64 protein-coding genes and 2 tRNA genes (1 of these 66 only partly in view) are annotated in these 94,523 nt (G+C 50.8%); 39 read left to right on the top strand and 27 right to left on the bottom strand.

The window, feature by feature from the left end; all coding sequences use genetic code 11:
* A protein-coding gene (gene recN, locus B9Z49_RS15230) for a DNA repair protein RecN (RefSeq protein ID WP_108354291.1) crosses the window boundary here: on the bottom strand, positions 1-1,653 show its 5' portion. Its footprint begins 42 nt before the window's first position; only the first 1,653 of its 1,695 coding nucleotides appear in the window; the start codon lies at positions 1,651-1,653; its stop codon lies beyond the left edge, outside the window.
* A 3-nt stretch (positions 1,654-1,656) separates the two neighbouring features.
* Complete coding sequence (locus tag B9Z49_RS15235) at positions 1,657-2,550, bottom strand: NAD kinase (RefSeq protein WP_108354292.1); 894 nt, start codon at positions 2,548-2,550, stop codon at positions 1,657-1,659.
* A 28-nt stretch (positions 2,551-2,578) separates the two neighbouring features.
* On the opposite strand from B9Z49_RS15235, the gene hrcA reads away from it, so the two are divergent.
* The 7 genes from hrcA (at position 2,579) to B9Z49_RS15265 (ending at position 10,051) form a co-directional block, all read left to right on the top strand.
* Complete coding sequence (gene hrcA, locus B9Z49_RS15240) at positions 2,579-3,583, top strand: heat-inducible transcriptional repressor HrcA (protein ID WP_108354293.1); 1,005 nt, start codon at positions 2,579-2,581, stop codon at positions 3,581-3,583.
* Positions 3,584-3,617: 34 nt separating this feature from the next.
* Positions 3,618-3,694, top strand: a tRNA-Ile gene (locus B9Z49_RS15245).
* A 702-nt stretch (positions 3,695-4,396) separates the two neighbouring features.
* Positions 4,397-5,026 (top strand): YcjF family protein, encoded by a 630-nt coding sequence (locus tag B9Z49_RS15255; protein ID WP_158273515.1) that lies wholly within the window; start codon positions 4,397-4,399, stop codon positions 5,024-5,026.
* Between the two features lie 262 nt (positions 5,027-5,288).
* Positions 5,289-6,608 carry an outer membrane beta-barrel protein gene (locus B9Z49_RS21630; protein WP_146188538.1) on the top strand — a complete coding sequence of 440 codons (1,320 nt, stop codon included), beginning with the start codon at positions 5,289-5,291 and terminating at the stop codon, positions 6,606-6,608.
* Positions 6,609-6,705: 97 nt separating this feature from the next.
* Complete coding sequence (locus B9Z49_RS21635; RefSeq protein WP_146188539.1) at positions 6,706-7,203, top strand: hypothetical protein; 498 nt, start codon at positions 6,706-6,708, stop codon at positions 7,201-7,203.
* 220 nt (positions 7,204-7,423) lie between these two features.
* On the top strand, positions 7,424-9,088 hold the full coding sequence (locus B9Z49_RS15260; protein WP_108354296.1) for a cyclic peptide export ABC transporter: 1,665 nt from the start codon (positions 7,424-7,426) through the stop codon (positions 9,086-9,088).
* A 12-nt stretch (positions 9,089-9,100) separates the two neighbouring features.
* Positions 9,101-10,051, top strand: coding sequence for a prohibitin family protein (locus B9Z49_RS15265; RefSeq protein ID WP_108354297.1), 951 nt, complete (start codon positions 9,101-9,103; stop codon positions 10,049-10,051).
* 81 nt (positions 10,052-10,132) lie between these two features.
* Here the strand turns inward: B9Z49_RS15265 and B9Z49_RS15270 are convergent, their stop codons facing one another.
* The 6 genes from B9Z49_RS15270 to B9Z49_RS15295 form a co-directional block, all read right to left on the bottom strand.
* Positions 10,133-14,056 carry a non-ribosomal peptide synthetase gene (locus B9Z49_RS15270; protein WP_108354298.1) on the bottom strand — a complete coding sequence of 1,308 codons (3,924 nt, stop codon included), beginning with the start codon at positions 14,054-14,056 and terminating at the stop codon, positions 10,133-10,135.
* A 170-nt stretch (positions 14,057-14,226) separates the two neighbouring features.
* The gene (locus tag B9Z49_RS15275) at positions 14,227-21,114 is read right to left on the bottom strand and encodes a non-ribosomal peptide synthetase (RefSeq protein ID WP_158273516.1); all 6,888 of its coding nucleotides are present in this window, start codon (positions 21,112-21,114) and stop codon (positions 14,227-14,229) included.
* Positions 21,115-21,302: 188 nt separating this feature from the next.
* Complete coding sequence (locus tag B9Z49_RS15280) at positions 21,303-22,451, bottom strand: pyridoxal phosphate-dependent aminotransferase (protein ID WP_108354300.1); 1,149 nt, start codon at positions 22,449-22,451, stop codon at positions 21,303-21,305.
* A 12-nt stretch (positions 22,452-22,463) separates the two neighbouring features.
* Positions 22,464-23,501, bottom strand: a complete 1,038-nt coding sequence (locus tag B9Z49_RS15285; protein ID WP_108354301.1) for a methyltransferase domain-containing protein — start codon at positions 23,499-23,501, stop codon at positions 22,464-22,466.
* Positions 23,502-23,504: 3 nt separating this feature from the next.
* Entirely contained in the window at positions 23,505-25,556 is a 2,052-nt protein-coding gene (locus tag B9Z49_RS15290; protein WP_108354302.1) for a serine hydrolase, read from the bottom strand.
* Between the two features lie 129 nt (positions 25,557-25,685).
* Positions 25,686-26,279, bottom strand: a complete 594-nt coding sequence (locus tag B9Z49_RS15295; protein WP_146188541.1) for a transposase — start codon at positions 26,277-26,279, stop codon at positions 25,686-25,688.
* A 114-nt stretch (positions 26,280-26,393) separates the two neighbouring features.
* Between B9Z49_RS15295 and B9Z49_RS15300 the strand changes: the two genes are divergently transcribed.
* From B9Z49_RS15300 to B9Z49_RS15345, 6 genes are all read left to right on the top strand, one after another.
* Positions 26,394-26,942 (top strand): hypothetical protein, encoded by a 549-nt coding sequence (locus B9Z49_RS15300; RefSeq protein ID WP_146188542.1) that lies wholly within the window; start codon positions 26,394-26,396, stop codon positions 26,940-26,942.
* 653 nt (positions 26,943-27,595) lie between these two features.
* A complete protein-coding gene (locus B9Z49_RS15305; RefSeq protein WP_108354305.1) occupies positions 27,596-34,264 on the top strand; it encodes a type I polyketide synthase in 6,669 nt (2,222 codons plus the stop codon).
* Between the two features lie 9 nt (positions 34,265-34,273).
* On the top strand, positions 34,274-36,196 hold the full coding sequence (asnB, locus tag B9Z49_RS15310) for an asparagine synthase (glutamine-hydrolyzing) (RefSeq protein ID WP_108354306.1): 1,923 nt from the start codon (positions 34,274-34,276) through the stop codon (positions 36,194-36,196).
* A 66-nt stretch (positions 36,197-36,262) separates the two neighbouring features.
* A complete protein-coding gene (locus B9Z49_RS21640; RefSeq protein ID WP_146188543.1) occupies positions 36,263-43,660 on the top strand; it encodes a non-ribosomal peptide synthetase in 7,398 nt (2,465 codons plus the stop codon).
* 24 nt (positions 43,661-43,684) lie between these two features.
* Positions 43,685-44,446 carry a thioesterase II family protein gene (locus B9Z49_RS15340; RefSeq protein WP_108354308.1) on the top strand — a complete coding sequence of 254 codons (762 nt, stop codon included), beginning with the start codon at positions 43,685-43,687 and terminating at the stop codon, positions 44,444-44,446.
* Positions 44,447-44,451: 5 nt separating this feature from the next.
* Positions 44,452-45,108 carry a 4'-phosphopantetheinyl transferase superfamily protein gene (locus tag B9Z49_RS15345; protein WP_108354309.1) on the top strand — a complete coding sequence of 219 codons (657 nt, stop codon included), beginning with the start codon at positions 44,452-44,454 and terminating at the stop codon, positions 45,106-45,108.
* An 80-nt stretch (positions 45,109-45,188) separates the two neighbouring features.
* Here the strand turns inward: B9Z49_RS15345 and B9Z49_RS15350 are convergent, their stop codons facing one another.
* The 6 genes from B9Z49_RS15350 to B9Z49_RS15375 all read right to left on the bottom strand — a co-directional run bounded on the left by B9Z49_RS15350 (position 45,189) and on the right by B9Z49_RS15375 (position 51,956).
* Positions 45,189-46,322, bottom strand: a complete 1,134-nt coding sequence (locus B9Z49_RS15350) for an NADH:flavin oxidoreductase/NADH oxidase (protein WP_108354310.1) — start codon at positions 46,320-46,322, stop codon at positions 45,189-45,191.
* Positions 46,323-46,394: 72 nt separating this feature from the next.
* The gene (locus tag B9Z49_RS15355; RefSeq protein WP_108354311.1) at positions 46,395-47,459 is read right to left on the bottom strand and encodes an isocitrate/isopropylmalate dehydrogenase family protein; all 1,065 of its coding nucleotides are present in this window, start codon (positions 47,457-47,459) and stop codon (positions 46,395-46,397) included.
* Between the two features lie 53 nt (positions 47,460-47,512).
* Positions 47,513-49,006, bottom strand: a complete 1,494-nt coding sequence (locus B9Z49_RS15360) for a M81 family metallopeptidase (RefSeq protein WP_108354312.1) — start codon at positions 49,004-49,006, stop codon at positions 47,513-47,515.
* 153 nt (positions 49,007-49,159) lie between these two features.
* Positions 49,160-50,041: a polysaccharide deacetylase family protein gene (locus B9Z49_RS15365; RefSeq protein WP_158273517.1), complete on the bottom strand. Its 882-nt coding sequence runs from the start codon at positions 50,039-50,041 to the stop codon at positions 49,160-49,162.
* Positions 50,038-50,868: a polysaccharide deacetylase family protein gene (locus tag B9Z49_RS15370; protein ID WP_108354314.1), complete on the bottom strand. Its 831-nt coding sequence runs from the start codon at positions 50,866-50,868 to the stop codon at positions 50,038-50,040. Before B9Z49_RS15370 ends, B9Z49_RS15365 begins: the two co-directional genes overlap by 4 nt.
* Positions 50,869-50,888: 20 nt before the next feature.
* The gene (locus tag B9Z49_RS15375) at positions 50,889-51,956 is read right to left on the bottom strand and encodes a ketopantoate reductase family protein (protein WP_199225076.1); all 1,068 of its coding nucleotides are present in this window, start codon (positions 51,954-51,956) and stop codon (positions 50,889-50,891) included.
* A gap of 351 nt (positions 51,957-52,307) precedes the next feature.
* On the opposite strand from B9Z49_RS15375, the gene B9Z49_RS15380 reads away from it, so the two are divergent.
* The 4 genes from B9Z49_RS15380 to B9Z49_RS15395 all read left to right on the top strand — a co-directional run bounded on the left by B9Z49_RS15380 (position 52,308) and on the right by B9Z49_RS15395 (position 57,200).
* Entirely contained in the window at positions 52,308-53,141 is an 834-nt protein-coding gene (locus tag B9Z49_RS15380) for a nitroreductase family protein (protein ID WP_108354355.1), read from the top strand.
* A gap of 75 nt (positions 53,142-53,216) precedes the next feature.
* A complete protein-coding gene (locus B9Z49_RS15385) occupies positions 53,217-54,197 on the top strand; it encodes a tripartite tricarboxylate transporter substrate binding protein (protein WP_108354315.1) in 981 nt (326 codons plus the stop codon).
* Between the two features lie 78 nt (positions 54,198-54,275).
* Positions 54,276-56,045: a M28 family peptidase gene (locus tag B9Z49_RS15390; protein WP_158273518.1), complete on the top strand. Its 1,770-nt coding sequence runs from the start codon at positions 54,276-54,278 to the stop codon at positions 56,043-56,045.
* A 6-nt stretch (positions 56,046-56,051) separates the two neighbouring features.
* Positions 56,052-57,200, top strand: a complete 1,149-nt coding sequence (locus tag B9Z49_RS15395) for a C45 family peptidase (protein WP_108354317.1) — start codon at positions 56,052-56,054, stop codon at positions 57,198-57,200.
* A 231-nt stretch (positions 57,201-57,431) separates the two neighbouring features.
* Here B9Z49_RS15395 and B9Z49_RS15400 read toward each other — a convergent pair whose 3' ends face one another.
* Positions 57,432-58,391, bottom strand: coding sequence for a tripartite tricarboxylate transporter substrate binding protein (locus B9Z49_RS15400; protein ID WP_158273519.1), 960 nt, complete (start codon positions 58,389-58,391; stop codon positions 57,432-57,434).
* A 202-nt stretch (positions 58,392-58,593) separates the two neighbouring features.
* Between B9Z49_RS15400 and B9Z49_RS15405 the strand changes: the two genes are divergently transcribed.
* The 7 genes from B9Z49_RS15405 to ilvE are packed head-to-tail and all read left to right on the top strand — an operon-like array spanning position 58,594 to position 68,096.
* A complete protein-coding gene (locus B9Z49_RS15405; RefSeq protein ID WP_108354319.1) occupies positions 58,594-60,273 on the top strand; it encodes a hydantoinase B/oxoprolinase family protein in 1,680 nt (559 codons plus the stop codon).
* Complete coding sequence (locus tag B9Z49_RS15410) at positions 60,270-62,396, top strand: hydantoinase/oxoprolinase family protein (protein WP_199225078.1); 2,127 nt, start codon at positions 60,270-60,272, stop codon at positions 62,394-62,396. The genes B9Z49_RS15405 and B9Z49_RS15410 overlap by 4 nt, the downstream gene beginning before the upstream one ends.
* Before the next feature lie 10 nt (positions 62,397-62,406).
* Positions 62,407-63,885: an aldehyde dehydrogenase gene (locus tag B9Z49_RS15415; protein WP_108354321.1), complete on the top strand. Its 1,479-nt coding sequence runs from the start codon at positions 62,407-62,409 to the stop codon at positions 63,883-63,885.
* An 11-nt stretch (positions 63,886-63,896) separates the two neighbouring features.
* Entirely contained in the window at positions 63,897-65,519 is a 1,623-nt protein-coding gene (locus B9Z49_RS15420; RefSeq protein WP_158273520.1) for a thiamine pyrophosphate-binding protein, read from the top strand.
* 4 nt (positions 65,520-65,523) lie between these two features.
* Positions 65,524-66,198 carry an RraA family protein gene (locus B9Z49_RS15425; RefSeq protein WP_108354323.1) on the top strand — a complete coding sequence of 225 codons (675 nt, stop codon included), beginning with the start codon at positions 65,524-65,526 and terminating at the stop codon, positions 66,196-66,198.
* A 12-nt stretch (positions 66,199-66,210) separates the two neighbouring features.
* Positions 66,211-67,179 (top strand): tripartite tricarboxylate transporter substrate binding protein, encoded by a 969-nt coding sequence (locus B9Z49_RS15430; protein ID WP_108354324.1) that lies wholly within the window; start codon positions 66,211-66,213, stop codon positions 67,177-67,179.
* A gap of 5 nt (positions 67,180-67,184) precedes the next feature.
* Positions 67,185-68,096 (top strand): branched-chain-amino-acid transaminase, encoded by a 912-nt coding sequence (gene ilvE / locus B9Z49_RS15435; protein WP_108354325.1) that lies wholly within the window; start codon positions 67,185-67,187, stop codon positions 68,094-68,096.
* On the opposite strand, the gene B9Z49_RS15440 is transcribed toward ilvE, so the two are convergent.
* Both B9Z49_RS15440 and B9Z49_RS15445 read right to left on the bottom strand, forming a co-directional pair.
* Positions 68,083-69,006, bottom strand: coding sequence for a LysR substrate-binding domain-containing protein (locus tag B9Z49_RS15440; protein WP_108354326.1), 924 nt, complete (start codon positions 69,004-69,006; stop codon positions 68,083-68,085). The two genes, ilvE and B9Z49_RS15440, sit on opposite strands and share 14 nt — an antisense overlap.
* A 19-nt stretch (positions 69,007-69,025) precedes the next feature.
* Positions 69,026-69,913 carry a LysR family transcriptional regulator gene (locus tag B9Z49_RS15445; protein WP_108354327.1) on the bottom strand — a complete coding sequence of 296 codons (888 nt, stop codon included), beginning with the start codon at positions 69,911-69,913 and terminating at the stop codon, positions 69,026-69,028.
* Between the two features lie 112 nt (positions 69,914-70,025).
* Between B9Z49_RS15445 and B9Z49_RS15450 the strand changes: the two genes are divergently transcribed.
* Entirely contained in the window at positions 70,026-71,126 is a 1,101-nt protein-coding gene (locus B9Z49_RS15450; protein WP_108354356.1) for a TauD/TfdA family dioxygenase, read from the top strand.
* Positions 71,127-71,304: 178 nt separating this feature from the next.
* On the opposite strand, the gene B9Z49_RS15455 is transcribed toward B9Z49_RS15450, so the two are convergent.
* From B9Z49_RS15455 to B9Z49_RS15465, 3 genes are read right to left on the bottom strand one after another with little or no spacing between them, the layout of a single operon-like run.
* Entirely contained in the window at positions 71,305-72,204 is a 900-nt protein-coding gene (locus B9Z49_RS15455) for a dioxygenase (RefSeq protein WP_108354328.1), read from the bottom strand.
* The gene (locus tag B9Z49_RS15460; RefSeq protein WP_108354329.1) at positions 72,201-73,847 is read right to left on the bottom strand and encodes a class I adenylate-forming enzyme family protein; all 1,647 of its coding nucleotides are present in this window, start codon (positions 73,845-73,847) and stop codon (positions 72,201-72,203) included. The genes B9Z49_RS15455 and B9Z49_RS15460 overlap by 4 nt, the downstream gene beginning before the upstream one ends.
* Positions 73,848-73,850: 3 nt before the next feature.
* Positions 73,851-74,660 carry a citryl-CoA lyase gene (locus tag B9Z49_RS15465; protein WP_108354357.1) on the bottom strand — a complete coding sequence of 270 codons (810 nt, stop codon included), beginning with the start codon at positions 74,658-74,660 and terminating at the stop codon, positions 73,851-73,853.
* 256 nt (positions 74,661-74,916) lie between these two features.
* Here B9Z49_RS15465 and B9Z49_RS15470 point away from each other — a divergent pair, with 256 nt between their 5' ends.
* The 4 genes from B9Z49_RS15470 to B9Z49_RS15485 are packed head-to-tail and all read left to right on the top strand — an operon-like array spanning position 74,917 to position 79,441.
* Entirely contained in the window at positions 74,917-76,110 is a 1,194-nt protein-coding gene (locus B9Z49_RS15470; RefSeq protein ID WP_108354330.1) for an amino acid ABC transporter substrate-binding protein, read from the top strand.
* 1 nt (position 76,111) lies between these two features.
* A complete protein-coding gene (locus B9Z49_RS15475; protein WP_108354331.1) occupies positions 76,112-76,963 on the top strand; it encodes a branched-chain amino acid ABC transporter permease in 852 nt (283 codons plus the stop codon).
* Positions 76,956-78,734: a branched-chain amino acid ABC transporter ATP-binding protein/permease gene (locus tag B9Z49_RS15480; protein ID WP_108354332.1), complete on the top strand. Its 1,779-nt coding sequence runs from the start codon at positions 76,956-76,958 to the stop codon at positions 78,732-78,734. The genes B9Z49_RS15475 and B9Z49_RS15480 overlap by 8 nt, the downstream gene beginning before the upstream one ends.
* 2 nt (positions 78,735-78,736) lie before the next feature.
* Positions 78,737-79,441 carry an ABC transporter ATP-binding protein gene (locus tag B9Z49_RS15485; RefSeq protein WP_108354333.1) on the top strand — a complete coding sequence of 235 codons (705 nt, stop codon included), beginning with the start codon at positions 78,737-78,739 and terminating at the stop codon, positions 79,439-79,441.
* Between the two features lie 2 nt (positions 79,442-79,443).
* Here B9Z49_RS15485 and B9Z49_RS15490 read toward each other — a convergent pair whose 3' ends face one another.
* Positions 79,444-80,451 (bottom strand): P1 family peptidase, encoded by a 1,008-nt coding sequence (locus B9Z49_RS15490; protein WP_233254652.1) that lies wholly within the window; start codon positions 80,449-80,451, stop codon positions 79,444-79,446.
* A gap of 55 nt (positions 80,452-80,506) precedes the next feature.
* On the opposite strand from B9Z49_RS15490, the gene B9Z49_RS15495 reads away from it, so the two are divergent.
* From B9Z49_RS15495 to greB, 7 genes are all read left to right on the top strand, one after another.
* The gene (locus B9Z49_RS15495) at positions 80,507-81,472 is read left to right on the top strand and encodes an ABC transporter permease (protein ID WP_108354335.1); all 966 of its coding nucleotides are present in this window, start codon (positions 80,507-80,509) and stop codon (positions 81,470-81,472) included.
* Complete coding sequence (locus B9Z49_RS15500) at positions 81,462-82,307, top strand: ABC transporter permease (protein WP_108354336.1); 846 nt, start codon at positions 81,462-81,464, stop codon at positions 82,305-82,307. Before B9Z49_RS15495 ends, B9Z49_RS15500 begins: the two co-directional genes overlap by 11 nt.
* A gap of 2 nt (positions 82,308-82,309) precedes the next feature.
* Positions 82,310-83,314 (top strand): ABC transporter ATP-binding protein, encoded by a 1,005-nt coding sequence (locus B9Z49_RS15505; RefSeq protein ID WP_108354337.1) that lies wholly within the window; start codon positions 82,310-82,312, stop codon positions 83,312-83,314.
* The gene (locus tag B9Z49_RS15510; RefSeq protein ID WP_108354338.1) at positions 83,311-84,135 is read left to right on the top strand and encodes an ATP-binding cassette domain-containing protein; all 825 of its coding nucleotides are present in this window, start codon (positions 83,311-83,313) and stop codon (positions 84,133-84,135) included. Before B9Z49_RS15505 ends, B9Z49_RS15510 begins: the two co-directional genes overlap by 4 nt.
* A 13-nt stretch (positions 84,136-84,148) precedes the next feature.
* Entirely contained in the window at positions 84,149-85,666 is a 1,518-nt protein-coding gene (locus B9Z49_RS15515) for an ABC transporter substrate-binding protein (RefSeq protein ID WP_108354339.1), read from the top strand.
* A gap of 55 nt (positions 85,667-85,721) precedes the next feature.
* Positions 85,722-85,798, top strand: a tRNA-Arg gene (locus B9Z49_RS15520).
* Positions 85,799-85,917: 119 nt separating this feature from the next.
* On the top strand, positions 85,918-86,472 hold the full coding sequence (gene greB, locus B9Z49_RS15525; protein ID WP_108354358.1) for a transcription elongation factor GreB: 555 nt from the start codon (positions 85,918-85,920) through the stop codon (positions 86,470-86,472).
* A 38-nt stretch (positions 86,473-86,510) separates the two neighbouring features.
* Here the strand turns inward: greB and B9Z49_RS15530 are convergent, their stop codons facing one another.
* The 4 genes from B9Z49_RS15530 to B9Z49_RS15545 all read right to left on the bottom strand — a co-directional run bounded on the left by B9Z49_RS15530 (position 86,511) and on the right by B9Z49_RS15545 (position 90,671).
* Complete coding sequence (locus B9Z49_RS15530; RefSeq protein WP_108354340.1) at positions 86,511-88,781, bottom strand: bifunctional (p)ppGpp synthetase/guanosine-3',5'-bis(diphosphate) 3'-pyrophosphohydrolase; 2,271 nt, start codon at positions 88,779-88,781, stop codon at positions 86,511-86,513.
* Between the two features lie 123 nt (positions 88,782-88,904).
* Positions 88,905-89,105: a DNA-directed RNA polymerase subunit omega gene (rpoZ, locus tag B9Z49_RS15535; protein ID WP_108354341.1), complete on the bottom strand. Its 201-nt coding sequence runs from the start codon at positions 89,103-89,105 to the stop codon at positions 88,905-88,907.
* A 31-nt stretch (positions 89,106-89,136) separates the two neighbouring features.
* A complete protein-coding gene (gene gmk / locus B9Z49_RS15540) occupies positions 89,137-89,757 on the bottom strand; it encodes a guanylate kinase (protein ID WP_108354342.1) in 621 nt (206 codons plus the stop codon).
* A gap of 11 nt (positions 89,758-89,768) precedes the next feature.
* A complete protein-coding gene (locus tag B9Z49_RS15545; RefSeq protein WP_108354359.1) occupies positions 89,769-90,671 on the bottom strand; it encodes a YicC/YloC family endoribonuclease in 903 nt (300 codons plus the stop codon).
* 175 nt (positions 90,672-90,846) lie between these two features.
* On the opposite strand from B9Z49_RS15545, the gene rph reads away from it, so the two are divergent.
* The 3 genes from rph to hemW are packed head-to-tail and all read left to right on the top strand — an operon-like array spanning position 90,847 to position 93,465.
* The gene (rph, locus tag B9Z49_RS15550; protein WP_108354360.1) at positions 90,847-91,599 is read left to right on the top strand and encodes a ribonuclease PH; all 753 of its coding nucleotides are present in this window, start codon (positions 90,847-90,849) and stop codon (positions 91,597-91,599) included.
* A gap of 19 nt (positions 91,600-91,618) precedes the next feature.
* Positions 91,619-92,242: a non-canonical purine NTP pyrophosphatase gene (locus B9Z49_RS15555; protein ID WP_108354362.1), complete on the top strand. Its 624-nt coding sequence runs from the start codon at positions 91,619-91,621 to the stop codon at positions 92,240-92,242.
* A gap of 5 nt (positions 92,243-92,247) precedes the next feature.
* Positions 92,248-93,465: a radical SAM family heme chaperone HemW gene (gene hemW, locus B9Z49_RS15560; protein WP_108354361.1), complete on the top strand. Its 1,218-nt coding sequence runs from the start codon at positions 92,248-92,250 to the stop codon at positions 93,463-93,465.
* Here hemW and B9Z49_RS15565 read toward each other — a convergent pair.
* A complete protein-coding gene (locus tag B9Z49_RS15565) occupies positions 93,459-94,031 on the bottom strand; it encodes a hypothetical protein (RefSeq protein ID WP_108354343.1) in 573 nt (190 codons plus the stop codon). The two genes, hemW and B9Z49_RS15565, sit on opposite strands and share 7 nt — an antisense overlap.
* Positions 94,028-94,396: a hypothetical protein gene (locus B9Z49_RS15570; protein ID WP_108354344.1), complete on the bottom strand. Its 369-nt coding sequence runs from the start codon at positions 94,394-94,396 to the stop codon at positions 94,028-94,030. The genes B9Z49_RS15565 and B9Z49_RS15570 overlap by 4 nt, the downstream gene beginning before the upstream one ends.
* Positions 94,397-94,523: the final 127 nt, after the last annotated feature.

The following is a 94,523-nucleotide window of genomic DNA, read 5'->3' on the forward strand; positions in this document are numbered from 1 at the left end:
AGTGCCCAGCATTTCGCGTGCGTGGGCCAGGGTGGTGGCAGACAACTTTTCGCCGCCCAGCATGCGGGCGATTTCGCTCACGCGCTCTTCGCCGTTGACGCCGCGCACTTGGCTGCTGACCTGGCCTTTGGCCGCAGCTTTGCTCACCAGCAGGTGGTGGTCTGCGCAGGCGGCCACCTGGGGCAAGTGGGTCACGGCCAGCACTTGGCGGTGTTGGCCCAGTTGCTTCATCAGGCGGCCCACGGTTTCGGCCACAGCGCCACCCACACCCGAGTCCACTTCGTCAAAGATCAAGGTGCCCGCTTCGCCCAGCTCGCTGGTGGTCACCGCAATGGCCAGCGCAATGCGCGAGAGTTCGCCACCCGAAGCCACTTTGCCCACGGGCCGGGGCGTGCTGCCTTCGTGACCTGCCACCAGAAAGCTGACTTCTTCGAGACCGTATTGTGCGAGTGCATCCAGGGTTTGCAGCTGCACCTCAAAGCGGCCACCTTGCATGCCCAGTTGCTGCATCGCGCTGCTGACGGCCTGGGCCAATGGTTTGGCTGCCTTTTGGCGTTGTTGAGAGACAGCTTTGGCTGCCTGCAGACAGGCTTTGTGGGCAGCTTGTTCGGCTTTTTGCAGGGTGTCCAGGTCGGCGGCGGCATCAAGTTGGGCCAACTCCTGATGCCATGTTTGCAAGCTCAATGGAAGATCGTCGGGTGTTTTTTTGTAGCGCCGTGACAGCGACAGCCACAGGCCCATGCGTTCGTCCAGTTTGTCCAGATGCTGCGGGTCAAGATCGGTTTTGCGCAGATAAGCGTGCAGGCTGTGTGCCACATCTTCGGCCTGCGCCTGCGCAGACAACAGCACATCGGCCAGAGCGTTGAATTCGGCCTCATATTGCCCTAGTGATTGCAGGGTCTGGATGGTGCGGGACAGCTGGCGCAATGCGCCGCCTTCGCTGTCGTTGTCACCGCCTTCGAGCAAGACGGTGCTCTGGTTGGCCCCGTCGATCAAGGCCTGCGCGTTGGCCAAACGACTGTGCTGGGTGCTCAGCTCTTGCCATTCGTCTACCTGCGGGTTCAGCTTTTCCAGCTCGCCGATTTGCCAGGCCAGGCGTTCGCGCTCGTTCGCCAAGGTGCTCTGCGCCTGTTGGGCATCGGCCAGCGTTTGCTGGGCCTGCCGCCAGGCCTGCCAAGCGGCTTTGAGCGGGCGGGTGTCGGTGCCTGCATAGGCGTCCAGCAAGCCGCGCACAGCGTCAGGGCGGGTCAGGCTCTGCCAGGCGTGTTGGCCATGGATGTCCAGCAACTGCTCACCCAGTTCGCGCAGCTGCGTGGCGGTGGCGGGGCTGCCGTTGACCCAGGCGCGGCTTTTGCCCGCGGTGTCCACCGTGCGCCGCAGCAACAAATTGGCATTGGACTCAAACCCGGCTTCTTCAAGCCAGGCCTGAATGCGGGGCGTAGGTTCAAACTCGGCGCAGACCTCGCATCGGCTGGCACCTTCGCGTACCACGCTTGTTTCGGCGCGGGCACCCAGAGCCAGTTGCAAGGCGTCGATCAAAATCGATTTGCCCGCCCCGGTCTCGCCGGTCAACACGCTGAAACCCATGCTCAGATCCAGCGCCAGTTCGTGCACGATCACAAAGTCGCGCAGGGTGATGTGCGTCAATGCCATGGCTCAATCGCCCCCATTCCAGTGCATTTTTTTGCGCAGGGTGTCGAAATAATTCCAGCCTGCCGGGTGCAAAAAGCGCACTTTGTGCTCGGAGCGGTTGACCACAATCCGATCGCCCAAAATCAGGTCGGCCAGTGCTTGCATGTCGAAGTTGGCGCTGACATAACGCCCCGCCACGATCTCAATGCTGATCTCGCAGGACTCGGGCAGCACAATGGGGCGGTTCGACAATGTGTGCGGTGCAATGGGGGCCATGACCCAGCCGCCCATGGCCGGGTGCATCAAGGGTCCGCCCACCGACAGCGAATACGCGGTGGAGCCCGTGGGCGTGGCGATGATCAGGCCGTCGGCGCGTTGGTTGGACACAAACCGCCCGTCGACCTCGATCCGCAACTCGACCATGCCCGAGGTACCGCCACGGTTGACCACCACATCGTTCATGGCCAGCGCGCTGAACACGCTGCGCTGGTCGCGCATGACGTGGGCTTGCAGCAAGCTTCGGTCCTCGGTTTGGTAGTGGCCCTGCAGCATGGGCAGCAACACAGTCTGGTAGCTTTGCAGGGGAATGTCAGTGATGAAGCCCAGCCGCCCTTGGTTGATGCCCATCAGCGGCAGGCCATGGCGGGCCATTTGGCGGCCAATGCCCAGCATGGTGCCATCGCCTCCTATCACCAGGCCCAGATCGCACTGCGCGCCGATCTCGGCCATCTCGAGCACAGGGTGTTGGTTCAAGCCGGTGTGCGAAGCGGTTTCTTGGTCCAGCACCACATCGCAGCCTTGCCGGGTCAAGAACTGTGCCACGTCGTCCAAAGCACGGCGTGAACTCTCCAGCGCCCCGCCATGGGCAGTGGTGTGGTACTTGCCAAAGAGTGCAATGTGACGAAACTTGGATCTCATTCGCAAATTACATCATTAAAATGACCGCATGCTAGATGATCGTGCCAAGTTATTGCTCAAAGCCCTGGTGGAACGCTACATTGCGGACGGCCAGCCTGTGGGTTCGCGCACGCTCTCCAAAGCCTCGGGCTTGGATTTGTCACCCGCAACCATTCGCAATGTGATGTCCGACCTGGAAGAGCTGGGCCTGATCGCCAGCCCCCACACCTCGGCCGGACGCATTCCAACCAGCAGGGGATACCGTTTGTTTGTCGACACCATGCTGACGGTGCAGCGCGATGGCTTCGAAACCCCTGCGCTCCTGCCAGACCAACCCCAAAAAGTGATTGCCAGTGCGGCCCACTTGCTGTCCAGCCTGTCGCATTTTGTGGGTGTGGTCATGACACCGCGCAAGCCGTCGGTGTTCCGGCACATCGAATTTTTGCGATTGTCCGAACGGCGTTTGTTGGTCATCATCGTCTCGCCCGAGGGCGATGTGCAAAACCGCATCCTGTTCACCGAATCTGACTACTCGCAAAGCCAACTGATCGAGACGTCCAACTTCCTCAACTCCCATTACGCAGGCATGGCCATCGAGCAGGTACGCAGCCGATTGCAGCAAGAGCTCGTCAGCCTGCAAAGCGAAATCGCCACGCTCATGCAAGCGGCCGTTCAGGTCAGTACCGAAGCACTGGCCGATGACCAAAACGAGGTGGTGATCGCCGGCGAGCGCAATTTGTTGTCGGTGAGCGACTTTTCCAGCGACATGGGCCATTTGCGGCGGGCTTTTGATCTGTTTGAACAAAAAACCCAGCTCATGCGTTTGCTGGACGTCTCCAGCCAAGCGGAAGGCGTGCGCATCTATATTGGCGGCGAAAGCCAGATCGTTCCCATGCAAGAACTGTCGGTCGTCAGCTCGCCCTACGAGGTGGATGGACAGATCGTCGGGACCTTGGGCGTGATTGGCCCGACTCGCATGCCCTACGACCGCATGATCCAGATCGTCAACATCACCTCTCGCTTGGTCAGCAACGCGCTAAGCCAGTCCAAATAAGCCCCTGCGGCCCACTACAATGACGACTTCGGTGGGGGCGTTAGCTCAGTTGGTTAGAGCAGAGGACTCATAATCCTTTGGTCGACAGTTCAAGTCTGTCACGCCCTACCATTTCAATCCTGCGAGTCAGTCAGCACGGCGTTGGAAAGTGAATTTTTTATCGGGGCCTTCCAAGCCCAGATACGCTGCAGAAACACACGCCTGTCTCAGCTGCAGTGCCTGCGCAATCACTCAACGCCAACCATTCACACAGTTTGAACAAACATCTCATAACGTCCTCATGCTGAAATAAACGATGCACTGCCGGGATCATTTTGGCATTCCCCCAAATCAGTAGACAAATAATGAAGCCCATCAGTCTGGGTGAAGTGAGCGTTCGAACGGGCACAGCAACAGAAATTTTGCCTGATCAGCACGTATTTTCTGCGACCTTGAGGAAGATGGGGGTGGCGTGTAGCGAGAACCGTGTTGCCCCCTTGGTGCGTGCAGCGATGGTCAAATCGGTGCGGTATTCTAGGAGACCCAAGTACAAGGCGGGCGAGCTGCGCAAGTGATCCCCAATCAACTGAGTCGTCAATTCAAGAAAATGAACCAAATGATGCTTGAGCTCTCATGAGTTCGAGCGGCAAAATCAAACTGCGTTAAAAAAGAGTATAAAAGCATGCGATATTGCCATTCAAAAGCGCAGCTTAATGTGAGTAGGCCATAGCTAGGGATTTAACTTGGTGAGCAGGGATTCAAAAAATTCATTGTCACGTAACAAATTGTTGTTTAAGATGCAAATTTCCAAAACACCATTTCATGAGGCCTTTTATGAAAAAAATTGATCCTAAACAAACCGAAGATGGAACGTCGATTGACTCAACTGATCACTCGGCTAACGCTGCTGCTGATCACACAGAAGCCAATGATTCAGTCACATCTTCAAACTCGCCCATCGACTCGGAAACCACATTGAAAGCTACCGAAATTTCAGATGCTGAAAGAGTGGTGGCGGCTGATGCGTTAATTCGCAATCATGCCATGGTCGCTGCTGGAGTTGGTTTCATACCAATGCCTGTTTTAGATGCTATCGCATTAACTGGTATACAAGTGAAGTTGCTCAAGTCATTGGGTGACTTGTATGGCCAGAATTTTTCCGAAGAATATGTTAAAAAGACAATAGCTTCTTTGATTAATGGTTATCTTCCACTGCAAATGGCCCCTGTATTTGCCAGTGCCATCAAGGTTGTTCCATTTATTGGACAGGCAGCTGGTGCATTGTCCATGGCCACATTGGGGGCTGGAATAACTTACGGGATTGGTAAAGTATTTGTTCAACATTTTGAATCAGGTGGAACCTTCTTGAATTTTGATGCCCAAAAAACCAAAGATTACTTTAAGAGTCAATTTAAGGTTGGTACCAAATTAGCAGTAACACCCAAATCAGAAGCAATAGTTTGAATTCAAACTCTAATCTCCTAGCAAAGATAAGCCATTACTCAAGATGTTTTTTGGTCCTAACAAGATTTTTGCGTACATGAACAAACAACCATGATATGTATAACTTTAAATAGGTACTGGCTTGAAAAAACAAAGACTATAAAGTTTGAATATTTCAATGAGAAAATGACAATAAAATCTAGAAATATAATAAGTAAATGTAGTTTTTATAGTGTGGACTTTTAGGCTTTGTTTGTTTTGGCATGTCTTGGATTAGATTAAAATGAAAAAAAACTACGTCACATTAATTTGCTTATACGGTTTTTTAAATGGAACTGTATCATTGGCATCGGAAATATCAGAGTCTGTAAAAAAAGATTCAGTTTTGGCTGAAAATAAAAATCTAACACTTGGTCCTTCAAGGGATTTATTTGATGATCAAAAAAATAATGGCTATGTTTATCAAGGAATTCGTTACGTTCCTGCAGTAGCAATAGCTTTTTTTAATCAATCTGATCCTTTGCAAGACAATACAAAAATATCAATTAAAGCAAAAACAAATTATGTCAGCTTAAATGCAAGAAGTACAGATCCTAAAGGTGCGCAATTACTGGCTGCATTAGAAAAAACTCAATATGAAAGTTTAAATAATGAAGGAGATAATACCAGATATATTATAAGATACTCTTCAGTTAGTCAAATGGATAAATGGTTGATGCCAATTGTCTTAAGTAGCGCATCCGATTCGCTGTCCAGGTCAAGCTTTTATGTTCAAAGAGAATTAAATTCAAGTAACACTCAAACCAACGCACTTTTAGATCAAACACTCAAACGGACCATTGCCAAATTGGGTGCAAACCGTACATATGATAACTCATCGGTTGATTTAGATTTTAAAATTACTGATATGAAAATTAGCGCTATTGCAACTTCTAATGGAGTATCAATGCCTAGTAGATTCAACAATATTAATTATCTAGCAACTGGTAATTTTACTTATAATTTAAATGAATTAACTTCTGTTTTTGCTGGAGGTCAGTATCAATATTATACATACGACACCGTTGGTCTAATAGATACTATTAATCCAATTTCAAGAATAACAAGTATAAGTACAGGAATTAATAGGATATTATCAGAGACCATTGTAATTTCGTCTGATATAGGAATTTCGCAAAAGACATCTAGTCGAATTGACTTGGTTCCAAATGCTACACACACTACAGGTAGTTTGAGTTCAAATTGGAAGCCAACGAAAAGTACCCGTGCTCAAATCGCTTTATCAAAATCTACGCAAGATGTCAATATAAATGGAATATCTAACTTGGCACTTCAAACACTAGAGGTTGATTTAAAAACAAGATTAAACGAAAATACAGCAATAACCATGAATGCATCGCATACCTACATTAGTGCTAACGAAGTTACTGGTTATGCTAAAGACACTCAATTGTATGTTGGTTTACTATGGAAGCCAGCTAGGAAAGCAGTCATAAGTTTAGGATATTATAAAACTCAACGTAGAACCACTCATGGAGTTAGTTCTCTTGTTCCAGAATTCACCGATAATAAAAGTCTAATTGACTTCAAATACTTTTTATGATGATAAATTTTAATATAAAATTATAAATTTTAAATAAATCAATAGGCAAAATATAATATAATATAAAATAAATGCAATCAAGAAAAAAGGGGAAAAAGTGAAGAAGATAATTGTTATAATATTATATATTTTTGTAATTTTTGCTGCAAATAGTGCGGAAAAACAGAATGATAATAAACTTAAGTCATATGAAAAATCCTTAAAGTCATTTGAATCATCTTTTGACAAAATGGACAGTCAATCAATTCTTATATTAATATCACGAGCTTATGTGTTTGGACAAGGTAATGACCGATTTTGTTCACCAGAAATATCTGTAACTAATTTGGGTAATGTCGGAGTCAGAATTATTGCTGTTGCTATTTATTTTAGAAAAAATAATCAAGATATTGGTAGTAGTATTACCCGCATTAGTATTGATCCTCGCGATACATCAACTCGAGGATTTTACCAACTTAAATCAATAAATTGTGATGATATAATTGGAGTCGGACGTGTAGATGTGTGCATTTTGAGAAATGGAAAAGATTGTCATGCAAATGCTGTTTTTGCTGACACTGGGAAAATTCCACTGCACAAATTTGAAAAGAACTAAACGAATGACTGATCATGTTTATTAATGAATTTATAATTCCAATATATTTATATTCAGCTATTGTAGTTGCATTTTTAGGGAGAAAAACAAAGTTAAGATTTTTAAAAAGTTTGGTGTTGTCACTTATTCTAACGCCGATCATATCTTTGATTATATTGATATTGTTTTTTCCAGCGAAAAATAAAATCGATAAGTAATAATATATAGACAGGAAAAAGCAATGTTGCTACTCAAGACGATATATGAGAACAATAAAAAAGAAGTAATTCTCTACTTGAAATTTTCTATTGTATCTGCATTAAGTGCTACATATTGTTATTATGTTATAAACAGTATTAGCCCTGAGACTAAAGAGACAGAAAAATCACTGTATTTAACTATTCAATTTACTATAGCTCTAACCATATTTTGCCTTGCTCAGTTAAAGTCTCTTGAAATATGCGGCCCTATAATAGAGAACAGAGTTCATCTAATTAGAGAGAAACTATTTAATAAATTACAGAAAATAGAACTACAAGATGTCGAATCAATTGGAACTTCTCGCATTATATCACATATATCAAATGACACTCTGAATATATCTCAAATAGCAACACCACTTGCTTTTGCTGGGCAATCATTTATATTATCATGCATAGCAGGTGTATATTTATTTTATATATCAACAAGTGCATTTTTACTAACTGCTTTGGTATGTTTTTTGGCTATATGGGCATTTCTATCTCATTCCAATCAAGTTAATTCTGCTTTAGAATCAGCTCAACGGCAAGCAAGTGAAATGCAGGAGCATGTGATTTCATTAGTTGATGGATTCAAAGAACTTAAACTTTCAAAACCGAAAGCAATAGATGCTGTAAATGAAGCAGTCCAATCTTCAGCAGCATCAATTGAATACAAGCTAACAGCACACAAGGCGTTATCAAAAGATTTTATATTGTCCCAGTTCGCATTGTATGCTTTACTGGGAACAATGGCCTTTGTAGTACCTCTTATCAATACGACTGGATACAAAGATGTCAGTGATAATGTTGCTGCTGTGATGTTTTTAGTTAGTCCACTCTTTGGTATGGTTGCAACTGTACCTCAAATTATTTCCGCTAATCTGTCCGCAAGTAATTTACAAGAATTTGAAAATTTATTAGATTCACTGGCTAAAGAAAGCAATAACTCAAATACCAAATCAACATCTCATGATAATTTAAAGACCGAATCAAATTACACCGACAATGAGCCTCTAACTTTTGATAATTTAACACTCAAAGAAGTTAAATTCGAATATGATAAAACAAGTACGGCATTTAATATTGGTCCTGTAGATTTGAAAATTAAAAAAGGTGAGGTTATATTTATAACGGGTAACAATGGTGCTGGTAAAACTACATTGATAAAAATTTTAACTGGATTATATGAGCCAACATCAGGAGAAATATTTTTCAATGACAAGAATGTTTGGCCAGATAATATTTTACATTTTAGAAGCCTTTATGCGGTTGTATTTTCAAATTTCTATTTATTTAAAAAATTATATGGTATAAATGAAATGGATCCTGATTGGACAAATTTATGGTTGGATAGACTACAACTTTCAAATAAAGTAAAGTTGACGAATGGGAAATTTTCAACTACAAAACTGTCCACTGGTCAACGCAAGCGGTTAGCACTATTTTCAGCATTAGCTGAAAAAAAACCTATTTTAATTTTAGATGAATGGGCAGCGGATCAAGATCCAGGGTTCAGACTTTTCTTTTATAGTGAAATTCTACCTTACATTAAAAAAGAAAATATTACCATTATAGCTATAACTCATGATGAAACTTACTTTAAATTTGCAGACCGTCGTTTGCATCTTGAATCAGGTGTCATAACCCAGATCAACAAAATATAAGGCGAATGAAACATGAGACTGATCAAAAATTACCTAGTTAACTTTATCAAACACCTACAGCGACAATATCTTGCTTGGAGGTCTGACTTATGGTTTGTTGGCTTGTCATTCGTACTTGCATTTGCATTTATTTTACCTAATTTGGTAAAAACTATTCCCTCTGGAAATGTAGGTGTTGAATGGCGTCGTTTCCAAAATGGAACACAAATTGGAAATCCTCTTAGTGAAGGCATAGCTTTCATAATGCCTTGGAATCAGATTTTTTTATACGACACTCGGGCTCAAATTGGTGAGGCCAGTATACATACATTGAGTGCTGATGGACTCAGTGTTGATGTTGAAATGACATGGACTTATAATCTAGTCCCAGAAGCTGCAGGTATAGTGCATAAAACAATTGGTCCAGATTATGGTGAGAAAATAATTGGCCGTGTTGTGACTGCTATGGTTCGTAATCAAATTGCAGCTTACCGTTCTGAAGATTTACACTCCTCTGAAAGAATCAATTTTGAAAAAAGTGTTGATTTGAAATCAGCTGAAGCATTATCTGAACTTGCAGCGTTACAACATATTCCTGAATTCTTAAATCTACCTAATAAAAATTGGGTGATACTTGAAAAAGTTTTGATTAAAGAAGTTCGCTTTCCACAGGCTGTACAAGATGCTTATGTGCGTAAAAATACTGCTAGAGCATTAGTGGAAGAGTATAATTATAGAAATGTATCTGAACAAAAAGAAGTTGAACGGAAACGTACCGAGGCACTTGGGATACGTGGATTCCAAGAAATTGTTAATAACGGACTATCAGATTCATACCTTAAGTGGCGCGGTATTGAAGCTACTTTAGCATTGAGCCAATCAAATAATGCCAAAGTCGTAGTCATTGGCGCTGGTAATTCAGGTCTTCCATTGATATTAAATACTGGGAATGAGGAAATAAAAAATGGAAAGCCACAAAAATAAATTGCATAAATATTGCTCAAAACTTCTTGTTGTTTAAAATAAAATTATTATTCACAGTATTTATATTGATAAAGTGGCTGGCTAATGTAATTCACTTGACAAAATATCTCCTAGAATTAATAGGTTTTCTCCTTCAAAGATCGAGAAGTGATTTCCAGGTGTTGAGTAATATCTAAAATCTCCGCTGGTAAAATTCTCAAAAGTTTTCATGTCTGCTTGTCCATCACCTTGCATGGCTTCAATAACGATTAGATCTGACTTGATGGTACCTGTTGTTGTGTGATGAGCGAATAAGCGATAGTGGTGTTCTGTCAATGCAACTATCCTATCTGAATCTTGCTTGGACAATGTGTTTATCAAAGTCAAGTCCTGCATGTCAATGAAAACTTCCGAAGAATTATTGTGATTTTCTTCTTGAAGAAACATAGATCTTTTAATTCCGTCTACTGCTGCATCAATCAGAATAACCCTTGTTTCTATACCCGATGACTCAAGGTGTTTAGCTGTCTCATAAGCCAAATGTGCTCCAAATGACCAACCTACCAGATTGACTGGTTTTCCGTTTGAACAATGAATGATTGATTTACAGAAGTGCAAGGACAATGCCTTTAAGCTTGCCACCTTTGTCGTACCTTCAATGAAGCCAGGACTCTGCAAACCAAAACACCAATGGTGGCCTTTCAGCACTCTTGTGAGAGGCGAAAAAGACATTGAAGTACCCACCACAGTTGGCATGATAAAAGTTACACGTTCTGAGGCACTTTCATCATGACGGAATTGCAACACATCAGATGGCAGGTGACGTTCAGTTGGCTCTTGATTCAAAGCTTGAGTCAACGATCTTGGGGTAGGAAATTCAAAGATCAATTGCAAAGCCACTTCTCTTCCGAGTAATTTTCGTAGTTTACTGACCAACAAAATGGCTTTGATGCTGTGCCCTCCAAGTTCGAAGAAATTGTCATCCATTCCAATTTCATCTAAATGCAAAGTTTCCTTCCATATATCTAGTATGTTGGATTCTGATTCATTCTCTGGTTTCGAGAATTCATGTTCCTTTTGAACAGAATCGAATTGAGCAAGTGCAATCCGATCTACTTTGCCATTAGCCGTAAGTGGTAATTCAACCACATGAATAAAACGATTCGGTATTAAGGTTATAGGCAATTCTTTTTTAAGCGCATGACGCAAAAAGGATTGGGTAATCTGAATTCCCTTTGGATCAAGGGTGAAATAAGCGACCAACTCACTGTTTTTTTGTGTATTCTTTTCAAAGCAAACACATACATCTTGGACAATATCAAGTTGGCGAATGTTCAACTCTATCCAGTCCAAAGATACCCGATAACCCATAATTTTGACTTGATTGTCTTTTCGTCCAAGAAAATGAATATCTCCATTTTTATTCCATTGTGCAACATCTCCAGAGCGGTATAAACGTTCACCAGGCAACCAGTCCAACTCGATAAAACTGCGACTGGTCTCTGCAAGAGCCTTGCGGTAGCCTTTGGCAAGGGTTAAACCACCAATCATCAGTTCACCAGGGACTCCTGGAGGCAATGGCTTAAAATGATCGTCACAAATGAAAATTTTGGCACCGGCAATAGGACGTCCAATGCGTTGATAAGGATTATCGGAAAATATAATATCCTCAAGACTTCCAGCGACACATCCAATGGTGGCTTCCGTTGGACCATAGTGATTAAAAACAACTAAATTAGGAAGCTGATTTTTAAGTTTTTGTAATTCATGAAAATTTTGCGGCTCACCACCCAATATCATTAGTTTTAAGGATTTGATGTTGGAAAATTGTGAAGTACCATCAGATTCAAGTAGCATGGACAAGTAAGAGGGTGTCAACTTGAGAAAGCTGACCGACTCATTTGCCAGTCTTTTCAATACATATTCTGGATTTCTGCGAGACTGTTCATCAAATAAACTAACACAGCCACCCAAAATTAATGCACCAAAAAGTGAAGTATAGCCAAGATCATAAGCTGCCGATGTAAGTAATGCAGTCGATGAAGTCTCGTCTATCTTTAAGTCCCGATGCAGCCAGCCCAGATAGTTCAGGAGTGATGAAACATTAACCTCCACGCCTTTGGGTACACCTGTAGTGCCTGAGGTGTAAATAAGATAAGCTGAAGCACTGACATCTGGTTCTGGTACTAGAGCCCAATCTGATGCATCACTTAAATGGGTACGGTGTACGATGGAATCGACCAGAATAGTTCTCAAACATAAAATACCATTTGGAGAGTGATTTGAACTGGCCAACATGACTTTGGCTTCACTGTCCATCAGCACTTGTTCAACCCTTTTAACTGGGGTTGAAGGCTCAATCGGTAAAAATGTTATACCCACCATGAGGCAAGCAAGAACGCTGAACACCATATGCTCGTCTGGATTAGCCCATATGGCAACCACATCACCAGATTTTAAGTTCAATTCGAAATGCAAATAAAGTGCAATTCGAACAGCATTTTGTTGAAGCTCAGCATGGGTAAAACTGCGTCCATCTCCCAACCTTACAGCAAGCGCATTTGGAAAGTGAACGAGTAAAGACTCGCGAATTGAACGTACTGAAGAACCAAGAACATGACGGGTCGGACCCTGACTCAATTGACTGATCACAAAGCTTGTTTCTTCTTGGGTCGCCAGTGAGAGTTGATCGATTGGAAAATCTGGTTGATTAACCAATCTTTCAATCATGTTTAGAAATCTTAAATAAAGCGCTTCGATTGATGACTCGTCAAATTTCCTGCCATCAAACTCAAATTCAAATAAAAGTTCAGTGCCAGGTGTGGCTCTTACAAAAAAATCATAGTTACTTACCATGAAAATATTGACATTGCTGACTGTTATTTCAGGTGCAAATCCTTGACTTTCTGTTTTAAATTTATCTTCGAGAGGGTAGTTTTCAAATACAAAAAAATGACTTATAAAATTACGACTTAATTTGGCAGCATTGTTTATATCAGAAATTGCGCAATTAATATTTTCATTCCAATCTATTCTGCTCTTTGAAATGGTTTTTAACATACTGCGAAGGGATTCACCTGCAGTGTATCTGACACGCAAAGGCAGCATGTTGATACATGGCCCAACCATGGTTTCTATGCCAATTAATTCAGGATTTCGTGTTGAAGTGATACTTCCAAAAACTACGTCTTGACATAAATTTTGCTTACCAAGAAATATTCCCCATATGGTCTGTGTCAGGTCACTCAAAGTGCAATGCATTTCTGAGGCCAGTACATGCAATCGATGGGTCAATTGAGAATCAAGTCTTAGCGATTGACAACAGGGTTGACGGGCACCCATCTGCATATTCTGGCGCTGGCCTGGTAAACTGATAGAAGACGTGTAACCATCTAGATATTTAAGCCAAAATTTTATTTGAGAATTATTATTTTTATTTGAAGAATATTTGATAAAATCACCAAATTGAACGGGTGGTTTAATGTGAAATATTCTTTTCTCTCTCAATTTATTGTATATAGATGACAGTTCATTTTGAACCAAGCCAATGCACGAGCCGTCCATCAAAATGTGATGGAAATCCCAAATAATATAAAATTCTGTATTGGTGTTGTCTAATTGAATACAATTTATTCTCATCAAAGGAGGGCGCTCAAGATCTAATGGTTTTTCTCTCAATTTAGAGCATAGTGTATTTATTTCTGCTCTTTGAATATTCTTATCTTCTATTATTAATTGGCTATGTTCGACACTTATGATAAGTTTTTTAAAAACAATTTGTAGTGGTCGATCTTTTGTACTTCTGGGAAAACTGGTTCTGAAAATATCATGTCTATCAATAAGTAATTGCCATGATTTATCAAATAATTCTTTATCAAGTGGTCCATTAATTTTGAAAGTCATCTGCTGAAAATAAGCGTGTGGCTCATCTTTCAGCGTGTTTTTTTCTAACAACTCATGAAATAAAAGGCCTTCTTGAAAAGAAGTTAGGGGATATATGTTTTCAATATTTTCTTTATTATACATTTTTTATAACTCAGTTATTTATTGAATTGTAGATTTAAGTGTAAAATAAAAAACTTTTTAACTTGGGTGGGGGGTGGAATGCAAATTTCAATAATCAATGCGGAATTTAAAATTAATTTGAATTATCCGTAATGATTTAATAAAATTTAAAAAGGTTATATCTTCTAATGTTACCAATCTGTTTGCTTTAAAACTGAAATTTCTTTCACTATATTCTTATCTGTTATTTTCTTGCGCCATGGAATCAACAAATCGTTGATCGTCTTGGCAGGTTCCATGGCAAAGGCAGTCGCAATGGATAGAAATTCATCGGCCAATGTCTGAGCCGTTAACGGTTCAAAGAGGTCGCTTGCGTACTCAAGATACAAATCCAAAGATTCTAAGTCATCAATCATGTACATGAGGTCATACTTGGAACTGACGCTTCTGTCTTTCAATAATCTGGTTCTAGTGCCTTCTAACTCCAGTTGCATTGGCTTAAAGTTCTGCATATTAAGAACCACATCAAAAAATGGTTGTCGTCCAGCAGATGGCTTGTGTGCCACTTCATATACCAAGGCATCAAAAGGATAATCCTGATGCAGCAGCGCTTGGCGCGCCAACTGGCCAAATTGACGTACTTGTTGATGAAAGGGTTGAGCTGGGTTGATATGGCATCGCAATGGCAGCATGTTGACATAAAAGCCAATCTGCCCTTCTAACTCAGGATAATCCCTGCCTGCAACTGCAGTTCCAACTATGAAGTCAGTTTGTCCCGATTGAACGTACAGATGAACGACTGTCAAAGTCAAAAGCACTCCGAACAGCGTGACTCCTTCTTGGATTGCCAAATCCCTTAATTTTTGGGCGCTCGACTGACTGAGTGTGCCAGTCACAATGGCACCCTGACCACTTGGGCTGTCTGGGCGTGGGTGGTCGACTGACAATCTTAATTCTGGCAGTGTCTCAGTTTCAAATTGTGCAAGCCAGAATTCCCTGTGTGAAGAAGGAATAAGGGTCTGCTGCCAGGATGAATAGTCAGCATATTGAATAGACAGGGGTTTGAGAGTGCCGTCTGCAGTATGACCACTCTTGGCCATGTTTTGGCCAGCTTCTCCCTTGCAGGCGGTTCGATAAAGGGCTGCCAGATCGTCTAGCATCACGGTGGCAGACCAACCATCGAATGCGGCGTGATGGATATTGATGACCAGTCCAAAACCAATAGTAGATTGAATTAATCGAAGTCGAATCGGGGCCTCGGATGTGAGACTGAAAGGCCGGTTAAGTTCCTCACTGAACACATGGTTCAGGTGCACACCAATTTCTCGATGCACGCGATCTAAATGATCGGGCTGATCGCTTTCACCATCAGTATTTATTTGAATACCGGCATTCATGCAAGCGTGATCCCATTCTTCAATCAAAATGGGTTGCGATTCAATTGAATCTTTGATGACTTGCGTTAATTGACCGGCTTTCATCACCAAGCGGGTGCGAAGCACCTCGTGTCGGGCCAACACGCCGTGGTAAGCGGTTTGTAAAGCCATCAAATTCAATTGGTCATCTATGACGAAGCCGGCGACCATGTTGAATGCCACAGAGCTGGGGTTTTGAGACTGAAGCAACCATAGCCTGGTTTGGCCCGCTGAAGCGGGTAAAGGTAAATCACGGGAGACCGGTTTAATTGGCTGAGCTACCAGGTGCTTTAGGGCTCTCGTTATTTCGAACAACTCGGCCACTGTGACTGCGTTGAACACATCTTTGATACGTATTTCCACGCCAAAGTTTTCACGCACCCGAGCAACCAACTCTATGGCTTTTAAACTGTGCCCACCGACTGTAAAGAAGTTGTCGGTTGCATTCACCGATGGCACGTCCACAACCGCAGCCATAATTTGGCAAAATTTCTCTAATGAATCGGCAGATTCTTCAGTATTTGAATCTGCTTTGTCGTCCCAGAGGTCGTAACTCTTCATTTGAAGAAGTGCTTGACGATCAAGCTTTTCGGTCCGGGACAGTGGTAAATGGTTGATGCACTTAAATCTCTTGGGAATCATGTGTGAAGGAAGAGATTCACTGAGATGTCTCAAGATGCCAGAACGTGTTGGCGCGAAACCAGGCAATATGACCAACCAGGCCAGTAGTTCGCCGCCTTCATCGTTTGTTTCAAAGGTTACAGCCGTATCTTGGACGCCCTCACACCGCCGCAAAGTTTCTTCAATCTCGCCTGGTTCAATCCGAAATCCACGTACTTTAAACTGCCTGTCAATTCGTCCAATATATTCAAGTTCTCCGTCAGGTCTTTGTTTTACCAGGTCACCCGTTCGGTACCACCTTGTTGAATGCTCATCTGTCACAAAGCGTTCAGCGGTGAGCGCAGGTTGGTTGAGATAACCTTGGGCCACACTCTCGTTCCCAATTAACAGCTCACCCTCCTCTCCGATAGCGACTTCTTGTCCTTCACCATTCAATACCCTAATGCGCCGCCCCCCAATTGGAAACCCAATAGGAATTCTGTTGCGACTGCTATGGTGCGGCGCAATCCTGGCAATGATCGGTGAACAGGTGGTTTCGGTTGGGCCAAAAAGGTTGAGTATTTGTCCGCAGTAAAACGGCAAGTCGTACCAGCCTTTGACCCTTTGTGGCGTCATTTCTTCACCACCCGTCATCAGTGTCTTGATTGAAAGACACTCAATACCCATGGGATTTTTAATACACCAGTTAATCAAGTCGCCCCAGAAGACTGGCGGGACGTCAATAATCGTAGCATTCCAATGCTGCCAAGTTTCTACGAAAGCTTTTGGTGAGTATCTTTCTGAGTCTAATATGCAAAATGATGCACCATTGACCAGTGGAAGCATCAGTTGCTCAATCACGGCATCCACGGCCACAGTCGCAAACAACAGACTTCTGTCGTTTGAGGTCCAAAGGGACAGCGGAGTGATGCCCGCAAGGTGATTTGACAGAGCCCCATGGTCGACAAGTACACCTTTGGGTTCGCCGGTGGAGCCGGATGTGTAGATCAAATATGCGAGGTCGTCCCGCCTCATGGACAGATCACTGGGAACTTCAAAAAGCTCGGTTCCGGCCTGATGAACCGTCAGCATTTTTAAGGGTTCTGGCGTGACGGCGAGACCTTGAGTCGTTTCGGAAAAACTCGCGACAAGACTTTTTGCCAGATCTGAAAGGCCGTCTGAATGAACGACACTTCGGCAACCTGCATCACGGACTATGAAGGCCAGTCGCTCGATCGGGTGGGCAGGGTCAAGCAGCACGAAACCAGCGCGTGCCTTCATAATTCCCAATACTGAGACTGGAAGATCCCAACTGCGCTCGACTAAAACTGCGACGACTTCTTGGGGAACAGCACCTGAAGCCATCAGTCTGCAACTCAATGCGTCAGCCGCCGCCCCAACGTCCTGATACGAACGTACGGTCTCTCCGAGCACGCAAGGTGCTTGGGGTTGTTTGTGGCGCCATTGTTCAAAATGCTGTACCGCGCTCAGGGTAGCTCGGGGGATCAGCAATTTTTCAGGAAGCACCAGGAAATCCAGTGCCCGATGAGGCTGGTTGCAGACACGTTCTAAAAGAGACTCAATCTCTTGAAGCCATAGCCCAATTTGATTCTCGTCCCAAAGTGCTGTTCGGTATTGCAACCGCAGCGCCATACCGGCGGCGTCCTCTGATCCCGTCAAGATAAGTTCAAAAGGACTCACCGGCAATTCGACTTCTTCAGCGGTCCATCCTGCACGATTCAAGGTGGTTTCGAAATCGTACAAGTCATCATGTGCAATAAGAACTTCAAATAACGGATTACCGCCCCCCTCGCGAGGTACTTGAAGATGCTCAACTATTCTGTTGAAAGGCATCTCCGCATGATCGAATGCGGCTACTGCTTGCTGCCGCACGGTATCGATGAGCTCTAAAAAAGATGACCGCGGGTCTAATTGAATCCTTAAAGGGATGGTGTTGACGAATAAGCCAATCTGGTCAGCCAAGGCAGGATGATCTCTGCCCGCATGCACAGTCCCCATCACAACATCACGGGCTCCAGTGCAACCCCATAACCAAAGACGCCACGCTGCGGTGAGTACTTCAAAGCCGGTAACACCTCGTTCTCTGCAAAGGCTTCTGAAGGCCGCATGTCCAGCAGGAGAAATAATGCGCTTTGAAGTATGCCCGGACATGTCAGCGAACGATTCTCGTGTTCGTGGCCTGCAACTGGGCAAAAGTAATTTTTCAGGCAAATTAGCGAGTTCGTTACGCCAGAAGTCCAGAAGAATTTGTGAATTTTCCGTTCTTTGGTGGTGCCATGCTGCGTAGTCCGCATACTGTATTGGCAGAAGAGGCAAGAACAATGGTTCGTTTGAATCAAGTTCGGCCGCATCCAAGAGAGCCAAGAAATCACGCATCCAGACCGTGATCGACCAATTGTCTCCAATTGAATGGTGCATTGAAACGATCAACGATCCGCCTTCGTCCGTCAGCACCAAGGCAACTTGCCATAAAGGTGCACGCGAAAGTTCAACTCTCACGTTAACGAATCGAAGCGCCATCTCTTGAAGCGATAGATGAGAGACAACTCTTCCTCGCAGGTCATGCAATTCCAACAGGGGACTTAAATTGTCCGAAGTGACGATCGTGAGTGTGCCCTGGGTCTCCTGGATCGCACTCCGAAGAGACTCATGCCTGTTGGTCAGTTCCTGCAGAGCCTGGCGAACTTTATCTTCATGCAGTGGCTTTGCTCGCTTCAGGATGAAGCCCATGTTGTAGGCACTGAGGTCTTCCTCAAACTGATCCAGAAGCCACATTCTTGCTTGCGCATGAGAGGGTTGGCCGCGCTCTTGTTTGGGCAAAACGGCGATGGGCTCTACTTCTGTTGCAGACCGTAAAAGTTCGGCAAGACCCGAAATGGTCGGAACTCGGAAAAAATCGGCAAGTCGAATGGACCTGCCTTCTGAGTTCGCTATCCGATTGGTCAGTACGACCGCTTTTAAGCTGTGACCTCCCGAAGAGAAAAAGTCATCTGTCACACCAGGCGACTCGGACAGCCCTAATACTTGCTGCCAGATCGCTGCAATTCGGATTTCCAAATTGTCGCGAGGTGGAATTTTTACTTTTGCGTTGAATCGGGGCCAATCGGTATTTTTTAACCGATCTTCAAACACAGCACCAGTTTCATCGCGGATCGGCTCAGACGCCAATACATAAGAATGCGGGAGCGATAGGGCTGTTAGACGGCCAGAAAGTTGTCGATGAATACCCGAAAAGTCTGGATGGGTGTCGGCCGCTGGATAAACGAAGACAGTCAGCTTGCCATCATCAATGACGGTTACAGAATGTTCTACTTCTTCGAACACTTCAAGAGCCGTATCAATTGCAGCAAGGTCAATCCAACCATCACGGATTCGCAAGTAGCAGTCTTGCTGACCAAGAATATGGACACAGCAAGTCTCATCCGCATTGGCAATCTGTCCTGTTTCTGTCCATAAGCCCTGATCGTCAACCCTCATCAATTGAGCTGGAACACCTTCAGCGGCTACTCCGCCAAAAATATCAACAAGTTTCAACTCTGGATCGTTTGGGCGCGATTGCAACGGGCCCATCGACAGGTTTCCAATATATTCGTCAGGGACAGAGCAGGAATGTCCAATGAGGTGGAGCAAGCCTTGAAGCCATCTGTTCGCTGTGGGCTCATCCGCTATAGATTTGTGGCAATCGAAGTCGAGCAAAACATTTCCGCTGAACTCAAGCAGATTGAAGAACAAGCCGGTCTTAACGTAATTCAAAGGCAATGGCTGAGGCACGGTGCTCAAGCCGCTGAAACTCAACTGTAATCCGGGGTCTATATTAAAAAGCGCGGTGACGGGAAATCCAATTGCACTTTCGGACATGAACAGTTGATGTGCATTCTGTCGAGACCGAGCAAGTTCATCTTGTATGACCTGCACGGCTTGGCGAAATGTCATCTTGTTTTCAAACTCTATGTCCAATGGCATGGTCACTGAGGCCATTCCAACCATCAATGGCAGTCCTGCAAGTCCGTGACCCGCAATGGGAACTCCAATGCCTAGACGAGTTTGGTTACTCAGACGTGCCAGGAATACGGCATAGGCCGACAGTAAAACTGTAATGTGAGAAACACCGAGTAAGCGTCCACAACGACGCGCTGCGACCATGATATTCTCTTTGGATATATCTGGTATTTTTCTTTCACTGGCATTTACTTGGGATTCAAAATCATTTGTTAACAAAGGATTTTTTAAATGAATTCGTGACCCACGGAAACCACTCAGTGGTGAGGAGTGAGGAAAAATGAGAGGTGGGGGCGGCGTTAGATGACTATCAATTGGGAGTTCGCTGTCATGAGGTTGAGCTAAATTGGAAAACCAATTTGCGAATTCATGCCACTGCGACGCTTCAGGAAGATCGGGTTGTAGACCCAAACGCAATTTATTGTAGATATCTGCCCATTCAGACAACACTAAACCCATTGACCATCCATCAGCCAGTAGGTGATGGGCCGTCAAGATCAACAACCAGCGATCAGGTGCTATCCGGAGCAATTGTGTACGCACCAGTGGCGAGTCATAGGGCCCAAGCGGTCTTTCCAATGAGGATGCAATGCACTCTCTGATATCGGTGTCGACAGGATTGGCATCTGTGATTTCCAAGTCTCCCGGTGGGAACTCAATTGTGAAGTCACCATTGGGTTTGACTCGCAATTTCAAGCCGTCATGCCTGCTTTGAAGTAATTGCCAAGCATGTGCAAATGCTGTTTCGTTCAATTCACCATGGAGCTCAAGAGCAACCGTTTCACAATAGGCGTTGGATGCCTCAGGGTTAGATTCAATCAAGGCCAGCAACTCTCGTTGGCCACGGGAACATTCGAAAGCGGTAGCAGTCGGCAAAGCAGTCTTGAGAGAACCACCGGAATCTACCAAAGAGTTTGATGTTGGTACGGCGCTGTAAGTTGCTGTATCTGCTGTAGCAGGGTAAGGGTTCTCTTGAATCGGTGGATTCAAGTGATTGTTCCGGTTGCTCAAAAATTTAAGTTGTAGCTCAAAAACACTGGACATGGCCTCCAATTGAGCCTTCATTAACTTTGCAACTGGAGTTGTGATAGTTTTGCGAGGAAAAGAGGAGTTTGTCACAAGGTTTCCATTCTTCAATCTTGTACTCTTTCGTTGGATCAGGAGATGAATACAGTCTCAGATCACTCTAATGAAAGATCAAGTGCAAATTCCAATTTTGCAGGTTGTCAGAATTAAGCCATGGTTTGTAGTGCACTTTTTAGACGTACAAGGCCAGGCTCAATTTGCTCTCGGGGGACAGAGAAATTCAGTCGGAGAAAGGCGGGGCCTTCTTCCTGAAAATCTGTGGATGGCACCACGCCGATGCCATGTTGCTCTGCCAGCGCAAGCGCAACAGACAATGAATCTAAACCCATATCAGCCGGAAGCTTCAACGTTGCAAAAAGTCCAGCCTCTGGTTTTCTCATTAAGACAAGACCCAACCCGCTACAAACATCTATGAACAAGTCGTGATGACTTTGAAGGTATTCTCGGTGCAAGTTTTCCAACTCTTTCCAATGCATCAAGAGGTGCTCTAAAACATGCTGTCCTGCATTGCTTGAGGAAACACTGACCAGGGCTTTTATGTTGACGATTTCATTCGCAAAATGCGGAGGGCTAACAAGGAAGCCAAGCCTAAGACCGGGCACTGCCAGAGACTTAGCAAAACTGCCGACGACGAAATGGCGGTCAGTGAAGCGCAAAGCACTGGCTACCGGAACTCTGCCCAGCCCTAAGGGCTGATAAACTTCATCAAAAATAATTGGTATTTGCAATTCGGATAATGCAAACAATTCTTCGGATGTCATGACTGTACCGAATGGATTGCAGGGAGAGTTAACCAACAATACCCGGCCCTTATCAGTGTTCAACTGTTTGATGGCGTTCAGATCGACGACGAAATCCTTTCGCAAAGGTATGCTGAATCTGGAAGCGCCAAAAAAATGATGAAGATGCCGGTAGCCAGGGTAACAAGTTTGGCTTGTCAACAGCGCATCGCCCGTGCGCATCAGGAGTTGCAAAGCCAGCATGATGGCCTCAGTGCCTCCATTGGTGATGCAAACCTGCGAGGGATCGATGGTCACACCTGATCGGTTGCTTAACTCTTGACTGATCAACTCACGCAGCTTGAGAGAACCGCTCAGATCCCCGTAACGCAAGACTCTCTCTATCGGTATCGGCGGCGGCTCTTCACCTAATGCTTTCCAAACATTAAATGAAGATTGCCCCGGTGCAAAATTGACCAATGGTTTTTCTTGGTCTGACCACTTACCCAGCTCGAATATGACTTGGTCAAGCGCGAGAGTTGGAAATCTCTGTTTTCGATCTGACGGGGCAAGCATTGTCAATCCCGGTCAGTCAGCGCAGCGCAAAAGATAACCTATTTCCAAACCCGTTGAATCAACGTTTGTATCCGTAGTCAAGCAAGCAAGAATCTTCAGGCCAGCATCATGAAATACTGCTTCCCAAAATGAAGGACTTTCTAGTTTCTGCAAAGTAAATGGGTGCAGTGTCGAATAGGGGTTGTAATAGGCCAATCCAAGGCCATCACCCATGTGTTTGATGTCTGCCAGTTTCCCATCAACCTCAATGACCACCAAGGATAACTCAGGGAAACGACCGACGAGCCCTTTGAGAAAATCTACAACACCCTGACGCCCAGCTTGCCCCAGAATCTCATGGAGTACAAACCCAATGACTGCAAAGTTGGGTGACAGTTCGTTATCTACTTTCAGTGCGCTTGCAGCTGTGCCGTGAATAATTGAAACGCGATCATCAAGCCCATGCTGTGTGACCAGCTTACGGGCATCTTCACAACTTTCAGCACTGGGCTCGATACCCCAAGCATGCTCCAAACCTTCCAAAGCCAAGCAGAAATAAACCAAATACATGCCGTTCCCACAACCGAGATCCAGCAGGCGAGTACAAGCAGTGGGTGACAACGCCATCAGACGACGCGTGAGTGGAATGGCATCGTAGTTCGAAATCCCACAACTGCCAACGCCGACTTGCCTCAAATCCCTGGGTGCAGGACCAGATTTGGCCATAAGGGCTTTGCCCATACCCATCCAGGTGGGTGTGTAGCCTCCAATCATCATGGTGTACCAAGGACGAAATGGCTCTAAGTCAATGGCAGTCTGGCTGAGGCTGACGCGGCTGTTCTCATCTAACTCCACATAACCCTCATTGCGAAGATACAAGACAAAGGCTTCAAGTCGCCAACTGTCCATCTCCAGATCTGCCGACACGGTGGCTAAACTGGTGCAGGGCTTTTCCTTTAAATAAGTGAATAAACCTGTTTCGAAAAACTGGTAAAGCGCTATCGCCAGTGCGTGAAAACGCACCGGCTGCAAGGCATTGACCAGCCCTGTCTCAAAAGTTGCTGCTGTCATGTGTCAGTAAAACCAGAGTTGTGGTGAAGTTTTCCTTGACGGCTTAACAGCATTCGCTTTGACTTGAACATCTGGACAAGTTAATGCTGTGGTCATGGATCCTGCTGCAAGAGTGGCCCCAGTTGCATACTGAATGCATCCCGTGATCTTGCCTGAACCCAGGAGTTTGACCTTGGTGCCATTGATCACCACTTTGCCATCCACCTGACCGTCGATTTGAACTGTGACATCGCCAGACAGAACGATGTCGCCCTGAATATTGGCAGTATTGGAGACGTTGACCTTGCTGGACACCGCACTGTTCATGACCTGAACAGCCACTGTGTTGGCACCCATAGAAAGTACTTTACCGCCAAGGGTGAGTTCGCTGCCATTTCCTGTCAAAGTGAATCCGGCAGAACCCACACCAGTTGATTCGACGACTGAAGGGTTTGACAGGGTCACCTTGCCAGAGTCCCCAATGGTGACCCCAGTCAGGCTGTTGCCAAAGAAGGATAAAGATGGGCGGTCAACAGGGCTGTTCTGGATTGCTGCGTCAAATCCCGTCCAAGAATTGGCGTTCGTGGCGGTGACGATATTGGCTTGGGTGAAAGTTTTGCCCGATGGGTTGATCACAAGAGCGCTACCAGCAACATTCAATGCGGAGGTTCGAACACTGTCGCCAGAACAATTTCCGCCAGCGCCGTTGCCAACAGTCGGACCAAGGGTAGAACAATTACCTGAATTTTCAACGGCAAGACGAATGTTGCGCTCCAGGCTCCAAAGCATGGTCTGTGGATTGAACTTTGACTTGAGAACCCCGTTGTAGGCTGAACCAGCCCCATACGTTGGGAACCATGATGCAGTGCTCCCACTGTTGGTCATATTGATTGAGAAACCCATTTTCAAAGATGGACTGTAAAAAACAGATGTAGTCCACGTTGCAATGGATCCGCTATGTCCAAAAAGGTCCGTTGTACCCGTACCAGATGAAACAAGGTTGTAAGTCCCCATGCCGTAACTTGTCGGGATATTTCCCATCAAGCCGCCAGGTTTAACGGTCTTACGCAACTGATGCGAAGAATCGCTGAGTAATTTACTGCTGTTCAAAGCAAGTTCTCGACCCCATAAGAGCTCCTCTTCAGGTACGGAAATGATTGCGCCTGCGGCCCACGGTACCTTGGGACCAATGAAGGTTACATCAACGCCAGAGGCAGAAGCTTGAGCAAAATTTGATGTACTGAACTTACTGTCGGTTACGAACGTTGTTCGAGTCATGCCAAGCTTTTTAATGATTCCATCGTTGATAAGGGACTCTATCTTTTGACATCCCTTCGATGAGGAGCACGATGCTTTTTCGGCCATCATCGCAGCTAAAACATAGTTGACGTTTGCGTAATCAAAATCGCCGCGGGGTGGCTGGGGAGTTTGAAGGCCGCACATGTATTTTTGCTGAACCGATGCTTGGACCAGTTTTGCAGGGGTATAGCTGGCATCTTCACCGTAACTTATGGATTCGAACCACTCGTCAAATACAGATGCGCCAAGCCCCGGGTAGTTAAGCGACTCTTGGCACAAATAGTCGGTCAAGCCGCTCCGCATCTCAAGCAAATTTCTCAAAGTGATTGCCGACGCGTTGGGAACAACCTTGGCCATGTCAGGAAGAATTTCCGACACAGTCTTGTCCAAAGTGATGAACCCCTGATCCACAAGTTGAAGTATCGCTGTCGAAGTAAACGACTTGGTAAGGCTTCCAATACGATACTGTGATTGAGGATCTGTGGGTATTTTTTTCGCATTGTCTTTGAAACCTACACCACGAAGCCATGTCTGACCATCGTCGGTCTGGAGGCCAACGCTCATACCTTGCATGGCTGCTGGTTGAGAGCCGGCCATGTCAACTGTGGCGTCAAAAATCTGCTTGATTGAACCAGTAGGTAGAACGGATGGCGGTGAAGAGGAAGTATCAGATGAACCCCCTCCGCAGGCGGCAACTAAAGTGATCACTGAAGCAGCTAAAAAATGTTTAGCGAAGCGATGGTGAGTAACGCCACTCAAAAAGTATTCTTTATTCATTAAAAGTCTCCAATAAGAATGGTTTTTATCTTTTTACCAAATGTAATTATTTATTGCATTTGGTTATTGAATTGCGTGACTGCTTCAATAATCTGAGATTGTAATTCATCAATAAAATAAAAATTTTATTCAGTCGTCATTAAAAAAACTCATTTTCACACCAGCTCTAAAAGCATTGCGATGGACCTGGACGATTTGTCGATAAAAAACCCCTCGCAATTGATGGTCAACGTACCCCAAACCGCTGGCCTGTAGCAGGCGCCCCAAAAGGCCAATGCCCTTTTTCAAGAACCTGCGCAGCAACCAGCGAATGTTGAAGCCTGCAGCGCACAGCACCGCACGCAAACTGTCACCTTTTGATCCCTTGAGGTGGCAAAGGTTCATCCTGTGGTCCGCTTTCAAGTGGCCGATGATTGGCTCAATCGCTTGTCTTCGTTGGAGTGACTTCTTTTCTTCGTCGGTCAGGCTCTTGAACTTACCGCGGTGCTTGATGTTTACTCCTGCGTTGTCCTTGTCCAAGCCTCGATAGCCCAGGTCAACGTATGCGGATTCGGGCTTTATGTCTGCGGCTTGTATCAGGATACCCTCTTGCTCCACTTGTTCGTTTAGCGCGTGCCCGTCATACAGATTTCCGGGTAATGCCTTGGGGCCTACGACCAAGGAGCCTATGAGAGTGTTTACAGTTCCCACCTTCAAACCAAGCTTGTAGGGGTTGCGGCTCATTCCCTTGCTGATGCACGCCACCTAAGGTGCGTGCCAGCTGTAAAGCTTGGCTTGTTTGTTTTGCGCCTTTTTACTGCGCGATTGGGTGATTAGCTCTTTGGCTTTGCCAATGCTATGGCCCAAAGCTTCTTACCCGGCTTGGCTCAGAGGGCTCATCTTGCGCGTGATTTCGCGGTGCAAGCGGCCCAGTATGGTGATTTGGCGTTTGATCTTATGGCGCATGTGCCAGGACTTGCGTGCATGGGCGAAATGCCTCGCCTTGTAGCCCAGCAGTTGGCCTTATTTGGCGTGAGTTTGCTTGAGCTCGATGACCTCGGCCTTGGCCGCTTCGACCAGTGTCAAGCGAACGGTCTTCACCAGCTTGCTGTCGGTAGGGTGAGCGATGGCTTTATCTTGCACGGTGGAGTCAACAACGAATTGGCAGAGCTCTTTATTGGCGATCAGCTTCGAGGTAACGGCCACTTCAATGGTGCGAGCCAAGAGTTCTTAAACACCTTCTTCGCCCAGCTTTTTGCGGAGCTTGAGCAGTTGTATGGATTCGCAAGGCCAGCGGTGCTCAAAGTACTCATTGCCAAAAAAGTATTGCCAAGTGTGTCTCTCTCCCAAGCGTGGATGAGGTCTTCGCCGCTTTCGTTGAAGGCATATTTGAGGTATAGGAACTAGACCATTAGGCGGGTGGGCAAGCGGGGACGGCCGTCCTTGGAGACGCCAGCATCGGCAATAACCTCGGTTGTGTCAAACACGTCCCAGTCTCCGATCTTGTTGACTACGCTAACCTAACGGGCAAAGAGGTGGGCCAATGAGGCCTCGATTTGTTGCCAAGGCCTCCGGTTGTACATAAAAGCCAGGGGATGACGCAGATCGATCGTTTGATCGAGGCGGTTGCGAAAGAAATCGCTGGAGATAGACATAAGGGCTTCAAGAACACCCAGGTAACGGGCTCCATTGAATATCAATGCGAGAGTTTTCAACGTTGGGAATGATCCTGAAAGCTAGCATTCATGCGGGTTTAAGGGGGCTTTTAGGGATGACAGCTTAAACTGCCATCCGACTGTCCTTCGTCTGGAATTCTCGTCAGCATAAGAGTCTTGCAGATCAAGGAACTCAAAATTCTGTCACACGTGTTAAATGAAAAAGGTGATAATGATTTGAAAATAAACTTAAAATTTCGGCAACAAAAATTAGAGTTGTGCAACGCAGAAATCTAGTAAGCGAAATTTTCATTCCCGGAATAATTAAATAACCATTCTGCACTGAGGGTTTTGTGACATCTATGAAACTTTGATCAATAGATCACATATCTAAGAAATTGCACCATGAAAATTAATTCTTTTCCATACAAGACACTTGCGGATGCATTTCTTGAACAGTCTTCACCTGACAAAGGCATCACCATAGTTAACTCAAGTAACAGTGACTTATTTATAAATTATGATGAATTAAAAGAATTAGCGCTCAATTGGCTAGCTTATTTGCAAACAAAGGGTATTAAATCTGATGATAAGTTAATTTTAGTTACTGACGATCTAACCATTGCCACTTCAGTTTTTTGGGCGTGCATTATTGGAAAAATAATTGTAGTACCTGTTGCCATACCCACAAATTCAGAGGGTGAAAAAAAGATAAAGAACATCCATGAATTATTAGGCGACCCATGGTGTTTGTCGGATGTAAATTTGCATGATATTATTTTTCCAACTAAATCATTGGTTATGGAAAAAAAAGATTCAACTATCGAAATCGAATCTTTTAAAAGAATTTTGAATGTAGCAGATTATTTGGAATCTAAACATGATAATTGCCCATTGTTACCCAACAACTGGAGTCATGATGACATTGTTATGCTGCAATTTTCTTCTGGATCTACTGGTACTCCCAAGGGAGTCATGCTCACCAACAGCAATCTGTTGACCAATACATTTGCATTCGTATCGGGCATGAAAATTGATTCTCACCAAGATACCATACTGAGCTGGATGCCGCTAACACATGATTTTGGAATTATATTCTGTCACATCTTACCTGTTATTTATCGAATTTCGCACGTACTGATTCCAACAAAATTGTTTGTGCGCAATCCATTAATTTGGATGCAAAAAATATCTGATACCAAAGCTACCATCACTGCTGGACCTGATTATTCTTATCGATACTTTTTGAAACGTTATAAGACCAATGCAAATTATAATTGGGATCTCTCCAAGCTGCGAATCATTGCAAATGGTGCCGAGCCTATATCTTGTGAATTGGTAAGGCAATTTCTAAAAAAGTTGGAACCTTTTGGCCTTGTTCCAAATTCTATGCTTCCTGGTTATGGACTGGCAGAAGGCACACTGACAGCAACGATGGTTCCTACGGACGAGGGTCTTCAAAGTATCAGGGTTGAAAGGCTTTCGCTGACTCCTGGCATGCGCATCAAGCTGACTGAAAGCACTGTTGATGGCGTCGAATTATGCGACTTAGGCTTTCCAGCTTTGTCGGTGGAATTGCGTATAACCGATAACGATGGTGCAGTGTTGTCAGAAGAATGGGTAGGTAACATTGAAATTGCAGGTCCTAGCATCACCCAAGGCTATTTCAATGCTGTGGACGCAACCCGTGCTGCAATCTCCCCTGAGGGTTGGCTTGATACTGGGGATTTAGGATTTATCAAAGACGGTCGTTTGTTTGTGACTGGGCGGAAAAAGGATATTATAATAATAAATGGAATAAATTACTATCCTCAAGATATCGAACGTATAGTATCTGGAATTGATGGGATTGAGCAAAATATGGTTGCTGCTTGTGCAGTAACCATCCCCGGTGAAAATCGAGAGGGCTTGGCATTATTTGTTCGCTCACGGCGAGGAGTTCACTCTTTTTTGGAATTGGTTGAGACTCTTGAAGACCACATTGTGTCTAATATGGGCATGCCACTGGATTATTGCTTGGAGGTCTCACAGATCCCGAAAACAACCAGTGGAAAAGTACAACGCTTTTTACTTGCTCAACAGTTTTCCATGGGCGAATTTGACGAACAGATTCTGGAACAACAAACAGTGCGTCAAACAAATAGCAAAATTCCAGTGACACCGTTGTTAACGGATACCAATTTAATTCAACCTACATTGGTGCGTGAGATTGCACGATTTTTTCCTAATGAAAACTGGTCAGACATCAGCCGTTTTGAGATTTCTTGGCTAGATCTTGGCTTTACATCACTGATGCTTGTTGAGTTGGTTCGAAGAATTAATCGAGCACTGAATGTTAATTTGCAGATTTCAGTGCTATTTGATTTCCCCAATATCAATCAACTTGCAACTCATCTCACTCAACAAATTCTTCCTAAGATTTCCGAAAAACAGAACACTCCAAGAATAGGGTCAGATGTTGCAATTATAGGCATGGCAGTTAGATTACCTGGAAAAATTGGTACTCTCGAAGATTTTTGGAAATTATTAGTCAATGAACATGATGCCACAACATTTCTCCCCGAGTACAGGCGTTCTGAAATTTTCACAAACTCAACAGCTAATCTCAGGGGTGGTTATCTAAGCGGTGATGAGCAGTTTGATTGCAGATTTTTTAATCTGACACCTGTCGAAGCAGAGGCCATGGATCCCCGGCAAAGATTATTGTTGACAATGAGTTGGGAAGCATTTGAGCATGCTGGCATTGATCCCGCTAGTCTACGGGGCACTTCTGTGGGTGTTTATACAGGAATCAGTGGTACGGATTCTTTGATAAAGAAATCTAATGCTGGTCAATCGGGTGCTCTAGGACCCTATTCACTGACTGGTTCTGCGATCAGTATTGCATCCGGACGGTTGTCATATATTTTTGGACTCGAGGGTCCTAACCTCACTGTCGACACCGCTTGCTCTTCGTCTTTGGCTGCTGTGCACATGGCAGTCAAATCATTGCGAAGTGGAGATTGTGAGCTGGCCTTGGCTACTTCGGTCAACCTTATTTTAAATAACGAAGTTCAATCGGGTTTAATACAGATGGGGGCATTATCACCAGATGGCCATTGCAAGGCCTTTGATGCTTCTGCTGATGGTTATGCTCGAGGAGAAGGGGGCGGAGCAGTAGTTTTGAAGTCATTGGACAAAGCATTGGCTGACGGTGACAGAGTGCTGGCCGTGATCAAAGGAACTGGTTTAAACCATGACGGCGCTTCCAACGGACTGACAGCTCCCAGTGGAGTGTCCCAGCAGAAAGTTGTTCGCCAAGCTCTGGCTGATGCTCAAATTTTACCAAGAGCAGTTGACTATGTTGAGGCCCATGGAACTGGTACCTCGCTGGGTGATCCCATAGAGGTGATGGCTCTTGCTGCTGTTCACTCTGACCGAAAGCTGACTGACGTGCCATTGTGGCTTGGTTCGGTTAAAAGTAATGTGGCACATCTAGAAGCCGCTGCTGGCATGGCTTCGTTGGCCAAGTTGATTTTGGCAATGGAACATGGTGTTATTCCAGCATCTTTGCACGTGAAAAGTCTCAATCCCATGGTGCCGTGGGATTCAATTCCAGTGAAAGTAAGTGATGGATGTATACCCTGGCCGCAAAAACAATCTGATGAAAAGAGAGTTGCGGGTCTGAGTTCATTCGGGATGAGTGGCACAAACGTGCATCTGATTTTAGAGCAATCTTCTCCATCATATGCCAATTACAATTTAGAAGCTGGCGAGCAGGATAAAGCCGATTCACGTTTACTTTTGCTGTCTGCACGAAGTGACAAAGCTCTGAAAGAACTGATTTATGAATATCGTCATGTACTGGCAACAAAACCAGAAAATTTAAACGATTTGTGCATGACTGCAGCACGCGGCAGGTCAGTTTTTACAAACCGAGCAGGCTTTTCTGCATGCAACCCATCAGCAATGCTGCAAGCATTGACCCGACCGATTGAGCATGCGGGCCAGAAACCTGCATCACCACGCAAGCTTGCATTTGTCTTTCCCGGACAAGGCTCACAAATTCCGGGTATGGGCAAAGTTCTCTTTGACAGAGAACCTATTTTTAAAGAATGTATTTTACGAGCCGAAAAGTGCTTGGTAAACCACTTGCCATTGCCACTGACACAATTGATGTTTTCTGCATCAGTTGAAGAGCAGGCACAAACCCGATACACGCAGGTTCTGGTAGTGGCATTTGGTTTGGCGATGGCTGAGTTGTTGAAATCATGGGGAATCAAACCAGATGCTGTGATGGGTCATTCTATTGGTGAGATTACCGCAGCAACAGTTGCTGGAGTTTTTACCTTCGAGTCGGCTTTGGAGTTTGCTGCCCAACGTGGCGCTCTCATGCAAATTCTTGCAGACGGTTCAATGTTATCCATAGCAGCCAGCATACATGAAGCACAAAAATTAATCGATCTAATGGAAGGTAAGCTGACTATTGCAGCAATTAATGGTCCTGCATCACTGACCCTTGCGGGTGAACCAGATGTTATTGGGCTTGCTTTAGTTCAGTGTAAAGAAATGGGTATTCGGGCAACTCAACTTGATGTGACCCGTGCATTCCATTCTCATATGATGGATCCGATTCTTAACTCACTTGAAAACAGTTTAAATAGCTTAAACAATTTAGAACAGAATGAAATCCCTCTTTACTCAACAGTGACTGGGGCACTGGTAAGTACTCATGAGATGGATCAAAGCACCTATTGGTCAAGACATGCTCGAGAACCCGTGTTATTTGGTAAAGCGCTACAAAATTTATGCTCAGATTTAGATCCGATCATTTTTGAGTTAGGCGCTAAAACTGTCCTGGCACCTATCGGACTATCGAACCAACCAGACAATATCTGGCTACCGTGTTCAGGTTCTGCAGACCCTCTTTCAACCTTGGACGCAGCATTGGGTAAAGCTTTCGAGATGGGTGTTAATCTTAATTTGCATTCTATTTTTTCAGTCCGTCAAGGAAAGCGCGGTACCGCTCCCTTTTATCCGTTTCAAGGTTCCATGCCGATGATATCTGATTCAAATTTATCCGAGGTTAATTCCTTAATATCAACTGATAATTCCAAATTGCAAAATTCAGATTCAAATCTGGTCACATCCAATTTTCAAAATATGAATAATACTCAAAATATAAAAAATGATTTAATTGCTTTGATTTCTCAGATATCTGGGTTGCAAGCCAGTGAACTAGAGCCAGATACCAATTGGTTTGCGTTAGGCATGGATTCACTTCTCATCCTGCAACTGCAAATGGCAGTTTGCCGTGAGTTCAAAGTCGACCTCAAACTGAACGAAGTTTTTCAAGATGGTAAAACATTGAATGAGCTGCTGATTTTGATTCATTCTTTGTTACCCAAGTTGCCCCTAACATCTTCTGCAGCATCAACTTCCAATTCCATCCAGTCCATTGGCGTAGCGCCAAATACGTTGAAAATATCTAATGCCAACAATCATTCTCTCGTAGCACCCGTCGGTTCAGGTCTCGAAGAACTACTCACACAACAAGTTCAAGCCATGAGCCAGTTGTTCCGCCAACAATTGGAAATGATGAGCGGCGATATCAGTCATAGCTTCACTGAGAAACTGCAGTTAGATTCAGCAAATTCCGTTATCAAAGCACAGGTCGAAGTCATGGCTCCACCTTCAAATGAAATAAAAGGATTATATAAAAAAATCAAGACCCAAAAGGAAGATTGGTCTAATGAAAAAAAGAGTCATGCTTCAAGACTTGCAACTGAATTTAATAAAAAGACCACAAGTTCAAAAGAGCATACTCAAAATTTCCGAAGTGTTTATGCCAATCCAAGGTCTGTCATTGGATTCCGTCCAGAATGGAAAGAATTGACATATCCATTGCATGTTGAGCGTGCGTCGGGAGCCTATATTTGGGATATCGATGGGCATCGCTATGTTGATATCACCATGGGATTTGGAGTATCACTGTTTGGACATAATGTTTCATTTGTCAACGACGCCATTACATCAGAAATGGCTCTTGGAGCACCCTTAGGGCCGCAGACTCCAAAGGCGGCCAGAGTTGCCCAGATGATCGGTGAAATGACGGGGGTCGAACGGGTTGCTTTCTTCTCCACAGGTTCTGAAGCGACTATGGTTGCAACAAGATTGGCGCGATCAGTGACAGGTCGAAGCAAAATTGTCATATTCACCAACTCTTACCATGGAACCTTTGACGGTTTTCTGGCCACTGGCTGGATGCTGAATGGAAAAGCTACCAGTCTTCCCGTTGCTGAGGGAACTCCGCAGCAAATGATTGATGACACCATTGTGTTGCGTTACGGAGATGCCACGGCTCTGGACTACATACGAACCCACGCCAGTGAATTGGCTGCGGTCTTTGTTGAGCCCGTTCAAAGCAGGGATCCTAAGGTTCAACCTCGTGAATTTCTCAAGGCATTGCGAAAAATAACTGAAGAAAATGCATGTGCTTTGGTTTTTGATGAAATCATCATGGGATTCAGATTACACCCCCGAGGTGCACAACATCATTTTGGTGTGATAGCCGACATAGTGACTTATGGAAAAGTTCTTGCCGGTGGACTCCCTATAGGTGTAGTTGCGGGCAAGCGTAAATTTTTGGATGCAGTGGATGGAGGTGAATGGCAATTTGGAAACGACAGCACTCCAGCTTCAAGGACGGCTTTTGTTGCCGGTACATTCAACAATCACCCTCTTACCATGGCAGCCGCTGAAGCAGTTCTGCTGCATCTAAAAGAGCAGGGACCCAGTTTGCAAGAAACTTTGAATGCACGTACTCTGGGTATGGTGAATAGACTGAATGCTTTATTCCAGTCTGAGAACGTTCCAATCAGTGTGAGTCACTTTGGTTCATTATTCAGATTTGATTTCTCCCAGGAAACAGAAATTCTTAATTATCACTTACTCAATAAAGGGGTATTTGTATGGGAAGGACGTAATTGCTTTTTATCGACTGCACATTCAGAGGCTGATATTGACTTTATTGTGGAGGCCGTTCGTTCTAGCATTTTAGAAATGAAGTCTGACCGTTGGATTTTGCAAAGTTAGGAATTGATAATGTGTGGCATCGTTGGAATATTCGGATTTGGTGGGGATCTGACTGGACAGCAAAATACATTGGAACTTATGGCTAATTCGCTTCATCATCGTGGGCCAGATGAAAAAGGATCATATTTTTCAGATAATATTGCATTAGGATTCAGACGCTTATCAATCATTGATATCGCAAACGGACAACAACCTGTTCTCAGCAATGACAGAACGGTCGTTAGCATCTGTAATGGTGAATTATATAACCATGATGAACTCAGGCGTGAATTGCAGCAACTGGGACATCAATTTAGCAATCGTTCGGACACTGAACTTATACCGGCGCTTTACCAGTCTTTTGGTGATAATTTCGCACGTAAAATCAATGGGCAATTTGCCTTTGCAGTTTATGACTTGAGAAAAAATCGACTTTTATTAGGTCGGGATCATGTGGGTATTGCACCACTTTTTTACGCGAATATAAAGAAGGGAATTGTATTTGCTTCAGAAATCAAGGGACTCCTAGAACACCCAGAAGTTCCAAGAAAAGTTAATTTGCGGGGACTTGATCAAGTTTTTACCTTTCCCGGCACAGTAAGTCCTTGTACACTTTTTCAAGGGGTTGAGAGTCTTAGCGCAGGATCCATTTTGGTGATTGAAAGTGATGGTCAAACAAAAAGCCAAACGTATTGGGATCTTGACTATCCTTTGGCTGAAGAACTGGATGAAAGCCGTTCAATTATGGATTGTGTTGACGAACTTGATGCAGCTTTACGTCAATCAATCAAATATCGCCTTCAAGCAGATGTACCTACAGGAAGTTATATAAGCGGAGGACTTGACAGTTCATTGATCTCCGCGATAGTTGCTGATTTAACGGGTAACGTTCCAAGGCACAGCTTTTCTATTGCTTTCGATGATCCAAGGATTGATGAAAGAAATCATCAATCGGTTATGGTCAAACTCCTTAACAGTATTCATCACGAAGTAGTTGTGGGACCTGTTCAGGTTGAAAAACATCTATTGGACATGGTCAAGTTTTCCGAGACACCATTGCGCGAGTCATACAACGCATGTTCTTTGATGCTATCAGAGATGGCCAAACAAAATGGAATTAAAGTCATTCTTACCGGTGAAGGCGCGGATGAACTTTTTGGTGGATATGTTGGTTACCGCCTTGATGTTCACAGGACTGAAGGACTTAAAGCGGATAAAAAACTTGATTCCATCATGGAAGACCAGATGAGAAAGCATCTTTGGGGAGATTGTGATTTTTTCTATGAAAAAGAATACCATGCGTTTTCTGAAAGCAAACGTGCTATTTATTCCATGCATTTGAACAAGGATTTCAAAGATTTTGACTGTCTTTCTAATTCTCCTGTCAATTTAAATCAGTTACAGGGACGACATCATTTTCATAAGCGCTCTTACCTAGATTTCAAATTGCGTATGGCCGACCATTTGTTGGCAGATCATGGTGACCGCATGGCATATGCCAATGGTGTTGAAGCTCGATATCCATTTCTAGATACGTCTGTGATTGATGTTGCTCGTAAAATTCATCCTCGAGTTATGGTAAAGGACGGCCAGGAAAAGTTCATACTAAAAACGTTAGCAAAAAAATATTTGCCCAATTCCATCATTAGCAGACAAAAGTTTAGTTTTGTTGCGCCAAGCAGCAGTGCATTACTGTTTAAAAATAAACAAAAAATATTGAAATTGCTATCTCCCGAAAGAATTCAAAATGACGGTTTTTTTAATTCCGATACAGTAGATCATTTGATCAAAAGGTATGAGAGTAATGATCAAGAAATTAATCAGACTTTTGAAGATGACTGGCTCATGATTATTCTGACATTTAATATTTTTCTTGATACATTTAACATGAATAAATATGAGAAACCAACTTTGTCTCAAATAAAATTTGAAGTCAAAGAAGAAGGCTGGTAATTGAGCATTTATTATGTATATTTTAATAAGCTTAAAAATTCACCCATAATATTAAAGAGGTAAAATATGAAATACAACGTATATTTCGAGCAATTTGAATACCAAGTGACCTTACAGGAGTCTAGCAATGCCATTGTCTGTTCTGATGGTTGTTATACATATGATAAACTGAATAAATTAGCCAATCAAATAGCACATACATTAATCGAAGCAGGAATAGAATCAAAAAAACAATCAATTGTTGGTTTGTTTTTTTCATCAGGTCATAATTACGTTGCTTCACTTTTAGGTGTAGCAAAAGCAGGAGCTGCATTTTTACCACTTTCTCCTGATTTACCAGATGATCGTCTTGCAGGCTACATAAAGAAGGCTGATTGTTCATATTTAATTACTGATCGAAATCATGTTCCAGCTTTGCAGAAAGTAATAGATTCAATCTCAAGTTCTGCTCAAATAATTACACTAGATCAATGTCTTGAACAGACCAAGCAGGGAAATCCAGGTATTGCTGTTGGTCCTGCAGACGGCTGTTATGTCATGTTTACTTCGGGCTCAACTGGTCAACCCAAAGCCATTTTAGGCCAGCAGCGTGGATTAAGTCATTTCCTTCGTTGGGAATTGGAAACGCTTCAGTTGGACTCTACGGTGCGCAGTTCTTGGTTAGCGCCAGTAAGTTTTGATGTCAGTTTACGAGATATTCTTGTGCCATTGATGGCTGGTGGAACTCTTTTTTGGCCAGATGAAAATACAAGAATGCAACCGCATCGTCTGGTAACTTGGCTCCAAGAAAATAAAATCAATCTAATGCATTGTGTCCCTACCGTGCTCAGATTATTGACGAACGCATTACAAGAGTCGACTACGACTTTACCAGCGTTTCCAGATATGCGTTTCATATTGATTGCAGGTGAACCGTTATTTGGGTTTGACATAGAAAAGTGGAGAAATAACGCTGGATCCAATCATGAATTAATTAATTTGTATGGTCCTTCCGAAACCACTTTAGCGAAGTTGTATTACAGAATCAAACAAGTTCCTATTAATTTACAACAAGTTATTCCTATAGGCATACCCCTACCACACGCATCGGTTGTTATCTTACGAGATGGTACCGAATGTACAGTTGGTGAAATCGGTGAAATCTATTTGCGTACGCCTCATCGTTCTTTGGGATATCTCAATGACCCAGAACTGACCGCATCAGCATTCATTCAAAATCCCTTAAATTTAAATTCAGAAGATATTCTTTACAAAACAGGTGATATGGGCCGCCTGTTAGAGGATGGAAATGTGGAATGTCTTGGTCGAGAAGATAATCAGATTAAAATTAATGGTATACGAATTGAATATGCTGAGATTGAAAATGCATTAAGAAGCGTACCTGGAATTCATCATTGTGCTTGTTCACTGCATTATTTTTCTGACCAACGTACTTTGCTAGTTGCTTATTATACTCGTTCTGATAATTCAACAGAGCCCTTAGAATTAAGTGAAATTAGAAATCAGCTAGATACTCTTTTACCAGTTGTTATGCATCCGCAACGGTTCATTTTGTTGAAAAATATACCTGAAACAATAAGCGGTAAAGTCAATAGAAAAGCACTTCCTAAACCTGATGAACTCTACTATGAAAATAATGATTTTAATCAACCAGAAACACAAACTGAAAAATCTTTGGCATCAATATGGTCAGAACTGCTTGGAATTAAATTAGTAGGTATTGATACAAGTTTCTCCACACTTGGGGGGGATTCATTACGTGCAATTAAATTTCTGATGAAAATTTATCAAACTTTTCATGTTGAGATTTCTCTGGGAGATTTTTTTCAGAACAATACAATTCGTAACATTGGTAAAATATTAGACAAAGTCAAATTAGAACAAACTAACGAAATTATTGAAAAGCTGCCAGAAGCTGACAGTTATGATGTGTCACCCTCACAGAAAAGATTGTGGCGTCTTCATCAAATGGGAATAGCTCCCGATGCGTACAATCTTCCTATGGCTTATTACATATCGGGACAGCTTGAAGTGGGAATTTTTAAAGAAGCTTTCGATATTCTTGTTGATCGACACGAAGCATTGAGAACAATATTTAAAGATGATAACGGAGTAATTAAACAAGTCGTATTGCCCAAATTGAATTGGCAACTAGAAATTGACGATATTCAATTCAATGAAAATAACAACGTTAGAATAAATAATTTGGTTAAATTGAATGCTGAATATAATTTTAATTTATCAGCAGGACCTTTATTTCGATTGTCATTGATTAAATTACCCAAAGAAAATGATACTGGATTAGAGCGATATTTGCTTATTTTCAATGTACATCATATTATCAGTGATGTTTGGTCTTTGACCATAATGGTACGCGAGTTAAGTCATTTATACGAGTCATTGAAATTAAAAACCTCACCAACTTTAAGTGCCTTAAGAATTCAACAGCGAGATATTACTTCTTGGCAAGAAAAGTATTTGAACAGTGAAAAAGGTAAGAATGATGCCACATATTGGCAGAACCATTTTCACAATGTTCCAGTTCCTCTTGATTTACCAACGGACAGATCACGCCCTGCAGTTCAGACCTTCAATGGGAAGACGATCAGAAAAGTGTTGCCTTTAGAAACCAGTGATCTTTTGAGAGAATTTGCAAATACAGAAAAGGTTACACTTTTTGTTGTCTTGAATACATTAACTAAAATATTGTTAATGCGCTATAGTGGTCAAAATGACATTGTTACTGGCAGTCCTGTTGCTGGAAGAAATCATTATGAAATGGAAAACCAAATCGGTTATTTTGTAAACATTATCGCCTTAAACGATACTTTTAATTTAGAAGATAATTTTAAAATCAGCCTAAAAAAATCTAATTCGACGATCTCGGAGGCTTTGATACATCAGCAATATCCATTTGATTCATTGGTAGAATCATTAAATCTTATGCGGGACATGAGTAGATCGCCTTTATTTGATGTGATGGTGGTGGTTGATACATTTGACTCTTTTGATTTGAATCTTCATGGATTAGAAATTAAAAAATTTACAGAAGAAAATAATTGGAATTTTAGTCGTTACGATTTGGTTTTTCACTTCCAGACAGAAGCAGGACAAATAATTTTAGATATCAATTACAACAGTGATTTATTTGATTATGATAGGGCCATTAAATTATCAAACCATTTTGAAAATCTAACTAAATCTGCTCTGTTGTCACCAAATTCCCCCATCGGAAAATTAAATTTATTGTCCAAAAGTGAGCTGGAAATTATTAAATTATTTTCAGTTGGTCCATCATCAGTTAAAAATAATTTTACCATTTCAGATTTATTAAAATTAGTTTGTGATAAAAATGAGCAAAATCTTGCTGTTCAGCAGGGTCATTCATCAATAACATACAAAAATCTTCTCCAATACAGTGACTTTCTTGCATATAAATTGATGAAGGATTATGGTGTTGAATTGGGTGACAGGATCACTGTTATTGCACATCGCAATATTGAATCGGTCGTGTGCATGTTGGCAATCATGCGGGCAGGTGCTATTTATGTACCCATTGATCCTGCCAATCCCAAGGGAAGGATTGCCGGCCTAATTAAAAAGGCTCGCTCTAATTTGATCTTATTAGTTTCTTCATCGGATTTTGATTTGATTGAAAATTGCAATATTCCGCATTTTTTAATTAACGAAAATTCATACATTGGTGAGTATGTTAATGATATTAAATTTCCAAATATAACGATTAATGATGCTGCTTATTTAATATTTACCTCCGGATCTACTGGAGAACCAAAAGGAGTTATTGTTCCACACGGTGGATTTATAAATATGTCTTTATATCAAATTGATGTATTTAAAATTGATACGTCTGATAGAGTTTTGCAATTTGCTTCACCCTCTTTCGATGCATCTTTGGCCAATATGTTCATGGCCCTATTCGCAGGTGCTTCTATAATATTGCCATCTAAAAATTCCATTGAATCAAAAGATAATTTTCTTGAATTTATACAACTTTCTCAATCTACTGTTGTCACATTACCAACAAGTTTTCTTCGCGCTTTGAATAAAGATTCACTGCACAGTGTCAGAGTATTGGTCACGGCTGGAGAAGCTGCTCCTGTCGAAGAACTTGCATATTACGCTGAATCGATGAATGTTTTCAATGCATATGGTCCCACTGAATTTTCTGTTTGTGCAAGTGTATATTCTGTAAAGTCTCAGGATGGAAGTTTACAAAGAATTCCAATTGGAAAGCCCATATCCAATTCCAAGATATTTATATTAGATTCAACTGGTAATTTTTGTCCTTTGGGTGTGCCAGGTGAAATCTTTCTGGCTGGAACTGGTCTGTCATTGGGTTATTTTGATGATATCGAATTAACCCAATCTAAATTTATTTTCTTAGACCAATTAAATGAATATGTCTATAAAACGGGTGATATAGGTTGTTGGCTTGAAGATGGGTCTGTTGATATTTTGGGACGCAATGATGATCAAATTAAAATTTCAGGTCATCGTATTGAGATTGGCGAAATTGAACACGCACTACGTGATTTGCCAGGTATAGCGGACGCTACCGTTACATCCATACTGCGCTCAGACAAAACACTGTCGTTGGCAGCATATTATTGCTTAGTTCCGTCTGTTGAAATTTGGCCTTCAGTGGCTGAATTCTTTGTTTATGATGACGTTGTTTACTCTAGCATGGCGAATGATCAACGACGCAATAGAAGGTACCGAGAATCTTTTGAACGTCATTTAAAGGGAAAGGTCGTTGTAGATATTGGTACAGGACCTTTTGCAATACTTTCACGTATAGCCATTGATGCAGGCGCTAAACGTGTTTATGCAATTGATTTATTGGAGTCTACAGCCAATAAAGCGCGACAAACTGTTTCTGAATTAGGATTATCTGACAAAATTATTGTATTACAAGGTGATGCCCGCAGTATTCAACTTCCTGAATTGGTCGATTTTTGTATTTCTGAAATTGTGGGTGGAATTGGTGGCTCTGAAGGAGCTGCTGACATCATTAACCAATCACGAAAGCTGCTTAAATTCCCGCATCAAATTTTGCCACAACGCAGTGTCACACACATTGCTGCGGTCAGCTTAGAGTCTGGCAGTTGGGAGAAGGGGTTCAGCAATGTGGCCGCACACTATGTTGAGAAAATTTTCAGTGAAGTAGGAGCACCTTTTGATTTGAGGTTGTGTATCAAAAATTTTCCTAATTCTGCATTGATTTCTTCTCAAGGAATTTTAGAAGATTTGGATTTTACAAATAATGTTGCTTTAGAATCTGAACATACTGAATGTTTGATCATCAATAAAGCCTCTTCCCTAACCGGATTTTTGGTTTGGTTGCAACTGCACATTGACTCAATTAGTAGTGTTGATATTTTAGAAAACCCGGATAGTTGGCTTCCAGTTTATATTCCAATTGATCCTAATAATATTAAACTTAATATTGACGATCAATTGCATTTGAATATAAAGCGAAAATTATCGAAAAATTTATTAAACCCAGACTTTATTATTTCTGGTTTTATTGAACGTGATGGTGAAAAAATCCAAAATATAAATTGCAATAGCCTTCATTTTGGAGAAGGATATCGACAAACACCTTTTTATCAAATTTTATTTGCAAATAATGACATTCCGAAAATCGATAATTTAGACAGTCAGGCTGTCAGGCGCTCACTTGCCGAGAGATTGCCATCGTATGCGATTCCAGCATTCTTGATCAGTCTTGATGCTCTGCCTCTGAACGTTAATGGTAAAGTCGATAAAAAGGCATTACCCAATCCACTCTCAAATAATAATATTGAATCATTAGATAATTCTGTAAATCCGTTAGAGAAAATAGTTTTACAAGTTTGGCGAGATGTGTTGGGTCGACAAGACATTGGTGTCCACGATGACTTTTTCATGCTTGGTGGCGACTCCATGAGAGCCATTCAAATGATTTCTAAATTTAATTTACTGGGGTTGAGTTCTGAAATACGACATATTTTCCAAAATCCAACTGTTTCCAAATTGACAAATGTGATTCAAAATACAGTTCACATAACAGATCAAAGTCCTGTTATCGGTGAAGTTCCATTGACGCCGATACAGTCTTGGTTTTTTGAACAAATGAAGGACAGTTTGAACCACTTTCACCAAGCAGTGTGTTTACGATCAAAGCATCCGATAGAACTTGAACCATTAAAGAAAGCTTTTACCTCGGTTTGGATTCACCATGATGCGCTGCGAGCTAAATTTTCAATGAATTCAGGTTCTCAAGTATTTGCTGATCTAGGTGATGTACCTTCGATCACAGTCATTCAGTCTGCAGACAATGAAAATTTCAAGGATTATGAGAACAATGTTTATCATCACACCAATATTGAAGAAGGTCATCTTTTCAGTGCATTACTGATTTCTTCTAATAATCGTCAAGAACTCTTTTTAATTGCACATCATCTTGTAGTAGACAAAGTTTCTTGGGGTATCATTATTGAGGATTTTTCATCTTCCTATGAGTCAGCCCTAAAAGGTCAGACACCCGTATTACCTTTGAAGTCTGATTCATACAGAGATCATGCAGTTCGAATAAAGAACTTAAGCAATCTGTCTGATTGGTCTGACATGTCAATATATTGTAGAAATATCGCTGCACCATTGCCAGCATTTTTTGACAGAACAGATGGTTCCATTCGTCGTGGTGGCGACATGTTGGTCACATCCAAGCTTGTTGAAATAAAAGCAACATCAGAACTTTTAGATTGTATCAAGGGTAGTAATGGAATCAATTTACAAGAAATTTTGCTTTTATCTCTAGGAATGGCAATACACCGTGTCATTGGACAGTCTAATACATTGATAACACTTGAGTCACATGGTAGAGCTTGGCCTGAAAATCTTAATTGTCAACTCAATAGTTTAAATTTATCTCGCACAGTAGGTTGGTTCACTGTTCATTATCCCTATATGTTAGATCTTCATCCTAACTTGTCAATTAATGATCAGCTTTCACATGTCAAGCACTCTTTGGATTCAATTCCTGATCAAGGTTGGAGTTTCGGTATTGTTGAGCCCATTATTCGCGCGCAAAATTCATCCAATCCTGTTACAGGTCAAGTAGGATTTAACTATCTTGGAAATATGTCTTCCAAATCAGAGAACAGTCGTTTTGAAGTAATTTGGGAAACTGAGGGTGATACGGTAGGTTCAAACAGTCAAAGCCCTCATCCCCTTGATTTACTTTCTTACATTGAAGATAACCAAATTATCCTGCATCTGGCATACGATAAAATATCCGTTAAGAAAGAATTGGCCGATGGTTTATTAGCTTCAATTTTATCCAATTTATCTGAAATCAGAGATGGAATCTTGTTGGGTAATAAAAATATTGCTTTTACCACGAATAATTTTATTTACAAAGGACTAGATGATTCTGATATTGATGATTTGCTCTCTTAATAAATATAAGTTATTTCAAATTCCATGGATCATTTAATCTCCAAATATCCCCGTGGTGCTCGGTGGATGGACAGTCGCATCGGCAATAAACCGCTTATGGTTTGCCTTCCTTTTGCTGGTGGTGGGGCATCCATATTTGCAGGTTGGAAGCATGCACTTTCAGAATATGTCGAAGTGAGCCCTATTTATTTACCTGGGAGAGAAGTTAGATCTAATGAACTTCCAATTTCGAATATGCTTACATTAATTAGTGAGTTGGTATCATACTGGAAATATTGTGATTTTATTCCTGATGTGGTATTTGGGCACAGTATGGGTGCTGCTTTAGGATATGAGTTGTGTGCTGCTCTTCAATCAAATGGTTTACCAGTACCTAAATTGTTGATCTTGTCTGGACACGCGTGTCCAGAGTCTAGAATCTTTAATTCGTTTAATCATTTAGAAGATAGTACATTTATTAAATCTATCTTTTCTCTTGGGGGTTTAGATCCTGAGATTACAAAAAGTCCAGAACTAATTGCATATTTATTACCAATTTTAAGGGCTGACTTTACTTTAATTGAAACATGGAAGCCTTCAGAAGTTATTCTTTCAGATACTGATATTTTGACAATTTCCGGTGAACAAGATGAGTCAGCTTCTTTAAAAAAAATGATTGGTTGGAATAAATACACTAGCTGTCAAGTAAACTCAATCACAATACAAGGAAATCATTTTTTTATACAGCAACAACGCTCTGAGTTATTAATCTTGCTTAAAAATAAACTCATGAATTTTTTTAAATAATTAAAATGTTTAATATTGAATTTTCATCAATAGATTCTTATGATGATATTTCTGAATCATTTTTAATTCTTTCTGAAACTGAAAAATTGCGTGCAAGAAAGTTTCTTAAAATACAGGATAGTTTGCGATTTAAATTAGGTCGTATTTTGGTGCGTAATCGTCTTTCTAAAGAGCTGGGTTTAAGTCCAGAAAAAGTACCAATTCTAATAAATAGTTTAGGGAAACCAATTTGTCCAATCAGTAATTCTTCAGAGTTTTCAATTTCACATGCAGGTTCTTTAGTGGTTGTTGGTTGGTCTGATTTACCCATTGGTGTTGATATTGAGCCTTTGACTGCATTATTGGATCCAAATTTGGATAATTTAATATTTAATACAAATGAAATAAATTCCTTTATCGATTTGGAAGAGGATAATAATTATCATCGACTGATGTTATTTGTTGCCAAAGAAGCTGTTTTAAAGTGTTTGGGTTTGGGTTTTAGTGTTGATCCAAAATTGGTAGAACTTAAAGAGTTTATAAAACCTTGTAAAATTTTTTCAGCCTCCTATTCGGATAATTTGATTTTTGTCAAGATTTTAAATCTTCCCAGTGGTTATCTGCTCGGTGTGGCGTCACATTCATTTGACAGACTTTTTTTAAAAAAGGCATGTGCAGAATAAACCCGCTCCCGCACGCTCCGACGAGCCTGAGTGATCCGATCGAATTCAATGGACTCGTCGCGGGAAGTAGGCGCTGCGACTCACGCTGCCGGTCCCCAGCCAGCCTTTTCACGCTGGTCGAGCCACCACTGATAGACCGGCGCCATTTGCCGGTATTCGGGGGCAACCTTGAGCTGCAGGGCGGCATGCTGCACCCAGTAGGGGTTGGCCAGCATTTCGCGGCCTAGCGCGACAAGATCGGCCTGTCCCTTGGCAATGATGGCCTGTGCATGCTCTGGCTCGATGATCAGGCCGACCGCTATCGTGGGGATCTGGGCATCACGACGAACGCGCTCGGCATACGGCACCTGAAACCCCATGCGCCGCTTCTCTGCTGTCGCCTGTGTCGCTCTCGTACCGATGCCACCCGCTGAACAGTCCATAGCGTCAACGCCACGTGCTTTCAGCTCTCGTGCCAGCAGCACTGATTCGTCGATAGTCCAGCCGCCATCGTCTACCGAAGAGCAACGAAAAAACAGCGGTTTGTGAGAGGGCCAGCGGGCGCGTACCGCGCTTGTCACTTCCAGAACGAAACGCATGCGGTTGGCCAAGCTGCCGCCCCACCGGTCGGCGCGAAGATTGGACAGTGGCGAGAGGAATTGATGCAGCAGGTAGCCATGCGCGCCGTGCAGCTCGATCACGTCAAACCCCGCCTCATCAGCCCGTTGAGCTGCCTGCGCAAAGGCATTGATCACAGCCATGATGTCGTCCTCGCCCATCTCGCGGGGCACTGGCCAACCCGGCCCGTGAGCGATGGCGCTGGGGCCGATCACCTCCCAGTGCGCCTGCCCTTCGATCGGCTGGCTGCGATCGAGTGGGCCATTGCCTTCCCAAGGACGCTGGGTCCCGGCCCGGCGACCCGCGTGGTTCAGCTGAATACCGACAGCAGCGCCTTGCTGGTGGAGAAAGTCGACGATGCGGCGCAGCGCTGGCACCTGTGCGTCCTGCCACAGACCCAGGTCGCCGACTGTTCCCAGTCCACGGCGTTCCACCTTACTGGCCTCCATGAACACCAGGCCGGCACCGCCCAGAGCAAACTTGGCGAAATGCGCAAAGTGCCAGTCGGTGGCGACACCGTCGATGGCGGCGTACTGGGCCATCGGGGACACCATGACCCGATTTTTCAGGGTCAGGCTGCGCAGCGTGAACGGGGAAAACAGTGGAGATTCATGCATGGGAGTGATGTGAGTTCGACAGGGCCACAAGACGGCGAGCCCCAAAACCGGATACGGATGAGGCTCTGGCCATCAGGAAGCATCGAGCACACGATGCGCCAGCGCCTGTCCGGTGGCCTCCGTCCCGAGCTTTCCCCCTACGTCGGACGTGGCCTGCCCCTGTGAAATCGCATCCACCACCGCAGAATCGATCGCTGCAGCCGCCTTCAGAAAGGACTCGAGGCCTTGTCGCTTTCCATGACTTGCGAGCAGCTGGCTGGCAGACAGAATCAGGGCACACGGATTGGCCATGTTCATGCCAGCGATGTCCGGCGCTGAGCCATGGGCAGCCTGGGCCATCGCGTGCAGATCACCGGCGTTGAGGGATCCGCCCAGTCCCAGGCTACCGGAGAGTTCTGCGGTGAGGTCGCTCAGGATGTCGCCAAACATGTTGGTGGTGACGATGACATCGAACCGGGCCGGGTTGCGAACGACGTGCGCCATCATCGCGTCAACGATGCAATCGTCCACCACCAGATCCGGGTAGTGGCTGGCCACTTCACGGCAAATTTGGATGAACATCCCGTCGCCCAGCTTCAGTACGTTGGCCTTGTGCACGATGGTCAAGCGGCGACGCCGCGTCATGGCCAGCTCGCAGGCTGCCCGGGCCACGCGCTCGCAACAGTGACGGGTGATGCGACGCAGCGAGATCACCACGTCCGGCGTGATCAGCATCTCACTGCTGCCCGACTCGATGTTCCGGTCCGCATAAAACCCCTCTGTGTTTTCGCGCACAACCACCAGGTCGAACGCGCCCACCTTGCTGGGCACACCGGGGTAAGTCCGGGCCGGTCGCACGTTGGCGTAGAGATCGAGCGCTTTGCGAAAGAACTTGGACGGATTGATCTCGCCCTTGGATTCATCCTTGAAATCGTACGTCGCCATCGGCCCCAGGATCAGCCCATCGGCTTGGCGCACCTTTTCGAGCAGCGCGGGCGTGACAGTCGCGCCATGCCGGCGCAGGCTCTCATGGCCAGCGATATCGGGCATGAAATCAAGCCCGAGAGCAAAGCGACGCGAAGCCGCTTCGAGCACCGCCATCGTGGCAGAAGCAATCTCTGGGCCGATGCCATCTCCCGGCAGAAGAACTATTTTCATGGTGCTTGATTTCCGGGCGATGCCCTGTTGAAGACAAAGGCAAGCATGTGAGATCAGCTTGTGTGGACGCGGCCCAGCGGTTTGAGACGAACGCCAGAACGAAGCTTGCGGAAGGGGTAATCGCTGGGATCGGCCCCGTAGTAGCCGGGCGCCAGCACAACCAGAACAGCCTCGGCCAGGGGCTCGAACTCCGCCCGGTAGTGACAGGTGCTCTTAAGCGCAAGGATCTTCTGCGCTGCGGGCTCGACGCCCAGATGGCGAAATGGCGCTTGGTCGTAGGCTTGCGCACGCTTGCTGGTGACCGCCACACGCACGCCACCCACTCGCAGCAGCGCCATCAGGCCCAGATCCACCTGGCGACCGCCGGTGACCGCACCGGTCGTCATGAACTGCCCACTGCCCAGCGCCTCAATCGTGAATGAGGCTGAAAACGGCGTCACGCCCTGCGGACCGGACCGGCCGCCCAGGTCCAGCGTCAGCAGTTGGCCCACACCGGCCGCATGCGCTGCCGCTGCCGCTTGGGCGTCGCAAAGCAATCCCATCACGGCCCCCTGCGCATCAGCCGCCACGAGCGCCTTGAGCAAGCCCGTGGCATCTGCGGTGCCACCGCAGCCCGGGTTGTCTTGCGTGTCGGCGAGCACAACCGGACGATTGGCGGTCTGCGCGATGGCGATGGCGCGCGCCACCCCTTCCTGCGGTGAGAACATTTCCTCGGCAAACTGCCCCTCCCGCTCGACGATCGCATCGAACATCACATCAGCTGCACGGTCCGCCGCGTCCTGAGTCCAGGCATGCGCAATGACGGAGGGACCACACCAGTGCAGGTCAGAGGGAGGAAACCCGGCCAGGTAGGACAGGTTCACTACCTCCTTTTCGAGCACCTGGGAGAGACTGACCACGTGCTGGGAGGGATCGACCATCGTGCATTGGCCGTTGAGCGGAATTAGAAACGGCAATTTGCGCAATGCACGACCAGTGGGCCGACCACGCGCGAGCAGCGTCTCACAGACCTGGGCCGCATAGCCGCCGGTTTCGATGCGGTCCACGTGCGGATAGGTGCGGTAGGCGATCAGCCCGTCGGTCAGTTGCACCATCTCTGGCGTGACATTGGCATGGTAGTCCAGGCTAATCACGATAGGCACCTGCTCGCCCACCGCCGCACGGACCCTTCGCAGCAGCTCACCCTCTCCGTCCTCGAAGTCATCGGTCACCATCGCACCATGCAGGTCGAGATAGACCGCATCCAGGGGCATGGCCTGCGACAACAGGCCCACGATGCTGCCCGCAATGCGCTCGAAGGCGTCACGCGTGACCATTCCGCCCGCACCGCCACTGGTCCACAGCAGCGGTACCAGGTCGTGCGAACTGCGCATGGCCCGAATGAACCCGGTGATCGCAAAGCTGGTGTCGCTCAGCCAGGTCAGTACCTCGTCGCCGTACACCAGGGGCGGACGGTCGCGATGCGAAGCGAAATAGGAAAAATCGGTGCGCGAGTCGACGAAGCAGTTGGTCTCGTGCTGGAAACCGGCGATTGCGATGCGTGCCATGCGTGGGTCCGTATTCAGTAAAAGTCCGAACCGCGGTCAATTCCGAGGGCGGTTCCGGTGATGAAGGAAGATTCGTCGCTGGTGAAAAAAACGGGCTGCGCCACCGCCTTAGTCGTCACGAACCAGTGCATCCGGAGCATCTACCCAGCAGCACTAAAGGGGTTTGACCGCCAATTCACCCCGGTAAGGCGTCACGCGCAGTGTCTCCCGGTGAGCATCGATCGGATCGGATTCGGGCGTGAGGCCGCTGGCCAGGGTCAATGCCGCGATCTGGGAACCGGTCATAAACCGCACACCGGGGCGTGACCCCATATGGGTCAGCAGCTCTTCCAGCGCTGCGATGCGCGCTGCGCGCGTGAGCCCCACGTCACCGCGCAGGTGGATGGTAAGCGGCACAAGACAACCTTCCCGCTCAAGCGCGTCAAACTCTTCACGCCAAATCTTCATCAACCGCGCATGTGTGTGGCGCGCCGAGAGGGCCAGCGAATCGTCGAGCGCCCAGACGCCCGGGATTTCGGCCAACACAGCGCCAGGTCGGGGTGCAATCAGGTAAGGCAGGTCATCGTCCTGGAACGACGCGTCGTACTGGAAGCCCAGCTGAGTCAACAGATGTAACGTGTTCGAGCTGAGCTCGCCGCCCGAAGCACGAAAGCCCTTGGGCACCACTCCACAGATCTCGGACAGTACGTCACGACCGCGACGAAGGGCGTCTTCTTCCGTGTCCCCTAGGCTGGACAGCGGCGTGTGGTCCCAGCCGCGTCCCCCAATTTCGTGTCCCGCATCGTGGATTTCGCGCACGGCTGAGCGGTGTCGAACTGCATCATCGCCATTGACGAAAACCGTGGCGGCGATCGAGCGTCGCTGCAGCATCGCGAGCAGGCGGGGTAACCCGGCACGGACACCGTAGCGACCATACGAGAAGCGGCCGTAAAGCCGGTCTTCCGTGGTGTGTTTCAGATCAAAGGATTCGGCATCGAAGTGGATCGACACCAGCACGGCGCAGCGCACGCCATCGGGCCAGCGGAATGTTTTCATGCGACGTGCACCTCTTCCAGGGCCTGCGGATGCGCCAGGCACCATTGCGCAAATTCAGACGACGAGAAGAAATGCACGCCGTCGTGCTGCTTCATGTATTGGATGATCTGCTCCATCAGCCAAGTGCGCACCGGTGTGCCCGACCCCCAGCCAGAGCGCGGATGAACGCACAGCACGAAAAAGCGATCTTGGTCGTAGATGGCATCGAATTCAGACTTCCACTGCTCCAGCACTTCGGACGGCGGCGTATGGCTGAACTTGAAAAAGGGAAAGTCGTCCAGGCTGTACGTGTTGTTCGGCAACTCCAGGATCCAGTCGTCCTGCACGGTGCCAAAGCGCAACCGGTACGGAAGATCGTAGTCCTTGTCGCTGGAGTCGTAGAGGTAGCCCATCTCGCGCAGGACGCGCATGGTGTTGGCCGTCTTGCGCCCCGAGGGTGAGCGCCAGCCCTGCACGGGTTGCCCAGTGATTTCGCGCAACAGCGCATCGGTCCGGTGCAGCAGCGGGGTCTCTTCGTCCGCCGGCATGTCCCAGGCTTCATGCAGCCAGCCGTGCGCAGCCACCTCAAAACCGGCTTCGGCGATCTGTTTGACTGTCTCCGGATAACATTGCGCGTCATACCCGGGAACAAAGAACGTGCAGGGCACTTCCTGGCGCTTGAGCATCTCAATGTGCCGAGGAATGCCGCAGCGCGCAGAATAGCGCCCCCAAGAATGCACGCCTTGCGGTGCGATGCCACGACCGACCTCATGGCTGGGCCCATCGAAGTCAACCCCCAGTGTGACGGCGCACCGAAAGTGCCCCGCCAGCGATGTCTTGTTCGTCATTCTTTGTGTCTCCTATGGGCCTACGAAGGCCGCTGACTCTGGCATACATCGAGAAGCTCCTGGAAAGTTTCCCAGGAAAGCGCGCGACGCCCCTCTTCCACGTCTTGGACAAGACGGATCAACACATCGAGCGCAGGCGTCTGCACGCCACCCCGTCGACCGGCCTCTGAGACCTTGCCCAATAGCGGTTCGACCTCGGTCTTGCGCTTGCGCACGGCAAGATCGCGCCAAAAACCGGAATGCTTTTTCACACTGTTGCGACGCCGCTGCGACAGCAGAGCAATCGAGGCGCGCGCTGCCGATTCTGGCGCACCGTCCATGAACGCGGCTGGATCGAATCCAGTCAAGGGTACGGTAAGAATGCCTTGTGCACGCGCCACCGCCATCACTTCGCGTCCGAGCGCGTCGAAGACGGCAAAGCGCTTTTCATCAGCGAAATTGGCGTCCATGCCATCGTTGTTGAGGGACGTGGCGAACAGCATTGCGGCAAAACCGAGCTTGCTCCAGAGGTAGCCCCAGATGTTGTCGGTCAGCACGGCATCGGGCTCGAACAATTGGAGCAGCCGGTGCAGCTCGGCGCTGCGCTCGCGCGGCACACCGTCGATCTCGCCCACCACCACTTCACCACGCCCGCCGTACACGATGCGGCCGGGCTCTATCCAGTCGGCGCCGAAATTAACGAAGCAGCCTATCGTCCGCTGTGCGCCCACCATGGCAGCAATCGTGAGCTCGTTCAGGCCGTTTTGGGCCGACACGACATAACCGTTTTGCGCAAGGTGCGGCGCCAGGGACTGCACGGCCTCCTCGGTGGCGAGCGCCTTGACTGCGAGGACGATGCGCGTGTAAGTGCCCCGCAATTGCGCCGGCGTGCAGGCTGGCATCTGGGCGGTGAAGTTGTCGATGGATCCCTCGATCTTCAGCCCCGTGGTCTGGCACGCCTGCACATGCTCGGGCTGGATGTCCACCAGCAACACGGGGACGCCAGCCCGTGCCCAATAGGCCGCCAGGGTCCCGCCAATGGCACCGCCGCCCCAGACCACCAGAGGGTCTTGCGGGCTCATGTCCATCACCGACACGATGTGGCCCATGCGATCAAGACTGCGGCGGCATCTGGCACTCTGGAGACTCCTGATGGTGGGTGGACGTGGCACTCAACACACAACAGGACCGTGACTGTCATCACGGGAGGCCTCTTGGGCTGTCAGAGTCATCTTATCGGAAATCGCCTTCGGCAGCCGTGTCGTTTTTTCCAAGCAGCCCGCATCCACATCAAAGGTACACAGAGGTTCAAAAAGACGCCTAGCTTTTGGACCGACCGCGCCGAGACGGGCCAATTTGTTGCGGGTAAACCCCGATGACGAAAGCCTACTCGGCTCCTACGATGAATTCACGCAAGGGTTGTGATGACCATCTCGGCTTGTTCACTCCAAATGGATTTCATGCGAACAGCGACCGCTCCCTCTCCCCACGAACGACTCAAGACACGCTACGGCGACAATTGCGCAGCTGCCCCATCCGCATGGTCCGACGTGATCGACCACTTGCTCGACCACCGCTCGGTGCGCAAGTACCTGCCGGATCCCGTGACCGATGCCCAGTTGCACGCGATCCTTGCGGCAGCCCAATCGGCCCCCTCCTCATCTAACCTTCACGCCTGGAGCGTGGTGGCCGTCACGGATCCGGATTTGCGCGACCGCCTGTCGCAGCTGGTCGGAAACCAGCCGCAGGTCAGTCAGGCCCCCATGCAGCTCGTCTGGCTGGCCGACCTGTCGATGCTGCACCAGGCCTCCCGTGAGAAAGAGCAGGCCGCGCAGGGGCTTGATTACCTGGAGATGTTTCTGCTGGCCGCACTGGATGCGGCCTTGGCTTCACAGAACGCTTCGATTGCTGCGCAATCGATCGGTCTGGCCACCGTCTACATCGGCGGCATCCGCAATCAGATGGACAAGGTTGCAGATCTGCTCGGTTTGCCACCGCGCGTGGCGCCCGTTTTTGGCATGTGCCTGGGTACGGCCGATCCGGCCCGGCCCACAGCGATCAAGCCACGCCCCCCGCAGTCGGTGGTGCTCCACCGCAACCGTTACGAAAGCCAGGCAGTCATGCCCGGCCTTCAGCACTACGACGAAGTGATGCAGCGTTTCTACAAGTCGCAATCCATGGAAGCCGACAGCTGGATCCTACGATCTCTCAATCGCGTCGCTACACCTGCTTCACTCACAGGCAGGGATCGCCTGCGAGAGATGCTGATGCAACTGGGTTTTCCTTTGAAATAGTCGCCCCCGGGGAAGTCAGAGCGCGTAACTGACGGCGCACTTCCTCTTTTCTTTTCCAACCCGGAGACAACGGATATGAGTATCAAGAAGGTCAAAAGATTCCTGGCTCTCGCAGCTGCGGTAGTCATGGCAGGTTCAGCCTGTGCGCAAAGTTTCTCCGATCGGCCGATCCGGATCATCGTGCCATTCGCAGCTGGAGGAGCCAACGATCTGATCGCCCGCGCATTGCAAAAGCCGCTGGGCGAGGCGCTGGGCGCGACCGTCGTGGTCCAAAACCTCGCGGGCGGCTCTACCAAGATTGCCGTGGCCGAACTGACGCGCTCTGCGCCAGACGGCCACACCTTGATGCTGGCAGGGCATGCCGCCCTGATGGGCTACTACTACTCGGGCGGCGTCTTCGAGACCAAGTTCTGGAGGGATCTGACCATCCTGGGTCAGACCGGACAGATGGCCTACGGGATGATCGAGACCCGTATTGATTCGCCCTTCAAGACCTGGAAGGACGTGGTCGATTTCGGCAAGAAAAATCCCGGCAAGCTCAGCGTCGGCGGCCCGGCTCTGGGCGGGATGATGAACCTCATCGTGCTGGAGACAGCGAAGGCTGCAGGCTTGGACGTGACCTACGTGCCCTACCGTGGCGGCGGTCCGAGCGGCTTTGCGGTGCTGGCCGGTGAGGTGTCCTACCGTGTCGCCCAGCCGCCCGAGGTGTACCCGAACGTCACTGCGGGCAAGACGCGCGCACTGGCCGTTGCTTTCCCCACCCGCATTCCAGAAATGCCCGATGTGCCGACCGTCAAAGAGCTGGGCATGAACGTCGACATCCCAGTGTTCGGCTTTGATGTGTGGGGCCCGGCGCAGATGCCTCCGGCCGTGGCCAACAAGATCACCGAAGCGATCAAAGTCGCCATCAAGGACAAGGCCTACATCGAGGTCGCCAAGCGCCTCCTGTACCAACCCATGTTTGCCGGTCCCCAAGAATTGCGGGCCAGCATGCGCACTTTCGAAGAGACCACTGGCCCCAAGATGGAAGCTGCCTTCCCGCCTAAAGCCCAGTGAACCTACGCGACGGGCGTGGACATGCTGTCCCGGGTGTTCCGGCCGTCGCTTATCCCAGTCGTCCCACCAGGAATCTCCATGGCCAAAAAAGAGTTGATCGCGTCGGTCTCGGCGCAAAACGTTCGCGCGCACGTCGAGACGATCGTCAGGGAGATCCCACATCGTGCAGCAGGCTCCGTTAACGGTCGCCGCATGGCCGAGTACAGCCGCGACGCGATGCACGCGGCTGGGCTTGAGGCCCAAGTGCATGAACTCCCTGCGCTGGTCAGCTTTCCGGAGCACGCCGACCTGCGCATCGAAGCGCCACGGCAGATCACCATCCAGGCCAATACGCTGGGCCACAGCGTGGAAACACTGGCCGACGGTCTCTCCGGCGAGCTGGTGTACGTGGGCTCCGGATCGGCGGCCGACTTCGAAGGCAAAGATGTGCGCGGCAAGATCGTCCTGACGGAGCTGTCGTATGCGCCAGGTCGTCACGAGAAGCAGCGCATCGCCGCCATGAAGGGCGCCATTGGCGCGGTGATGATGAACTGGGGGCACCCGGAAAACGCGGCCGTGCCTTTCGGCTCGGTCAAGCCGGTGTGGGGTAACCCGACACCCGAGACCTTCAAGAGCGAGATGGCGGTCATTCCGTGCATTGGCATTTCACGCGTCGCCGGTCTGCAGCTCAAGGAACTGTGTGCACAAGGGCCAGTCAAGGTCTGGCTGCGCACGCATGTCACCAACGGCTGGCGTCCGGTACAGATTACGACTGCACAGCTGCCGGCGCCGCAAGGGGCTGAGCCGGACGACTTCATCATCGTGGGCGGACACCAGGACTCGTGGCCCGGCGAAGCCGCCACCGACAACGCAGCGGGCAATGCCATCATGATCGAGCTGGCGCGTGTTTTCAAGCAGCACCAGCACAAACTGCGACGCGGACTCGAGTTCGGTTTCTGGACGGCCCACGAAACCGGAACCATGGCGGGCTCCACCTGGTTTGCTGATCGCCACTGGGATGTGCTGCGCGATCACGCCTGCGCCTATCTTCAGATCGACCAACCCTCCTGCACCGGCACCACGCAATGGCACACCACCTCAAGCGTGGAGCTCAAGAGCTTCCACCAGCGCGAGGAAAAAGCATTGATGCCCGATCGCGAGATCAGCTGGAAGCGGGTGGCCAAGAGCGGCGATGCCTCGTTCATTGGCCTGGGCGTTCCGATGTTCCAGGGCGAAGGCGCGTTCACGCAGGCGCAACTCAAGGCGTCCGCGCTCGCCACCCGGGGCTGGTGGCATCACTCGCTCGAATGCACGATCGACAAGGTCGATTTCGAGTACATGCAGACCCACTTGGAGGTGTATGCCGCTTACCTTTGGGAACTTTGCACCGCACCGATCCTGCCCTTTAACTATGTGCCCATGGCCCAGCAGGTGATCGAGCGGCTCGACGAAATCAAGTCGCCCGCTGAAGGCTTCAATCTCGAGGGGCTCAAAGCGCTTGCCAGCCAGCTGCTGGAGGCGGCAGAGCGCTTTGACCAGAGCACATCTTCGGTCGCTGCCCAGTTCGCTGCCGGTGCAGGGAACGAGCAGCATGCCCTGCGCCTCAATCGAGCCATCAAGCGTATCAGCCGCCTGGTCGTCCCTCTCATGAGTTCGTCTGTGGGCAAGTACGCGCATGACCCCTACAGCTTCACGCCGCAGTCCACGCTCATACCCTCTCTTTACAACGCCGAGCGCGTCGGCCGCATCCAGCCTGATGAGGAGCGGTGGATGCACGAGACTCAGCTCACGCGCGATCGCAACCAAGTCGCCGACACGCTGCGGCAAACGATCGAACTCATGGAGGATGCGACGGCCAGCGTCGCCTAACCCACCATGGAACGCATTGAACCCTTTCCCCTCATCGAGCTTTCGGGTGCGCCTCGCTCACGGGGCCTGCAATACGGCACCCAGGCGCGCGATCGAATCCGGCGCAGCGTTGCGCTCTACGCAGGAGGGGCGACACAAGAGTCCAGCCCGGAGCAGGTACGGCGACTGGCCACCAGTTTCCTGCCGCAGATCGAGGCCTTCGATCCCCTGTACCTCGAGGAAATGCGCGGTATGGCCGAAGGCGCGGGCGTAGAGCTGGCCGACATCGCACTGGTGAACGCGCGCACCGAGATCCTCCGGCTCACCCAGCCGCCGCCCAAAATCACCGTCCCAGACAAGGAGCCCGACGGCTGCACCGGCGCAGTACTGCTGCCGCAAGTCACGGCGAGCGGACGTCTCCTGCACGGGCAGAACTGGGACTGGCGCAAGGAGTGCGCCGACACTGGCGTGGTGCTGCGGATCCGTCGTGACGATGGCCCGGACATCCTCACCTTTACCGAAGCGGGCGGACTGGCCCGCTCCGGCATGAATGCAGCGGGCATCGCGGTAACGGCTAATTACCTCTCCTCCGACCGCGATTACACGCAAAAAGGGGTGCCGCTGGCGCTGATTCGTCGCAAGCTGCTCGAAACCGAGCATGTCGCGATCGCCATGCGCACGGTCTACTGCACGCCGAAGTCGACGTCGAATAACTTGATGATCAGCCACGCGGGCGGCTTCGCGCTGAACTTTGAGTGCGCGCCGGACGAAACCTTCCTCGTGCACCCGCAAGATGGCATGTTGGTCCATGCCAACCATTTCCAGAGCGCGGTGGCGCTCGGCAAGCTCAAGGACATGGGGATCCAAACAACACCTGATTCGCTCTATCGCGACGTGCGCGTACGCGAACTGCTGAACAAGGACCTGGGGCACTTGACGCTGGACCACCTGCGCCAGGCCTTCTTCGATGATTTCGCCACCCCGTGGTCGGTCTGTCGTCCTCCGCGCCTTACGCTGGAAAGTAACCTCAGCGCCACCGTGGCGATGTTGCTCATGGATCCGGCCAGGGGCCATCTCGAGATTGCGCCGCTGCCAGCCATCAATCGTCAGTTCACCCGCTACACCCTGGATATGCAAGCGTCGGTGCTGCAATACGCGCATGAGCGCCAGTCATGAGACAGTTCGGGCCGCCGCCGATTGGCCGAAAAATTGGACACTGCCCTTAAAAATTCACACTATGTTGTGAAGACAGGTCTAGCCTGAAACCGCAGGGTTGATAACAACACGCTCTTCATTGTGTTGGCCCCCTAGCTTCACATCTTTCAGGGCATCTAAAACTTGGCTAACCAGCCCTGTCTTTGAGGTGCAGCCTCATGGAGGCTGCCGCACAGTCCGGGGCGCAAAGCTTCAGTCCATCTTCGCGCCTGACTTGATGATCACCTGTTCCCACTTGTCAATTTCCGCCTTCACAAAGGCTTTGAACTCGTCGGGACTGCTGCCTACCGGTTCAGCACCTTGTGCCTCCATTTTGTCTTTGATGTCTTGTGTGTTGATGGCCTTGATGGTGGCGGTGTACAAGGCATTGACGATGTGTGCAGGCGTTTTGGCGGGTGCAAACAAGCCATTCCAGCTTGAAACTTCAAAATCAGCCATTCCAGCTTCGGCCATGGTGGGCACATTGGGCAATACCCCCATGCGTTTTTTACTGGCGACCGCGATCACATTGAGCTTGCCACTTTTCAGGTGGGGAATCGCTGACAAAGCAGTTTGAAAACTCATTTGAACTTGGCCTCCCAGCAAATCTGACATGGCTGGCGCTGCGCCTTTGTAGGGGACATGGATCAAATCAATGTTGCCTCGCAGCTTCAGAAGTTCGCCTGCCAAGTGGGGTGATCCGCCACTTCCGCTGGATGAAAAAGCCATCTTTCCAGGGTTTTGTTTGGCCAACGCGACAAATTCGCGCAAATTCTTGGCCGGGACCGAAGGATGCAAAGCCAACACCGAAGGCGCGGTCATCGTCTGGGTGATGTGGATGAAGTCCCGCATGGTGTCGTAGCCCAAGTTTTTGTAGGCGGTCATGTTGGTGGCATTGGCAATGGTGCCCAACAACAGTGTGTAGCCATCGGGCGCGCTGCGGGCCACAAACTCGGAAGCAATATTGCTGCCTGCACCAGCGCGATTTTCCACAATCACGGTTTGGCCCAGCGTTTCCTGAAGCTTGATGGCAATGCTCCGCGCCACGATGTCAGTGGCGCCCCCGGGTGCGTAGCCTACGATCAAACGAATGGGTTTGTTGGGGTAGTTGGCGTCCTGGGCAAGCGCAGAGAAAGCCAGCATTCCAAACAAAATGGCCCAAATGCGATTCATAAACAGCCCATCCAGTGAGTTAGCAAACATCCAACAAGTGTAGGTAGATACCGAGCAACTCGACAAGCGCTCGAACATCGGTGTAGACCCTCATGTGACAGCGGGTGACTTTAGCCTGTCGCTAAATCAGACTTTGTCATTTCCCAATGGTCATGGTTCAGGCCGTTGGTGACAATCCATCACGCAAAGGATTGGGTTATTCATGGGAAAAAGCATCAGCGCACTGCAACTGGGTATTGTTTGGCAACGTTTGACGGGGCTGATGGATGAGGTTGCGCAAACCTTTGTCCGCACCTCATTTTCGGTGGTCGTTCGTGAGAATTGGGATTTGGCTTGTTCTCTGATGGACGCCAATGGCAGGGTCTTCGCGCAGTCATCCCGCTCGATTCCCTCGTTTTTAGGAACGATGCCGCGAACTTTGGCGGCCATGCTCGAACGCTACCCCAAGCACACGCTCGAGCCCGGTGATGTCTTGATTTCCAACGATCCTTGGTTGGGAACCGGCCATCTGAACGACATCACCATGGTTCGGCCGATTTTTCGCGGTGCGGAGTTGGTGGCCTTCGTGGGTTCCACCTTCCATACGGTGGACATTGGTGGTGCCCCCAATCCTTTTGCCAAAGACGCCTATGAGGAAGGCTTGTGCATTCCGGTGCTCAAGATTTGCAGACGGGGTGAAGAAAATTCCGATGTGGTCTCTTTCATCAAAGAAAATTTAAGAGAACCCTTGGAAACCCTTGGGGACATTCGTGCGCAGTTTGCGGCCTACGAGTTGGCTCAAACCAAATTATTGGCCTTGCTGCAACAAGAAAACATCGACGATTTGACGGCGGTGACCGATCAGATCTTGCTGCGGTCGGAAAACAGCATGCGCAGAATGCTCGAATCCATGCCCGATGGTGAGTTCGATGACCATGTCATGGCAGATGGGTTCGAAAAATCATTGTTGATTTGTTGCAATGTGCGGAAAAAAGGCTCTGAGTTGGTGATTGATTATTCAGGCACGGATGCTCAAATCGATAAGCCCATCAACTCCGTGATGAACTTCACTTTTGCTTACAGCGCCTATGCCGTCAAATGTGCTTTTGATCCCTCATCCCCCAACAACGATGGCGGATTGCGGCCATTGACCATTTTGGCACCCGAGGGTTGTTTGGTGAACCCGACACGGCCTGCGCCCGTCTGGGGTCGGCATCTTTCTGGGCATTATTTGCCGTTTGTCATTTTTGGAGCGCTCTCCAAAATGATGCCCACCAAAATCATTGCGGACAGCGGGTCGCCGATCTGGAATGTCTACTTCAAAGGCGTTGATCGGTCCCAACGCAAGTTTGTGAAAATGTTTTTCATGAGCGGCGGTTACGGTGCCAGAGCCACCAGCGATGGTCCTGCCTGTTTGAGTTTCCCCACCAACGTCGCCAACAGCCCGATTGAGCAATTTGAAAATCAGACCCCCATGCTGGTGACTGAAAAAAGTTTGCTGGTGGACAGTGGCGGTGCAGGTCTGCACAGAGGAGGATTGGGGCAACGCATTTCATTCAAATCTTTGTCACCTGAACCATTGACCTTCATGATTCGCCATGAGCGGGTCAAGCATCCGCCACGAGGATTTCTGGGGGGCCTTGATGGTGCTGCTGGGATTGATTTGTTGGATGGCGTGAAAATCCCAGCCAAGTCGGTCATCAGCATGAAAGAGGGTCAGGTCGTGACGTTTGAGACGCCTGGTGGTGGTGGCATGTCGCCTGCTCATTTGCGAGAGCGTTTTGCTGTCGAAAGGGATCTGCTCGATGGTGTGGTTTCGGCGGCAAGTGCACAGCGCGATTACGGTTTGGCGGCGTCCGAAATACAACAAATGTTGAATGCAAATAAAGGCAGAGCTTCATGAGCCGTGAACCGATTGCAATGAAAGGCCCTTTCCGGATTGGGGTGGACATTGGTGGAACATTCACCGATTTGGTCATGATCGATTCACAAGGTCACTTGGTCAACGAAAAAGTGCTGACAACACCACTCGATCCCTCTCAAGGGGTGTTGACTGGCGTGTCCCTGATCACGAAAAACAATGGGGTCTTGCCCGAGCAAGTGGACAACATCATTCATGGCACCACCTTGGTTGCCAATGCACTGATCGAGCGAAAAGGTGTTGTCACGGCATTGGTGACCACGCAAGGTTTTCGGGATGTGTTGCAAATTGCCCGTGAATGGCGCTACGACATCTATGATTTATTTTTAACGCCAGTTGAGCCGTTGGTGCCCCGATCACTGCGTTTCGAGGTCAAGGAACGGGTTGCATACGATGGCGCCGTGATCGAGCCCTTGGACGTCGAGGCGCTTGAACCCATCGCCAAGCAAATTCGGGATGCCGGGGCGCAAGCGGTCGCCATTTGCTTTTTGCATGCTTTCAGACACGATGGGCATGAATTGAAGGCGAAAGAAATCTTACAAGCCTTGCTGCCCGATGTGACCATTTGCATTTCCAGCGAAGTCATGCCCGAAATTGGCGAATACGAGCGGACAGCCACCGCGGTGTGCAATGCGTATGTTCAGCCCTTGTTTGAAAAATACATATCGGGGTTGATTCAGGGTCTCAAAACCATGGGGTTCCAAAAGGATTTGTACCTCATGCAATCGGATGGTGGAACGGTCCATTACACGACCGCCATGGCCTATCCGATTCGACTGGTTCAGTCAGGCCCTGCCGGGGGCGTGCAAGCCACATCGCTGATCGGAAAAATAGCCGGTTTAAAAGATGTTCTGTGTTTTGACATGGGCGGCACGACCGCCAAAGCATGCCTGATCAATGGCTCTGAATCGCAGGTCATCAACGATTTTGAAGTGGCGCGCTTGCAGCGTTTTCGCAAAGGCAGTGGCATCCCCCTGAAGGTGCCGGCGATCGACATGATTGAGATCGGTTCCGGCGGCGGCAGCATTGCCAGGGTCAATCAATTGGGCTTGATTCAGGTGGGGCCTGACAGTTCCAGCGCCGTTCCAGGTCCTGCTTGTTATGGTCAAGGTGGACAAGACCCAACGGTCACAGACGCAGACCTGGTACTGGGCTACTTGGACGCGGGTTCATTTTTGGGCGGTGACATGCAACTGGATCTGGCCGCTGCGGGCCATGCCATCGAAAAGCAAATCGCTCAACCCTTGTCGTTGTCTGTCGTGGATGCGGCATTTGGCATCCATGAAACCGTGAATGAAGCCATGGCCCAGGCCGCGAGCATCCATGCGCTGGAAAAGGGGTTAAAAGCATCCCACTACGCCATGGTGCCCATTGGCGGGGCTGGCCCTGTCCATGCGTGTCATGTGGCTATGAAACTGGACATGCGCCACGTTCTCATTCCTCGCGGTGCTGGCGTGGCATCGGCCTTTGGGTTTTTGGCATCGCCTATGTCTTTCCAGTTTGTCAAAGCACAAATTTCTACGTTGACAGTGCTCAATGCAACCCAAGTGAAAGAGCTTGTTGAAGACTTGCAACAAAAGGGCTTGGCGATGATGTCCCATTCCGGCCTGACCCTGGACCAGTGCCGTGTCAAGGTCAGTGCTGCCATGCGCTATGTGGGGCAGGGTTACGAGGTGGAGGTGCCCGTGGACATGGTCTCGCCCATGGCCGATCTGGTGGCCAGAATGGCGCATGGTTTTTCGACTTGTTATCAACAGTTGTACGGCCGAACCGAAAAAGATACGCCCGCCGAAGTGGTGTCGTGGCGCGTGGTGGTGCAGGGCCCTTCACCCGATTTGCTGCAAGTGGCCGATTCGCTGAATGAGGTGGCCTTGCCCCAAGCTGCCGATGCACTCAAAGGTCATCGGCCCGTCTTTTGTGTACAGCGAAAAAGTTTCGTGACGACCCCGGTTTATGCCCGCCATTTGCTGGCCGTGGGTGCTGTTTTGGAAGGCCCTGCCATCATCGAAGAGCGTGAATCGACGGTGGTCGTGCCTCACTTGGCCCAGGTGACTGTCGACGCGCATTGGAACTTGCGCATTGACCTTCCCCTTCAGTCTTCTTGAAAGCTGGCAAATGAAACGTTATTCGATGTTCATTGACGGTGAGTGGGTCAATCCCTCGTCTGGGCTTTGGCTGGATTCAGTCAACCCTTACTCCGGTGAAAAATGGGCCGAAATACCTTTGGGAAACTCCGAGGACGTCGATCGCGCCGTTCAGGCCGCTGAGCGAGCCATGCGTCAAGGGGCGTGGTCGCGCATGACACCCTCGCAGCGCGGTCAGGCCTTGGTTCGCTTTGCCGATATGTTGCTTGAGCATGCGCCACGACTGGCAGAAATTGAGGTGCGTGACAACGGAAAGCTCTACGCTGAAATGAGCAATCAGTGTAAGTATTTGGTCGAGTGGTTTCGCTATTTCGGAGGCCTCGCAGACAAGATACAAGGCGCTGTGCCGCCGATTGACAAGCCCAATGTGCTCAACTTCACGCGCTACGAACCCATTGGTGTGACCGCCTGCATCACGCCCTGGAATTCCCCATTGCTGTTGCTGGCATGGAAGGTGGCACCTGCACTGGCCGCAGGCAATGCGGTGGTGATCAAGCCTTCTGAATACACCTCTGCATCCACGCTCGAGTTTGCGGCCTTGGCTGCCAAGGCGGGCTTGCCTGCTGGGTTGATCAATGTGGTCACAGGTTTAGGGGCTGATGTGGGTGAGGCTTTGGTCACTCACCCCTTGGTGCGCAAAGTGGCTTTCACGGGTGGTGAGTCAGGCGGTCGGCGGGTCAATGTGGCCGCAGCAGCGGACTTCAAACATGTGACCTTGGAGCTGGGCGGTAAGTCGGCCAACATTGTTTTTGAGGACGCCCGGATCGAGGACGCCCTGTCAGGTGCCATTTCGGGCATTTTTGCAGCCAGCGGACAGACCTGCATTGCAGGCTCTCGCTTGCTGGTTCACGAATCGATCCACGATGTGTTTGTTGAAAAGTTGGTGGCATTGGCCAGCACCGCACGATTTGGCGACCCCATGTCGCCAGATACGCAGCTCGGACCCATCACGACCGAGCAGCAGTACCGTAAGGTGCTCGATTACATCGAGATTGCCAAGAATGAAGGCGCTCATTGCGTGATGGGTGGGGTGGTGGCTCAGGGGCCTGAAGGTGCCAAAGGATTCTTTGTGCAACCCACCATTTTTGTGAACGTGACGCCCGACATGCGCATTGCTCAGGAGGAGGTGTTCGGCCCTGTACTGAGTGTCATCAAATTCAAGGACGATGACGATGCCGTGCGCATCGCCAATGGCACGCAGTATGGCTTGGCCGCTGGTGTCTGGACTGAGAACTTGCGCCGTGCAGTCGATATGTCCAACAGGTTGGTGGCGGGTACCGTCTGGATCAACATCTACCGTTCAACCAGTTACACCTCACCTTTTGGTGGTTTCAAGTCTTCAGGCATGGGGCGCGAAAACGGCTTGGATGCGATTTATGACTATTTGCAAGTCAAGAGCGTTTGGATATACACCGGTGGTCCTGCCGCCAATCCCTATATCCGTCGATGAAAGGCTTTGACATGGAAAACACCATCACGACAGCCCAAGCCTTGGCAAGAGCGCTCAGTCAAGCGGGTGTCAAAAGAATGTTCGGACTGCCTGGTGGCGGATCTTCCTTGGATGTGATCGAAGCCGCAGCGCAGTTGGGCATCGATTTTGTTTTGACGAAGTCGGAAAATGCGGCAGTCATGATGGCTGGAGCCATGGCCGAGACCACAGGCATCCCGGGTGTGGCCATCATGACCAAAGGGCCTGGTGTGGCCAATGGTGCCAATGGCGTGGCCTACGCATCGCTGGATCGTGCGCCCGTTCTTGTGATCACCGATGGTTTCACGCCCAAACAATTGGGCTACATCACCCACCAGGTGTTCGACCAAAAGGCCATGTTGGCCCCTGTGGTCAAAGGTTTCAGTCATCTTGAAGGGCCTGATCCTGTGGCTGAGATCGACGCCATGCTGGCGCTGGCTGCCTCTGCGCCGTTTGGGCCAGTGCACATCGAGTTGACGAGTGAAGCGGCTAAACGCGTGCTGCCAGATCAGGCTGTAATTCCCAAACCATCCGATCCTGTTGCCTTTTCTTCAGAAGATCTTGCAGCCGTTCAAAAACTCCTGGGCAGTGCCAAAAGACCTGTTTTGATTGTCGGGCTGGAGGCTCGCCAAAGTGCAAAGCAAGTCAGGCAACTGGCGCAATTGCTGGGCTGCCCTGTCTTGCCGACCTACAAGGCCAAAGGGGTGGTCTCCGATGAGGACCCACAGGTCGTCGGGATTTTTACGGGTGGACTCCAAGAGGCTGAATGTATTGCACAGTCAGACCTGATGGTCTTGGTGGGATTGGATCCGGTTGAAATGATCTTGCAACCTTGGCGTTATGGCAAAGCGGTTTGTGAGATTTCCAAGGTCGAACATCATGTGCACTATGTCCAAGCTGAGGCCAGAGTGACGGGTTCGCTGGAGGCGATCCTGAGTCAATTGAATGCCACACTCCACGGTTACCCATCTGGCTGGCAACCCTCTGAATGGTTAAAAATCCGAACGCAAGTGCTAGAGAAGCTGGCCTACCCACCTGTGAAATTTGGTGTGGCGCCCGACAAAGTGGTGCAACTGGCTGCGCAGGCCTGCGACCACAAAAAAATCGTGCCTCGCATGACGGTGGATGCGGGTGCACACATGTTTTCTGCCACCGCTTTTTTCCCCACCACCCGACCGGGCGACGTGCTGATCTCCAACGGACTGGCATCCATGGCTTTTGCATTGCCCGCCGCCATTGCGTGTGCATTGGACGATCCTTCTCAAGCCGTCATGTGTTTCACCGGCGATGGTGGCTTGATGATGTGCATGGGCGAATTGTGTACAGCAGTTGAGATGCAAGCCAAGGTCGTGGTGGTTGTTTTCAACGACAGCGCACTGTCGCTCATCGACATCAAGCAGCAAAGTCGGCAATTGCCGACACGGGGCGTGCGATGGCGCAAGCATGACTTTGCGGGGGCCATGCAAGCATTGGGTGGTTTGGGTTTCTCGGTTCACAATGAAGCTGAATATACGCAAGCACTGCAAACCGCACTCGATGCGGATGGGCCTTGCCTGATCGATGTCCAAATTGATGCGTCGGGTTATGCGCACCAGCTCAAAGCCATGAGGGGTTAACGACATGTTGACGATTGGACCTGCTTTCGAACGCCCCTCCATAGACCTCATTGAGGCCTATCGTCACTTGCCTGTGGCCACGATCAGCGATGTTCTAGGGCCGGGCCATGTCATGAACGCATCGGTGCGCGCCTTGCGACCCGGCATGCGTTTGCTCGGAGCCGCTTACACGCTGAAACTGCCGCCTGCAGACAATCTGGGGATGCATGTGGCGGTCAGAGAGGCCAATGCTGGCGATGTGATCGTGGCGGAGCAATCGGGTGGCGCTTTGGGTGCTCCAGTGGGTGAAATCATGGCCATGGCCGCCATGCACAAAGGGCTTGCCGGCATAGTCCTCAACGGTGCTGTTCGTGATGCGGAAAAATTGCGTGCTGAGCCATGGCCTGTATTTGCGGCTTGTATTTATGCGCAGCAGTGCCGAAAAGATGGGCCAGCCTGGCTTCAGACGACCATTGACTGTGCCGGTGTGACGGTCCATCCTGGCGATTTGATCGTGGGGGATGACGATGGTGTTGTCGTGGTTCCTTTTGCATCCATCGCCAGTGTTGCGCAAGAAGTGGTTAAGAAAATGGAAAAAGAGAGTCTGCGCATCGCTTCCATAGCGCAAGGGTTTATTTCGCCTGCATGGCTAGACGCGGCCATTGAGCGTGCAGGACTTGTTTTGTCTGTCAATCAATAAAAGGAGACCAGCATGTCAATTTCGATTTCAAAAATGGTGATGTTCATCGCATCGCTATGGGCTTTCAGCACGGCGCAAGCCCAAGCGCCAGATAAATTTCCATCGAGACAGATCACGATCATTGTGGGCTTTGCGCCAGGCGGTGGTGGTGACATTTCATCTCGTTGGATCGCTGATTACCTGAAGGAACGCTGGAAAGTGCCGGTTGTCGTTGACAACAAGCCCGGGGCTGGCGCGACGATCGCGGCAGGGCTCTTGGCCAGGGCCAAGCCAGACGGCTATACCGTTGCGTTGGCGACCACCAGTCCATTCACCGTCGCGCCGTATTTTCAGACTGTGAGCTATGACGCTGCCAAGGACTTCACTTACTTGTTTCAGACCTTGGTCAGTGCGCAACCACTGTTTGTCAAGTCGGATTCACCCCACAAGACCATTGAAGAGTTGATGTCTTGGGCCAAGGCCAACCCCAACAAGTTGTTCTGGTCAACAGCGGCAACCAACGGTGGAACCCATATCTCCACACAAGCCGCATTCCGAGCGGCTGGCATACAAGCCACTTATGTGCCCTACAAAGGCGGTGCCGATGCCATGAACGGCTTGCTGGGGGGGCAGATCCAAGCGTTGGTTGCTGCTGAATTCCCTCCGCACGCAGCTGCCGGAACGATCCGACTTTTGGCCGAGAGTGGTCCAGACAAAATCCCTGAATACCCACGCGTGCCCACCTACAAAGAATTGAACTTTCCGATTTCAGTCCCAATCTTTTATGGTGTTGCCGGACCCGCAGGCATACCTGCCGACGTGATCAAAGAGTGGAATGCCGCAGCGGCTGACATGGTCAAAACTCCTGGATTTGCAGACTTGGTCAATAAGCTCAAAGGCTCGACGGCTTATCAAGGACATGCCGAATTCACGGCATCGGTGACGGGGGTGTACCGTCAGATGGGTCGTTTGATTCCCGAACTGGGCCTCAAGAAAGATTGAACCTTATGTGGCAAGCCAATATCATTTTGCAAAATGGGCAATTGATGCCCTATGCCGAGGCCAAAATTCATCCCATGACATTGGGTATGACGTATGCGACGGCTTTGTTTGAGGGGCTTCGAGCCTATCGAAACCCGGTCACAGGTGAATTCAAGATATTTCGCTTGGCGGAGCATTTGAAACGATTGCAGGCCGGGATGAAGGTGATGCGGTTTGACCACGTTTTCGATCCAGAAAAAATCAGACAAGAGCTGGCGGGTTTGATACGCGCCAACGAACCCGATGACGATGTTTACATTCGTCTCTTGGTGTACATCGAAGCATTGGGTTTGATGGCCCAAACGGGACCTGTGGGTTACACCGCCGCTGCATCACCTCGGGAGCGGCCCAAATTTGCAGACACGGGCATGAGTTTGGGGGTGAGCTCCTGGAGCCGATTGTCTGACAATGCCAGCCCACCCCGTGTGAAGGCAACGGCCAATTATCACAATGCCCGATTGACGCAGTTGCAAGCCAAGGCCGATGGCTACGACGGTGCATTGATGTTGACGCCATCCGGCAAAGTGTCTGAAGCACCGATTGCTTGTTTTTTCATGGTGCGTGATGGAAAGCTCATCACGCCACACATCGGTAGCAATATTTTGGAAAGTATTACAAGAGACACCGTCATCACCTTGTACCAGGAAACCACTGGACGGGCTGTTGTGGAGCGCGAGATAGACCGCAGCGAGTTGTACTTTGCGGACGAAGCATTTTTATGTGGAACGGGTCAGGAAATCATTCCGGTCGTTCAGATCGATCGCTTGCCGGTGGGCGATGGCACGATCGGAGCTCAAACCCGCAGCATGCAAAAAATCTATTTTGAAACTGTCAGGGGTTTGACGCCTGACCGTCATGGGTGGCTCACGCCGGTTTGATGGCGGAGGTTGGCGCTTGGCTGGCGGCCAATCTCAAATGGTGAATCAAATCCTCACTGAACTTGGGCAGCATACGCTGCTGCTGCTTGACCAGGCTGATTTGTCGTCTTGCCCAAGGATCTTCCAGGGGGATCATGCGCAAGCCGCTTGATTTGGCATGGCTCAGCGCAATGGCCCGTGGAACGATGGCAATGCCCACGCCAACAGCAGCCATTTGACAGACGTTTTCGTAATTGCCGACTTGAATTCTCAAATTCACACGCTTGCCGATGTTTTGCGCCTTTCGGTCCAGAAATGACTGGATGGAGTTGAATTGGTTGAGGCCCACAAAACGGTATTCGTCCAGGATGTCAGACAATTTCACCGAAATTTCGTTGGCAATGGCGGCACCCGAATGACAAACGACCACCAACTCATCGGCATACAGCGGGACCACATCAATTTTGTCGGCGTCGACAGATCCAGCCACGATGCCTAAATCGGCGGCACCCTTCGCGACCGAGGAAATGATGTCGCGCGAGGGCAATTCTTCCAGGTCAATGTCGATGTCGGGATTGTCATTGAGAAAAGCCGATAAAGCCTTCGCCAAAAAAGTGTTGGTGGCCGTGCTGTTGGCTTGAAGCCTGATTCGCCCCTTGACGCCCAGAGCATAAGGCCTCAGATCGGCATGCATGACCTCCAATTGTTGCAACACAAGTTTGGCGTGATTGGCCATGGCCTCGCCCGCCTGGGTCAACTGCAAACCCTTGGCTTGCCGAAGCATCAATGGCGTTTGAAAATTTTCTTCAAGCTGCTTGATCCTCAAGCTGGCGGAGGGAACAGACAAAAAACATTTTTCGGCCGCCCGTGTCAGATTCAACTGTTCCCCGACGTGAAAAAAAAGACGTAAATCTGTCAAGTCGTAATGCATGAAATCCTTGCAGCAGTGTTCAATGAGCAGTGATGGGCACGATGCTGATGGCGGCTTGAATGGATTCAAACAAGGCGTCCATCAAGCGGGTCTTGGGTTCATTTTTTCTGGTGAGCAAAACAACATTCAACGCTGGAGCCCCTCTGCCAATGGGATAAACCCGAACGGGATAAGCCATCATCATGCGGGGGTCAATCGACGGCACCATCGACACCCCCAGTCCGGCATTGACCATGGACAACACAGCATGGACTGAAGGTAAATCCATGCTTCTTTGCGCTTGCGGCATATTTTGACCGATCCACTGTGCAGCCAATTTGCCGGTGCTGGTGCTGGCATCAAAGCGGATCCATGGGTAATCACAAAACAGTTGGTGTATTTTGGCGGCCTTGGCGGTTGGCGGTGCAATGACCACCAATTCGTTTTTGAACAGGTGCTGCCAATGCAGGCGTTGCGATCCACCTTTGACGGGCTGAACCACAATCGCAGCATCCAGTTCATTGGCTTTGACGGCCGCGATCAGTTCAACGGCGCGTCCTCTTGCGGGTTTCAATTGAAGGGCAGGGTGTTTCTTCAAAAGGTGTTGAATGACGCCGGGCAGCAAGCTGGCTTGCATGCTTTCAATGACGCCCAAGCGTATCGTGCCTTCGATTTGTATGGAGTTACGTCGGCGAAGTTGCTCAATTTGCTGCATGGGCAGTTGCATGACACTGGCCACTTCGTGTGCAAATGGCATGGGCTTGACCTGCAAACCCGAGCGATCAAAAAGAGGCTGTCCGAAAAAAATCTCCACCTGCTTCATCTGCATGCTGATCGCACTGGGTGTGAGGTTCATTTCGTCTGCGGCACGACTTAAGCTGCCTGTTCGCAGAACGGCTTCCAACGTTTCAAAGAAAGAAAACTTCATCAGAATATTTTAAGTAGCATTCAACGAAATGTGTCTTTTACTGATGAAGAATGTTTTTATGATGCCTTTTGCTGAAACTTTCGGCAGTCTATTGACCCTTGGAGGCTTTTGCATGCACACCACCCCCATCCCAGTTCATCCTGTACCCAGACCTTGGTTGGCGCAGGAGTTAGGTCAGGATTCTTCTTGGGTTCATTGGCTGAGTTCTGAGGCGATTGAAGGTTTTGAGAGTGCTCTGGCGCATGCCAAAAAAACGGGTAAAGGCTGGCTGCAGATGACCTCTGATGACTTTCCGCTTTCAGGGGCAGCCAAAGATGCCATTGATCAGGCGTTCGATGTCACACAAAAAGATTTCGGCATGTGCTTGATCAAGGGGTTTCCAGTTCATCGTTGGTCTGTCGAAGATGCGCGCCTAGCCCATTGGGGCATTGGCCTGAACGTGGGTGTGGCCAGGACGCAGAACCAAGCCAGTCAGGTCATGAACGATGTCCGGGACGAGGGAGGCAGTTACAAGGTCAAAAATGGACGGGGCTACAACACCAATGCGGGTCTGGATTTCCATGTCGACTCGTGTGACGTGGTGGCCTTATTGTGCCTGCAAACCGCCAAAACGGGTGGAACCAGCATGGTGACCAGCTCTATCGCAGTGGTCAACGAGATCAAACGCCTGCGACCTGATTTGATTCCTGTGATGCAGCAGCCCTTTTATTACAGCTACCAGGGTGCCAATGATCCCAAGCAACCGCCTTTTTACAAATGTCCCATTTTGGGCAACGATCCTGATTTTTTTTCTTTGCGTGCCAATCGTAAAAATGTCACGGCAGCCCAACGCGACTTTCCTGAGGTGCCTCGGTTAACCAAGGATCAGATCGCGTTGCTGGATTTGCTGGACGTTTTGTTACCCGATCCACGATTTTGTTATTCGATGCAGCTTGACCGTGGTGATATGCAACTGCTCAATAACTACGTGGTGATTCATTCCCGCACCAACTTTGAAGACCACGAAGAACCTGAACTCAAGCGGCATTTGTTGCGCCTGTGGCTGAGTCTGCCTCAGGGTCAGAGATTACCGCCGCTGTGGAAAGAGTATTTTGGTGACATTGAAGCCGGCTCAGTGCGAGGCGGTGTTCGCGGCAGCAACATCACGGACGAGTTTCTATCGTATGAAGCCCGACAGGCCAAACGACTGGGGATGACACTTCTGTCCTTTTGACCTTGAGGCAAGGATCAAGGGGCCTGCAAAAGCGATCCGATCGGCCCCAGCCGACGGACAGGATCTGTGCGCTTGCCTGACGGTCTGTCGAGGTCAAACGGCATCGGGTTTGTCGACGAGTACGAAGGTGTAAATCATGACCACCCGATCACCAAGGCGTCTGCCCAGTGTTTGAGTGTCATTTCAACGCGTCGGTCATGACAAAGTTGTAGTCCAGCGTGTAAAAGTCTCGCGATATGGCTTTGCCATCGGGGGCATGGCCCGCAGTGTGGTGTTTGAAATCGGCGATCAAAGAAGGGCGAACACCAAAGACGGCATCGCCATCCAAATTCTTGCTGGTTCGGTCAAAAATGTGCGTGATCAGCGGGCGTTGTCCAGGGGCCTGGATGCGGAAATGCAGGTGCGCTGGCCGCCAGCTTCTTCCGGTGGTGGCCTTGAGCATCTTGATGGCGGTGCCGTCTTGCGGCACAGGATAGTCCACAGGCAGTACCGACCAGAAGCTATAGCGGCCATCAGCCCCTGTGGTCAATGCCGCGCGCGCCCATGCTCCTTTTTCTTCAAAGCCGTCTTGCACGTCATACAAACCCCGGTCGTCCGAGTGCCAGACATCGATCACCGCATGCGCTACAGGCTGTCCATGGCTATCGAGGATTTGACCTTGTGCATGCATGGGTGTCCCCGCGGCACCAGCACTGATGTCTGCACCCATGGGAAATTGCGGCGCATTTTCGAGCAGGAAGGGGCCCACCAGCGTCGGCTCTGTGGCGTGTGCTGGGCGTGGGTAGTCTTGCGTCACCGTGAGCATGGACAAGCCTAAAGCGTCTGAAAAAATCATGAACTCATTGCGCCCAGGTGAACACCATTTGCCGGTTTCTTCGAGAAAGCTCATGGTGAAAGCCCATTCTTCGGCTGTGAGTTGGACCTCTTTGGCAAAGCTGTGAACGTGTTTGACCAAGGAGAGCATGAGTTCACGCAAACGCGGGTCGGGGGTTTTTTCATAGCGCTTGAGCACCTCCTGGGTGATCAGGTCCAATGCGTCATAGCGGTTTTCGATGCCGGAGTTGGGTGTGTTGCTCATGATTGAAGTTCCTTTGATGAAAAGTCAGTGGCAAGGCGTCGCAGATTGTCTGCGGGCTTGAGTCGGAATTTGGCGATCTTCATGGAGCCCGTGTGTGGCAAGTTGTCCACCATGACAATGTAGCGAGGCCACTTGGTGGGCGACAAGTGCAGCCGAGCATAGGCTTGTACCGTTTCTGGGGTGATGGCGGTCCCAGTTCGCGGAACAACCGCCAATAAGATTTCTTCTTCGCCCAACTCGGAGGCAACGCCAATGGATGCGCACTCCAGAATGTCCGGGTGGCTGCCGATGGCAGAGTCGATTTCTGCACCTGAGATGTTTTCGCCACGTCTGCGGATGATGTCTTTTTTCCGGGTGAAGAAAAACAGGAAGTCATCGTCATCGCGCCGCGCCAAGTCGCCGGTGAGGAACCAGCCGTCTTTGAAGCTTGCGGCGGTTTGTTCGGGATCCTTGAAGTAGCCCTGCATCAGCGTTGGGGTGCGAACCGCGAGTTCGCCGACTTCGCCGACGGGTAATTCATGACCGTCATCGCCCATTATTCGCACTTCTGGGCGCGCAATGGTGGGATCGGGGTGTGGCGAGATACAACCCATGCTGCCCAGCTTGTGTGGGCCCACGAAGGGGTTGCTCAGCACCCCAGGAATTTCGGTCATGCCATAGCACTCGATGAGCACCGGAACATGAAAACGTTGGTGAAAAGTGTCTAGCAAATCTTGATTCAAGGGGGCCAGAAACATCTTGCGGATGCAGTGGGTGGCGTCGTATTCTTGCTCGGGTCTGCGCGCCAAAATGGCTGCAGCCGACATGATGACATTTACCTCACTGGCGCGTGTGGCGGCCGCTTGTTGCCAAAAGGTGGATGCAGAAAAGCGGCGGATCAAAATCAAGGTGCCGCCGCACGCCATGGCACCGCCCAAGGAATACATCAGGGCATTGATGTGAAACAGGGGCAACACACACATCAAGCGTTCATCGGGTTGCAGGTACATGCGATGGACAAACGCTTCAGCGGTCAGCAAATAGCTTCGCTGGCTGTGCATGACCCCTTTGGGAAACCCGGTGGTGCCCGATGTGTAGATGATCATGCAGGTACTGTCTGCAAGGCCTGCGCGCGTGCTGGTATCGGGCTTGCAAGACATCCACTGCTTGAGCAATGACGATTCACCGCCGGCTTGGTCATCCTCGATGACCACTTGCCAGGTCGCCGTCGGCATGTGTTGGGTGGCTTCTTGAACTTTGCTCAGGGGTTCGGGTGAGCAAATCACGCCACGCACACCGGCATGTTCGAAAATGTATTTGGCTTCGCGGGCTTCAAACTCGGGGTTGCAAGGCACCAGGATGGCCCCGATCCTGGCGCAGGCCAACAGCAAGACCACCGTGGCGGGGTGGTTGTAAGCCATCAGACCGATTCGGTCACCGGCTTGAATGCCGCGTCGCAAAAGCCAAGCCACGGCAAGGTCGGCTTGATCAGCACAGTTTTGCCATGTCATGACCTCACCTTGGTATTCCACCATGGCTTGATCACTCAATGGGCGAAGACGTGCACGGAAAAATTCATCGATTGAAAAATCGTGCACATCGAAACGGCGCAACACCTGCAAAGGCGTCAGAAGTTGTGCAAAGTTCGTGGCGGGGGTTGACATGGTTCAGCGCGCCACAGGGGGGCCGTCATAGGTCATGGCCTGTTCAGCAGCGCTGGCCAGCTTGAAGCCGATGGGCCGGGTTTGTTCTTCCAGAATATGCGCCACCAATGAGGCGGTTCTCGCCAGCAAAGGAATGCCTTTGAGGGCACCAGCAGGATAGCCCGCATCCAGCAGCACAGCAGGGATGGCCGCAGACACATTCATGGGGAAGGGGCGTCCGTAAACGCTCTGGATTTGCGATGCCAGCGCTTGCAATGCGCGCACATGCTCCCCAGCAACGCCCCATTGCTCGGCCAGTTCAATCAACTTGGTTGCGCGTGGGTCACCCAGTTTGTGCACAGGGTGGCCAAATCCAGGCAAGGGCTGCTTGGCCGCGCGCAAGGCTTGCAAGCGATCTTTGGCAACGTCTTCCAGGGATTTTCCCTGCTGTGCAGACTGCTCCAGCATGGCGATGAGCAATTGCCCAGCGGTCTCCGAAGCCCCCAAGATCACTGGCCCGCATCCCAACAAGCCTGCAGCCACAGCACCCTGTACAGATTCGGGTGCGGCAGCCAAGGTCATGCGGGCCGCCTGCACCGAGGGAACCAAGCCATGCTCGGCGAGTGACACCATGGTGGCGTCGGCAACACGCACCAAATTGGCGCTGGGGGTTTCACCGGTCAGCAAAAACAAAAAGTAGGCGGTGAACGATTGTTGGCCAATCAAATCGCGGCACAAGTCCTTGCCGCGCACGACGATGCGGTCGACTTCGGCAATCGCCATATGGGTTGAGCCCGAGGGCGTGAAGGCGCTAGAGGTGGGTGTGGTGCTCATGGATTTTTTGGGCTCGTTGGTGATCTGGGGTACAGGTCGGGGCGATCGTTGCAGGGCATTTGCGCAGGCCGGTGCTTTGCACATCGTTCAATGCACTTTGAAGCCCTTGATGTCAACTTCGCAAGCGCTTTGGCGACAGCCACTCAACGGGTTATTCCCTATGGGCCGATGGCGTTGGAACACCATAATAGTTTTCAAGTTTTGTGCGCTCTGACAGGTTAGCGCTTTATTTCACACACTTCATGAGGATTCAAACATGCAAAAAAGACCATTTTTGAAAGCACTGGGTTCGTCCTTGCTGCTGTCTTCGACTCCAACATGGCTGCACGCGCAGAACAAGCCTATCCGTGTGGGCAGCACGCTGTCTCTGACCGGGCCATTGGCCGGTACAGCGGTCATGCACAAAATCTCGGGCGAAATCTTCATTGAGCAATTGAACAAACGTGGTGGTTTGCTCGGGCGTCAAGTGGAGTGGGTGGTGAAGGATGATCAGTCCAAGCCTGACTTGGCCCGTACGCTGTATGAGCAGCTGATCTCTGGCGATCAGGTTGATTTGCTGATGGGGCCCTATGCCACAGCCAATTCCTTGGCGGCCATGGGCGTGGCTCAACGCAATGGCAAGGTCTTGATCACCAACTCGTTTGGCATTCCTTCGCTGGCCAAGTACGACATGCATTTTCCGGCCTACGTCATGGGCATTGACCCTGGAACCACGGTGCCCAATACTTTGCTCGATTCGATTGCGGCGTCAGGCGCCAAGCCGCAATCGGTGGCGATGGTGACGAGCAAATTCCCCTCGGTTGTCTTTTTGTCAGTGGGTGCGCGCGAGGTGTTCAAGAAGCGCGGCTTGCGCGAAGCCCTTTGGTTGGAATGGGAGTTTGGAAACCGTGAGTTCGGCCCCATTGCTTCTCGTCTGAAAGAAGCCAATGCGGACATGGTCTGGATCGGCTCGATTGGTGCTGAAAGCATGCAACTGCTGGAGGCGATGAATAAGATAGATTACAAACCAAAGATCCATTTCCATGTGTACCCAACGCCTGGGCCATTGACGCAATCGCCGCTGGCTGCGAATGCGCTGACGCTCACCACTTTCGAGCAACACGCGCCATTTACCAACAACCCGGCGTATGCAGAGGCGATCAAGATGTACAACGAGCGTGCCGCCAAAGCCAATTTGCCCGACACCGTGTTCGAATTGCAGGCGGCCAATGCTTTCACGGGTTGGCAGTTCTTGGAGGCGGGCGTCAAAGGTTCTGGCAGTTTGGAAGACAGCAAAATTGCGGCTTGGCTCAAGAAAAATCGCGTGGACACCATCATTGGCAAAGTGCGCTTTGATGGCCCCAATAACTATGGCGATGACCTCAACCGCATCAAGCAATTGCAAGGTGGCAAATGGCTGGTCATTCATCCCAAGGACGTAGCATTTCCCGGCAGCAAGATGATGTTCTGACATGCCCAGCGCTGGGCTGTTACTTCAGGCGCTGGCCTCAGGCGTCTTTCTGGGCGCGCTTTATGGCCTCATTGGCCTGGGCGTTGGCTTGGGCTGGGGCTTGTTGCGTCAGATCAATCTGTCTCACTTTGCCTGGGTTTTTTTGTCGGCTTACATCACCTACGAACTCAAAACGCGCTTGGGTGTTGATCCGCTGATTTCCTTGCTGTTTTTGGTCCCTTTGTTTGGTCTTTTGGGCATGGCTGTGCAGGCCTTACTGGCCCGTTTTGCCATCACGCCTTTCAACTCTTTGTTGGTGACTTTTGGCATCACGGTGTCGGTAGAGGCTTTGCTGCAGTGGATTTGGAGTGCTGATTTCCGTCGCATGGCCTCGTTTTATGACGAGCACAAGTTCCGACTGGGCAGCGTGGTGGTGACTTACTCTGAAGCGCTGACGATGGGCATGGCGCTGTTGGCTGTCGGCTTGGCGTGGTGGATGTTGCATCGCACGGACATGGGCAAGTCGGTGAGGGCGAGTGCAGAAGACCCGGCCATTGCCACCGCATTCGGTATTCATGCCAAGCGACTGGCCATTTGGGTAGCAGGGTTTTGTGCAGCGCTGGCAGCTTGCGCAGGGGTTTGCGTGGCTTTGACTTTTACCTTGGCGCCGTCGCAAATTTTTTCTTGGGTCGGGGTGGTGTTCGCGGTGGTGATGGTGGGTCGGTTGGGCTCGGCTTTGACGCCCCTGATTGGTGGCCTGGTGATCGGCATCAGCGAATCCATGACCATGGCCTTGATTGCGCCAACTTGGGCGCCTTTGGTGGCGTTCACCGTGTTGATCTTGATTCTTTTGCTCAGGCGTGGTGATGAATAAGATTTGGCAATCTTCTGGCCTGTTCGCGGTGGTGATGGTGCTGTTGGCAGCCCCTTACATGGGCTTGCCAGTGCATTGGCAGTCCTTGCTTTACGTGGTTTTCTTCTGGGTCACTTTGGCCACGTCCTGGAACATGCTGTCCGGCTATTCGGGCTATTTTTCATTCGGTCATGGTGCATTTTTCGGTGTGGGCATGTACGGCATGGCCACACTGGCCACCAAGGCCGAATGGCCCGTGGTGCCTGCTGCGCTGGGCAGTGGCTTGTTGGCCGCTGTGCTGGCGCTGGCCGTTGGCGCGGTCGTCTTCAATGCCCGAAAAATTCGCGGCGAATCGTTTGCTTTGATCACAATGGCCGTTGGCTTTGTGCTGGCAACGGTCATTGTGAACACGCCCATTGACGGTGGCCCTGGTGTTTATTTGATGTCGGTCAGTCTGCCGCAGTGGGGCCCCAAACCAGCCTCCACGTTCTATTACGCCAGCCTCGTCTTGACGATCTTGTGTGTCGCCGTCGCTTGGTGGTTGTTTCATGCCCGCGCGGGTGTGGGTCTGCTGGCCATCCACGACGACGAAGATGTGGCCCAGGTCAACGGGGTGCCCACCTTCTGGCTCAAGATGGGGGCTTTCGCCTTGTCGAGCTTTTTTGCAGGTGTCATGGGGGCGATTCATGCGCTGTACGTTTCTTATGTGACGGTGGGAGAGACTTTCAACATCACGGTGCCTTTGACGGTGGTTCTCATGAGCGTGCTGGGCGGCAGTCGGCATTGGGCAGGTCCCATGCTGGGGGGGATTTTGATCACCTTTTTGCTCAATGCTTTCACGGCCGGTGAAAGTGCCTTGGTGGGCAAAGTCATCATTGGCCTGGTTTTGGCGGGTGCCGTGCTGGTCATGCCCCGCGGCATTTTGGGAACTTGGCAATTGAGGCAGCACAAACGCTTGATGCAAAAAAATCAGGATGCGGAGTTTTTACATGCCAGCGTTGAGTCCGTGCCTTCGCAAGAGCTTGAGCGCCCGCTGACGCGTCCTGCCGATTCAATGAATCGGCAAAAAGTGCTGCAAGTTCGCGGGTTGAGCAAACAATTCGCGGGCATCAGAGCGCTCAATCAAGTGGACCTCGATTTGTACCAAGGTGAAATTTTGGGCCTGCTAGGGCCCAATGGTTCGGGTAAATCCACCTTCATCAACGTGGTGACGGGGCATTACAAGCCGACAGAAGGCACGGTTTTGTTGCAAGGTAAATCTTGTGCGGGTTGGCCAGCTCACCGGATTCGCCGTCAGGGGCTGTCGCGCACTTATCAGATACCTCGACCATTTCATGGGCTGACGGTTTTACAAAATGTGATTTTGGCGGCGCATTACGGTGGCACACGTTTGTCGGATGCGCAAGCCAAGCAAGAGGCGCTGGAGTGGATGCGTTTTACTGGTTTGCATGACAAAGGCGACTATTTTCCCGATGAGCTCAACTTGCACCAACGTAAATTTCTCGAGTTGGCACGCGCATTGGCAGCAAGACCGCAAGTTTTGTTGCTCGACGAGGTGCTGTCGGGCTTGACCCCTTTCGAAATCATTGCTGCTGTTCAAACTATTCGGCGTATCCGTGATCGCGGCACGTCGATTGTGTTTGTTGAGCACGTCATGAGTGCGGTGTTGGCTTTGTCAGACCGGCTGGTGGTGCTTAACCAAGGTGAAGTCATTGCAGAAGGCAGCCCTGAAGATGTCATGTCCCGAGAAGAAGTGGTGCGTGCCTATCTGGGCGATGAGGCGGCGGTGTAAGCATGCTCCAAATTGATCAAATCCAAGTCAACTACGGTGCTGCCCCTGCTCTGTGGGATATCTCTTTGCACATCAATCCAGGTGAATTGATCTCGGTGATTGGCCCCAATGGCGCTGGCAAGACCACCTTGATCAATGCGGTCATGGGTCTGAACCCCCTGAAATCCGGAAAAATCGTGTGGGAAGGGGAGACAGTGTCCTTGCTACCGCCCCATCGATTGTGCGAACGTGGCTTGGCTTTGGTTCCCGAAAGCCGAAGGTTATTTACCACCATGACTGTGCGTGAGAACCTGGAGTTGGGTGCCATGCACCCCGCCGCGCGTGCCCAACGTGCTCATACTCTCGAGCAGGTCTGCGCTCTTTTTCCGGCGGTGCGCGCAAAATTAGACCAAGTGTCCGGGACCTTGTCAGGCGGGCAACAGCAAATGGTCGCCATTGGCCGTGCCATGATGGCTTTGCCGCGATTGCTGTTGCTGGATGAGCCCTCATTGGGCTTGGCCCCCAGCATCGTTGGCGAGATGTTCAGGTCCATTGAATCTATTCATCGCAGCGGAACAGCGGTCATGTTGGTCGAGCAAAACGTCAGCCGTGCCTTGGCCATTTCGCAGCGCACCTATGTGTTGGAAAACGGACGGGTTGTCACCTCCGGCTTGTCCAGCGAACTGGGCAGTCGCGACGAAATCCGCAAAGCCTACTTGGGCATCTGAACTCAGGCAAGACGGTTTTGTGCACCGGGGCAATACCCGGAAATGGTTTGAATGCCTTGGGCATGCCGGATGGCATCCACCGTGGCCAGTGCCGTGGCCTCGGCCGCCATCACCGTGAGCAGCATCAGATCCACCGGACCAGTTTCAGTGCCGGTCGCCAAGGCAAACAGCGTGTCGCCGTCCAGCGTGGTGTGCGCGGGGCGGATGCTGCGCGCCAGGCCGTCGTGTGCACTCATGGCCATGCGTTTGGCTTGGGCTTTGGTGAGCATGGCATTGGTCGCCACCACACCGATCGTGGTGTTGGTGCCGGTCAGGGGGCGGTTGCCCCGCTCGCCTTGCAGCAAGGCGTATTGGGTGTCAAGCAAGTGATGCCCATCGGCCGTGCGGGCACCGGCCAGCACATGGCCTGTAGCAGGGTCGATCACATCGCCCACCGCGTTGCAGGCGACCAAGGCGCCCACCACCCAAGGACCCACGCGCACGCTGGCGTTGCCAATGCCGCCTTTCATGCAGCGGTCCAGACCGAAGAGTTTGCCCACGCACGCGCCTGCGCCTGCGCCCACATTGCCTGCTGCGGGAGGTGCGGTCGATGCCGCTTCGCAGGCGGCGTAACCGGCCTCAGCGTTCGGGCGGGCTGTCGGGTTGTCGCCCTCGCGCACGACGGGCAAGTCAAACAGCACAGCAGCGGGCACGATGGGCACACGGCCGTAGCCGGTTTCAAAGCCAATACCATGCTCATCGAGCCAGCGCACCACACCCGTGGCTGCGTCCAGGCCAAAGGCGCTGCCGCCACTGAGCAACACGGCGTGCACTTTGTCCACCAGGTTGGCGGGGTCCAACAAGTCGGTTTCTCGGGTGCCGGGGGCTGCACCGCGCACGTCCACCGCGCCTACCGCGCCATCAGGGGCCAGCACCACCGAGCATCCCGTCAGGCGCTCGCTCAGTGTGTAATGTCCTAGGCGAAGGCCTGGCACATCCACGATGCTGCCTTGGCTGCTGTTTACAATCATTTCAGATGACATGTCTGCCTTTTTTAACCTGGCTCACAAACCCCAAGGATAGCGCGTGCCCCTGTTTGTATTGAGACGGCTGCTGAGCTTTGTGTTGACCCTGCTGGCCACCTCAGCCGTTGTGTTTGCCGTGTTGGAGTTGCTGCCTGGCAATGCCGCACAGGTCATTTTGGGCGAAACGGCCACGCCCGAGTCGATCGCCGCGATGGAAGACAAGCTGGGCCTGAACCAGCCCGCGGCCACCCGCTACCTGAGCTGGATAGGCGGCATGTTGCAGGGCAAGACGGGCCTGAGCATCTCATATGACACCCCCACGGCGCAGCTGATGGCCGAGCGCATGCAGGTGACGCTGCCGCTGGCCGTGATGGCCATGGGGCTCACGGTGGCCCTGGCGTTGGCGCTGGGCATTTATGCCGCTTCGCAGCAAAACAAGGTAGGCGATGTGGGCGTGATGACGCTCAGCCAACTGGGTTTGGCCTTGCCTAATTTCTGGCTGGCTATTCTTTTGATCTTGCTCTTCGCAGTGCACCTGGAGTGGGTGAGCGCGGGCGGTTTTCCGGGCTGGTCTGAGGACGATGGCGGCGGTATGTTCGAGGGCATCAAAGCCTTGCTCTTGCCCGCGATGGCGCTGGCCGCGGTGCAAACGGCTATTCTGACGCGAGTCACCCGCTCGGCCGTGCTCGACACTTTGCGCGAAGACTTTGTGCGCACCGCCCGGGCCAAGGGCTTGTCTCGTCGCCAAGTGCTGTGGGGTCATGTGCTGCGCAACGCCATGATTCCGGTGCTGACGGTCATGGGCTTGCAGTTTGGCAACCTGATCACCAGTGCCATCGTGATAGAAAACGTGTTTGTGCTGCCCGGCATTGGGCGGCTGATTTTTCAGGCCATTGCCAACCGCGACCTGATCGTGGTGCGCGATGTGGTCATGTTGCTGTCGGCCTTGGTCATACTGATCAACTTTTGCATCGATGTGCTGTATGCGTGGATCGATCCACGACTGAAGGCGGGCCATGCCGAATAAGAATGCTGTTTGGCAACGTGCCTTGCGCCACCCGAGTTTTGTGGCGGGTGGGGCCATGGTGCTGCTGATGGTGCTGTGCGCCGTGTTGTCCTTGTTCTGGTCCCCTTACCCGGTGGGCGACATCGACATTCCCAACAAACTGGCCTCGCCCAGCGCGGCGCATTGGCTGGGCACCGACAGCCTGGGTCGCGACATCGGCTCATTGCTGCTTGTGGGTAGCCAAAACTCCTTGCTGGTGGGCTTCATCGCGGTGGGCATTGGCCTGGGTGTGGGTGTGCCTCTGGGTTTACTGGCCTCGGCGCGGCGAGGCTGGGTCGAAGAGGTGATCATGCGGGCCTCGGACTTCACCTTCGCCTTCCCGGCGTTGTTGTCGGCCATCATGCTGACCGCGATTTACGGGCCGGGTTTGGTGGTGAGCATCGTGGCCATTGGCATTTTCAACATTCCAGTGTTTGCCCGCATTTCGCGGGGCGCGGCCAACGCGGTCTGGGCGCGGGACTACACAGCGGCGGCGCGTGCTGCAGGCAAAGGACCATTGGCCATTACCTTGGCGCATGTTTTGCCCAACATCGCCAGTGTGCTGATCGTGCAGGCCACCATCCAGTTCGCCATCGCGATCCTGGCCGAAGCGGCTTTGTCTTATCTGGGCTTGGGCACCCAGCCACCGCAACCCAGCTGGGGTCGCATGCTCAACGAAGCGCAGTCGCAGATGTTCCAGGCCCCCATGCTCGCGGTGTACCCGGGCGCAGCGATCGCGCTGGCGGTGTTGGGTTTGAATTTATTGGGCGATGGTTTGCGCGATGTGCTCGACCCCCGGCTGGCGCGGCAGAGGTAAACATGCGTGATCTTTCAAGCGCCAAGCCTTTGCTGCAAGTCGACGATTTGCGGGTGAGCCTGCCCACGGCCCGGGGCTGGGCACCTGCTTTGCGCGGGGTGTCCTGGCGCATGGAGCGCGGCCAGACGGTGGGCCTGATTGGCGAGAGCGGCAGCGGCAAATCGCTCACCGCTTTGGCCCTGATGGGCTTGTTGCCTGAACGCGCACGCGTGAGCGGCTCCATCGTGCTGCAAGGCCAAGAGCTGGTGGGCCTGCCCGAGCCGCAGTTGTGCCAGCTGCGCGGTGCCCGCATGGCGATGGTCTTTCAGGAGCCGATGACGGCGCTCAACCCCCTGCACCCCATCTGGAAGCAGATTGCCGAGCCTTTGCGCTTGCACCAACACATGAGTGCCAGCGATGCCAAAGCCCGTGCCCTGCAGTTGCTCGAACGGGTGCAGCTGCCCCGGGCGCGTGAGCGGCTTGACGCCTATCCGCACGAGCTGTCGGGGGGGCAACGTCAGCGCGTGATGATCTCGATCGCGCTGGCCTGCAGCCCCGACCTGTTGATTGCGGACGAACCCACCACTGCGCTGGATGTGACGGTGCAAAAAGAGGTGTTGTCGCTCATCAAACAATTGGTGCACGAAGACGGCATGGGCTTGATGTTGATCAGCCACGACCTGGGCCTGATGCAGGACCAGGTGGACCGCGTCATGGTCATGTACGGTGGGGCTGTGGTCGAGAGTGCGGCCACGCCGGATTTGTTTGCGCACCGGGCGCACCCCTACACACGCGGTTTGTTTGCGGCGCGCCCGCGCTTGGGGTTGGCACGAGGCACCCGCTTGACCACGATCCCCGGCAGCGTGCCTGAGTTGATGGATTTTCCGGCGGGCTGTGCCTTTGCAGACCGTTGCAGCTTGGCGGTGGATGAATGCCGCCAGACACCCCCGCAGGCGCAAAGCATGGCCAGCCATGGTGCCGGCGAAACGCCCCATGTGGTCAGTTGCCCACGCTGGAGGCTGCCATGAACGAGACGTCTACATCTGCGCCACTGCTGGAGGTGAAGCATTTGGGTCGGCGTTTTGTCTTGCCCCGCGCTGGTTTGTTTCAACCCGCAGGGGCATTGCAGGCTTTGTCGGACGTGAGCTTCAGCCTGCAGCCGGGCAAAAGTTTAGGCATTGTGGGCGAGTCCGGTTCAGGCAAGTCCACCTTGGCGCGTTTGGTCATGGCGCTGGACAGGCCCACCGAGGGGCAGGTCTTCTTCAATGGCACCGATGTGCACCAGACCCATGGCCAGGCTTTGCGTCAGTTGCGCAGCGGTTTTCAGATGGTGTTTCAGGACCCTTATGGTTCTTTGGATCCACGCCAAAAAGTGCTGGCTATTGTGACCGAGCCCATCCAGTCATGGCTCAAGCCTGCTGATGGCCGCTCAGAGCTGCGCGACAGAGCCGCCCAGGCTTTGAGCGAGGTGGGACTCAGGACCGCCGACCTGGACAAATACCCGCACGAGTTTTCGGGTGGGCAACGCCAGCGCATTGCCATTGCACGCGCTCTGATTACCCGCCCCGCATTGATCGTGGCCGATGAGCCGGTCAGCGCGCTCGATGTGTCCGTGCAAGCGCAGGTGCTTAATTTGATGATGGACTTGCAAGACCGGTACGACCTGAGCTATTTGCTGGTCAGTCATGACCTTGCGGTGGTCAACTTGATGTGCGACGATGTGCTGGTCTTGCAGTCGGGCCGCGTGGTCGAGCAAGGCCCGGCAAGCCAAATTTTTGAGCAGGCCGAGCACCCTTACACTCGCGCCTTGTTGGCAGCGGTGCCAGGTCACCGCGAAGATTTTTTTTGAAACAGGAGAAAACATGAGCAAGCCATTTCCTTTGACCCGCCGCGCTTTGGGCGTTAGTTCGGTGGCTGTGCTGGCCGCCAGCATCGCATGGGCCCCTTTGCAGGCGCAGGCCCAGTCGCGCAAAGACACGGTCATCTTGGGCATGATCCTGGAGCCCACCAGCCTGGACCCGACCATGGCCCCGGCTGCCGCCATTGGTGAGGTGGTGCACTACAACATCCTCGAAGGCCTCACCAAAATCAACGTCGATGGGTCCATTACCCCCTTGCTGGCCGAGAGCTGGAAGATGGACGCCGACGGCAAGGCCTACACCTTCAAGCTGCGCAAGGGCGTGAAGTTTTCCGATGGCGCAACTTTCGATTCGGCCGCTGTCAAATTCAGTTTTGACCGCGCCAAAGACGCCAAGAGCACCAACAAAGCCAAAGGCGCGGTGTTCAACAACATCAGCCACATCTCCACGCCCGATGCGCACACCGTGGTGCTGGTGCTGAACAACCCGGACGGCAACTTCCTGTTCCGCATGGGTGAGAACACAGCCGTGATCCTGCACCCCGACAGCGCGGCCAATGCCGCCACCAAGCCCGTGGGCACGGGCCCCTACAAACTCGACAGCTGGGCCAAAGGCACGGCGGTGAGCTTGTCCAAGTGGGACGGCTTTCGCGACGCCAACGCCATCAAAGTGAAGAAAGTCACCTTCCGATTCATCAACGATTCTGCCGCCCAAGTGGCTGCCTTGCTCGCGGGCGACATCGACGGCATGCCACGTTTCCAGTCACCGCAAAGCCTGCAACAGTTCCAGAAAGACAAGCGCTTTGTGGTCGAGTTGGGCAGCACGGCCGGCAAAGGCATCATGACCATCAACAACCGCAAAAAACCGTTTGACGATGTGCGTGTGCGCCGAGCCCTGTCGCACGCCGTCGATAAAAAAGCTTTCATCGATGGCGTATTTGAAGGCCTGGCCAAACCCATTGGCAGTCACATGACTCCCACCGATGCCGGTTATGTTGACCTGACTGGCGTGTACGCCTACGACCCCGAAAAAGCCAAAGCCCTGCTCAAGGAAGCCGGTGTGCAAACCCCATTGAACGTGACCTTGACCCTGCCCCCTCCGCCTTATGCCCGCAAGGGTGGCGAAATTTTGGCCGCGCAACTTGCCAAGGTGGGCATTGTGGCCAAAATTGAAAACGTGGAATGGGCACAGTGGCTGGGCGGCACCTTCAAGGGCAACTTTGACCTCACGGTCATCAACCATGTGGAGCCACTGGACTACATGGCTTACGCCAACCCGCAGTATTACTGGGGATACGACAGCAAGGCCTTCCGCGATCTGGCAGCCAATCACGCCGCCACAACGGGCACCAAAGAGCGCACGCAACTGTTTGGCGACATGCAGCGCATGATCGCCAAGGATGCGGTCAACGTGTTCTTGTTCAACGCCACCAACACGGCGGTTTACCGCAAAGGCCTCAAAGGCCTGTGGTCCAGCTCGCCTGTTTTTGCCAACGACATGTCGGTCGTGTCCTGGCAATAAATTGAAGGACAGCCCGAAAGCGCCCTGAAAAGCTTGCTATAATTCTTTGCACGATGCGGCTGTAGCTCAGTTGGATAGAGTACTTGGCTACGAACCAAGGGGTCGTGGGTTCAATTCCTGCCAGCCGCACCAAAAATCAGAAAGCCCACAACGAAAGTTGTGGGCTTTTTCTTTTGTCGCTCGCCAAATCACACGTTTCCCTAACGTTTATCTCGCAGGCAGCGATCATTTTTGCCATTGAACACCAAGACATGAGCAAAGCCTTCACCAAAGAGACCGACGGCGATGATGACGAGGAGCTGGGCTTACCGGCTTTGCCCTCGGGCGCGCGCAACTACATCACACCTGTGGGCTATGCCCGCTTGCGCGCCGAGTTGTTTACCTTGATGGATGACGAGCGACCCAAAGTGGTCGAGATCGTGCATTGGGCCGCCAGCAATGGCGACCGCTCGGAAAACGGTGATTACCTTTACGGCAAAAAGCGCTTGCGCGAAATCGATCGGCGCATCCGTTTCCTGACCCAGCGTCTGGAGATCGCCGAAGTGGTCGACCCGGTGGTGCACCACGGCAGCGACCAGGTGTTCTTTGGCGCCACGGTCACGTATGCAGAAGCCTCAGGCACAGGACGCACGGTGACGATTTTGGGCATTGACGAAGCCGACAGTTTGCAAGGCCAGGTCAGCTGGGTCTCTCCGATTGCACGCACCTTGCTCAAGGCGCGCCAAGGCGATGAACTCAAACTGCTCACGCCGGCAGGCGTGGTCGACATCGAGGTGTTGCAGGTGAGTTATCCAAAGGCGCCTTGAGTGGCCGTGTAGCCCCATGAGCTCAGCCTGAAAAAAGATCAGGCCTGTCCTTGGTTTTTGTTGGTTTGTCGCTCAGCCTTGATGACTGAGGGGGTGCGATTGAGGTGACGCAGCACCTGCTCCAGGTGCGCCGCATCGCGCACGGCCAACACGAACTTCAACTCGGCCGTGTCTTGCGGAGTCTCTTGTCCCATGTCCACGTGCACGATGTCGGTTTCGCCGCTGGCCAGAGCGGCGGCCACGCGGGCCAGCACGCCTTTGCCATTGATCACGGTGACGGTGATGGTGGTCTCAAAGCTGCGGCTCAATTCGTCAGACCACTCCACGCCGATGAAGCGTTCGCTGTCCTTGTGTTCCAGTTTGCGTGCAATGGCGCAATCTCGGGTGTGCACGGCCAGGCCTTCGCCTCGGCCCAAGTAGCCCACGATGTCGTCACCGGGCAGGGGACGGCAGCAACGAGAATAGACCACGGAGGCGTTTTCGCTGCCGTCGAGGGTGATGGCCCCTTGTGAGATGGACTCATGCGCTGTGAAGCGTTCACGGGTCATCAGCAGTGGATCGGGTTTTTGACCCAACTCGGACAAGAGCGCCGTCAGGCGCTTGGCCACAATGGTGGCGATGCGTTTGCCCAAGCCAATGTCCATCAGCAAATCGGGCTGGTTGCGGTTGCCCGTGAAGCGAAGCAGCTTTTCCCACAGCGTATGGTGCGCTTCGTCGTTGGCGGGCAGCTGGTTGATGCCTTCGGCTCGCAAAGCCTGGGCCAGCAATTTTTCACCCAGGTCCACCGACTCGGTTTGCGCCATGGTCTTGAGGTGGTGGCGTATCTTGGAGCGTGCGCGTCCGGTGCGCACAAAGCCCAACCAAGCTGGGTTGGGGGCTGACACGGGCGCTGTGATCACTTCAACCACGTCACCGTTTTTTAGCTCGGTGCGCAGGGGCACCTGGTCGCCATTGATGCGAGCAGCCATGGCGCGGTCACCCACCCGGCTGTGGATGGCGTAGGCAAAGTCAACCACTGTGGCGCCCCGTGGCAAGGCCATGATCTGGCTCTTGGGGGTGAACACATAAACAGCATCGGGGAACAAGTCGACCTTGACGTGGTCCCAGAATTCGGCTGCATCGCGTGTTTCGGTCTGAATGTCCAAAAGCGATTGCAGCCACTGCGTGCCCAATCGCTCGGATTGGGCGCTGGCCGACTCGTGCTCTTTGTAGAGCCAGTGCGCGGCCACGCCCGATTCGGCTACCAAGTGCATCGGCTCGGTGCGCATCTGAAACTCAACGTTCACGCCAGACGGCCCGACCAAGGTGGTGTGCAGTGACTGGTAGCCGTTGACTTTGGCAATGGCGATGTGGTCCTTGAATTTGCCGGGCAAAGGCTTGTAAATTTGGTGCAGCAAGCCCAAGGCGGTGTAACAGTCGATGACCGAGGGGACGATGACCCGAAGGCCATAAATATCGGTCACTTGTGCAAAGCTCAGGTGTTTTTCGTCCATCTTTTTGTAGATGGAGTAGATCGTCTTTTCGCGCCCGCTGATGCGCACATCCATATGGGCCTGGGCAAACACGCCCTCCACATCGGACTGTACTTTTCGGATCAGGTCACGTCGGCGGTTGCGTGCGCGTGTCACGGCTTTGGAGAGCACGGCATAGCGCCAGGGCAGCAGGTGTTTGAACGACAGGTCTTGCAGTTCACGGTAGATCTGGTTCAGCCCCAGCCGGTGCGCAATGGGGGCGTAAATCTCGAGCGTTTCGGAGGCGATGCGGCCCCACTTGCTGCGCGGCATGTCGGACATGGTGCGCATGTTGTGGGTACGGTCGGCCAGCTTGATCAGGATGACGCGCACATCGCGCGCCATGGCCAGCAGCATCTTGCGAAAGGATTCGGCCTGGTTCTCTTCAAGGGTGTTGAACTCGAGCTTGTCCAGCTTGGTCAGGCCATCGACCAGCTCGGCCACCGGAGAGCCAAAGCGCTCAATCAACTCGATCTTGGTGACGCCGCAATCTTCCATGGCATCGTGCAGCAGGGCGGCGGCCAGTGCCTGGGCGTCGAGTTTCCACCCGGTACACAGACCAGCCACTGCGATCGGGTGGGTGATGTAGGGCTCGCCGCTTTTGCGCATCTGGCCCAGGTGAGCTTCGTCGGCAAATTTGTAAGCCCGCCGCACCATCCCGGTGTCGGCTTCGCTCAGGTAGCCCAGTTGCGCCTCCAGCACAGCAAAGCTGGCGGCGGCCGCATTGGCAGCAGCCGGGTCCGGCGCTTTGGGGCGACTGGAGCCTGCTTTGGGGGTTTTGGGGAGGACAACGCTCATGGCATCAATGTAACGTAAGCGATTGCCTACTTAGGCGGCAGCCAAAAAAAAGCCCCATCACTGGGGCGTTTTGTGGTGAGGCTGGGCATCTGTTCGGGCCAGACCCTCTCAGCAGTTCAAAATTCAAGTCACGCGTTTGAGCATTTCGATGCCGACTTTGCCTGCCGCAATTTCACGCAGCGCGGTCACGCCGGGCTTGTTTTTGCTTTCAATGCGGGGGGTGTGGCCCTGGCTCAGCATGCGGGCGCGGTAGGTGGCGGCCAAAACCAGCTGAAAGCGGTTGGGGATCTTGTCCAGGCAATCTTCAACAGTGATGCGGGCCATGAGGTTTCCTTGAAAATGTCTGTGCGGGGATTCAAGCCATCTTGAGGGCTTGAAAGGTGTCAGGCCGAGCGCGGCGTTGAACGTGGTACTTGAGACGCTGTGCGTGAACCACCGCTTTGAGGTCAAACAGGGCGCGGTCAAATACTTCATTGATTATAACGAAGTCAAACTCCTTGGCCTGCGCCATCTCCACTGCGGCGTTTTGAAGGCGCAGCTCGATGATCTCGAGGGTGTCCTCGCCCCGGCGCTCCAAGCGCGAGCGCAACTCTTCCCAGCTGGGCGGCAAAATGAAAATCAGCACCGCGTTGGCGTACATCTTTTGGATCTGCAGGGCACCCTGGTAATCGATCTCCAAAATTACGTCTGCGCCTTGCGCCATGCGTTCCTCGATCATCTTTTTGGAGGTGCCGTAGCGCTGGCCGTGCACATGGGCCCATTCGACAAAGGCGTCACCCAGCACCATCGCGTCAAACTCTTGGTCCGATGCAAAAAAGTATTCTCGGCCGTGCTTTTCCTGGCCGCGCGGGGCGCGAGTGGTGTGTGAGACGGTAGGGTGTACATGCGAATCCAGCTCCATCAAGGCATTGACCAAGCTCGATTTGCCAGCCCCGCTGGGGGCGGCCACGACAAACAGGTTTCCGGGGTAATCCATGCTGAGGCTCTTTATTCGATGTTCTGGACTTGTTCGCGCATTTGCTCGATCAGCACCTTCATGTCCACCGAGATGCGGGTCATCTCCAGCACGGCCGATTTGGAACCCAAGGTGTTGGCCTCGCGGTGCAGCTCCTGAATCAAGAAGTCCAGTCGCTTGCCAATGTCACCGCCCTTGGTGAGAAGGCGGCTGAGTTCGTCCAAATGTGAGCGCAGGCGGGTCAATTCTTCGGCCACGTCGATGCGGATCGCAAAGGCAGTGGCCTCGGTCAAAGCCCGGTCTTGCGCGGCTTCGGGCAGGTGGCTGCCATCGGCCAGGGCCATCGCGTCTTTCCAGCGCTCCAAAAAGCGCTGGCGCTGTTGTTCGACCAATTGGGGCACCAGGGGCACGGCCAGCTCGGCCAGGCTGCGCAGCTGTTCAATGTGGCCTTGCAGCATCGTGGTCAGGCGCGCACCCTCTCGGGCGCGGGCTTCGCGCAGGGCGTCCACCGCTTGGGTGGCCAGTTGCATCCAGGCGGCTTCGTCAGGGGCGGCTTGGCCTGAGCTGCCAGCCGTCATGCGCAGCACGTCGGCCACGCTCAACGTGCGAGCACCGGGCAGCCAGTCCTGAATTTTGTCTTGCAGAGCCGCGATTTTCTGCAGGGTCTGATGGTTTGGGGCTTGCAGGGTGGCGCCATCTCCGGCGTCTTGGCTGGCGCGCACTTCGACTTTGCCGCGTTTAATCTGGCGGGTGATCAGCTCGCGCAGGCCGGGTTCGAGCTGGCGCAGCTCTTCGGGCAGGCGAAAACTCAGGTCGAGGAAGCGGCTGTTGACCGAGCGGATTTCAAGCCCCAGGCGGGCGGTGGGGGCCGCGCTGGCGTGGGCTTCGCCGTCTGCGGGCAGCGGGCTGTGCTGTACGCTGGCGTAGCCGGTCATACTGTAAACTGACATTGAACTGGTTCCTTCGCGCCGCAGGCCGAACACCGGCTTGGGGCAATTGCCTTGATCAGGCCCTTGAAAGGCTTGGCAGAGCATGAAACAGGGCATTATCGCAAACTCGCCCACATCGCTTGCCGACGCCAGCATCACACCACTCGCAAAAGACACACCCATGACAACTACCTCTGTTCGTTCCGGCCGCGCTGCCGACGCGTTGCGCGCTGTGCGCATCACCCGCGGCTACACCATTCACGCCGAAGGCTCGGTGCTGATTGAGTTCGGTCAGACCCGCGTGCTGTGCACCGCTTCGGTCGAAGAAAAAGTGCCCGGCCACAAAAAGGGCAGCGGCGAGGGCTGGGTCACGGCCGAATACGGCATGCTGCCGCGCGCCACCCACACCCGAGGCGACCGCGAAGCCGCACGCGGCAAGCAAAGCGGCCGCACGCAAGAAATCCAGCGCCTGATCGGCCGCTCGCTGCGCGCGGTGTTTGACTTGAAAAAGCTCGGCGAACGCACCATCCACCTGGACTGCGACGTGCTTCAAGCCGATGGCGGCACGCGCACGGCCAGCATCACGGGCGCTTTTGTGGCAGCGCAAGACGCCGTGAACTGGTTGATCGCGACCGGCAAACTGACCGAATCCCCCATACTCGACCGCGTGGCCGCCATCTCGGTGGGCCTGAAAAACGGCACCGCCTTGCTCGACCTGGATTACCCCGAAGACTCGTCTTGCGACACCGACATGAACGTGGTCATGACCGGCGCCGGTAACTTTGTGGAAGTGCAGGGCACGGCCGAAGGCGTGGCTTTTACCCGCGTCGAAATGGACGGCATGCTGGCGCTGGCCGAAAAAGGCATTGCACAGCTGGTGCTGCTGCAAAAGCAAGCGCACGACCAGCCCCAGACCCTGACTTTCAGCGCCTGAACCCTTGGCGATGGCGCACATGAAAATCGTTCTCGCCTCCAACAACGCGGGCAAACTGGCCGAACTGCAAACCCTGTTGGCCCCGCTGAATATGACTTTGGTGCGCCAGTCCGAGCTGAACATTCCCGAGGCTGCCGAGCCGTTCAAGACCTTTGTTGAAAACGCCCTGGCCAAAGCTCGCCACGCAGCGCAGCTGAGCGGCATGCCCGCCTTGGCCGACGACGCGGGCCTGTGTGTGGATGCTTTTGGCGGCCAGCCTGGCGTGGACACGGCTTTTTATGCCACCCGCTTTGGTTACCCTAAAGGCGATGACACCAACGTCACCGCTTTGCTGGAACAAATGCAGGACATCCAAGATGCGGAGCGGCGCCGCGCCGCCATGGTCAGCACGCTGGTGGCGGTGCGCAGCGCCGATGACCCTGAGCCTTTGATTGCTGTGGGCCGGGTGGTGGTCCAGATCACGCCCGAGCGCCGGGGCATTAACGGTTTTGGCTTTGACCCCGTCATGTACCTTCCCGAGTTTGGCAAGACCTTTGCCGAGTTGCCCCCCGAAGTGAAGAACGCCCACAGTCACCGCGGCCGCGCCGCGCAGGCCATGCTGGCGCTGATGCGCGAACGTTGGCTGGACAGCGCAGCGCCATGAACCCGATGATGGACCCGGTGCACGCCATGCGGCCAGGCGTGCTGCAACTGAATGCTCTGCCGCCGTTGTCGCTTTATGTGCACCTGCCTTGGTGCATCAAAAAATGCCCGTATTGCGACTTCAACTCGCACGAGTTCCGTGAGGGCGCCGATCCGGTGTCAACGCAAGATGCCTACATCAACGCCTTGTTCTCCGACTTGGAAGCCAGCTTGCCCTTGATTTGGGGCCGCAGCATCCAGACCGTGTTTTTGGGCGGTGGCACGCCCAGTTTGTTTTCGCCCGAAGCGATTGACCGCTTGATTTCGGGCATCCGTGCTCGGGTGCGCTTGGCACCCCAAGCTGAAATCACCATGGAAGCCAACCCCGGCACCTTTGAGAAAGACCGTTTCAAGGCGTTTCACCAAGCTGGCATCACCCGTTTGTCGATTGGTGTGCAGAGCTTTGACAACGTGCACCTGAAAGCCCTGGGCCGGGTGCACGACCGAGATCAGGCGCTGGCCGCTGTGACCGAGGCTGCGCAGGTGTTTGATACTTTCAACCTCGACCTGATGTACGCCTTGCCGGGCCAAACGATCGAAGGCCTCGCGCAAGACATTCAGACCGCTTTGGCCTTTGCGCCGCCGCACATCTCGATCTACCACCTGACGATCGAGCCCAACACGGTGTTTGCCAAGTTCCCGCCCACCTTGCCCGAAGACGATCTGGCCTACGAGATGATGGACCGCATCACCGAGCTGACCGGGTTGGCGGGCTTGGAGCGTTATGAAGTGTCGGCCTACGCCAAGCCGGGGCACAGGTGCCTGCACAACCTGAACTATTGGCAGTTTGGCGACTACTTGGGCATTGGCGCGGGCGCGCACAGCAAGCTCAGTTTTGCGCACCGCGTGCTGCGGCAAGTGCGTTACCGGGAGCCTGCGCTGTACATGCAGCAGGCCATGAAGGGCGAACCCGTCACGCAAAGCACCGAGGTGTCACGCCAGGACTTGCCGTTTGAATTCATGCTCAATGCGCTGCGTTTGCGGGGTGGGTTTGAATTGGCCGATTACGTTGACCGCACGGGTCTGGCCATGACCAGCATCCAGGCGGGGTTGCAAGAAGCCGAAAAATTGGGCCTCATTGGCCGCAACCTGCACCGGGTCTGGCCCACCGAAAAAGGCTTTGATTTCTTGAGCGACTTGCAATCCCTGTTCTTGACGAACAGCGATAGTGCGCAGGTTCAGTGACTGCGCAGGGATGGTCTGGTGCTCATCCGGTCGAGCATAAACTTGAAGCCATACAGCATCAGCAAAGTCCCCAAAGCGTCGCCCATGAACATCGGCCAGATGTCCACCCAGATGTTGAGGTGGGGCCGATCCAGCACGAGCCAAACCAACTGATGCATCAATGCGGTGGTGGCTGCAAAGATCAAGGTCATTTTCAGCAGCAAAAGCGCATTGAGAGATTGCAATTTTGGATCCAGCCACTGACGATGGATCAGCAATTTCAACACCAACCAAGGGGTCAAGCCCCCCACGATGCCATTCAAAAAAGCCAGTGCAGCGGCGTTTTGCGTGAAAAGTTCGCGGTCGATGAACCAGCTGCCCAACATCAAGCCCAGGGCACCAGGCAAACCCATGATCAGGACGAGGATGACCCGAAATCCTGCGGGCAGAAACACCCAACTGATGCCATCGCTGTATTCGAAAATAGAAAAAATCAAATCGTTGAGATGGAAGAATCCCACAAACAAAACAGCGCTGAAGAGGGTCAGCGCTGTGGTTTCAAAGCCGTCTCTGACACTGTTGATCATATGATCGGGTTTTGGTGGGCTTGCTGCATGGAGCGGCCCAGATGCTGGAAGTAATCCAGGGTGCGTTGGGTGGGAATCAGGAATTTGGCGCGTCGGTCACCTTCCTGGTTCAGTGTGCTGAGCAAGTCTTTTTCACGCAGCCGCGTGATGCGCTTGTGCAAAGTGGCGGGAGAACCCAGTTCTGCCAGGCCGATGGCTTCGCGCACCGACATGGGCTGGTTTTCGTACCAACGCAGCACTACCGATTGCAGCAATGCCGATTCGTTGGCATCAATGGCCTGTCCTTCAGGCAAGGCTTGAATCACCTTGGCTAGTTGGAGAAATCGCAGGTAAGCTGAAGCAAAAGGGCTTTGATTATTGTCCATGCTCAGTAGTGTCCGGTTAAACCGGGTTAATTTGTAGAGAAAGCCAATACTGGCGTGGCCTAGCGGTCAATTTTATTTGGTGCCGATTTGAAACTCGTTTTCCCATTCCTGTGTAATTTCCAAGGCT

The organism is Limnohabitans sp. 2KL-51 (assembly GCF_003063645.1).
Taxonomy (GTDB): domain Bacteria; phylum Pseudomonadota; class Gammaproteobacteria; order Burkholderiales; family Burkholderiaceae_C; genus Limnohabitans_A.

Bases quoted from the DNA above. Each gene is read 5' to 3' on its own strand.
- B9Z49_RS15235 (WP_108354292.1), bottom strand. From the start codon at position 2,550: ATGAGATCCAAGTTTCGTCACATTGCACTCTTTGGCAAGTACCACACC.
- hrcA (WP_108354293.1), top strand. From the start codon at position 2,579: ATGCTAGATGATCGTGCCAAGTTATTGCTCAAAGCCCTGGTGGAACGC.
- B9Z49_RS15255 (WP_158273515.1), top strand. From the start codon at position 4,397: ATGAAAAAAATTGATCCTAAACAAACCGAAGATGGAACGTCGATTGAC.
- B9Z49_RS21630 (WP_146188538.1), top strand. From the start codon at position 5,289: ATGAAAAAAAACTACGTCACATTAATTTGCTTATACGGTTTTTTAAAT.
- B9Z49_RS15260 (WP_108354296.1), top strand. From the start codon at position 7,424: ATGTTGCTACTCAAGACGATATATGAGAACAATAAAAAAGAAGTAATT.
- B9Z49_RS15265 (WP_108354297.1), top strand. From the start codon at position 9,101: ATGAGACTGATCAAAAATTACCTAGTTAACTTTATCAAACACCTACAG.
- B9Z49_RS15270 (WP_108354298.1), bottom strand. From the start codon at position 14,056: ATGTATAATAAAGAAAATATTGAAAACATATATCCCCTAACTTCTTTT.
- B9Z49_RS15275 (WP_158273516.1), bottom strand. From the start codon at position 21,114: ATGTCCAGTGTTTTTGAGCTACAACTTAAATTTTTGAGCAACCGGAAC.
- B9Z49_RS15280 (WP_108354300.1), bottom strand. From the start codon at position 22,451: ATGCTTGCCCCGTCAGATCGAAAACAGAGATTTCCAACTCTCGCGCTT.
- B9Z49_RS15285 (WP_108354301.1), bottom strand. From the start codon at position 23,501: ATGACAGCAGCAACTTTTGAGACAGGGCTGGTCAATGCCTTGCAGCCG.
- B9Z49_RS15290 (WP_108354302.1), bottom strand. From the start codon at position 25,556: ATGAATAAAGAATACTTTTTGAGTGGCGTTACTCACCATCGCTTCGCT.
- B9Z49_RS15295 (WP_146188541.1), bottom strand. From the start codon at position 26,279: ATGAGCCGCAACCCCTACAAGCTTGGTTTGAAGGTGGGAACTGTAAAC.
- B9Z49_RS15300 (WP_146188542.1), top strand. From the start codon at position 26,394: ATGGCCCAAAGCTTCTTACCCGGCTTGGCTCAGAGGGCTCATCTTGCG.
- B9Z49_RS15305 (WP_108354305.1), top strand. From the start codon at position 27,596: ATGAAAATTAATTCTTTTCCATACAAGACACTTGCGGATGCATTTCTT.
- asnB (WP_108354306.1), top strand. From the start codon at position 34,274: ATGTGTGGCATCGTTGGAATATTCGGATTTGGTGGGGATCTGACTGGA.
- B9Z49_RS21640 (WP_146188543.1), top strand. From the start codon at position 36,263: ATGAAATACAACGTATATTTCGAGCAATTTGAATACCAAGTGACCTTA.
- B9Z49_RS15340 (WP_108354308.1), top strand. From the start codon at position 43,685: ATGGATCATTTAATCTCCAAATATCCCCGTGGTGCTCGGTGGATGGAC.
- B9Z49_RS15345 (WP_108354309.1), top strand. From the start codon at position 44,452: ATGTTTAATATTGAATTTTCATCAATAGATTCTTATGATGATATTTCT.
- B9Z49_RS15350 (WP_108354310.1), bottom strand. From the start codon at position 46,322: ATGCATGAATCTCCACTGTTTTCCCCGTTCACGCTGCGCAGCCTGACC.
- B9Z49_RS15355 (WP_108354311.1), bottom strand. From the start codon at position 47,459: ATGAAAATAGTTCTTCTGCCGGGAGATGGCATCGGCCCAGAGATTGCT.
- B9Z49_RS15360 (WP_108354312.1), bottom strand. From the start codon at position 49,006: ATGGCACGCATCGCAATCGCCGGTTTCCAGCACGAGACCAACTGCTTC.
- B9Z49_RS15365 (WP_158273517.1), bottom strand. From the start codon at position 50,041: ATGAAAACATTCCGCTGGCCCGATGGCGTGCGCTGCGCCGTGCTGGTG.
- B9Z49_RS15370 (WP_108354314.1), bottom strand. From the start codon at position 50,868: ATGACGAACAAGACATCGCTGGCGGGGCACTTTCGGTGCGCCGTCACA.
- B9Z49_RS15375 (WP_199225076.1), bottom strand. From the start codon at position 51,956: ATGGGCCACATCGTGTCGGTGATGGACATGAGCCCGCAAGACCCTCTG.
- B9Z49_RS15380 (WP_108354355.1), top strand. From the start codon at position 52,308: ATGCGAACAGCGACCGCTCCCTCTCCCCACGAACGACTCAAGACACGC.
- B9Z49_RS15385 (WP_108354315.1), top strand. From the start codon at position 53,217: ATGAGTATCAAGAAGGTCAAAAGATTCCTGGCTCTCGCAGCTGCGGTA.
- B9Z49_RS15390 (WP_158273518.1), top strand. From the start codon at position 54,276: ATGGCCAAAAAAGAGTTGATCGCGTCGGTCTCGGCGCAAAACGTTCGC.
- B9Z49_RS15395 (WP_108354317.1), top strand. From the start codon at position 56,052: ATGGAACGCATTGAACCCTTTCCCCTCATCGAGCTTTCGGGTGCGCCT.
- B9Z49_RS15400 (WP_158273519.1), bottom strand. From the start codon at position 58,391: ATGAATCGCATTTGGGCCATTTTGTTTGGAATGCTGGCTTTCTCTGCG.
- B9Z49_RS15405 (WP_108354319.1), top strand. From the start codon at position 58,594: ATGGGAAAAAGCATCAGCGCACTGCAACTGGGTATTGTTTGGCAACGT.
- B9Z49_RS15410 (WP_199225078.1), top strand. From the start codon at position 60,270: ATGAGCCGTGAACCGATTGCAATGAAAGGCCCTTTCCGGATTGGGGTG.
- B9Z49_RS15415 (WP_108354321.1), top strand. From the start codon at position 62,407: ATGAAACGTTATTCGATGTTCATTGACGGTGAGTGGGTCAATCCCTCG.
- B9Z49_RS15420 (WP_158273520.1), top strand. From the start codon at position 63,897: ATGGAAAACACCATCACGACAGCCCAAGCCTTGGCAAGAGCGCTCAGT.
- B9Z49_RS15425 (WP_108354323.1), top strand. From the start codon at position 65,524: ATGTTGACGATTGGACCTGCTTTCGAACGCCCCTCCATAGACCTCATT.
- B9Z49_RS15430 (WP_108354324.1), top strand. From the start codon at position 66,211: ATGTCAATTTCGATTTCAAAAATGGTGATGTTCATCGCATCGCTATGG.
- ilvE (WP_108354325.1), top strand. From the start codon at position 67,185: ATGTGGCAAGCCAATATCATTTTGCAAAATGGGCAATTGATGCCCTAT.
- B9Z49_RS15440 (WP_108354326.1), bottom strand. From the start codon at position 69,006: ATGCATTACGACTTGACAGATTTACGTCTTTTTTTTCACGTCGGGGAA.
- B9Z49_RS15445 (WP_108354327.1), bottom strand. From the start codon at position 69,913: ATGAAGTTTTCTTTCTTTGAAACGTTGGAAGCCGTTCTGCGAACAGGC.
- B9Z49_RS15450 (WP_108354356.1), top strand. From the start codon at position 70,026: ATGCACACCACCCCCATCCCAGTTCATCCTGTACCCAGACCTTGGTTG.
- B9Z49_RS15455 (WP_108354328.1), bottom strand. From the start codon at position 72,204: ATGAGCAACACACCCAACTCCGGCATCGAAAACCGCTATGACGCATTG.
- B9Z49_RS15460 (WP_108354329.1), bottom strand. From the start codon at position 73,847: ATGTCAACCCCCGCCACGAACTTTGCACAACTTCTGACGCCTTTGCAG.
- B9Z49_RS15465 (WP_108354357.1), bottom strand. From the start codon at position 74,660: ATGAGCACCACACCCACCTCTAGCGCCTTCACGCCCTCGGGCTCAACC.
- B9Z49_RS15470 (WP_108354330.1), top strand. From the start codon at position 74,917: ATGCAAAAAAGACCATTTTTGAAAGCACTGGGTTCGTCCTTGCTGCTG.
- B9Z49_RS15475 (WP_108354331.1), top strand. From the start codon at position 76,112: ATGCCCAGCGCTGGGCTGTTACTTCAGGCGCTGGCCTCAGGCGTCTTT.
- B9Z49_RS15480 (WP_108354332.1), top strand. From the start codon at position 76,956: ATGAATAAGATTTGGCAATCTTCTGGCCTGTTCGCGGTGGTGATGGTG.
- B9Z49_RS15485 (WP_108354333.1), top strand. From the start codon at position 78,737: ATGCTCCAAATTGATCAAATCCAAGTCAACTACGGTGCTGCCCCTGCT.
- B9Z49_RS15490 (WP_233254652.1), bottom strand. From the start codon at position 80,451: ATGATTGTAAACAGCAGCCAAGGCAGCATCGTGGATGTGCCAGGCCTT.
- B9Z49_RS15500 (WP_108354336.1), top strand. From the start codon at position 81,462: ATGCCGAATAAGAATGCTGTTTGGCAACGTGCCTTGCGCCACCCGAGT.
- B9Z49_RS15505 (WP_108354337.1), top strand. From the start codon at position 82,310: ATGCGTGATCTTTCAAGCGCCAAGCCTTTGCTGCAAGTCGACGATTTG.
- B9Z49_RS15510 (WP_108354338.1), top strand. From the start codon at position 83,311: ATGAACGAGACGTCTACATCTGCGCCACTGCTGGAGGTGAAGCATTTG.
- B9Z49_RS15515 (WP_108354339.1), top strand. From the start codon at position 84,149: ATGAGCAAGCCATTTCCTTTGACCCGCCGCGCTTTGGGCGTTAGTTCG.
- greB (WP_108354358.1), top strand. From the start codon at position 85,918: ATGAGCAAAGCCTTCACCAAAGAGACCGACGGCGATGATGACGAGGAG.
- B9Z49_RS15530 (WP_108354340.1), bottom strand. From the start codon at position 88,781: ATGAGCGTTGTCCTCCCCAAAACCCCCAAAGCAGGCTCCAGTCGCCCC.
- rpoZ (WP_108354341.1), bottom strand. From the start codon at position 89,105: ATGGCCCGCATCACTGTTGAAGATTGCCTGGACAAGATCCCCAACCGC.
- gmk (WP_108354342.1), bottom strand. From the start codon at position 89,757: ATGGATTACCCCGGAAACCTGTTTGTCGTGGCCGCCCCCAGCGGGGCT.
- B9Z49_RS15545 (WP_108354359.1), bottom strand. From the start codon at position 90,671: ATGACCGGCTACGCCAGCGTACAGCACAGCCCGCTGCCCGCAGACGGC.
- rph (WP_108354360.1), top strand. From the start codon at position 90,847: ATGACAACTACCTCTGTTCGTTCCGGCCGCGCTGCCGACGCGTTGCGC.
- B9Z49_RS15555 (WP_108354362.1), top strand. From the start codon at position 91,619: ATGAAAATCGTTCTCGCCTCCAACAACGCGGGCAAACTGGCCGAACTG.
- hemW (WP_108354361.1), top strand. From the start codon at position 92,248: ATGATGGACCCGGTGCACGCCATGCGGCCAGGCGTGCTGCAACTGAAT.
- B9Z49_RS15565 (WP_108354343.1), bottom strand. From the start codon at position 94,031: ATGATCAACAGTGTCAGAGACGGCTTTGAAACCACAGCGCTGACCCTC.
- B9Z49_RS15570 (WP_108354344.1), bottom strand. From the start codon at position 94,396: ATGGACAATAATCAAAGCCCTTTTGCTTCAGCTTACCTGCGATTTCTC.